Source organism: Janibacter terrae NBRC 107853, from assembly GCF_001591405.1.
Taxonomy (GTDB): Bacteria; Actinomycetota; Actinomycetes; order Actinomycetales; family Dermatophilaceae; genus Janibacter; species Janibacter terrae.
On record NZ_BCUV01000003.1, the window covers coordinates 168,289 to 281,568 of the forward strand.

Sequence of the window (113,280 nt, forward strand, 5' to 3'; positions counted from 1 at the left end):
GAGCCAGCGCGTGACGAGCGTGCGCTCGGCACCGAAGCCGGAGCGCAGGCTCTTGATCGGGCCGAGGGCCGCGTCGAACATCGGCGAGCCCCACTCGGAGGCAGGGTCGGCGAAGATGCGCTGGGGGTCGACGACGACGAGCCAGGCGTCGTCGAGGTCGGGCAGCGAGGGCCGCTCGGCGCCCGTCACAGCCGCTCCTCCTGCCGCCGCACCACACCGCGTCGCGCCACCCAGGTGATGACGAAGGCGAGCACGAGCGCCACGACCACGCCGAGGTTGGCGTAGGACCAGTCCCCGGCCCAGTAGCTCCCGGCCGGGTCCTCGACGAGCTCGGTGCCCATGAAGGCCTTGAGCAGGTAGCCCTGCCAGTTGTTCCACGTCGAGTCCGGCATCGCGTTGGTGACCAGACCCCACCCGATGGCCGAGGTGAGGACCATCGTCGCGACGGAGATCCAGTCGACCGACCCGTAGCGCCCGCGGGAGTCGAAGAGCGCGACCTCGTCGTAGTCCCGGCGCCGCAGCGCGAGGTCGGACAGGAAGATCCCGGCCCAGGCCGCGAGCGGCACCCCGAGGGTGATGAGGAAGGACTGGAAGGGGCCGAGGAAGTTCTCGGCGAAGAAGACCACGTAGATCGTGCCGAGGGTGAGCAGCAGCCCGTCGATGCCGGCGGCGGCGGGGCGCGGGATCCGCACCCCGAGGCTCAGCAGGGTCAGGCCCGAGGAGTAGATGCCGAGCACCGCGCCGGAGACGAGCGCGAGCACGGCGGCCACGCCGAAGACCACGAGGTACCACGTCGGCAGGATCGTCGCGAGGGTGCCGACGGGGTCGGCGACGATGCCTGCCCGCAGGTCCGCGTCGGACCCCGCCAGGCCGATGCCATACGCGACGAGCAGGGCCGGCGCGAGCGCGCCACCGAAGGTGTTCCACGCGACGATCGCGCCGGAGGAGGCCTCGCGGCTCTGGTAGCGCGACCAGTCGGCGGCGATGTTGATCCACCCGAGGCCGAACCCGGTCATGACCATGATCAGCGCGCCGAGGACCTGCTGGGGGGACCCCCCTTCGACCGCCGTGAGCGCGGACCACTCGATGTGCGAGACGGTCAGCAGCACGTAGACGACCGTCGCGAGACCGGTCACCCAGGTGAGCCACGACTGCAGCCGCATGATCAGGTGGTAGCCGGCGACCGAGGCGACGACGATGAGCCCGGCGACGACGAGCATCGCGATGATCTTGGTGGGCGTCCCTCCGCCCCAGCCGAGCTCGCGCATGACCGTCGCGGTGGCGAGCGTGGCCATGATCGCGAGGAAGGTCTCCCAGCCGATCGAGACGATCCACGAGACGACGCCCGGCAGCTTCTGCCCCTGGACGCCGAAGGCCGCCCGGGAGATGACCATCGTCGGGGCCGAGCCCCGCTTGCCGGCGACGGCGACGAGCCCGCACAGCAGGAAGGAGATGACGATCCCGAGGACCGACACGAGGATCGCCTGCCAGAAGGAGATGCCGAAGTCGAGCACGAAGCTGCCGTACGAGATGCCGAAGACGGAGACGTTCGCGGCGAACCACGGCCAGAAGAGGTCGGAGGGCCTCGCGGTGCGGTCGGCCTCGTCGATGATCTCGATGCCCGTGGTCTCGACCCCGGCGCGCCGGACGGACTCGAGGGTGTCACCCGAGGGGGAGGGAGCGCTCATTCGGGCAGAATCCCACACGTGATGACGCTGCGTGAGCGATGGCACGCCGATGTGACCGCCCTGGTGCCGGGCGCGGACCCCGCCGCAGTGGACGAGCTCGGCGACGAGCTGCTCGTGCGGTGGCGCGAGCCGCACCGCGCGTACCACGGCCCGGTGCACCTGGCGGAGGTCCTCGCGGCCCTCGACGAGCTGGCCGAAGGGGGTGACCTCCCCGACGAGGACCGGCACCTCGCGGAGCTGGTCGCGTGGTTCCACGACGCGGTGTACGAGACCACCGCCGCGCCGGGTGCGTCCGAGGAGGCCTCGGCGGTGCTCGCGGAGCAGCGCCTGCCCCTCCTCGGGCTCCGGGTGGCGGAGGTCACCCGCGTGGCGCGCCTGGTCCGTGACAGCGCCACGCACGAGATGGCCGTCGACGACGCGGTCTCCAGGGCCTTCCACGACGCGGACCTGTGGATCCTGGCGTCGCCGACCGAGCGCTTCGACTCCTACTGCGCCCAGGTGCGCGCCGAGTACGGGCACGTGCGGGCGAGGGACTTCGCGTGGGGGAGGGCCGCGGTGCTCACCCCCTTCGCCGAGCGGGAGCGCCTGTACCTCACGGACCACGCGCACGCGCACTGGAGCGCGCGGGCCCGCGTCAACCTTGCTCGGGAGCTCGCCCGGCTCGCTCCGCCTGCGTGACCCTCAGGCCGCTGCGGATGAGTCGGCGGATCAGTTCGGACCCGGCGACCTCGTGGGCCCCGGCGGCGACGACCTCGTCGTATCGCTCGACCGGCACGTCGTAGTGGTCCTCGTCGAAGAGCCGACGCTGCAGCCCGACGGCGCCCGCGAAGGCGTGCAGCTCCTCCAGCGAGGAGTCGGACACGAGGTGGCTCCAGGTACGGCCCCATCCGGGCCACGTGGGCGGGTCGACGAGGATCATCGGCTCACAACCGTCTCAGCGCGCTCGCCAGGACGACCGCCTCGCCGACCCGGTCGGACGCATCGAGGTCGACCTCGGCCTCGATGACCCAGTCGTGGTCGCCCTCGGGGTCCGCGAGGGTCTGGCGCACCCGCCACAGCCGCACGTCCGGCGCGTCCTCGTCGTCGACCCCGGGGGCGGGGCCGCTCGCCTCCTCCACGTGCAGGTGGTGCGGGCCGTGGGCGTCCTGGTCGGTGGCGATCCGGTCGTGCTCCTCCCAGTAGTCGCCGAGCGCGCCGTCCCACGCGTCGTACCCCATGACCGGGGTCCGGCCGTCGTCGGCGAGCTCGGCGGCGGCGGTCTCGATGGCGCTCAGCCCGGACAGGTCGTCGCGCGCTGCGCGCTCGACGCGCTGCCACAGGGCGCCCCGGACCATCGTGCGGAAGGGACCGGTGCGCGCACTCAACGGGCGCGGCGGTGCGGCGGCCTCGCGGCCCTGGGCGAGCCGGGCGGCCGCGTCCGGGTCGGACAGCGCCTCCCACTCGTCGAGCAGCGAGGAGTCGGTCTGGCGCACGGTCTCGCCGAGCCAGGCGACGATCTCCTCGAGCGCGGGTGAGGAGTGGGCCTCGGGCACCGTCCGGGTCAGCGTCCGGTACGCGTCGGTGAGGTAGCGCAGGACGAGGCCCTCGCGCGGCGCGAGCTGGAAGCGACGGACGAAGTCCGCGAAGGACATGCCCTCCTCCCACATGAGCCGGACGACGGACTTGGGGACGAGCGCCTCCTCGGGCAGCCACGGGTGGCTCTGCCGGTAGGTCTCGAAGGCGGCCTCGAGCTCCTCCGCGAGGGGCCGCGGCCAGGTGATCTCCTCGAGCAGCCGCATCCGCTCCTCGTACTCGATGCCGTCGGCCTTCATCTCCGCGATCGCCTCGCCTCGGGCGGCGTGCTGCTGCGCGACGAGCACCGCCATCGGCGCCTCGAGCACCGCCTCGATCGTCGAGACGACCTCGAGGGCGTGGGTGGGGGAGTCCGGGTCGAGCAGGTCGAGCGCGGCCAGGGCGAAGGGGGCGAGCGGCTGGTTGAGCGCGAAGTCGGCGGGCAGGTCCAGGGTCAGCGCGACGGTCCGCCCGGTCTCGTCCGGCTCGGGGAGACGCTCCAGCACACCGGAGTCGAGCAGACTGCGCCCCAGGCGGACGGCTCGACGGGCGAGGCGGGACCTCCCCTTCGCGTCCTCGTGGTTGTCCCTGGTGAGCCGCGAGAGCGAGGCGACCGGGTCACCGGGGCGGGCGACGAGGTTGAGGATGAGCGAGTTGTCGACCTTCATCCGCGAGCGCAGGACCTCCGGCTCGGCGGACGTCAGCTTGGCGAAGGTCTCCTCGGTCCAGACGATGAAGCCCTCGGGGGCCTTCTTGCGCTGGACCTTCTTGCGCTTCTTGTCGTCGTCGCCCGCCTTGAGCAGCGCGCGGTGGTTGTCGATGACGTGCTCCGGCGCCTGGACGACGACGTAGCCCTCGGTGTCGTACCCGGCGCGGCCCGCGCGGCCGGCGATCTGGAGGAACTCGCGCACCCGCAGCACGCGGTGGCGGGAGCCGTCGAACTTCGTCAGCGAGGTGAAGAGCACGGTGCGGATGGGCACGTTGATGCCGACGCCGAGCGTGTCGGTGCCGCAGATGACCTTGAGCAGGCCGGCCTGGGCGAGCTGCTCGACGAGACGCCGGTAGCGGGGGAGCATGCCGGCGTGGTGCACGCCGACGCCGCGGCGCAGCATCCCGCCGAGCGTGCGGCCGAAGCCCGCGGAGAAGCGGAAGCCGGCGAGCCGGTCGGCGATCGCCTGCTTCTCGTCCTTGTCGAGCAGCTTGAGCGTCTGCAGCAGGCGGGCGTGCTCGGCGGCGTTGGCCTGGGTCTGGTGGACGACGTACACCGGGGCGCGACGCCACTCGAGGATCTCCTCGATCGTCTCCTGGATCGGGGTGAGCGCCCAGGAGAAGGTGAGCGGCACCGGCCGCTCGGCGTCCGCCACGACGGCGACGTCGCGCCCCGTCCGCTCGCGCAGGTCGGCCGCGATCGCGCGGGTGTCGCCGAGCGTGGCCGACATGAGGAGCATCTGCGCCTGCGGCAGCTCCAGCAGCGGCACCTGCCAGGCCCAGCCGCGCTCTGGCTCGGAGTAGTAGTGGAACTCGTCCATGACGACCAGGCCGACGTCGGCGCTGCTGCCCTCGCGGAGCGCGAGGTTGGCCAGGACCTCGGCGGTGCACACGATGATCGGGGCGTCGGCGTTGACCGAGGCGTCGCCGGTGAGCATGCCGACGTTGTCGGGGCCGAAGGTCGCACAGAGGTCGAAGAACTTCTCGGACACCAGGGCCTTGATCGGTGCGGTGTAGAAGGCGACCTCGTCCCTGGCCAGCGCGTGGGCGATCGCGCCGGTGGCGACGAGGGACTTGCCGGACCCGGTCGGGGTCGCGAGGACCACGTGGTCGTCGCCGAGGAGGGCGAGCAGCGCCTCCTCCTGGTGCGGGTACAGCGGCGTGCCGCGGTCGGCGGCCCACGTCGCGAAGAGCTCGAAGAGCGCGTCGGGCTCGGTGCCGACGGGGACGGCGAAGGGGGCGGAGGCGGTGGTCGTCGAGGTCATCGTGGCTCCATCGTCCCAGTGACCGGGGTGGTGGTGCACCATGGCCCACGTGACTGCAGTGCTGCCTCCACCGCGATCGATCACCACGGCCGGGTTCGGCCTCCGTGCCCCCGTCGTGGGCGACGCCCGCCTCGTGGCCGACCTCATGGGTGACCCCGAGGCCGTCGAGCGTGCCGCCGAGATCGTCCGGGGCTGGCGCGCGCACTGGGACCAGCACGGCTACGGCGCCTGGGTCGTCGAGGACGGAGCCGGGGCCCGCGCCGGCTTCGTCGGGCTCCGGGCGCACGCCGAGTTCATCCGCGTGACGATCCGCGTCCTCGAGCGCGAAGGGGGCGAGGACCTGGCCGCGCGCTCGCTGCGGGCGGCGGTCGCGCACGCCCTCGAGTGGTTGCCGGACTTGCCGCTGCGCATGCGGGTGGCCCCGGACGACCTCGCGACCAGGCTCGTCGCCGAGTCCGCCGGGATGATGCACGTCGCCGAGCTGGACCACACCGTGGACGGGGAGGAGTGGCAGGTCCTCGAGCTGCCGTACCTGCGGGTCGCCGAGCGCATCCCGGCCCGGGCGCGCGAGGCGATGCTCGACATGTGGGTCGCGGTCAACGACGCTGGCGGTGCGGTCGGGTTCCTGCCCGGCGCCTCCCGCGAGGACGTCTCGGCCGTGCTCGACGGCTACGAGGCGAGGCTCGAGCGGGGGGACACGGTGTGCGTCGCCCTCAACTCGCCGCTGGGCGACCTGCTGGGCTTCGGCTTCGTCGTCGGGTCGACCGGGGCACTCATGGCGCACGGCGCCACCCTCGAGCGGGTCATGACCGACCCCGGCCGCCGTGGCACCAACCACGGCGCCCTCCTCATGGCGGGCCTGCACCGCACGGCCCGCGACCGCGGCTTCGAGCTCGTCACCCTCGACTACCGGGGCGGGACCGGGCTCGGCGAGTTCTACACCCGGTACGGCTACGCGGAGGTCGGTCGGGTGCCGGGGGCGGTCCGGGTCGCGCCCGGTGACGACCGGGACGGCGTGATCATGGCGCGCTCGCTGTGACCCACCTCGAGCCCTTCGGCCACGGGACCGCGTGGCTCGCTGTCCTCGACCGGTCGCAGGCCGAGGTCGCCGAGGCACTGGGCCTGACGGACGGGCGCGGGGTCGACGGGGCCGAGGCCGTGGGCGCCGTCTCGGGCACGGGCATCCTCCCGCCGGTCCCGGGCGCGGACGGTCGCTGGACGCTCGCCATCAGCCACCGCATGTCCGGCATCTCCCCCCGACGGCTCGGCGCGCTCACCGCGCTGCTCGGGACCCGGGTGCACCTCTACGACACGACCCGTGACGCCGCACCGGAGGAGGTGCTCGCGCGGGCCGCCGCCGAGAGCATCGACCCCAGGACCCTCGCCGGCCAGGTCCCCGGCAACGCGGTGTACTACGACGACGTCGACGAGGGGCCACCGCCGGGCGAGCAGCTGTCCACGCCCTCGCGCACGCCGTGGCTGTGGTCCGTCCTCAGGGGTGGCCGTCCCTGACCTAGCATTCGGCCCATGACCGAGACCGATCAGGACACCGCGAGCAGACCCCCCTTCGGCCTCGGGTGGCAGCTCCACGGCGACGGGCGGGAGGTCCGGCCCGGCGAGGTCGTGCGGCCCGGCGAGCGGCTGTCGTGGCCGCGGACGATCGGTCTCGGCGCACAGCACGTGGTCGCGATGTTCGGCGCGACCTTCCTCGTCCCGCTGCTCGTCGACATCTCGCCCGCGACGACCCTCTTCTTCAGCGGCATCGGCACGATGCTCTTCCTCGTCCTCACCGCCGGGCGGGTGCCGAGCTACCTCGGCAGCTCCTTCGCCTTCATCGCCCCGTTCACCGCCGCGACGGCGAGCCACGACCAGGCGACCGCCTTCGGCGGCGTCGTCATGGCGGGCGTGGCCCTCGCGCTGCTCGGCCTGGCCGTGCAGCTCGCCGGCGACCGGTGGCTGCGCGCCCTGATGCCCGCCACGGTGACCGGTGCGATCGTCGCCCTCATCGGGCTCAACCTGGCGCCGAGCGCCAAGGCCAACGTCGAGCAGGGGCCGGTGACCGCCCTGGTCACCATCGCCGTCATCCTCGTGGTCACCGTCGCCACCCGGACGCTGTTCTCCCGCATCGCGATCCTCGTGGGCGTCGCGGCCGGCTACGTCGCCGCGCTGCTGCAGGGACAGGTCATCTTCGCCAAGGTCGAGGAGGCGTCCTGGTGGGGGATGCCGGACTTCCAGGCGCCCCACCTCGACCTCGCCGTGGCAGGTCTCTTCGTCCCCGTCGTCCTCGTCCTCGTCGCCGAGAACGTCGGGCACATCCGCTCCGTCGCCTCGATGACCGGTGAGGACCTCGACCCGATCACCGGGCGCGCGCTCATCGCCGACGGGCTCGCGACCACCCTCGCCGGGGCCGGCGGCGGGTCCGGCACGACGACCTACGCCGAGAACATCGGCGTCATGGCGGCCACCCGGGTCTACTCCACCGCGGCCTACTGGGTGGCCGCGGTCGTCGCCCTGCTCCTGTCCTTCTCGCCGAAGTTCGGCGAGGCCATCGCGACCGTGCCCGCGGGCGTCCTCGGCGGAGCGGGCGTCGTCCTCTACGGGATGATCGGCCTGCTCGGCGCGAAGATCTGGATCGAGTCACGGGTCGACCTCGGCAACCCGATCAACCTCATGACCGGCGCAGTCGCGCTGATCATCGGCATCGCCGACTTCACCTGGCAGATCGGTGACCTGCAGTTCGCCGGGATCGCGCTCGGGACCGCCGCCGCGCTGCTCGTCTTCCACGGCATGCGGGCCCTCAACCTCGTCACCCGCGCGGTGCCCGACCCGCTGACCCCGCTCGATCGATGAAGACCTCCTCATCTCGTCCTCATCATCGGATCATCCGGACTGCCTAGGGTCATCGGCATGAGGACAGGACGACGCATCGGACGAGACGGCTTGCTGCTGGCGGCACTGCTCTGCGTGCCCCTGCTGGTGCTGCTCGGGTTCCGCGTGGCGGCCGCGCCCTCGGACCCGCCGCCGGTGCAGGAGCGCCCCCTGCAGCTGACGAGCGAGACGCGCCCCTCCAGCCCGACGTCGAGCTCGACCTCCTCCAGCCCCAGGACGTCGAGCCCCAAGACCTCCAGCCCCAAGACCTCCAGCCCCAAGACGACGCAGCCCGTCCCGTCGTCCACGTCGTCGCGCCCCACGTGGACGCCCCCGCCCAGCGTCACCACCCGCTCCGATGCCCCGGTGCCGACGTACGACGACGATGATGGGGACGACGACGGGGACGACGCGGATGATGACGAGTACGACGATGACTGATGGCGGCTGAGCGCCGCCCGCGGCCCAGGTTGGCCAGGGACACCATCGTCGGCTGGATGCTGCTGATGCTCCTCGTCAGCCTGCTGAGCGTCATCATCGTCGTGCGCGAGAGCCTGCACCGGTCCGTGACCGACGCCGCCAACGCCGACGTCTCGCAGGAGATCGAGGAGTTCCGCACCTTCACCGAGGAAGGCGTCGACCCCGAGACCTCGAAGCCCTTCACCTCCGCCGAGCGGCTCCTCACCGTCTACCTCACCCGCCAGCGGCCCGGGGCGGGCGAGGCCATCGTCGGCTACGTCGGCCAGTCGGGGGTCGTCACGACCTCGTACGGTCCCGGCGCTCCCGACCCGCAGGAGTACGACCTCACCCGGGACACCTCGCTCGTCCGCGACGCCGAGCGCCGGACCTCGGGCACCACCGACACCCCGGCGGGCGAGATGCGGTGGGCCCGCACCGTCGTCGACGTGCGCGGCGGTGACGACGCGATGATGCTCGTCGCCGTCTTCACCGAGGGCGCGCGGGCCGAGGCCGACCGCACCGTGCGCACCCTGACCCTCGTCTCGCTGGTCGCGCTCCTCTTCGCGGGCGTCGTCTCCTGGCTCGTCGCCGGTCGGCTGCTGCGCCCGGTGCGCCTCGTCCACGAGGCGGCCGAGGAGATCACCGAGCAGGACCTCACCCGGCGCATCGACGTCGGTGACGACGACGTGTCCGGGCTGGCCGCGACCTTCAACCGGATGCTGGACCGCCTCGAGGAGGCCTTCCTCGCGGAGCAGCGCTTCGTCGACGACGCCGGCCACGAGCTGCGCACCCCCATCACCGTCATCCGTGGCCACCTCGAGCTCATGGACGACGACCCGCGGTCGCGGGCGGCCACGATGCGCATCGTCACCCAGGAGCTGGACCGGATGAGCCGGATCGTCACCGACCTGCTCGCGCTGGCCAAGGCCGACCGTCCGGACTTCCTCCGCCCGGTCGACGGGGTCGACCTGTCCGCCCTCACGGTCTCGCTCGACGCGAAGATCTCCGCCCTGGCCGAGCGCAGCTGGCGGGTCAGCCAGGTCGCCGAGGGGACCGCCAGGCTCGACGCCGAGCGGATCACCCAGGCCGTCCTGCAGCTCGCGCAGAACGCTGTCCAGCACACCCACGACGGCGACGCGATCACGCTCGGGTCCGATGTGGTCGACGACCCGGCCCTGGGCCGGGCGCTGAGCATCTCCATCACGGACACGGGGCCGGGGGTGCCGCAGGCGGACCGGGAGCGGATCTTCGAGCGCTTCTCGCACGGCGAGCCGCCGGACGGTCGCCGCCACAGTGGGGCCGGGCTGGGCCTGGCGATCGTGCGCGCCATCGCCGAGGGGCACGACGGTCGGGTCGACGTGGGAGCCGGACCGGGTGGGGGCGCCGTGTTCACGATCGTCATCCCCGTCGACGAGGACACCGGACGCCACGAGCAGGACGACCAGGAGGCACCATGAGCAGCATCCTCATCGCCGAGGACCACGAGGAGATCTCGAGCTTCATCGACAAGGGGCTGCGCGCCAACGGCCACCGCACGACGATCACCGCCGACGGCCGTCAGGCCTGGGCGCTCGCCGGCACGGGTGCCTTCGACCTGCTCGTGCTCGACGTCGGGCTGCCCGGCCTCGACGGCTTCGAGGTGCTGCGGCGGCTGCGCGGCGACGGCGTCGACATCCCGGTCATCATCCTCACCGCCCGTGACGGTGTGGACGACACGGTCGCGGGCCTCGAGGGCGGGGCCAACGACTACATGACCAAGCCCTTCCAGTTCGCCGAGCTGCTCGCGCGGGTGCGCCTGCGGCTGCGCGAAGGTGGCGCCGCACCCGCCACGGACACCGCCCTCACCCTCGGAGACCTCAGCCTCGACGTGCGTCGCCGGACCGCGCGCGTGGCAGAGCGCGAGGTGGAGCTCACCGCGCGGGAGTTCGCGCTGCTCGAGGCGTTCGTCGAGCACCCGGAGCAGGTGCTCTCCCGGGAGCAGCTGCTCGGCATGGTGTGGGACATGGACTTCGACCCGGGGTCCAACGTCGTCGACGTCTTCGTCCGCTCGCTGCGCTCGAAGATCGGCGCCGAGCGGATCGTCACCGTGCGCGGCGTGGGCTACCGGCTCACCGCGGTCGTCAGCTGATCAGGCCCTCCTCACGGGCGCGCGCGACCGCGGCCGTGCGCGAGTCGACGTCGAGCTTGGTGAAGACGTGCACGAGGTGGGTCTTGACCGTCGCCTCGGAGATGAAGAGCGTGCGGGCGATCTCCTTGTTGCCCAGGCCCCGGGCGACCGCGGTGAGGATCTCGACCTCGCGCGCCGACAGCTGCGCACGCGGCCGGCCCAGCCGGGCGACGACCCGCTGGGCGAGCTCGGCCGAGAGGACCGTCCCACCCGCCGCGGCCCGGACGACGGCGCCGACGATGTCGGCCGGGTCCGCGTCCTTGAGCAGGTACCCGGCCGCCCCGGCCTCGACGGCGCGCACGATGTCACGGTCGGTGTCGTACGTCGTGAGGACGAGCACCGCCGGCGCCTCCCGCCCGGAGCGGAGGGAGGCCGTCACCCCCACCCCGTCCATCCCGTCGCCGAGGCGCAGGTCGGTGACGACGACGTCGGGATGCTCTCGCTCCGCGACCACCAGGGCCTCCTCGCCGGTGCCCGCCTCGCCGACGACCGCGATCCGCTCGTCCTGACCGAGCAGGGCGACGATGCCCAGCCGCGTCACCGGGTGGTCCTCGACGACGACGACACGCACGCTCACGGTGTCTCCTTCACGGTGCGGGGCGAGGGGACCCAGGCCGAGACGGCCGTCCCCTCGTCGGGGGTGGACTCGACGGCCAGGCCGCCGCCGACCTCGCGCAGGCGGGCTCGTGTCGCCCGCAGGCCGTAGCCCCCTTCGCCGGTGGTGCTCGGTCCGGACGACCACCACGCGTCCGCGTCGAAGCCACGCCCGTCGTCGACGACGTCGACCCGGACGGTCTCCTCGCTCGCGTCGAGGGTGACGACGACCCGGCTGGCGGCGGCGTGGGTGCGGATGTTGGCGAGTGCCCCCTGGACGCACCGCAGGAGCGTGACCTCGGCGGTCGTCGGCAGCGGCGGGAGCGTCCCGGCGACGACGACCTCTGCCTCGACCCCCGACTCCTGCGCGAAGCGCTCGGTGACCCGGCGCACGGCCGCGGCGAGGCTCCCTTCGTCGAGGTCAGCGGGGGCGAGGGCCGCTACCACCCGGCGCGACTCCTCGAGGCCGCGGGTGGCGCCGTCCTCGAGGTGGCCGAGCAGTTCGCGGACCCGGGCGGGGTCCTCCTCGGCGCCGGCCGCGCGGGCGAGCAGGACGATCGAGCTGAAGCCCTGGGCGATGCCGTCGTGGATGTCCCGGGAGAGCCGGGTGCGCTCGCTCGTCGCCCCTTCGGCACGCTGCACGCGGGCGAGCTCGTCGGTGAGGGCCGCGGTCTCCTCCTGCGCCGCGTAGAGCGAGGCGATGAGCCGCTGCCGCTCGATGCCGTCCCGCACGAGTGCCTGCTGGGCCCAGGCGACGCCGAGCGCGACGACCATGCCGATGAGGGGGCCGATGATCGCGGCGAAGGAGGCCGCGCCGGTCTGTCGGACCGGCTCGAGGGCGACGACCACGAAGACGCCGAGCGAGATGAGCACGGCCGGCAGCAGCGGCAGGACGTGGCCGGCCAGCAGCCACAGGGGGAAGGCGAGCCAGACGTTCTCGGGGGAGACGAGGACGAGGAGGGTCCACAGCAGGACCAGCACGAGGAACCAGCGGGTGCCTGCCCGGGCGAGGCGTGGGCCGACGGAGTACCAACCGATGAACGCGGCGAGCGCGGCGATCTCGGCGAGCGGGTGGGCCCCGTCCACGATCGCCCGGAGTCCGCAGACCAGGGCCAGCACGCCGAGGAGGGCGTGCCGGCCCAGCCGCAGCCACCGGCTGGTGACCGTCTGGTCGAGGGGCGCGCTCACCGGCGTGACGCTACCCGCCCGGGCCGCCAGAAGCGGTCGCCGACGAGGGCCGTCGCGGCGGGCACGACGACGGTGCGCACGAGGAGGGTGTCGAGGAGGACACCGAGCCCGACGACGAGCCCGAGCTGGCCGAGCACGACGAGAGGGAGGACCCCGAGGGCGGCGAAGACCGCGGCCAGGACGACCCCGGCGCTCGTGATGACCGCTCCCGTCCGGGCGACCGCCCGGGCGACCCCCTCGCGGGTGCCGTGCCCACCGGTCTCGGCGCGCGCCCGGTGCATGAGGAAGATCGTGTAGTCGATCCCCAGCGCGACGAGGAAGAGGAAGGCGAGGAGCGGGACCTGCACGTCCAGCGCCGCGTGTCCGAGCAGGTGCTCGTCGAGCCACGCCCCGAGGCCGATCGCCGCGAGCGCGCTCGCCGCGTTGAGCAGCAGGAGCACGAGCGGACCGACGAGCGCGCCCAGGATCAGGACGAGGACGACGAGGCTCACGAGCAGGACGAGGGGGGCGACGGTCGTGAGGTCGCTCTCGGCGGCGGTGCGGGCGTCGAGCAGCTCGGCGGAGCCACCGCCGACCAGGGCGTCGGCACCCGGGACGGCGTGGGCGCTCGTGCGCAGGTCGCGGGCGAGGTCGAGGCTCGCAGGCGTGCCGGGGGAGGGCTCGCCGATGACCGTGAGCCGGGCCAGGCCGGCGCCGTCGGTGCCCGCCGGGACGACCGTGGTGACGCCGTCGACGGACTCGAGCGCGGAGACGGTCGCCGCGGTGCTCCCCTCGCGCGTCGTCACGGCGAAGGGGGCGACCGACCCGGCGGGGAAGTGCTCGCCGACCGTGACGAGGCCGTCGGCGGACTCGGAGGCGGTGCGGAAGGAGTCGGCCTGGGCCAGGCCGACGCTCGCGCCGGAGAGGCCCGAGGCGAGGACGGCCAGCACGGCGAGACCACCGACGAGGTGCGGCCCGGGGCGGGCGACGACGCGGCGGGCGACCTTCGCCCAGACGCCGTCGTGGCCGGGCCGGTCACCGGGGCGGGGGACGAAGGGCCAGAAGACCCGCCGGCCGACCAGGGCGAGGGCGGCGGGCAGCGCGACGAGGATGGCGACCAGGGCGATGACGAGGCCGACGGCGGAGGCCAGCCCGAGCCCACGGGTGCCGGGGACGCTCGCGAGGAGCAGGGTGCCCAGCGCGAGGACGACGGTGGCGTTGCTCGCGAGGATCGCGGGGACCGTGGCGCGCCAGGCGACCGCGAGGGCGGCGCGGTGGTCCGCGTGCTCGTGCAGCTCCTCGCGGTAGCGGGAGATCAGCAGGAGGGCGTAGTTGGTGCCTGCGCCGAAGACGAGGACCGAGACGATCCCGGCGTCGAAGGGGAGACCGCTCGCCTCGCCGACGGCCGCCGTGACCCTGCCGGCGAGCCGGTCGGCGGTCCCGACGACCACGAGCGGGACGAGCCAGAGGACCGGTGAGCGGTAGGTGAGGAGCAGCAGGAGCGCGACCACGCCGATGGTCACGGCGAGCAGGGTGAGGTCCGCGCCGTCGAAGGACGAGGCGATGTCCGCACCGAAGGCGGGCCCACCGGTGACCTCGACGGTCAGGTCCGCCGGCGCGTGCTCGGCGACGTCGGCACGCAGGTCCTCGATGGTCTGCACCGCCGCGGCGCTGTCCTCGGTCACGGGCACCGGCACGGTGACCGTCGCGGCCCGGCCGTCCTCGCTGACGCGGGCGTGGGCGTCGGTGGCGCCGAGGTCGTCGGCGAGGTCGGCCAGGGCGGAGGCGTCGGCGGGGGAGAGGGCGGCTCCTCCCTTCGTCGCGACGAGGACGACCGGGGCATCGCCGCTCCCGGGGAAGTGCCGCAGCTGCTCGGCCACGATCGCGGACTCGGCGGTGGCCGGGTAGCCGTCGCCCCGGGGCGGTGCCTGCGCGGTGCCGAGCAGGGTGGTGGCCAGCCCGACGAGCAGGAGGGCCAGGACGAGCACGAGGGCGGCCCCGCGGCGGCCGGTCAGGCGCTGCGCGAGGGTCTCGCGGGACCTACGTGGAGGGGTGTCGGGGCGGTGAGGTCGCAGGGTCGTCGTCATGGCACCCAGTCCACCGGCGAAGGGGGCTCGCCCGCATCGCGCGGGAGGTTGGTCCTGCGGTCAACCTTTTGGTGGACCATCTCGACGGCTGTGGATCGGTGACCCGGGATGTCGGCCGGGCCATCTAGGGTGGAGCGGTGTCCTCGACTGTTGAGTCCCTGCTCGCCGCCGCCGTCGGGGGAGTGGGCGGATCGACCCGCCCGGGACAGGTCGAGATGGCCGTCGCGGTGGCGCGTGCCATCGACACCGAGGAGCACCTGCTCGTCCAGGCCGGCACCGGCACCGGCAAGTCCCTCGCCTACCTCGTCCCCGCCGTCGAGCACGCCCAGCGCGTCGGCAAGCCCGCGGTCGTCGCGACCGCGACCCTCGCGCTGCAGGGCCAGATCGTCGACCGTGACATGCCGCGCCTCGCCGACGCGCTGACCCCCCACCTGCGGCGTCGCCCGACCTACGCGATCGTCAAGGGCCGTCGCAACTACGTGTGCAAGCACAAGGTCGAGGGCGGCTTCCCCGACGACGAGGACGGGCTCTTCGACGTCGGCGAGGCGGACGCCCGCGCCGGCTGGCTCGGCAAGGAGGTCGTCCGGGTCCGCGAGTGGGCCGCCGAGACCGAGTCGGGCGACCGCGACGAGCTCGTCCCCGGCGTCTCGGAGAAGGCCTGGCGCCAGGTGTCGGTCTCCGCGCAGGAGTGCCTGGGCTCCAAGTGCCCGATGGTCGGTGAGTGCTTCGTCGAGCGCTCCCGCGAGGCGGCCAAGGACGTCGACGTCATCGTCACCAACCACTCCTTCATGGCCATCGACGCCTTCGAGGGGCGCCCGATGCTGCCCGACCACGACGTGCTCGTCATCGACGAGGCGCACGAGCTCGTCGATCGGGTCACGTCCACGGTCACCGACGAGCTGGCGCCGGGCGGCGTGCGCGCGGCGGCCAAGCGGGCGCGCAAGTTCGCGGAGACCTCGGACGCGCTCGACGACCTCGCCACCGACCTCGAGGCGGTGCTCGAGGAGGCCCCCGAGGGGCGCCTGGCCACCGGCATCCCCGACGCGCTCGCGATGGTCCTCGGGCGCTGCCGTGACGTGGCCCGCGCGCTGCTCACGGAGATGAAGCCGCCCAAGGGCGAGCAGGTCGACGGCACCCGGCAGGTCGCGCTCGTCACGGTCGAGGAGGTCCACGACACGGCCGCGCGCATGCTGCAGGAGCACGAGCTGGACGTCATCTGGGTCAGCCGCGACCTGCGTCGCGGACCGCTGCTGAGGGTCGCCCCGATGAGCGTGGCGATGCGGATGCGGGAGCGGATCTTCGGTACCGGGGCGACCGACGACGACGAAGGGGTGCGCGACCGCACCGTCGTCCTCACCTCCGCGACGCTGGAGCTCGGCGGCACCTTCGACGCCGTCGCCGGCACGCTCGGTCTGCGCGGCCCGGGCGCCCCGGAGTGGACCGGCCTCGACGTCGGGTCCCCCTTCGACTACCAGCAGCAGGGCATCGCCTACGTCGCCGAGCACCTCCCGGCGCCCGGACGGGACGGGCTCGCGCCGCAGACGCTCGACGAGATCGAGGCGCTCGTGCGGGCGGCCGGGGGTCGCACGCTCGGGCTCTTCTCGTCGATGCGCGCGGCCAAGGAGGCCAGCGAGGCGATGCGCGAGCGGCTGGGGCCTGACTTCACCGTGCTCTGCCAGGGCGAGGACATGATCGGCACGCTGGTGCGCGACTTCGCGCGCGACCCCCGGACCATCCTCTTCGGCACGCTCACGCTCTGGCAGGGCGTCGACGTGCCGGGCAGCAGCTGCCAGCTCGTGCTCATCGACCGCATCCCCTTCCCACGACCCGATGACCCCCTGGCATCCGCGCGCACCCAGGAGATCGCCCGGCGCGGCGGCAACGGCTTCATGGCGGTCTCGGCCACGCACGCCGCGCTGCGGCTGGCCCAGGGTGCCGGCCGGCTCATCCGACGGTCCGACGACCGGGGCGTCGTCGCCTTCCTCGACCACCGGATGATCAAGGCCCGCTACGCCGGGTTCCTGCAGCGCTCCCTTCCCCCGTTCTGGCCGACGACCGACCGCCAGCTCGTGCTCGGGGCCCTCGCTCGGCTCGACGAGACCGCCCCCGATGTCCTGCCGGTCGCCGACCCGGTCAAGCGCGGCCTGACCGGCCAGGTCGCCGACCCCGGCCCGGCGGGCAGCGTGCGCACCGCGGTGGTGCAGGGCGACGGGTGGTCCGTCCAGGACGACGACGAGCTGCGCGACGGCATCGACCTCGGTCTGCCGCTCACCGAGCTGGCCGCCTCGCTCGACCGCGACGAGGCCGCGGTCACCGCGCGGGCCGACACCCTCGGGCTCGTCGTCCGCACCCGCGACTAGCCTGAGCGCCATGGACATCCGCCGCCTCGGTCGCTCTGGTCTCGCCGTCTCCGCCGTCGGTCTGGGGTGCAACAACCTCGGTCGCCGCGGCACCGCCAGCGAGACGCAGGAGGGTACGGACGCCGTCGTGCACGCCGCGCTCGACTGCGGGATCACCCTCTTCGACGTGGCCGACGTGTACGGCGCAGAGCCGGGGCTCTCCGAGACCATGCTGGGTCGGGCGCTCGGCTCGCGCCGCGACGAAGCCGTCCTGGCGACGAAGTTCGGCATGGACATGGGCGGGACCAACGGCGAGGACTTCGGCGCGCGCGGCTCGCGCCGCTACATCGTCCGCGCCGTCGAGGCGTCCCTGCGGCGCCTGGGCACCGACCACATCGATCTCTACCAGTTCCACTCCCCTGACCCCCTCACGCCCATCGAGGAGACCCTCGACGCGCTCGACGACCTCGTGCGCTCCGGCAAGGTGCGCTACATCGGGCACTCCAACCGCGCCGGGTGGCAGATCGCCGAGGCGGAGCACGTCGCCCGCGAGCGCGGCGGTCCACGCTTCATCTCGAGCCAGAGCCACTACAACCTGCTCGACCGCCGCGCGGAGCTCGAGGTCACGCCCGCAGCCGAGGCGTACGGGCTGGGGGTGCTGCCGTACTTCCCGCTCGCCCGGGGGCTGCTCACCGGCAAGTACTCCTCGGGCACGGCGCCCGAGGGCAGCCGTCTGGCATCCCGCCCCGAGATCATCGAGGGGGCCGACCTCGACCAGCTGCGGGCCTTCGGCGACTTCGCCCGGGAGCGCGGCCTCACCGAGGTGCAGGTCGCCTTCTCGTGGCTCGCCTCCCGCCCGAGCGTCGCGAGCGTCATCGCCGGCGCGACCCGCCCCGAGCAGGTGGCCGAGAACGCCGGGGCCGCGGGGTGGGTCCCGACGCCGCAGGACGAGGCGGAGCTCGACGAGATCTTCCCGCGGGTGCCCAAGGTGGCGCTCTTTTGAGCACGCCCCCCTTCGTCCTCGTCCAGGGGCCCGAGACCGTCCTCGCCGACCGTGCCGTCGACCAGGTCGTCGCCGACGTGCGCGTCGGTGCGCCCGACCTCGAGGTCGTGACCCTGCGCGCCGAGGGCTACGAGGAGGGTGAGCTCTCCATCCACGCCGGCCCCTCGCTCTTCGGCGAGGACAAGGTCATCGTCGTGCGGGACCTGCACCTGGCCCCCGACGTCCTGCAGCTCGACCTGCTCGCCTACCTCGCCGACCCCGAGGACGGCGTGACCCTCGTCGTCACCCACGCCTCGGGCAACAAGGGCAAGAAGGTGCTCGACACCCTCAAGAAGGCCAGGGCGCTCGTCCTCGAGGCGCCCGCCATCAAGAGCGACCGGGACAAGGCCGAGTTCGTCACCAACGAGTTCCGGCGTGCTCGGCGCAAGGCCGATGCGGGGGCCGTCCAGGCGCTCGTCGAGGCCGTGGGCAAGGACGTGCGCGAGCTGGCCTCCGCCTGCCAGCAGCTCGTCGACGACACGACCGGTGTCATCGACGCCGACGTCGTCGAGCGGTACCACGGTGGTCGCGTCGAGGCCACCGGGTTCAAGGTGGCCGACGCCGCGGTGGCCGGCCAGACGGGTGAGGCGCTGCGCCTGCTGCGCCACGCGGTCAACGTCGGGGTCGACCCCGTCCCGATCGTCGCGGTCCTCGCCCAGCAGCTGCGGCAGCTGGCCAGGGTCGGGGGAGCCGGGCGCGGTCGCAGCGCCGACCTCGCCCGAGAGCTCGGGATGGCCCCCTGGCAGGTCGACAAGGCCCGCCGCGCGCTGCAGGGCTGGGGTGGCGACGCGCTCGGTCGCTCGATCCAGGCCGTCGCCGCGGCAGACTTCGAGGTCAAGGGCGGCGGGCGCGACCCCGTCTACGCCGTGGAGAAGGCCGTGCTCACCATCACGCGTGAGCGCAACGGCGGCTGAACCACCCCGGGTTTGTCCGCGCCTGCTCGCCGCTGCTAGATTTGTCCATCGCGTGCGCGCATGGTCGTGCGCGCATCGCAGCACCACCCAGGGCGTCTCTCCCACGGTGTCCCCACGCCGGTCCCGAGATGCCTTGCCGCCCTCTAACGGCAGAAGCTCGACCAACCCAGTCAGAAAGATTCTTGTGGCAAACATCAAGTCCCAGATCAAGCGCGTCAAGACCAACGCGGCCCGGACCGAGCGCAACCGCGCGCACAAGTCCGAGCTGCGCACGTGGATCCGCAAGGTCCGCACGGCCGTCGAGACCGGCGACGCCGAGACCGCCAAGACCGCGCTGGTCACGGCCGGCAAGAAGCTCGACAAGGCCGTGAGCAAGGGCGTCATCCACGCCAACCAGGCCGCCAACAAGAAGTCGGCGCTGGCGAAGGCCGTCAACAAGATCTGATCTGTTGACCCCAGACGAAGGGGGCCGGTCACCGCGAGGTGACCGGCCCCCTTCGTCATGCCCGTGAAGCTGCATTCCCCTAGGGCAATGCAGGGAAGGGGGTCAGGCCGGGTCGTCGTCGTAGTCGCGGCCGGCGGCGACCGCCCGCACGCCCTCGACCACGGCGGCGAAGACGCGTTCGTCGAGGACCGCGCCGTCGCGGCGGACCTGCTCCGGGTCCACCCGCAGGACGCGGTTGATGCGGGCCTCGCTCGGACGACCCCGTCCGTCCCAGGCGCCCGCGCCGACGTCGACCCACCGGCGCCCCTCGGCGGCCTCCTGCTCGGCATCGAGGTCGTGGTCGGCGCTCGTCAGCTGCAGGCCGAGCAGCCACTCGCCGTCCCGGCCGACGAGCAGCACGGGCCGGTCCTTGCCCTGCGCGTGGTCCTCCTCGAAGGGCACCCACGTCCACACGACCTCGCCGGGGGACGGGGTGGGGTCGTCCGGGGTCGGGGCCCACCGCATCTCGGGGATGCCGACGAAGTCGCCCGGGTAGCCGCTCATGTCCCCCCACGGTAGTGGCCGTGGTCACGGGGTGAAAAGGCTCACGGGTCGGCGGACCTGCACGCCATCGGGCCGTCACCTGCGCGTCACCCGGGGGCACCAACTTTGCCCGCATGCCCACCGACGTCAGTTCCCCTGTCCCCGGGCCCGGTCCCGCCCGTCGCGACGTCGTGCGCGGCGCCACGGTCGCCGCCGTCGTCACCGCGGGCGCCACGCCCTTCACCCGCTCCTCCACGGCGCAGGCCGCCACCGGCGCCACCGGCTTCCTCCACGGTGTCGCCTCGGGCGACCCGCTCCCCACGGCCGTCGTGCTGTGGACCCGCGTGACCCCGAGCGCCGACGCGACCCCGGGCTCCGGCAGGGGTGCGCGCGTCCAGGTCGACTGGGAGGTCGCCACGGACGAGTCCTTCACCCGCATCGTCCGCAGGGGCCGGGTCTCCACCGGCACCGAGCGCGACCACACGGTCAAGGTCGACGCCACCGGCCTGTCGCCGGGCACGCGCTACGCCTACCGCTTCCGCAGCGGGGGCCAGATCTCGCGCACGGGCTGGACCGCGACCGCACCGGCACCCACGTCGACGCCCCCCAAGCTGCGCCTGGGGATCGTCTCCTGCTCCAACTGGGAGGCCGGGTACTTCGCGGCCTACCGCCACCTGGCCGACCACGGCGCGCTCGACGCGGTACTCCACCTGGGCGACTACCTCTACGAGTACCCGACAGGCGAGTACGGCGCCAGGGGCGGCGCGGTGCGTGCGAGCGAGCCCGCCCGCGAGATCGTCACCCTCACCGACTACCGGGTGCGCCACGGTCACTACAAGACCGACCCGGATCTGCAGCGCTTGCACGGGGCCGCCCCGTGCATCACCACGTGGGACGACCACGAGAGCGCCAACGACGCGTGGAGCGGGGGAGCGGAGAACCACCAGCCCGGGACGGAGGGCTCGTGGCAGGACCGCGCGGCCGCGTCTCGCCGTGCCTACGACGAGTGGATGCCGATCCGTCTGTCCGGGAGCACCGCGCTGGGCGACGGGAGCCAGATCTACCGACACCTCGGGTTCGGCACGCTCGCCGACCTGCGGATGTTGGACCTGCGCAGCTACCGCAGCAAGCAGGCCTCCCCGGCGGCGCCCGGCGCCGTCGGCGACGCGGATCGCACGATCACCGGTGACGCACAGATGACGTGGCTGAAGTCCTCGCTCAGCGAGTCCACCGCCACCTGGAAGCTCGTCGGCAACCCGGTGATGATCACGCCCGTGACCTTCGCGGCGGTCGACGCGGAGGTCGGGAACGCGGTCCACGAGATGGGTGGCCTCCTCCCGCCGGACGGCCTGCCGTACAACGTCGACCAGTGGGACGGCTACACCGCCGACCGCCGCGAGCTCATCGACCACCTCGCCGACCACGCGATCGACAACACCGTCTTCCTCACGGGTGACATCCACTCCGCGTGGGCCTGCGACATCCCCAAGGACGTCGGCACCTACCCGCTCAGCAGGTCGGTCGCGGTCGAGTGGGTCGGGACGTCGGTCACCTCCGACAACCTCGACGACATCCTCGGCGTCGAGCCGCGCACCGTCTCGCTCGGCGTCGAGGCCGCCATCCGCACCGACAACCCGCACGTGCGATACCTCGACTTCGACCGGCACGGCTACTCGGTGCTCACCCTGACGCCCTCGCGCGCCCAGATGGACTGGTACGCACTGGCCGACCGTACCGATCGCGACTCCGCCGTACGCTGGAGCGCCGGCTTCGAGACCCTGCCCGCCACCAACCGCACCCGCCGTGTCTGGTACCCGGCGAGCTGACGACGGAGACACGATGACCGACACCAAACAGCACGCCCGCACGCCCACCCGACGCACCGTCCTCGCGGCGGGCCTGGCCACGGGCGCGACCATCGCGATCTCGGGAGTGGCCGGGGCCCCGTGGGCCGCTGCCGCGCCCGTGGTCGACACCCGTCGCGTCTACGTGCTCGTCACCGACGGGCTCCGCCCCGACGAGATCAACGGCCTCAGCACCCCCAACATCGACGCCCTTCGCCGCGACGGCACCTGGTACCCGAACGCCCGGTCGCTGCCGATCATGGAGACCATCCCCAACCACGTGATGATGATGAGCGGCGTGCGACCGGACCGCACCGGCGTGCCGGCCAACAAGATCTACGACCGTGGTCTGGGCACGGTCCGGGACATGGACCAGCCCACCGACATCAAGGTGCGCACCGTCCTGGAGCGACTGCGGGACAAGGGGCTGACCACCGGCACCGTCCTGTCCAAGGACTACCTCTTCGGGGTCTTCGGCGACCGGGCGACCTACCGGTGGGAGCCCGAGCCGCTCATGCCGATCACCGACCACGCGCCCGACGCCTACACCTACGACGCGCTCGTGGAGATGGTCGACGAGGCCGACCCGCACCTCGTCCTCGCCAACTTCGGTGACATCGACCGGGTCGGGCACGCCGACCTCGGCGGGGCGGTCGACCTGCCGGCGCTGCGCTCGGCGGCCCTGCTCAGCACCGACCGTCTGATCGGGCAGTTCGTCGACCACCTGAGGACGAAGGGGACATGGGAGCAGTCGGTCGTCATCGTCCTCGCGGATCACTCCATGGACTGGTCCTTCGCGCACCGCGTCATCTCCTTGGGCACCCCCATCTCGGCCGACCCGTCCTTGCGGGACAAGGTCGAGATCGCGCAGAACGGCGGCGCGGACTGCCTGTACTGGACCGGACCCGCGGCTGAGCGGAGCCAGGGCCTGGAGCGGTTGCGCCGGCTCGTGCTCGCGCAACCCGGCGTCCTGTCCGTCCACACCCCGGCGCAGTTGCGGCTGAGCGACGTCGCGGGTGACCTCGTCGCCTACTGCAAGGCGGGCTGGCGCTTCTCCGACCCCACGGTCCTCGACAACCCGATCCCGGGCAACCACGGCCACCCGGTGACCGAGCCGATCCCCTTCGTCATCGCCGGCGGCTCGCCGCTGGTGCGACCGGGCACGCGCACGGCGGTCGCGCACACGATGGACGTGGCACCGACGATCGGGGAGATCTTCGGACTCGGTCGGCTGCCGGGCGGGTACGACGGCGTCTCCCGTCTCTGACGGGTTGCCGGAGCGGCTCCCCGTCCGTGGGAGGATGGAGGCCGACCCCTGTCCCGACGAACCCCGAGGTCCACCACCCGTGTCACCGCAGGCCCGTGAGGCCCTCCCGCCCAACGCGACCCCGCCGGCGCAGATCCGCAACTTCTGCATCATCGCGCACATCGACCACGGCAAGTCCACGCTCGCCGACCGGATGCTCCAGATCACCGGCGTCGTCGAGGCGCGGCAGATGCGCGCCCAGTACCTCGACCGGATGGACATCGAGCGTGAGCGCGGCATCACCATCAAGTCGCAGGCCGTGCGCATGCCGTGGGAGCAGGACGGGGAGACCTTCTGCCTCAACATGATCGACACCCCGGGACACGTGGACTTCACCTACGAGGTCTCCCGCTCGCTCGCCGCGTGCGAGGGGGCGGTCCTCCTCGTCGACGCCGCGCAGGGCATCGAGGCGCAGACCCTCGCCAACCTCTACCTGGCGATGGAGAACGACCTCACGATCATCCCGGTGCTCAACAAGATCGACCTGCCCGCGGCCCAGCCCGAGAAGTACGCGGAGGAGATCGCCGGCCTCATCGGCTGCGAGCCCGAGGACGTGCTCCGGGTGAGCGGCAAGACGGGCGAAGGGGTGGAGGAGCTCCTCGAGCAGATCGTCGCCAAGCTCCCCGCCCCCGTGGGCGACGCAGACGCTCCTGCCCGCGCGATGATCTTCGACTCCGTCTACGACAACTACCGCGGCGTCGTCACGTACGTGCGGGTCGTCGACGGTGACCTCAACCCGCGCGAGAAGATCGTCATGATGTCGACCCGGGCGACGCACGAGCTGCTCGAGATCGGCGTCATCTCGCCCGAGATGATCCCGAGCAAGGGCCTGGGCGTCGGCGAGGTGGGCTACCTCATCACCGGCGTCAAGGACGTGCGCCAGTCCAAGGTCGGCGACACCGTCACCAACGCGGGCACGCCGGCCGACCGGGCGATCGGCGGCTACAAGGACCCCAACCCGATGGTCTTCTCGGGGCTGTACCCGATCGACGGCAGCGACTACCCGACGCTGCGCGACGCCCTCGACAAGCTCAAGCTCAACGACGCGGCGCTCGTGTACGAACCGGAGACCTCCGCGGCGCTCGGCTTCGGCTTCCGCTGCGGCTTCCTCGGTCTGCTGCACCTGGAGATCGTCCGCGAGCGCCTCGAGCGGGAGTTCGACCTCGACCTCATCTCGACCCAGCCCAACGTCGTCTACGAGGTGACGATGGACGACGGCTCCACGATCACCGTGACCAACCCGAGCGAGTTCCCGCACGGCAAGGTCTCCGAGGTGCGCGAGCCGGTCGTCAAGGCGACCATCCTCGCCCCGAGCGAGTTCATCGGCGCGATCATGGAGCTGTGCCAGTCCAAGCGCGGCCAGCTCGGCGGCATGGACTACCTCTCCGAGGACCGCGTCGAGATGCGCTACACGCTGCCGCTGGCCGAGATCGTCTTCGACTTCTTCGACCAGCTGAAGTCGAAGACCCGCGGCTACGCCTCCCTCGACTACCAGGAGTCCGGCGACCAGGTCGCCGACCTCGTCAAGGTCGACATCCTGCTGCAGGGCGAGACCGTCGACGCCTTCAGCGCCGTGGTCCACAAGGACAAGGCCTACGCCTACGGCACGATGATGGCCGGCAAGCTCAAGGAGCTCATCCCCAGGCAGCAGTTCGAGGTGCCGATCCAGGCCGCCATCGGCGCGCGGATCATCGCCCGGGAGAACATCCGGGCGATCCGCAAGGACGTGCTCGCCAAGTGCTACGGCGGTGACATCTCCCGCAAGCGCAAGCTCCTCGAGAAGCAGAAGGAGGGCAAGAAGCGCATGAAGAACATCGGCACCGTCGAGGTCCCGCAGGAGGCCTTCATCGCCGCCCTCTCGTCCGACGACAACGCGGTGGACAAGGCCAAGAAGTAGCACATCCGTCGGGACAGGTAAGCGCTGGCTTAGTCTGGTGCGCATGGCCCAGCAGACCTTCGACCTGTACCAGCGCCTCACCCGGCTCCCCGCGGGCAAGCGCATCTTCTCCCTCCTCTACAGCGTCAAGGCGCCGTACTTCGCGACGGTCCGCCCGCAGGTGCGTGAGGTGCGCGCCCACCACGCCGAGCTGTCGATCAGCAACCGCAGGCGCGTGCACAACCACATCGGCACCCTGCACGCGATCGCGGTGTGCAACGGGCTCGAGGCCGCGATGGGGCTGCTCGCGGAGGCGACCTGCCCGTCCGACCAGCGCTGGCTGCCCCGCGGCCTGCAGGTGCGCTACCTCGCGAAGTCCACGACCGACCTGCTGTGCGTCGCCGAGACCGACCCCGAGCAGTGGGCCGGCGAGGCGCCGTACGACGTCGACATCCGCGTCAGGGCGGTGCGCACCGACGGCGTCGTGGTCGTCGAGGGCGTCATCCCCGTCTACGTGACCGCGAAGCCGCAGCAGGCCGCCTGAGCGTCAGGTCGTCAGGCGGGCGCGGAGGCGCTCGACCTCCGCCTCCTCCCACCCCGTGGTCGTCAGCCAGCCGACGGTCCCACCGAAGCCCTCGTGCAGATGGGTCAGGACGGCCTCCATCGCCTCGGCGCGCGGCGTCTGGTCATCGATGCTGTGGTGGGGGAGCGAGCGGCGGTAGGGCTCGACCTCGACGAGCCGCTCCATGATCCGGTGGATCCGCTCGGCCGTGCGCACGTAGTCGGCGATGATCTCCTCCTCGGGGACGCCGGCGACGGCCAGCGCCATCCCCACGACCGTGCCCGTGCGGTCCTTGCCGGCCGCGCAGTGCACCACGGCGCCGCCGGCGCTGTCGCGCACCGCGGCCAGGGCAGCGGCGACCGAGTCGGGACGCGTGCTGAGGTAGCCCGTGTAGTGCCGACCCCAGAACTCGCCGTCGCGCACGACCGACTCGTCGCGCTGCCAGCGCAGCGCGAGCGCCTCCTCGACCGTGGTCTGCGCGTCGACGTCCTCGCGCAGCAGGCTGAAGTGGTGGTGCGTCAGGGGGGTCGCGCGCAGCGGACCCTCACCCGTGACCTCGTACTCGACGTTGCTGCGCAGGTCGACGACGTCGGTGACGCCGAGCTCCTCGACGAGGTGACGCACGTCCCCTTCGCTCAGGTCCTGGAGGTTGTCGCTGCGGATGAGCCGGCCCTCCCGGGTGCCGCGACCGTCGCGGGTGGGCAGGCCACCGAGGTCACGCATGTTGACGACGCCATCGAGCTCGATCCACCTGGTCATGGGAGCCACGCTAGCCACCGGGTGGGAGGATGGGCCGGTGCGTCCCCCCTTCGGCATCTACCTGCACGTGCCCTTCTGCACCGTCCGCTGCGGCTACTGCGACTTCAACACCTACACGGCGACCGAGCTCGGCCCCGTCGGAGGAGCGAAGGGGGCGAGCCTGGCCACCTTCGTCGACGCCGCGATCGGTGAGCTCGACCTCGCCGCCGCCGCGGTCCCCGACGCGCCGCCGGTCTCGACGGTCTTCGTCGGCGGAGGGACACCGACGCTGCTGCCGCCGCAGGACCTCGTGCGCTTCCTCGACGCGGTCCGGAGGCGCTGGGGGCTGGCCGACGACGTCGAGGTGACGACCGAGGCCAACCCCGACAGCGTCACCGAGGAGTCCCTGCGGGTCCTGGCCGACGGCGGGTTCACGCGGGTGAGCATCGGCATGCAGTCGGCGGTGCCCGAGGTCCTCGCGACCCTCGACCGCACCCACGACCCGGCCAACGTCTCGCGCGCCCTCGCCGCGGCCCGCGCCGCCGGGCTCTCCGTGAGCCTCGACCTCATCTACGGCACGCCGGGGGAGAGCCTGGAGCAGTGGCGCACCTCGCTGGAGACCGCGATCGCGCTGGGGCCGGACCACCTCTCGGCCTACGCGCTGACCGTCGAGGAGGGCACCCGGATGGCGGTGCGCGTCCGGCGTGGCGAGCTGCCGATGCCGACCGGTGACGACGAGGCCGACAAGTACGAGCTGGCCGACGAGCTCCTCGCGGCCGCCGGGTACGAGTGGTACGAGATCAGCAACTGGGCACGCACCGACGCCGACCGGTGCCGGCACAACGAGGCCTACTGGCGCAGCCACGACTGGTGGGGCGTCGGGCCGGGTGCCCACAGCCACGTCGACGGCGTGCGCTGGTGGAACCGCAAGCACCCCGCCACCTGGGCGGCGCACCTCGCCGGCGGCGACCCCGCGGCCGAGCGCGAGGAGCTGACCGCGGAGCAGCGGGCCGACGAGCAGATCCTGCTCGGGGTGCGCCTGCGCGAGGGACTGCCGACAGCTGTCCTCACGGCCGACGGACGGAGGGCGGTCGCCGGCCTCGTCGCCGACGGCCTCGTCGAGGGGCCGGCCGCCCTGCGCGGGCGGGTCGTGCTGACCCGGCGCGGACGGCTGCTCGCCGACACCGTCGTGCACCACCTCGTGGCCGGTGCCCCCGACCCCGTGCGGGTGACCGGTGCCTGACGTCCCGGAGATCCCCGACCTCATCGGCTTCTTCGACCTGCTCGGCGTCCTCGCCAACGGCCTGCTCGGGGGAGCGGTGGCCCGGCGCTACCAGCTCGACCCCGTCGGTTTCACCGTGATGGCCATCATCTCCGCGCTCGGCGGCGGGGCGATCCGCGACGTGCTGCTCGACGTGCAGCCGGTGGCCCTGACCGACCTGCGCTACCTCACCGTCGCCCTCGTGGCCGCGGCCATCGCCTACCTCGTCCCGCTCGAGGGACGGCGCTGGCGCCAGATCTTCCCGTGGGTCGACGCCGTCGCGCTCGGCACGTGGGCGGTCGTCGGCACGCAGAAGGCGCTGCTCCACGACATCCACTGGCTCCCGGCGGTCCTGCTCGGTGTCCTCACCGCGTGCGGCGGCGGTGTCGTGCGCGACATGATGCTCGGCAACGTGCCGGTGATCCTGCAGCGCTCCGAGCTCTACGCGACGGCGGCCTTCGCCGGGGGGTCGGCGCTCGTCCTGCTCCACCTCCTGACGTCCGGGCCGATCGCCTCGCTCGGCGCACTGGTGGTCGGTGGCGGGGTCTGCATGCTCGCCCGCAAGCGCGGCTGGATGTTGCCGACCGAGCCGCCGTGGAAGCCGCCCCGCGTCCACCGACGGTGACCGGTCCGCGGACCGCGCTGTGACCGACCGGTACGCGTGGCGCACGATGGACCCATGACCACCACGCGTACCGCCATCGTCACCGGAGCCGCCCGCGGGATCGGCCGGGCCATCGCCCTGCGACTCGCCACCGACGGCCACCACGTCGCCGTCCTCGACCTCGACGAGTCCGCCTGCCAGGTGGTCGTCGACGAGATCACCGAAGGGGGCGGCACCGCCCTCGCCGTGGGCGTGGACGTCTCCGACCCCGACCAGGTCGAGGCGGGCGTCGCCCGCGTCGCCGAGGAGCTCGGCGCCCCGACCCTCCTGGTCAACAACGCCGGCATCATCCGCGACAACATGCTCTTCAAGATGACCGTCGACGACTGGGACTCCGTCATGGCGGTCCACCTGCGCGGCGCCTTCCTCATGACCAAGGCCACCCAGGCCCACATGACGGCCGAGAAGTACGGGCGCATCGTCAACCTCTCCTCCACCTCCGCCCTCGGCAACCGCGGTCAGACGAACTACTCGGCCGCCAAGGCCGGCATGCAGGGGTTCACCAAGACCCTGGCCATCGAGCTGGGCAAGTTCGGCGTGACCGCCAACGCCATCGCCCCGGGCTTCATCCAGACCGACATGACGGCCGCGACCGCCGAGCGCATCGGCGTGCCCTTCGAGGACTTCCTCGCGCACGCCGCGAAGGAGACCCCGGTCGGCCGCGTCGGTCAGCCCGAGGACATCGCCGCGACCGCGTCCTTCCTCCTGTCCGAGGAGGCCGGCTTCGTCTCGGGCCAGGTCATCTACGTGGCCGGTGGCCCGAGGGACTGACCCCGGCCTGCATTGCCCTAGGGCAATGCAGAGTGAACCCGCATTGCCCTAGGGGAATGCGGGTTCAGGTCATTCGAGGGCGGTGACGAAGTCGATGAGCTCCTCGACCCGCCCGAGCAGGGAGGGCTCGAGGTCGGCGTAGGAGCGCACGGTGCCGAGGATCTGCTTCCACGCCCGGGCGATGTCCGCCTGCGTCTCGTGCGGCCAGCCGAGATGGGCGCAGATCCCGCGCTTCCACTCCGTCGACCGCGGGATCGTCGGCCAGGCCTCCATGCCGAGGCGTTGCGGCCGGACCGACTGCCACACGTCGACGAAGGGGTGCCCGACCACGAGCACGTGGTCGGGTGCCACCCGGTTGGCCTCGGCGACGATCCGCGACTCCTTGCTGCCGGGCACGAGGTGGTCGACGAGCACGCCCATCCGCCGGCCCCGGCCGGGCCCGAAGTCCCGGATCGCCGCCGCGAGGTCGTCGACGCCGTCGAGCGGCTCGACGACGACGCCCTCGACCCGCAGGTCGTGCCCCCACACCTTCTCGACGAGCTCGGCGTCGTGCCGCCCCTCGACGAAGATGCGCGAGGCCCGCGCGACCTTCGCACTCTTGTCGTGCACCGCCACCGACCCGCTCGCGGTGCGCGAGGCGGCCTGGTGGGCGGCGGCGAGGGCCGCGCGCTGCGCCCCCTTCGGCGCCGTCAGGGTGACGGGCGCACCGTCGACGTGGAACCCGGGGCCGAGCGGGAAGGCCTTGACCCGGCCGCGGCGGTCCTCGAGGTGCACGACGTGGACGCCGCCGGCCTTCTCGACCGCGACGACGGCGCCGACCCAGCCGGTCTCGACGTCCTCGACGACCGTGCCGCGGGTCGCCTCCAGGGCGCGGGAGGTCGGGCGCGACAGCCTCCCCTTCGACTTCCAGTCGCCGGAGAGGACATCCTTGCCGTATCGATCGTTCACGGGCATCGACGGTAGGACGAAGGGGGGACACCCGGGCGACGGCACGCCGGACTTCGGGGAATGCGGCGCGCGGTCGTAGACTTGGCACTCAGTCGGACCGAGTGCCAGCGAAGGAGGCAGCATGAGTCAGGAACGCCGGATGGCCGTGCTCAGCGCCATCGTCGAGGACTACGTGCAGACCTCGGAGCCCGTCGGCTCCAAGGCGTTGCTCGACCGGCACCAGCTCAACGTCTCCGCGGCGACCGTCCGCAACGACATGGCGGTCCTCGAGGACGAGGGCCTCATCGTCGCGCCGCACACCTCCGCCGGTCGGATCCCGACCGATGCCGGGTACCGGCTCTTCGTCGACCGGCTGGCCGCCATCCGACCGATGTCGAAGGGGGAGCGGGCCGCGATCACCGACTACCTCGAGGGCGCCGACGACCTCGACGTCGTCCTCGACCGCACGGTGCGGCTGCTCTCGACGCTCACCCGCCAGGTCGCCGTCGTGCAGTACCCCTCGCTCACCCGCAGCACCGTCAAGCACATCGAGCTGGTGCCGATGGCGGAGACCCGGCTCATGGTCGTCGTCATCATGGGTACCGGTCGGGTCGAGCAGCGCATCGTGCCGATCGGCGTCGACTACCTGACGACGGCGGGGGCCGACGCCCTGGCGAGCGCCCGGGCCCGGATCAACGCCGCGACCCGGGAGCGTCGTCTCGCCGACGCCCTCACCTCGCTGGCGACCCTCCACGAGGAGGACAGCCAGACCGAGGACGCCCTGACGGCGGGGGTGCTCGCGGCGCTCGAGGAGGCGCTCGCCGAGGAGCGCGCGACCAAGGTGACGCTGGCCGGCACGGCCAACCTCGCCCGCAGCTCGAGCGACTTCCCGATGACGCTCGAGCCGGTGCTCGACGCGCTCGAGCAGCACGTCGTGCTGCTGCGGCTGCTCAGTGCCGAGGCGGGCCACGACGCCACGGGCGTCTCGGTGCGCATCGGCTCCGAGAACCCCGTCACCGGGCTGCAGAGCACCTCGCTCATCACCTCGGGCTACGGCTCGGGCGACGAGCAGGTCGGCGCCGTCGGCGTGCTCGGCCCGACCCGGATGGACTACCCGGCGACGATGGCGCAGGTGCGTGCCGTCGCCACCTACCTCTCGCGGATCATGGACGCCTGACCGGCGTCCACCCGCACCGACCACCACCACGACCCACGAGGACGTCACGCGTGAACGACTACTACGAGGACCTCGGCGTCAGCCGGCAGGCCACGCCCGAGGAGATCAAGCGGGCCTACCGCAAGCTCGCCCGCACCCTCCACCCGGACGTCAACCCGGGCCCGGAGGCCGAGGAGAGGTTCAAGGCCGTCTCCCAGGCCTACGACGTGCTCTCCGACGAGACCAAGCGGCGCCAGTACGACATGGGCGCCGACCCGTACGGCGGGGCGCACGAGGGCTTCGGTGCCGGCTTCAGCTTCAGCGACATCATGGAGCAGTTCTTCGGCCAGGCCGGTGGCGGCGGCGGCCGCGGCCCCCGCTCGCGCTCCTCGCGCGGCCAGGACGGCCTCGTCGGGCTGGAGATCGACCTCGCGACCGCCGTCTTCGGCGGCCAGGAGGACCTGACGATCGACACCGCGGCGGTCTGCGGCTCGTGCTCCGGCGACGGTGCCCAGCCCGGCACCGGCCGACGCACCTGCGACACCTGTGGTGGCCGCGGTGAGGTCCAGCAGGTGCAGCGTTCCTTCCTCGGGCAGGTCATGACGACCCGTCCGTGCCCGACCTGCCAGGGCTACGGCGAGGTCATCCCCAACCCCTGCCACGAGTGCTCCGGCCAGGGCCGGGTCCGCAGCCGCCGCACGATGAAGGTGCGCATCCCCGCCGGGGTCGACTCCGGCACCCGCATCCATCTCGCGGGCGAAGGGGAGGTCGGTCCCGGTGGCGGTCCGGCCGGCGACCTCTACGTGGAGCTGCGCGTGCGTGACCACGCGACCTTCACCCGCCGCGGGGACGACCTGCACGCCTCGGTCTCGGTGCCGATGACCGCGGCGGCACTCGGCGTGACGATGAGCTTCGCGACCCTCGACGGGGAGCAGGAGATCGCCGTCAAGCGCGGCACCCAGCCGGGCGACACGATCGTCCTGCCCGGTCTGGGCGTGACCCACCTGCGGGTCGAGGGCCGCGGCGACCTCGTCATCCACATGGACGTGCGCACGCCCACCAGGCTCGACGCGGAGCAGGAGCAGCTGCTGCGCCAGCTCGCGCAGGTCCGCGACGAGGAGCAGCCCGACGGCGAGCTCGACGACGTCGACTCCGGCTTCGTCGGGCGCCTGCGCCACGCCTTCAAGGGACGCTGACCGCGTGACCGCACCGCTCTTCCTCGTCGACCCCGGGGCCCTCGACGGCCTCGGGGTCGACGGCGTCGTCGACCTCACCGGTCCCGAGGCGCACCACGCGGCGACGGTCATGCGCCTCGCCGTGGGGGAGGAGGCGCTCGTCGCCGACCGGGGCGGCGCCCGGGTGCTCACGACGGCCGAGGCCGTGGCCGGCGAGCTCGTGCGCCTGCGGGTCACGGCCCGCGCCGACGAGCCGGAGCCGTCCGTGCGCCTGACGCTCGTGCAGGCGCTCTCCAAGGACGGCCGGGACGAGGACGCGGTCGAGGCCGCGACCGAGCTCGGCGTCGACGCCGTCGTGCCCTGGCAGGCGGACCGCTCGATCGTCCGGTGGAAGGGCCCGAAGGTCGACAAGGGTCGCCGCAAGTGGGCCAACGTCGTCGAGCGCGCGGCCAAGCAGTCCCGGCGCGGCCGGTGGCCGCGCCTCGGCGACCTCGTGACCACCGCGGGGCTCGCCGACCTCTGCGGGGCGGGGGTGACCCCCTTCGTCCTGCACGAGGACGCGACCACCCCGCTCGCCACCGTCGACCTGCCCGAGGCCGGTGAGGTCCTCCTCGTCGTCGGTCCCGAAGGCGGCATCTCGCCGCAGGAGGTCGAGCGCCTGGTCGCCGCGGGCGCGACCCCGGTGCGTCTCGGAGCGCAGGTCCTGCGGGCCTCCACGGCAGGACCCGCCGCGATCGCCGTCGTGAGCTCTCGCGGCCGCTGGCACTGAGCGAAGGGGGAGTCCTCCCCCTCGCGCGGCCGCTGCGGCGCCCCTAGTGTTCAGCAGGACCGAGGCCGAGGAGCAGGGGAGCAGACATGAGCGTCACCGAGGGCATGGATGCGGCTCGCATCCACCTGATCGCGGGTCGGCTGCAGCGCAGCAGCGAGCAGCTGGGGGAGCTCGGGACGCGGGGGCGCGGGCAGCTCTCGGTGCTCCACGGCGCGTGGGCGGGTCCCGACCTGGAGGACTTCGGACGCGAGTGGGGCGCTGCCGAGAGGTCGCTCCAGGCCGCCGGCCAGACCCTGTCGATGCTGAGCACGCGGTTGCGCGCCGAGGCGGGGGAGCAGGACGACACGTCGTCCTCCACGGGGAGCGTCCTCGGCGGAGGCGGTCTGCCCACCGGCCCCGGCCCGGGCGGTCCCGGCGGGCCGTCCGGTCCCGAGGGGGTCCCGTGGCTGGAGAACCTCTCCACGTGGGTCGGACGCGTCGGGGCCCTCGACGGCGTCAACGACATCATCAGGGCGCTCAACGCCGGTCGCGGCCTCGGTGCCCTGCTGAGCGGGATCCCGGCGCTGACCCGTCCGATCCTCTCGCCGGCCGCCCGGCTCGGGCTCTACCTGCAGGCGGAGCTGACCCACCCGCTCTTCGGCAGGGGGGCAGCGGCACTCTTCGGCAGCTCGCGCCTGGCGCCCCTGTTCAACTCCAGCCGGCTGGCCGCCCTCTCCGGTGGGTTCGGTCGCCTCCTGGGTCCGCTGTCCGTCGGTGTCGGGGCCTACGACCTCGTCCAGGGGGTCCGGGAGGGCGACTGGTCCCAGGCGATCTCCGGCGGCCTGGGCATCGCCTCGGTCGCGGCGCCCCTCCTCATCGCCTCCGGGCCCGTCGGCTGGGCCGTCGCCGGCGGCCTGGCCATCGGCTCCTTCGTCGTCAGCCAGTGGGGTGACGACATCGCCGCGGGCGCGCAGCAGGCGTGGGACTGGACGGGAGACCGGCTGTCCGACATCGGTGACAGCGCGCAGAGCTTCGTCGAGGACGCCGGTAGTGTCCTCTCGTCCGGCCTCAACACCATCGGAGGGCTGTTCTCGTGACCGACACCACCGCCGCCGAGGCGCCGCTGCTCGACCTCGTGGCGAGCGACGAGGCCCAGCGCGTGTGCGCCGAGCTGCTCGACACCGCCCGCACCTCGCAGCTGCCGCTCGAGATCGGCACCCTCACCGACGAGGAGCTCGTCGCCTACCTCGGGTCCGAGGACGCGGCCGGACCCATGGGCGTCTGGTACTCCTCCCTCGTCGTCGAGGCCAAGCAGCTGACCCAGTTCGCCACGCTCCGGGCGCTCACGGCGCGCGGTCAGTTCCTCCAGCTCGTCGACGAGAGCGGCCAGGAGGCCTACCGGCTCGCCGAGCCGGTGCTGGCGACGCTGCGCCTGCGCGACACCGAGCCGCGCCTGTCCGCGCAGACCGCGCGTGACGACGGCCCCTGGTGGTACCTCCTGCGTCCGCTCGAGGGTGGGCTGTGGCTGCGCGAGGTCGTCACCCCCGCCGGGATGCACAGCTTCCACATCGTGCGGGTCGAGGACGAGGAGGAGCTCTTCCTCACGGTCGTCGGTGTCACCGCGGGGGCCCCGGCGGCCGCGGTCGAGGCCGACCTGACGCCGGCGCAGCTCGAGACGCAGACCGAGGACAACTCCTTCCTCGCCGACTGCACGCACTCGACCTCGCTCATGGCGATCAGCCCCGGCCAGGCCACCCCGGACGTGCTCAACATCCACGTGGGGCAGGACGCCGCGGTCTTCCTCGGGCGCCGCATGGGTGAGCACATGGCCTTCCGCGGGGCGCCCGGTCAGGTCGTCGTCGACACCTGGCGATCGTGGGTCGCCGCCCAGTGAGCCGGGCCTTCTACCGGTGGTCCGGCGGGACGACCGCGGACCACGAGGCACTGGCGTGGTTCTCGTCGGCCACCCCGGGCCGCATGGGTCCGCTCGTCGCCCGGTTCCGTGGTGGGATCGGCGTCGGTGCGTGGGTGCGGATCGTCGGCGTCGGTCTCGGCGTCGGCGTCGTCCTCGGTGTCCTCGTCCTGCTCCTCGCCCCGGGCGCCGCGCTGGTGGCGGCCGTCGCCGCCTGCGCCGTCACGGTCGTCGTCGCGGTCCTGGCAGCGACGGGCGCACTGCTCGCGGCGCGGCGGTACCGCTACGACGTGCACGCCCACGGCCTGGTGCTGCGCGGCCTGCGCGGGGGGTACGACGTCCTCCCGTGGGCGAGCCTCGACCCCGGACGCGTCTTCATCGCGCGCAGCGTCCGCGCGATGACCCGCATGCCCATCGCCCTCCACCGCCAGCGGGCGGCCTTCCCCCCCGGCGTGGTCCTCAACGGGTGGACCAACAGCCCCACCGGGACCCACGAGGCCATCGAGGCCTTCTCCGGCGGTTACCGGTACCAGCCGACGGCGGGCGAGACCCCCTTCGGCTGGTGGCAGCTGGGCGTCACCGACCCGGCAGCGCTGCTCGGCGCGATCGAGCACGCCATGGTCGCCGACGGCTACGCGGCCGCCGGGCTCACCCCCTTCGCCCTCTCGCGTCGGTACTCGGCCGGTGATCTGCGCCGCGACCCGACGATCCAGCGGGAGCGGCAGCTCACCGACCCGGTGATCGGGCTCCCGACCGCCGCACGGCCGTCGCCCGCGGGACCCACGGGCCCGTAGGATCAGGAGCACGATGCCTCAATCCGACCATCCCGACCTGCGCGCGCTCGACGCGATCTCCGACGACCCCCGAGCGGCTGCCCCCGACGGCGCCCCGAGCGTCCAGCAGACCATCGTCCTGCCCGACAACATGCCCATGGTCAGCGTCCTCGGTCCGACCGACGAGCTGCTGCGCACCATGGAGCGGGCCTTCCCCAAGACCGAGATCCTCGTGCGCGGCAACGAGTTCCGTCTGCGCGGTCCCGCCGATGACCTCGAGGTCATCGACCGGCTCCTCGACGAGATCATGGAGATCGTCGAGGCCGGCCACCCGCTCAACAAGGACGCGGTCGAGCGCGCGATCACCATGCTGCGCGGCCAGACCCGGGAGCGGCCGGCCGACGTGCTGACGATGAACATCGTCTCCAACCGCGGCCGCACGATCCGCCCCAAGACGCTGGGCCAGAAGCACTACGTCGACGCGATCGGCGACAACACGGTGATCTTCGGCATCGGGCCGGCGGGCACCGGCAAGACCTACCTCGCGATGGCCAAGGCCGTGGCGGCCCTGCAGGCCAAGCAGGTCGCGCGGATCATCCTCACCCGACCGGCCGTCGAGGCGGGGGAGAAGCTCGGCTTCCTGCCCGGCACGCTCGGCGACAAGATCGACCCGTACCTGCGACCGCTCTACGACGCGCTGCACGACATGATCGACCCCGAGTCGATCCCGCGCCTCATGGCCGCGGGCACCATCGAGGTCGCCCCGCTGGCCTTCATGCGCGGCCGCACCCTCAACGACTCCTTCATCATCCTCGACGAGGCGCAGAACACCTCGCCCGAGCAGATGAAGATGTTCCTCACCCGCCTCGGGTTCGGCTCCAAGATGGTCGTCACGGGTGACACCAGCCAGGTCGACCTGCCCGGCGGCACCGAGTCGGGCCTGAAGGTCGTCCAGCGCATCCTCACCGACATCGAGGGCGTCGAGTTCGTCCACCTCGACGCCTCCGACGTCGTCCGGCACCGGCTCGTCGGCGAGATCGTCGGCGCCTACGACCGCTACGACGCGACGAAGGGGCAGCGCCGATGAGCGTCGACATCCTCAACGAGACCGACCACACCGTCGACGAGACCGAGTTCGTCGACCTCAGCCGCTACGTGCTCGAGCAGATGCGTGTGCACCCGCAGGCCGAGCTGTGCATCCGCCTCGTCGACGAGCCGACGATGACCGTCCTGCACGAGCAGTGGATGGACCTCGCCGGGCCGACCGACGTCATGAGCTTCCCCATGGACGAGCTGCGGCCCGGCCGCGAGGGGGAGAGCCCGCTCGAGGGTGTCCTCGGCGACATCGTCCTGTGCCCCTCGGTCGCCGAGGCCCAGGCGGTCGCCGCCGGGCACGCCACGATCGAGGAGATGCTGCTGCTCACGACCCACGGCATCCTCCACCTGCTCGGCTACGACCACGCGGAGCCGGACGAGGAGAAGGAGATGTTCGAGCTGCAGCGCCAGCTGCTCCTGACCTTCCTCGCGACCCGTGGCCGGGGGGACACGGGGTGACGAGCCTCATCGTCGGCGCGATCGTCTCGATCGTCGCCGCGTTCGGCCTCACCCTCATCGACGCCGCGATCGGTTCCGCCTCGCGCGTCGCCGCCGAGGAGGCGGACAGCGAGGGACGAAGGGGGGCCCCCGCCCTCCGCGAGATCCTCGCCGACAGCGCCGGGCCGATCTCGGTGATCGCCTTCCTGCGCGCCGTCGCCGAGGCCGTGGCCGCGGTGCTCATCACCCTCGTCGTCGTCGACCAGGTCGAGCGGACGTGGTTGGCGCTGCTCGTCTCCGCCGCGATCATGGTCGTCGTGACCTTCGTGCTCGTCGGCGTCTCGCCGCGCACCCTCGGTCGCCAGCACAGCACCGCGATCGCGCTGGCGACGGCTCCCTTCGTCATCTGGATGCGGCGGTTGCTCGGGCCGGTCGCCCGCCTGCTCGTCACCTTCGGCAATGCCGTGACCCCCGGGCGCGGGTACCGCGACGGACCCTTCCGCTCCGAGGCCGAGCTGCGCGACCTGCTCGACCTCGCCGGGGAGTCGGCGATCATCGAGGACGAGGAGCGCGACATGCTCCACTCCGTCTTCGAGCTCGGGGACACGCTCGCGGGCGAGGTCATGGTGCCGCGCACCGACATGATCACCATCGAGTCCGACAAGCCGGCGCGCAAGGCGCTCAACCTCTTCATCCGCTCCGGCTTCTCCCGGGTGCCCGTCGTGGGGGACGACACCGACGACATCGTCGGGCTGCTCTACCTCAAGGACGTCGTGCGACAGGTGCTCGCGGACGAGAGGAGCTCCGGGCGGGCGGTCGAGGACTTCATGCGGCCGGCCCCCTTCGTCCCCGAGAGCAAGCCGGTCGACGAGCTGCTGCGTGAGATGCAGCGCGACCAGATCCACGCCGCGATCGTCGTCGACGAGTACGGCGGCACGGCCGGCCTGGTGACGATCGAGGACATCCTCGAGGAGATCGTCGGTGAGATCACCGACGAGTACGACCGCGAGGGGCCCGGTATCGAGGACCTCGGTGACGGGCGCCACCGCGTCCCCGCCGGCATGCACGTCGACGACCTCGGCGAGCTGTACGGCGTCGACCTCGACGACGAGGAGGTCGACACGGTCGGCGGGCTCATCGGCAAGGTCACGGGCCGGGTCCCGATCATCGGGGCCCGCGCCGAGGTGGCCGGTCTGTCGCTCACTGCTGAGAAGATGTCCGGACGACAGCACCGCATCGCCACCGTCATCGTCGAGCCCCTCGCGGCCGACGCCACCGGCGGCCACGAGCAGGAGGAGATCGGGGCATGACGCAGGACCAGGACGAGGCCACCTGGCGGGCGGGGTTCGCCTGCCTCGTCGGGCGACCCAATGCCGGCAAGTCGACGCTGACCAACGCCCTCGTCGGCGACAAGGTCGCGATCACCTCGAGCAAGCCGCAGACCACGCGGCACACGATCCGCGGCATCGTGACGCGCGACCACCAGCAGGTCGTCCTCGTCGACACGCCGGGGCTGCACAAGCCGCGCACCCTGCTCGGGGAGCGGCTCAACGACCTCGTGCGCGAGACGCTGCTCGAGGTCGACGTCATCGGCTTCTGCCTGCCGGCCGACCAGAAGATCGGGCCGGGGGACAGCTACATCGCGGCCGACCTGGCCGAGCTGCAGCGCGCCAAGCGCGTGCCCGTCGTCGCCATCGCCACCAAGGCCGACAAGGTCGACCGAGAGCGTCTCGCGGAGCACCTCATCGCCATCGACCAGCTGGGGGACTGGGCCGCGATCGTGCCCTGCTCGGCTGTGCGCGGCGACCAGATCGAGGACGTGCTCGCCGTGCTCGGCGAGCACCTGCCCCCTTCACCCGCCCCGCTGTACCCCACGGACCAGCTGACGGACGAGGACGACGAGACGATGATCGCCGAGCTCGTCCGCGAGGCCGCCCTCGAGGGCGTGCGCGACGAGCTCCCGCACAGCCTCGCGGTCGTCGTCGAGGAGATCGTCCCGCGGGAGGGCCGGCCCGAGCACGACCCGATGCTCGATGTGCGGGTCAACGTCTTCGTCGAGCGCGACAGCCAGAAGGCGATCATCATCGGCCGGGGCGGGTCGCGCCTGCGCGAGGTCGGCACCACGGCTCGCGTCGGGATCGAGAAGCTGCTCGGTCAGAAGGTCTTCCTCGACCTGCACGTCAAGGTCGCCAAGGACTGGCAGCGCGACCCCAAGCAGCTCCAGCGCCTGGGGTTCTGAGACTGCGGCCCGAGGTCACGAGTCGGTCACGAGCATTTGGGCGCAGGCCGGTGGGTGGGTCAGAGTGAGTGGTTGGGCAGTGCGCTGCCCGACGCCACCCAACTCGACAACAGGAGGAGTGGCCCCGGCCGAACCCCTGCCGACCGGGCCATGTACACAACGTGACCGAACCTACGCAACCGCCGACCTCCGGACGTGACGCCGCACCGCGCGACACCCGTCGCGTCGACCACCCGGCCCTCGAGCCGCGGCTCATCGCCAAGACCGACCGGCTCGGCATCGACTGGATCGTCTTCGGCATCACCGCCGTCCTCGCGATCGCCTTCGTCCTCTGGGGCGTCATCAGCACGGCCTCCCTCTCCGATGCATCGACATCGGGTGTCGACTGGGTCGTGACGAACACCGGTTGGCTCTTCGCCCTCGCCTCGACCGGCTTCGTCTTCTTCGTCGTCTGGCTCGCGGCCAGCAAGTACGGCAACATCCCGCTGGGCGCCGATGGCGAGCAGCCGGAGTTCCGGACCATCTCGTGGATCGCGATGATGTTCTCCGCGGGCATGGGCATCGGCCTGATGTTCTGGGGCGCCGCGGAGCCGTTGGCGCACTACCTCGCCCCACCGCCGGGGACGGGTGCGGAGGGCAACGACCACGTGACGCGCACCGCGATGGCGACGACGCTCTTCCACTGGACGCTGCACCCGTGGGCCATCTACACGGTCGCCGGTCTGGCGATCGGCTACGGGGTCTTCCGCAAGGGCCGCGGCCTGACGATCAGCGCGGTCTTCGAGCCGCTCATCGGCAAGCGCCAGGTGCACGGGCCGGTCGGCAAGGTCATCGACATCTTCGCCATCTTCGCCACGCTCTTCGGCTCTGCGACCTCGCTCGGCCTCGGTGCCCTGCAGATCGCCTCCGGCGCGAAGATCGTCGGCTGGGCCAACGACATCACCAACACGGTGCTCGTCGTGATCATCGTCGTGCTGACGATCTGCTTCATCTTCTCGGCCGTCTCCGGTGTCGAGAAGGGCATCCAGTGGCTCTCCAACACCAACATGGTGCTGGCCTTCCTCCTGGCCGCCTTCGTCTTCATCGCCGGCCCGACGATCTTCATCCTCAACCTCGTGCCGACCTCCCTCGGCACGTACATGCAGCACCTGATGGAGATGGCCGCCCGCACCAACGCGCAGGGCGAGCACGGCATCAAGTCGTGGCTGTCCGGCTGGACGATCTTCTACTGGGCGTGGTGGGTCAGCTGGACCCCCTTCGTCGGCATGTTCATCGCCCGCATCTCCCGCGGTCGCACCATCCGTGAGTTCGTCACCGGCGTCCTCCTCGTGCCGAGCACCGTGAGCCTGATCTGGTTCGCGATCTTCGGTGGCGCCGCCATCAAGGCGCAGGAGATGGGAGCGAGGCTCGACAAGTTCGGCGACGGCGAGGAGAGCACGCTCTTCGCGCTGCTCGACTCGATGCCGTGGGCCGCGGTCACGTCGGTCCTCGTCATGGTGCTCGTCGCGATCTTCTTCGTCTCCGGCGCCGATGCGGCCTCGATCGTCATGGGTTCGCTCAGCCAGCGCGGGACCCTCGAGCCCAACCGGTTCGTGGTCGTCTTCTGGGGTGTCGCCACGGGCGCCGCCGCAGCGATCATGCTCGTCATCGGTGGTGAGGACTCGCTGACGGGTCTGCAGCAGGTCACCATCGTCGCGGCGCTGCCCTTCGTGCTCATCATGATCGGCATGGCCGTCGCGCTCGTGCGGGACCTGCAGTCGGACCCGATGGCCATCCGTCGGGCGTACGCCCGCGAGGCGCTCAGGCAGGCCGTCGTGGCCGGTGTCACCGAGCACGGGGACGACTTCGTCCTGTCCATCGACCAGACCGCGCCCGGCGAGGGCATCGACCGCGACAAGGTCGTCCCGGCCTCGGCCACGGACGAGGCGCCGGATGCCCAGGCCGACGAGGAGCACCCGGAGCGACGCGAAGAGCACGGCAGCACGCCGGCCTCGAGCTGAGCGACTCCCTGTCCGGGGCCTGAACGCGATGTGGGCGTTCAGGCCCCGACCTCTATCCTTGGGCGCATGCACATCGGAGTCTTCGGAGCCACCGGCCAGGTCGGACACGTCATGCGAGCACTGCTCGAGGAGCGGGACTTCCCCGTCACCTCGATCCGCTACTTCGCCTCGGCGCGTTCCGCCGGCACGACCCTGCCGTGGAAGGACCAGGAGGTGACGGTCGAGGACACCGCCACCGCGGACTTCTCCGGCCTGGACATCGCGCTCTTCTCCAACGGCGGAGCCACGAGCAAGGAGTGGGCCCCCAAGGTCGCCGCTGCCGGCGCCACCGTCATCGACAACTCCAGCGCGTGGCGCAAGGACCCCGACGTCCCACTCGTCGTGTCCGAGGTCAACGCCGAGGACACCGTCGACCTGCCCAAGGGCATCATCGCCAACCCCAACTGCACGACCATGGCCGCCATGCCCGTGCTCAAGCCGCTGCACGACGAGGCGGGCCTCGTCGCCCTGCGGGTCGCCACCTACCAGGCGGTCTCCGGCTCGGGCGGCAAGGGGCTCGACGAGCTCGACAGCCAGCTGCGCGCCGGGTACGCCTCGGGTGACCCCAAGGACCTCGCGCTCGACGGGTCGGCCCTCACCCTGCCCGCGCCGCAGGTCTACGAGGTGCCGGTCGGCTTCAACGTCGTCCCGGTCGCCGGCTCCGTCCAGGACGACGGCAGCCTCGAGACGGACGAGGAGCAGAAGCTGCGCAACGAGTCGCGCAAGATCCTGCACGTCCCCGACCTGCGCGTCTCGGGCACCTGCGTGCGCGTGCCGGTCTTCACCGGTCACGCCCTGGCGGTCCACGCGGAGTTCGAGCGCGAGATCACGCCCGAGCGCGCCACCGAGCTCCTCGAGGCCGCTGAAGGTGTCGTCGTGACGGCCGTGCCCAACCCGCTCGAGGCCGCCGGCAAGGACGACGTCTACGTCGGCCGGATCCGCGCCGACCAGTCGGTCGTCGACGGCAAGGGGCTGACGCTCTTCGTCGTCGGGGACAACCTGCGCAAGGGCGCGGCCCTCAACGCCGTGCAGATCGCCGAGGCGATCGTCGCCCGACAGGGCTGATACCCGCGCTGCAGCCGTACGCGTCCGACGACGAAGGGAGTGCCCCACCGCTGGGGCACTCCCTTCGTCGTGCTCGTGTGTCGAACCGGTAGCCCGGCGAGTCGGGGACCTCGCCACGGGCGCTGCCGGCACCGGGGGCTACCGGTTCGACACAGAACGACTGCGGTCACCGCGGCGGCTTGACCGCCAGGACCGGGCAGGTGGCGTCGAGCAGGATGCGCTGCGCGGTCGACCCGAGCAGCAGCTTGCCCACGGGCGTGCGGTGGCGCAGCCCGATGACGATGAGCGAGGCGTCGACCCGCGCGGCCTCGTCGAGCACGAGGTCGGCGATGTCCGGGCCCATCGGGCGGGAGACCTCGTGCTCGAGGCCCGAGGCGTCGAGCTGCTGCTGGAGCTCGTCGATGTCGCCCTCGCCGCCGTAGCGCGGGTCGACGAAGGCGTCGCCCTTCGTGGCGTTGACGACGAGGACCCGTTCGCCACGCAGCCTGGCCTCCGAGAGGCCGCGCTCGAGGGCGTGGGTGCTGGCGGGTTCCGGGGTGAAGCCGATGACGACGGTCATGCCGAGACCTCCGAGGTCGTGGTGTCCTTGCGGCCGCGGAGGAGTCCGGTGACCGCCATGCCGATGAGACCGAGGGCGATGATCGCGTAGACGATGACGGCGGCAGGCTCGCTGACGAGCCCGCTCCAGTCGCCGCTCGACAGCAGCAGCGTCTTGCGCAGCTCCTCCTCGACGCGCGGGCCGAGGATGACGCCGATGATCAGCGGCAGCACGGGGACACCGAAGCGCCGCATGCCCAGCCCGACGAGCCCGAAGAAGAGCAGCAGGGCCAGGTCGAACCACTGCAGGTTGACCGCGAGGGCGCCGAGCGAGGCGAAGAAGAGGATGCCCGCGTAGAGGTACGGCCGCGGCGTGCGCAGCAGCTTGGCCCACAGGGGCGCGAGCGGCAGGTTGAGCACGAGCAGCAGGAGGTTGCCGATGAAGAGGCTCGCGATGAGGGTCCAGACGAGCGTGCTCTCGGACTCGAAGAGCGCCGGGCCGGGCTGGATGCCGTAGCCCATCATCGCCGCGAGCATGATCGCCGCCGTGGCGTTGGTCGGCAGGCCGAGGGCCAGCATGGGCACGAGGGTGCCGGCGGCCGAGGCGTTGTTGGCGGCCTCCGGCCCGGCCACGCCCTCGATGGCGCCGTGGCCGAACTCCTCGGGGTGTTTCGAGAGCTTGCGCTCGGTGATGTACGACAGGAAGGTCGGCAGCTCGGCGCCGCCGGCCGGGACCGCTCCGAAGGGGAAGCCGAAGGCGGTGCCGCGCAGCCACGGTTTCCACGAGCGCTTGAGGTCGTCCCTGCCCATCCACGGGCGACCCACGGGGATGATCTCCTGCGGGCGTCGGCGGAGGAAGGCGGCGACCCACAGGGCCTCGCCGATGGCGAAGATCGCGACGGCGACGACGACGATGTCGATGCCGTCGCCGAGGAGCGGGATGCCGAAGGTGGCCCGGCTCTGCCCGGTGAGGCTGTCGATGCCGACGATGCCCACGGCGAGGCCGAGGAAGAGCCCGATGAAGCCGCGCAGCTTGGAGCTGCCGAGGACGGCCGTCACCGCGATGAGCGCCAGGACCATGATCGCGAGGTACGAGGGGTTGCCGAGCTTGACCGCCTGCACGGCGATCCACGGCGCGAAGAAGGTCAGCAGGGTGGTGCCGATCGCACCGGCGATGAAGGAGCCGATCGCCGCGGTGGCCAGGGCCTGTGCCGCCTTGCCCGCCTTGGCCATCTTGTTGCCCTCGATGGCGGTGATGACCGACGAGGACTCGCCGGGCGTGTTGAGCAGGATGGAGGTCGTCGACCCGCCGTACATGCCGCCGTAGTAGATGCCGGCGAACATGATGAACGCGCTGGCGGGCTCGACGTTGTAGGTGATCGGCAGGAGCAGGGCCACGGTCATGGCCGGGCCGATGCCGGGCAGGACGCCGACCGCGGTGCCGAGGAGGACGCCGACGCAGGCGAAGAGCAGGTTGGCAGGGGTGATCGCCGAGCCGAAGCCGTCGATCAGGTGGTTGAGGTTGTCCATCAGAGGATCCCGTCCAGGATGCCCGCGGGGAGCGGGACGCCGAGGGCGACGTAGAAGGCGTAGAAGGTGGCGACCGACAGCACGGCGCCGATGACGAGGTCACGCAGCCAGGTGCGGCTGCCGAGCGTCAGGGAGCACCCGGCGAAGAAGAGCGCCCCGGAGATCGCCCACCCGAGCAGGTCGACGGTGGCGATGAGGAAGACGAAGACGGCGACGAGCTTGGCCACGGTGACCCAGTCGGCCCCTTGGTCGAGGTCGACGTCCTCACCCCCTTCCTCCTCGGGGAGAGAGCCGCGCAGGATGGCGACGCTCAGCAGGGCGGCGGTGAGGTAGAGGAAGCCGGCGACGAGCCAGGGGAAGAACTTCGGTCCGACCGGGTCGGTCTCGGCGAAGTCGTTGCGCAGCCCGGCCGCGTCGACGACGAGGACGGTCGCGACGAGGACGAGGAATCCCACGACGACGAACTGCGCGAGGTCGCGCCGACGCTCGGGCGTGGTGGTCAGGATCGTGTCGTTCACAGCAGTCCCAGCTCCTTCAGGGTCGTCTCGACGCGTTCGTCCTGGGAGGTGAGGAACTCGCCGAACTCGTCTCCGGTCATCCACGCATCGGTCCAGTTGTTCAGCTTCAGCGCCTCCTGCCAGCCGGTGCTGTCATGCATCTGCTGGAGCAGGTCGATGAGCTGCTCCCGACGAGCGGTCGAGATGCCGGGAGGGGCGAGGATCCCGCGCCAGTTGATGAAGGTCAGGTCGACGTCCGACTCCTTGAGCGTCGGCGCGTCGATGCCGGGCACCCGCTCCTCGCCCGAGACGGCGAGGACCTTGACCTGGCCCTTCTCGATCTGCTCGGCGTACTCGCCGAGACCGCTCATGCCGGCCTTGATCTTCGAGCCGAGCAGTGCGGGGAGCAGGTCACCGCCACCGTCGTAGGTCACGTAGTTGACCTTGCGCGGGTCGATGTCGACCGCCTTGGCGAACTCCATCGGGAAGAGGTGGTCGGGGCCGCCGGGGGAGGAGCCTCCGCCGATGCTCACGGCCTTGGGGTCCTGCTGCCATGCCGTGATCAGGTCGGCGATGTCCTTGTAGGGGGAGTCGGCGGGCACGATGACGCCCTCGGACTCCTGGATGAGCCGGGCGAGGGGCGTCATGCCGGAGACACGGGCCTGCGACTTGTTGGTGAAGGTCGCGCCGACGACCCCGAGGCCCATGGCCATCATGAGGTCCTCGTTGCCGCGCTCGTTGGCCAGGCGCGCCATGGCGACGGTGCCGCCGGCACCGATGACGTTGAAGACCTCGAAGCGGCTGGTGATCTCGGCGTCCTCCATGACGCGCACGGCGGCGCGACCGGTGAGGTCGTACCCGCCGCCGGGAGAGTTGGGGATCATCATGCGCAGCCGGGTGGAGCCGGCGTCGTCGCCGCGCGTCACGCCGCAGGCGGCGAGCGTGGGGACGGTGAGCGCTCCGAGCGAGGCCAGCAGCAGGGTTCGCCGCGTGGGGCCTGGGGACATGTCGGCACGCCTTTCGTGGGGTGGGTGGTCGATGATGGTCGTTGACGATGGTGGAGGGCGCGCGCGCCCCACGTCACCATTGCGGTCACAAAGGAGGTTGTGGTCATTGCGGTCCCGGCGCGTGCGGTGGAGCCTTGCCGCCCAGTTCCTCGTCTGGCAGCTCGCCGCCCTCCTCCTCGTCCTCCTCGTCGTCGCGGTGATCACCGTGCAGCAGTCGACGCAGGACTTCCGGGCGTCCCGGGAGCAGCGGCTGCTCGCGGTCGCGGAGTCGCTGGCGGCCACACCGGTGGTCCGGTCCGAGCTGGTCGAAGGGGGGAACCGTCGCGCCCTCGACGGGCAGATCGGGCGGGCGGCGAGCCTGTCCGGGGCGCGCACGGTGCAGCTGCTCGACGCGGACGGGACCGTGGCCGCGTCGACCGACGCGACGGACCTCGGGAAGCGGCCGGCACTCGGCCTGGCGGCCAGTGACGGTCGGTCGTGGTCGGGGGACCTGGAGATCGACGGCGCCCGCGCCGTCGGCGGCCAGGCGCCCGTGCTCGCCGACGACGGTCGGGTCCTGGGCGCGGCACTCGTCGTCGAGGAGTACCCGCCGCTCACCCAGCGGCTGTCGCAGGCGGCCCCCGACCTGCTGCTCTTCCTCGGGGCCGCCGCGGCGCTGGGTGTGGCCGGTGCGTGGGGGCTCTCGCGGCTCATCCGGCGCCAGACCCGCGGCCTCGAGCCGGCCGACATCGCGCGGCTGGCCGACCACCAGGAAGCACTGCTCACCGGGATCCACGAAGGGGTCGTGGGGGTCAACGGTGCCGGCGTCATCACGCTCGTCAACACCTCGGCCCAGGAGCTCCTCGGGCTGTCCGAACGGGACGTGGGCCGTCCGGTGGGCGAGGTGCCGGTCCACGGCGGGGTCGCCGAGTTCCTCGCCTCGGCGGAGGACAGCGACCCGACGCTCATCGTCGTCGGGGACCGGACGCTCGTGCTCACCCGGCGTCGCACCTACTTCGACGGGCGGCAGGTCGGGACCGTGACGACGATGGTCGATCGCAGCGACCTGCTGGCCCTGCAGAGCCAGGTGTCGGCGCAGGCGAGCATCACCGACGCCCTGCGGGCGCAGACCCACGAGTTCGACAACCGGCTGCACACGATCTCCGGGCTGGTCCAGCTGCAGGAGTACGACGAGGTGGTCGCCCTCATCGCCGACGTCAACCGACGACGTGGTGAGATCAGCGATGCCGTGACCCGCTACGTCGAGGACCCCCGCGTCGCGGCGCTGCTCATCGCCAAGGTCACCGCCGCGTCCGAGGTCGGCATCGAGCTGTCCATCGAGCCGGAGTCCCACCTGCCGCGCCTGGACCCGGCCGTCGCGGCGGACGTCATCACCGTCGTCGGCAACCTCATCGACAACGCCCTCGACGCGACGCGGGCCAACGGGGGGCGGGAGTCGTCGGTGCGTCTGCTCATGACGGACGACGGCCCGCTCGTGCGGGTCGCCGACACGGGTGCGGGCATCGCACCCGAGGACGTCGACCGGGTCTTCGAGCGCGGGTGGTCGACCAAGCCCTCGGGGGCGGCTGGCCGCGGCATCGGGCTCGCCCTGGTGCAGGCCGTATGCTCCCGGGGCGGTGGCCGGGTGACGGTCGTGCAAGGTGACTTCGGGGCCGTCTTCACCGCATCACTGGGCGGTACCGGGAGCGAGGAGGACCCATGAGCGAGAGTGTCGACGTCGTGGTCGTGGACGACGACTTCCTCGTCGTCAGGGTGCACACGCGCTTCGTCGAGAGCGTCCCGGGCTTCCGGGTCGTCGCGACCGCGCCCACCGGCGCCGCCGCCCTCGAGGCCGTCCGTGAGCACGGACCCGACCTCGTGCTGCTCGACGTCCACCTGCCCGACATGACGGGGATCGAGGTGCTGCGTCGGCTGCGTGCCGAGGGCAACGAGGTCGGTGTCCTCATGGTCACCGCCGCACGTGAGGTCGAGCAGGTGCGGGCGGCCCGGACCGGGGGCGCCGTGGGCTACCTGGTCAAGCCCTTCGGCCAGGCCGATCTGACCGCCCGCCTGCAGGACTTCAGGGCCGAGCTGCAGCGACTCCAGCGGGTCGACGCCGACACCGCTGCGCAGGAGGACATCGACGCGATCTTCGGCGGGACCCCGGGGGCAGGGACGCCGACAGCTGTCCTGCCCAAGGGGCTGAGCGGGGAGACCGGCGAGCTCGTCCTCGCTGCGGTCCGCGGGGCGGGGGACCTCTCCGCCAGCGAGTGCGCGGAGGCGGTCGGGCTCTCCCGGGTCACGGCCCGGCGCTACCTGGAGCACTACGTCGGGACGGGTCGGCTCGAGGGCCGTCAGCAGTACGGACGGGTGGGTCGACCCGAGCGGCGGTACCGCTCCCCTTCGTCCGCATCGTGACCCGCGGCATGCCGCGCCGGGGCGAGGAGTATCGTGCTGGGCATGCGGACGGACCTCCTCCTTCTCTGCCGCGGCGAGGCCTGACAGACGGCCACCTCGTCGCGGAGTTCGTGGTGCCGGCCCACACGAGACCCACGCGACGAAGGACAGAGCATGATCCACCCCCAGCAGGCCACCGCGATGCCGGTGCGCAAGTACGTCCCCTTCCAGGACCAGATCGCCGTCGAGCTGCCCGACCGCACGTGGCCCGACCAGGTCATGACGCAGGCACCGCGCTGGTGCGCCGTCGACCTGCGTGACGGCAACCAGGCGCTCATCGACCCGATGGACGCCGAGCGCAAGCTCGCGATGTTCCAGCTGCTCGTCAAGATGGGCTACAAGGAGATCGAGGTCGGTTTCCCGAGCGCGAGCGAGACCGACTACAACTTCTGCCGCGAGCTCATCGACGGCGGCCACATCCCCGACGACGTGACGATCCAGGTGCTCACGCAGTGCCGTGACCACCTCATCGAGAAGACCTTCGACGCCATCGCCGGCAGCAAGCAGGCGATCGTCCACTTCTACAACTCGACCTCCGTCCTGCAGCGACGTGTCGTCTTCAACACCGGCCAGGACGGCATCGTCGACATCGCGCTGCAGGGTGCGCGGCTGTGCAAGAAGCTCGAGGAGACGATCCCGGACACCGACGTCTACTACCAGTACTCGCCGGAGTCGTACACGGGCACCGAGCTCGACTTCGCCGCGCGGATCTGCAACGAGGTCATCGACGTCATCGACCCGACGCCGGACCACAAGATGATCATCAACCTGCCGGCGACGGTCGAGATGGCCACCCCCAACGTCTACGCCGACTCCATCGAGTGGATGAGCCGCCGTCTCGAGCGGCGCGAGTCGATCGTGCTCTCGCTGCACCCCCACAACGACCGCGGCGAAGGGGTGGCTGCCGCCGAGCTCGGTTACCTCGCCGGCGCCGACCGGATCGAGGGGTGCCTCTTCGGCAACGGTGAGCGCACCGGCAACGTCGACCTGGTGACGCTGGGCATGAACCTCTTCAGCCAGGGCATCGACCCGCAGATCGACTTCTCCCAGATGGACGAGATCCGCCGCACCGTCGAGCACTGCACCCAGCTGCCCGTGCACCCGCGTCACCCGTGGGGTGGCGACCTCGTCTACACCGCCTTCTCCGGGTCGCACCAGGACGCGATCAAGAAGGGCTTCGAGGACATGGAGCTGCGGGCCAAGGAGGCCGGCACCGACATCGACGGCATCGACTGGGGCGTGCCCTACCTGCCGATCGACCCGCACGACATCGGCCGCTCGTACGAGGCGGTCGTGCGCGTCAACAGCCAGTCCGGCAAGGGCGGCGTCGCCTACCTGCTGAAGTCCGAGCAGGGCCTGGACCTGCCGCGTCGCCTGCAGATGGAGTTCTCCGCGGTCGTCCAGCGCAAGACCGACACCGACGGTGGCGAGATGAGCGGCCTCGCGCTGTGGGAGGTCTTCAACGACGAGTACCTGCACAGCGAGGACAGGGACGGGTGGGGCCGGTTCCAGCCGGTGCGCACCACGCTGACCGGTGAGGACAACGGCCTCGACCGCATCGAGGGGCACATTCTCGACCGCGGCCAGGAGATCGCGATCTCCGGCAGCGGCAACGGCCCGATCGCCGCCTTCCTCGACGCGCTCGCCCCGCTGGGCGTCGACGTACGGGTCCTCGACTACGCCGAGCACGCGCTGTCCGCCGGTGGCGACGCCCGCGCCGCGGCCTACGTCGAGTGCGCCGTCGGCGAGCGGGTGCTGTGGGGCGTCGGCCTGCACGACTCGATCGTCAAGGCCTCGCTGCGCGCGATCCTCTCGGCGGTCAACCGCGCCGAGCGCGACGCCCAGGCCTGAGCCCGGCGAAGGGGGAGGCGCGAGCCTCCCCCTTCGTGCGTCTCAGCGCACGCCGGCCACGCGGAACTGGATCGACACCCGGGGCCCCACCGCCGCCGAGGTCTTGGGCACCGCGTGGTCCCAGGTGCGCTGGCAGGCGCCGCCCATGACGACGAGGTCGCCGTGGCCGAGCGCGACCCGCTGCGACGGACCGCCGTCACGCGGGCGCAGCGCGAGGTGGCGGGCCGAGCCGAGAGAGACGATCGCGACCATCGTGTCCTGCTCGCGGCTGCGCCCGATGCGGTCGCCGTGCCAGGCGACCGAGTCCTCGCCGTGGCGGTACAGGCACATGCCGGCGGTGACGAAGGGCTCGCCGAGCTCGCTGGCGTAGTGCTGGGAGAGGCGCTCGCGCATGTCGGCGACGAGCGGGTGGGGCAGGGGCTCCCCTGCGCGGTAGAAGCAGGTCAGGCGCGGCACGTCGACGACGGAGTCGTACATCTTGCGCCGCTCCGCCCGCCACGGGACCTCGTGCAGGAGCGTGTCGAGCACCTCGTCGGTGCCGCACGCCCATCCCGGCACGAGGTCGAGCCAAGCCGTGCCGTCGAGGAATCGCCGGTGACGCCGCTCGAGGTCACCGAGGGTGGGGGAGTCGGCCGTGTCGAAGAGCGAGGACTGGAGCGCCTGCATACCACGACCCTAGCAGCCCCTCGAACACACGTTCGATGATTCGCGATGGCGTGTCGCTCAGCCTGCGGCCACCGGGTGGTCGCCCTTCGCGCGCAGGCGCAGGCCGGCGGCGCTGGCCACGAGCAGCACGGCCCCGGCGACGAGCAGGGCCCCGGCGGCGCCGAGCGCACCGTCCGAGTAGTCCACCGCGGCCTCGGTGGCGGCCATCGTCAGCGCGACGACTCCGACGCCGAGGTAGGGCCACGACTGCGTCCGGACGTAGGCGAGGAAGCCGAGGACGCCGACGACCGCCAGCAGCGCGTAGGAGACCCACGCGTGCTCCCAGCCCATGGCGACCTGGGCGCCGAGGATCGCCAGGACTCCTCCGACGGCGCGCCCGAGATGGGTCTCGCGCCACAGCCCGGTCTCGGTCAGGGCGATCCATGCGGCGGCGAGCCCGAGGAGCGAGGCCGCGGCCACGAGCGGGGCGTTGTCCGAGGCGTCCGGCCCGAGGGCCAGCGTCATCGTCGTGATGGCCGCGGTGAATGCGGCGCCGAGCTGGCCGAGCCCGGTCGGTACGAAGCGGTAGCCGAGGACCATGAGCGCGCACGCCGTGCCGAAGCCGATGCTCACCGTGTAGGGCTCGCGCAGGTCGAGGACGTGGGTCGCCCACACCCCCGCCGCGCCTCCCGCGACAGCGGCGGCCGCCACGGCCAGCGTGCCCGCCAGGAGCAGCCGGGCCTGCCGCGCCAGCTCGGGGAGGGTCGCGGCGGAGCGTGCCGTGAGCCGCACGGCGACGGCGCCGGCGGCCAGGACGAGGGCGCTGACGAGCAGTGCCGCCACGCGGGTGCCCGGGCCCATCCGCGACCACTGCGAGGCGAGGAAGACCGCGGCTGCCGCGATGACGAGGATGCCGCCGAGGTAGCCGGCGATCTCCGCGGCGATCCGGCCCGCAGGCGGGCGCGCAGTGGCTGGCTCCGGCCCGACGTCCACATGGCGGGCCAGCACGGCGCCCGCCCGGTCCCGGTCGCCCTCGGCGACGACACCCGCCCGGACGAGGTCGTCGGCGATCTGCCGGGAGCGAAGGGGGAGTGGGGCCTCGTACGCGCGCCTGCCCATGGTGAGCCTCCTGAGGACGACACCGCCGTGGCGTCACTCCCATTGTCCGCCCGGCGTGGCCGCCGTGGGAAGACCCGTCGTGCGTAGGACAATGGGGTGCATGCCCCTCTACCGCGACTCCGGGGTCGTGCTGCGCACCCACAAGCTGGGCGAGGCCGACCGGATCATCACCGTGCTCACCCGCGGGCGCGGCAAGATCCGCACGGTGGCGAAGGGGGTCCGCCGCACGAAGTCGAAGTTCGGCGCTCGCCTCGAGCCGGGCATGCACGTCGACCTGCAGTGCTACGAGGGCCGCAACCTCGACACCGTGACCCAGACCGAGTCGATCGACGCGTGGGGCGACGTCATCGCCCGCGACTACGCGCGCTGGACGGCGGCCACCGCGATCCTCGAGACGGCCGACCGGCTGACCGAGGAGCACGAGCCGGCGCTGCAGCAGTACCACCTGCTCGCGGGTGCGCTGCGCTCGCTCGCCCAGGGTGACCATGCCGCCGAGCTCGTCCTGGACGCGTACCTCCTGCGGGCGCTGGCGGTCGCCGGCTGGGCACCGAGCTTCCACGACTGCGCCCGGTGCGGCGACGAGGGCCCGCACCGCGCCTTCCACGTCGCCTCCGGTGGCGTCGTGTGCCGCAGCTGCCGCGTCCCCGGGGCCAACGCCCCCGCCCCCGAGACCCTCACCCTGCTCGCCGCGCTCCTCGCCGGTGACTGGGTGGTCGCGGACGCCTCCCTCGACCGGCACCGACGGGAGGGGTCCGGCCTGACCGCCGCCTTCCTCCAGTGGCATCTCGAGCGCGGGGTGCTCTCCCTTCGTCACGTCGACCGCACCCAACCGCAGAGGACCGGATGAGCCGCTACGAGACCCCCTTCGCCCACCCGAGCGGGGCCACCCCGCCGCCCGTGCCGGCCGAACTCGTGCCCGGTCACGTCGCGATCGTCATGGACGGCAACGGCCGCTGGGCCAACCAGCGGGGCCTCGCCCGGACCAAGGGCCACGAGGCGGGGGAGGGCGCGCTCCTCGACGTCGTCGCCGGGGCCCTGGACATCGGCGTCAAGCACCTGTCGACCTACGCCTTCTCCACCGAGAACTGGCGCCGCTCGCCAGAGGAGGTGCGTTTCCTCATGGGGTTCAACCGGGACGTCATCCGCCGGCGGCGCGACCAGCTCGACGCGTGGGGCGTGCGCATGCGCTGGGTGGGACGTCGCCCGAGGTTGTGGAGCTCGGTCGTCAAGGAGCTGGAGATCGCCCAGGAGATGACCCGGGACAACGACGCGATGACGCTGTACTTCTGCGTCAACTACGGCGGTCGGGCCGAGATCGTCGACGGCGTGCGGCGGATCGCCGACGACGTCAAGGCTGGCCGGCTCAAGGGCTCGGGCATCGACGAGCGGACGATCTCGCGCTACCTCACCGAGCCGACGATGCCGGACGTCGACCTCTTCCTGCGCAGCTCGGGGGAGCAGCGCACGAGCAACTTCCTGCTGTGGCAGTCGGCCTACGCCGAGATGGTCTTCCAGGACACGCTGTGGCCGGACTACGACCGGCGCCACCTGTGGGAGGCCATCGAGACGTACGCCCAGCGCGAGCGGCGCTACGGCGGCGCGGTCGACGCACCATCGGGCTCCTGAGTCGCCCCGAGTGCATCGACCCGGCGAAGGGCGTTCAGGACCAGCCGCGCTCGATCGTGCACCCGACGCCGACACGGTCCGAGAGGACGTCGTGGCATACGCTGTCGAGGCCCGCGCGACCTGCGTTCATCGACCTGTCACATGAGGAGAACGTATGTGTCGAGTTCTTGCCTACGTCGGTCCGGAGATCTCGCTGGAGAATCTCTTGCTCAAGCCGACGAACAGCCTGATCAACCAGTCCCTCGACCCGGAGACCCATCCCGAGCTCCAGCTCGTGGGATGGGGGTTCGGAGCGTGGAGCGAGCACCTGCTCAAGCCGGAGGAACCCTTCATCTACCGCCGGCCGACGGCCGCCTTCTACGACGACAACGCCACGCGCATGCTCCCCAGCCTCCAGGCCAGCACCATGTTGGCGCACGTCCGCGCTGCCGCCTACGAGGCCAGGGTCGTCATGGCCGACGAGAACTGCCACCCCTTCTGCTTCGAGGGGACCCGGTGGATCGTGGCGCAGAACGGCTACCTGCCGGGCTGGCAGGTCCTGCAGCGGGAGCTGCTGCAGCACTGCAAGGACGAGTACCTGACGCAGATGCTCGGCACGACCGACACGGAGTTCATCTACGCCCTCTTCCTCTCCCTGCTGGAGGGTGACGGTGACGAGGATGTCCAGCGCGCGGTCGAGGAGCTGCTGCGCCTGATCGCCAAGGCGATGAAGGACCTCGAGCTGCCGGGGCTGACCAAGCTGAAGATGGGGCTGGTCTCCCAGGACCGGGTCATCGGGATCAACTGGGGGCTCGGGCACCAGGGCGAGGTCGACCCGGAAGGGGACTGGCGGGATCTGCGCACGGCTGACGCCGGCACCGACGACCGCGCCCTCTCCATGCTCCTGGAGCCGATGTACCTGTTGCTGGGTCGCAACTTCCAGCACGACGAGGCGAACTACGGCTTCCAGGAGTGCACCGAGGAGAAGGCCACGGCGGCCATCTTCGCCTCCGAGCCGTTGAGCGAGGAGGGCGACGGCTGGTTGCCCCTGGAGTACGGATCGATCGTCTTCCTCGCCAAGGACGGCGAGCACATCACCAAGTCCGTCAGGCAGCTCCAGCTCTAGGTCGTCGGCCGGGAGGCGCACTCCCCGCAGCGGCCGAAGAGCTCAAGGGTGTGCGCGACGTCGCTGAAGCCGTGCTCCTCGGCGACCCTGCCGGCCCAGCGCTCCACGGCGGGGCCCTCGACCTCGACCGTGCGGCCGCAGTCGCGGCAGACGAGGTGGTGGTGGTGGCCGGTGCTGCAGCGCCGGTAGACGATCTCGCCGTCGTCGGTGCGAAGGGAGTCCAGCGCCGCCTCGTCGACCATCGCCTGCAGCGTGCGGTAGACCGTCGCGAGACCGATCTTGTCGCCACCGGCGACCAGGCTCGCGTGGATCTCCTGGGCCGAGCGGAACTCGTCGGAGCGGTCCACGTCGGCCTCGATCGCCGTGCGCTGCCGCGTCGGGCGGCGGGTGCGGGTGTCGGTCATCGGGGGCTCCCCTGGAGGGTCGGGTCGGCGGGCGCGTGCTCCGGGTCGTGCTCGTCCCAGTGGTCGCCGTGCCGGGCGTGCCGGTGCCCGTCGTGCAGGTAGTCGACGTGGTCGCCGTGCAGGACGACGTCGTGGCCGCAGTCCTCCCAGTGGACGTGCTCGTGGACCTCCGCCGTGCGGTGGCCGCGGCGGCGCACGGCACGCAGCGCGGTGGCGGCGGTGGCCGAGACGACGAAGACCGCGATGGCGAGCAGGACGATCGTCGCGCCGGACGGGGTGTCGGCGTAGAAGCTCGTGACGACCCCGCCGACGCTCGTCAGCGTGCCGACGACGACTGCCCACCGCAGGCTGCCCCGGAAGGACCGCCCGAGGTACTGGCCGGTCGCGTTGGGCAGGATCATCAGCGCGCTGATGAGCAGCAGGCCGATGACCCGCATCGAGATGACGACCGTGACGCCGGTGAGGACGGCGAGCAGGATGTTGGTGCCGAGCACGGGCAGCCCGGAGGCGCGGGCGTACTCGTCGTCCTGGGCGACGGCGAAGAGCCGCTCGCGCAGCACGAGCACGGTGACGAGGACGACCGCGGCGAGGACCGCGAACTGGATGAGGTCGCTGCGGGTGACCGTGGTGAGGGCACCGAAGAGGTATCCCTGCAGGTTGGTCGCCGAGCCGGACGGCGCCTTGGCGATGATGACCACACCCGCCGCCAGACCGCCGTAGAACATCACCGCGAGCGCGAGGTCGCCACCGGTCCGCCCGAGGTGGCGCAGCAGCTCGATCGCCACGGCCGCGACGACGACGACGGCCAGGGCCGTGAGCACGGGCGAGGTGCTCGTCAGCAGGCCGATGCCGACGCCGGCGAGCGCGACGTGGCCCATCCCGTCACCGATGAGCGACATGCCGCGCTGGACGAGGAAGACGCCGACGAGCGGCGCGGACGCCCCGACCAGCAGCGCGGCGAGGAGTGCGTTGCGCATGAACTCGAGACCGAGGATGTCGATCACCGGGGTCCCCCCTTCGTCGTGATGATGGTCGAAGGGAGGGCCGAGGGTGCCGGGTCGTCCTCACCCTCGTGGTGGGTGTGGGCCTGTGCGTCGGCGGTGAGCTCGTCCGGGGCGCAGTCCTGCTCGATCGTGCCGCCGCGCACGACCACGGCCCGGGTGACGATGTCGGCCAGCGCGTCGACCTCGTGGGTGACGATGACGAGGGTCGCCCCACGGGCGACGAGACGTCGCATCACGGCGACGAGCACCTGCTGGTGGCCGCGGTCGACCCCGGCGGTCGGCTCGTCCATGACGAAGACGTCGGGACGGCTCGCGAGTGCGCGCGCGATGAGCACCCGGCGCTGCTGGCCGCCGGAGAGCGTGGCGACGTCGTGGTCCGCGAGGTCGCCCAGGCCGACGACCGCGAGGGACTCGGCGACGAGCGCGCGGTCGGCCGAGGAGCGGATCCGCCACGGCGCCCACCAGGGCGTGCGCACCGTGCGTCCCGTCGTCACGATCTCGGAGGCGGTCGCCCTGACGGCCGAGGCGAGGGTGTGGCGCTGCGGGACGTACCCGATACCGGCCCGCGCGTCCGCGCTGCCGACCTCGTGGCCGAGGACTCGGGCGGTCCCGGCGTGCTGGTCGGCGATCCCGAGCAACCCCTTGACCAAGGTCGACTTGCCGGCCCCGTTGGGTCCGAGCACGGCGACGACCTCACCGCGGCGGACGGTGAGGTCGACGTCGTGGACCACGACGCGGTCGCCGTAGCCGAAGGCGGCGCCGGTCAGCTCGATCACGGGAGGGGCGGACGAGGTCAACTGCACCCCTGTCCCTTGCGGACGGTGGCCAGGTTGCTGCGCATGACCTCAAGGTAGTCCGATCCGGCGGACTCGTCCGTCAGTCCCTCGAGGGGGTCGAGGACGGCGACCTTCGCCCCGGAGTCGCGGGCGATGGTCCGGGCGACATCGGCGGGCACGAGGGTCTCCGCGTACACGGTGTCGACCCGCTCCTGCTTGACGTGCTTGATGAGGTCGGCCAGCGCGCTGGGGCTCGGCTCGCTGTCCGGGCTCAGGCCGCTCACCGACTCCTGGTGGAAGCCGTAGCGGTCCGCGAAGTAGGCGAAGGCGGTGTGGCCCGTCACGAGGTCCTGGCTGCGGCAGTCGGCGAGCCCGGCCCTGAGGTCCTTGTCGAGCGTGGTCAGCTCGCCCGTGAACTCCTTGGCGTTCGCCCGGTAGTCCGCGGCGTGGTCCGGGTCGGCCTCGGCGAAGCGCTCGGCGACGGCGTCGACGACGTCCGCGTAGCGCGTCGGGTCGAGCCAGAAGTGGGGGTCGACGGCCCCGTGGCCCTCCTCGTGGGCGGCGTGCTCCTCGGCGCTCTCGCCCTCGTGCCCCTCCCCCTGAGGTGCCTCGAGGTCCAGACGAGCGGCCGACGAGACGTCGAAGGCGGAGTCGCCCGCCTCCTTCGCCGCGTCGTCGACGGAGGGCTGGAAGCCCTTGAGGTAGACCAGGGCGTCGGCCCGGCTGACGTCGAGGACCTGGTTGGGCGTGAGCTCGAGGTCGTGCGGCTCGGCGCCGGGCTTGGTGAGGTTGGTGACCTCGACGTGGTCACCGCCGACCTGCTCCGCCGCCTCCTGCAGGGGGTAGAAGCTCGTCGCCACCGACAGGCTCGCGTCGCCCGCACCGTCCGTGGCGTCCTCGCCGGAGCCGCAGCCCGTGAGGGCGAGCAGGAGGGCGGAGACGCTGAGGACGAGACGGTGTCGGGACTTCATGAGAACGATTCTCACCGCACGTGAGAATCGTTGTCAACTTCAGCGGGGTACGACCTTGATCACCGTCAGGCCGACGAGCAGGACGATGACGGCGATGCGCATCAGGCGCTCGCTCGCGGTGAGGCGCGGCCAGGACAGCCCGAGCATCCACAGCAGGAAGAGCACGACCAGGCCGAGGGGGATCGCGCCCCACGGACCGAGGAAGCTGCCGAGCAGCACGAGCGCGAAGACGACGACGATCGGCACGAGCGGCGGCAGCTGGGACAGCGCCCGGGTGAGAGGCAGGCTCGCGCGCTCGAAGGCGTTGGTCGCGACGGGCTCGGGACGGGGCGTGGGGCTGCTGAACACCCCCACAGGGTAGGCGGGCCGATGCAGGGGTCGGTCCGCGGCCCGGATAGCCTCTGTCCCATGGCCAAGCAGACCTCCACCGTCGACACCGTCGTCAACCTCTGCAAGCGCAGGGGTTTCGTCTTCCCCTGTGGCGAGATCTACGGAGGCACGCGCTCCGCGTGGGACTACGGACCGCTCGGGGTCGAGCTCAAGGAGAACATCAAGCGCCAGTGGTGGAGGTCGATGGTCACCGGCCGCGACGACGTCGTCGGCCTCGACTCCTCGATCATCCTGCCGCGCGAGACCTGGGTGGCCTCCGGACACGTCGGGACCTTCACCGACCCGCTCACCGAGTGCCTCAACTGCCACAAGCGCCACCGCCTGGACCACCTGCAGGAGGCGATCGCGGACAAGGCGGCGAAGAAGGGTCAGGAGGTCGACCCCGACTCCATCCCCACGAGCGAGATCGTCTGCCCGGACTGCGGCACCCGCGGCCGGTGGACCGAGGCCCGCGAGTTCAACATGATGCTCAAGACGCACCTCGGGGTCATCGAGGACGAGTCCGGGCTGCACTACCTGCGCCCCGAGACCGCCCAGGGCATCTTCATCAACTTCAACAACGTCCTGCAGACCTCGCGCAAGAAGCCTCCCTTCGGCATCGCGCAGACCGGCAAGTCCTTCCGCAACGAGATCACGCCGGGCAACTTCATCTTCCGCACCCGCGAGTTCGAGCAGATGGAGATGGAGTTCTTCGTCAAGCCGGGCGAGGACGAGGAGTGGCACCAGTACTGGATCGACGAGCGCACCCGCTGGTACACCGACCTCGGCATCAAGCCGGAGAACCTGCGCCACTACGAGCACGCGCAGGAGAAGCTGTCCCACTACTCCAAGCGCACCGTCGACATCGAGTACCGCTTCAACTTCGCCGGCAGCGAGTGGGGCGAGCTCGAGGGCATCGCCAACCGCACGGACTTCGACCTGACGAGCCACAGCAAGCACTCCGGCACGGACCTCGTCTTCTTCGACCAGGCCAACAACGAGCGGTACACGCCGTACGTCATCGAGCCGGCGGCGGGGCTGTCGCGCTCGATCATGACCTTCCTCGTCGACGCGTACGCCGAGGACGAGGCCCCCAACGCGAAGGGGGGCGTGGACAAGCGCACCGTCCTGCGCCTCGACCACCGGCTGGCTCCCGTCAAGGCGGCCGTCCTCCCGCTGTCGCGCAACGCGGACCTCTCGCCCAAGGCGCGCGACCTCGCCGCGCAGCTGCGCAAGAGCTGGAACGTCGACTTCGACGACGCGCAGGCCATCGGCAAGCGCTACCGCCGCCAGGACGAGATCGGGACGCCCTTCTGCATCACGGTCGACTTCGACACCCTCGAGGACGACGCGGTGACCATCCGCGAGCGGGACTCGATGGAGCAGCAGCGCATCTCCATCGACCAGGTCGAGTCCTTCCTCGCGCCCAGACTCCTCGGAGCCTGACGGGGATGACCGGGCGGGGAGCCCCCCTTCGCCTCCTGCTCGTCCACGGCAGCCGGCTCAACGCCGCCGCGTGGATCCCGCTGGAGGAGGCCCTCCTCGGCCGGGTCGTCTGCGACCACCTCGACCTGCCCGGGCACGGGCTGCGGCGGGCGGACGCCTTCACGATGGGGGCGGCGCTCGACGCGGTCACCGACGCCGTCGCCGCGCTCGACCCGCAGGCGCACCGGGTCGTCCTCGCCGGGCACAGCCTCGGCGGGTACGTCTCGATGGAGTGGGCGGCGCGCCACCACCACGTCCTCTCGGGGCTGGTGCTCCTGGGCTCGACCGCGCAGCCGTCCTCGCGGCTCGCGGGCATCTACCGCGCCTTCGGCAGCGCCTTGCGCGCCGGCCTCGGGGACGAGCGGCGCGTCGGGCGCATCGAGGAGACCGACGCGGCGTCCCTGCGCCGGATCATCGGCCCGCGCACCGCGCAGGCCGTCCTCCAGCGGGGACGGGGGCTCGCCGCGATCCCCGACGCCTGGGACGCGGTCATCAACGAGGTCGACCTCGCCTCGCTGCGGGACGTCGACGTGCCGGTGCTCGCGATCAACGGCGAGTACGACCAGTTCCGCGTCGGCGAGGCCGCGGCCCGTCGCCTGCGGCGGGACCTGCAGGTCGTCCACGTGCACGGCGCGACGCACTTCGCCCCGATGACGCACCCGGCGCCGGTGGCGCAGGCGATCTGCGACTTCGTGGCCGCCCTGCCCGACTACTGAGCGCCGGTCGCGATCTCGCGGGACGGGTCGGTGATCCACTCGCTCCAGCTGCCGACGTAGACGTCGGCCTCGACGCCCGCCTCGTGCAGCGCCAGGGCGGTGTGCGCCGCGGTGACGCCGGAGCCGCAGTAGGTGCCGACGACCGTCACCTCGTCGATGCCCTCCCGGGCGAAGCGCTCCCGCAGCTGCGCCGCCGGGCGCAGTCGTCCGTCGTCGGTGACGAGCTCGGACATCGGCACGTTGACCGCTCCGGGGATGTGGCCGGCGACGGGGTCGATCGGCTCGCTCTCCCCTCGGAACCGCTCGGGGGAGCGGGCGTCGACGAGCACGCCGAGCTTGGCGGTCGCGGCCGCGTCCTCGGCGTCGAGGGCGACGAGCTCGTCGCCCTCGAGGTGGACCTCGCCGGGCTCCGGCGTGACCGGCTCGGTGCTCACGGCACCGCCGGCGGCGCGCCAGGCGGCGAGGCCGCCGTCGAGGACCCGGACGTCCTCGATCCCCGCCCACCGCAGGACCCACCACGCGCGGGCGGCACCGAGGGAGGTCGCCTGGTCGTAGACGACGACCCGCGTGTCGTCGCCGATCCCGGCGGCGCGCAGGCCCTCCTGCAGGACCGCGACGTCGGGGAGGGGGTGGCGCCCGCCGTCCCCGGGCGGTCCGGCGAGGACCGCGTCGAGGTCGACGAAGGGAGCGCCCGGCACGTGGCCCTGGGCGTACAGCGCCGGACCCTGCCCGTCGAGCGTGTACTGCACGTCGAGCACGACGAGGTCGTCGTCACCCAGCTCGTGCTGCAGGTCGGCGGCGGTGATCAGGGCGCTCATGGGGTCTCCTCGGGGTGGGGGTGCAGGGGGGCGATGGGGATCTCGTAGTCGCCGAAGTCGTGGTAGGCGCGCGGGTCCTCGCGCGGCTCGATGTGGGTGGTGACCTCGAGGTCGGGGAAGTCCCGGTGGAGGACCTGCTCGAGGTCCTCGACCACGTCGTGGGCGCGGCGCACCGACCACGCGCCGGGGACGAGGACGTGCACCTCCGCGAAGGACAGGTGGCCGGCGCCGCGGGTGCGCAGGCCGTGGAAGTCGATCTCAGCGGTGCGCTGGGCCTCCAGCACGGCGGCGAGGGCGGCGTTGACCTCGGGGTCGAGCGCCTCGTCCATCAGGCCGCGTCCGGACTCGTCGAGGAGCTTCCACCCGGTCCAGATGATGTTGGCACCGACGAGCAGCGCGACGATCGGGTCGAGCTGCTCGATCCCGGTGACCACGACGAGGAGCACGCCGACGAGCACGCCGACGGAGGTCCACACGTCGGTGAGCAGGTGCTGCCCGTCCGCCCGCAGGGTGATCGACCGGTGCTCGCGCCCGGCGCGCAGGAGCACTAGGGCGACGGCGCCGTTGATGACCGAGGCGACCACCGAGATGGTCAGGCCGATGCCGGCCTGGCTGATCGGCTGCGGGTCGAGCAGGCGCGCGATCGACTGCCAGATGATGAAGGTCGCGGCGACGAAGATCATCCCGCCCTCGATCGCGGCGGAGAAGTACTCGGCCTTGCTGTGACCGTAGTGGTGGTTGTCGTCGGCGGCCCGCGCGGCCACGCGCAGCGCGATCAGCACGGCGATCGCCGCGACGAGGTTGACGATGGACTCGGCGGCGTCGGCGAGCAGGCCGACGGAGTCGGTGATGTACCAGGCGCCCGTCTTGAGGGCGATGGTCGCCACGGCCGCGGCGATCGAGAGCCAGGCGAACTTCTCGAGGTTGGGTCGGGAGGTGGCCGGGGAGTCCATGTGTGCGATTGTCCCTGCTCGTGCTCGCGGTGCGACACTGGGAGGCGCGATGAGCACCCAGACCCTTGATCCCACCACCCCGGCGACCACGGGGGAGCGCGTGCTGCCTCCCCTTCGCATCGGCCGCCACGTCATCGACTCACCGGTCGTCCTCGCCCCCATGGCCGGCATCACCAACCGCGCCTTCCGTCGGCTGTGCCGCGAGGCGGGCGACGCAGGGCTCGCCGCGAGCGGCCTGACGGGCGCGAGCAGCCTCTACGTCAACGAGATGGTCACCTCGCGCGCCCTCGTCGAGCGCACGCCGGAGTCGATGCGCCTCATCGAGCACGACGGGGACGAGCGCCCCCGCAGCGTGCAGCTCTACAGCGTCGACCCGGCGACGACGGCCGCCGCCGTGCGGATGCTCGTCACGGAGGAGCGCGCCGACCACATCGACCTCAACTTCGGCTGCCCGGTCCCCAAGGTCACCCGCAAGGGTGGCGGCGCGGCGCTGCCGTGGAAGCGCGACCTCTTCCGCGCGATCGTCGCCGCCGCGGTCACCGAGGGGGCGAAGGGGGAGATCCCCGTCACCGTGAAGATGCGCGTCGGGATCGACGCCGAGCACCACACCTACCTCGAGGCCGCGACCGCCGCCGTCGAGGAGGGCGTCGCGGCCGTGTCGTTGCACGCGCGCACCGCGAGCCAGGCCTACTCCGGGCAGGCGGACTGGGGACACATCCGGCTCCTGAAGGAGACCGTGACCTCCGTCCCGGTGCTCGGCAACGGCGACATCTGGTCGGCCGAGGACGCGCTGCGCATGGTCGAGGAGACCGGCTGCGACGGGGTCGTCGTCGGGCGGGGGTGCCTCGGCCGGCCCTGGCTCTTCGCCGACCTCTCGGCCGCCTTCGCCGGCACGCAGGTGCGGGTGCGCCCGACCCTCGCGGAGGTCACCGCGACCCTGCGCCGGCACGCCGAGCTGCTCACCGACTTCTACGACGGCGACGAGCTGCGCGCCTGCCGCGACATCCGCAAGCACATCGCCTGGTACCTCAAGGGCTTCCCGGCCGGCTCGACCGTGCGCAACCAGCTCGCGCTCGTCGACTCGCTCGCCGCCCTCGACCGGCTCATCGCGACGATGGACCCCACCAGTCCCTGGCCGGGCGAGGCCGCGGAGGGCCAGCGCGGTCGTGCCGGCTCCGCCCGCGTCGTCGCCCTGCCGGAGAACTGGCTCGCCTCGCAGGAGCTCGACGAGGCCCAGCGGGCGCAGGTCGCCGCCGCCGAGCAGTCGGTCGCCGACGGCGGCTGACCCTCACCCGACGACGACGAGCAGGTCGCCCCCTTCGACCTGCTGGCGCGCGCCGACGGCGACGCGGCGCACGGTGCCGGCCTGCTGGGTGGTGATCGCGGCCTCCATCTTCATCGCCTCGATCGTCGCGACCGTGGCCCCCGCCGCGACCTCGTCGCCCTCGGCGACCTGGAGCGTCACGACCCCGGCGAAGGGGGCCGCGACGTGACCGGCGGCGCTCGGGTCGGCCTTCTCCGCGGCGACGACGTCCGCCTCGACCGTGCGGTCGCGGACCTGTACCGGGCGCAGCTGACCGTTGACCGTGCCCATGACGGTGCGCATGCCCTGCTCGTCGGGCTCGCTGACCGAGGACAGGCCGAAGGTCAGCGTCTTGCCCGGCTCGATCTCCACGTCGTGCTCCTCGCCCTGCTCCAGGCCGTGGAGGAAGAGGCCCGTGTCGAGGACCGAGGTGTCGCCGAAGGTGGCTCGCGCCGTGCGCATCTCGTCGGTCGGTCCGGGGAAGAGCAGCTCGTTGAGGGTCTCGCGCGGGTGCTCCCGCAGGGCCTGCTCCTGCTCCGGCGTCAGCTCGGCGGTCGGGGGCTGCTCGCGACGGCCCTCGAGCGCCTTGCTGCGGAAGGGCTCGGGCCAGCCGCCGGGCGGGTCGCCGAGGTCGCCGCGGAGGAAGCCGATGACCGAGTCCGGGATGTCGAAGCGGGCCGGGTCGGCCTCGAACTCGGCCGGGTCGGCGCCGAGGCCGACGAGGGCGAGCGCGAGGTCACCGACGACCTTGCTGCTCGGCGTCACCTTGACGATGTTGCCGAGCATGGCGTTGGCCGCGGCGTACATGTCCTCGACCTCCTCGAACCGGTCGCCGAGGCCGAGGGCGATCGCCTGCTGGCGCAGGTTGGACAGCTGGCCACCCGGGATCTCGTGGCGGTAGACCCGCCCGGTGGGGGAGGCCAGGCCGGACTCGAAGGGGGCGTAGAGGCGGCGCACCCCCTCCCAGTACGGCTCGAGGGCGAAGACCTGCTCGATGTCCAGGCCGGTCGGCCGGCCGGTGCCGTCGGTCGCGCCGACGAGGGCGGAGAGGGAGGGCTGCGAGGTCGTGCCGGCCATCGTCGCGCTCGCGGCGTCGACCGCGTCGACGCCCGCGTCGATCGCCGCGAGGAGGGTGCCGATCTGGCCGCCCGCGGTGTCGTGCGTGTGCAGGTGGACGGGCAGGTCGAAGCGCTCCCGCAGCGCCCGCACGAGGGTGGCGGCGGCGGGCGCCCGCAGGAGCCCGGCCATGTCCTTGATCGCGAGGACGTGCGCGCCGGTGTCGACGATCTGCTCCGCGAGGCGCAGGTAGTAGTCGAGCGTGTAGAGCCGCTCGCCCGGGTCGAGCAGGTTGCCGGTGTAGCACAGGGCGACCTCGGCCACGGCCGTGTCGGTGGCGAGGACCGACTCGACCGCCGGGCGCATCTGGCTGACGTCGTTGAGCGAGTCGAAGATGCGGAAGACCGACAGGCCGCTGCGCGCCGCCTCGGCGACGAAGGCATCGGTGACCGTCGTGGGGTAGGGCGTGTAGCCGACGGTGTTGCGACCGCGCAGGAGCATCTGCAGCGCGATGTTGGGCATGGCCTCGTGCAGGGCCGCGAGCCGCTCCCACGGGTCCTCGTGGAGGAAGCGCAGGGCGACGTCGTAGGTCGCCCCGCCCCAGGCCTCGACCGAGAGCAGCTGCGGGGTGAGGCGGGAGACGTGCTCGGCGACGTGGAGCAGGTCGCGGGTGCGCACGCGGGTCGCGAGGAGCGACTGGTGGGCGTCGCGGAAGGTCGTGTCGGTGACCTGGACGTCGGTGCGCTCGCGCAGGTCGGTGGCGAAGCCGGCCGGGCCGAGGCGCAGGAGGCGGTCGCGGCTGCCTTCGGGCCGGTCGCCGGTCGGCAGCTCGGGCAGCTTGGTGCGTGGGCGCAGGTCGCTCGTCCGGGGGCCGTGCGGGCGGTTGACGGTGACGTCGGCCAGGTAGGTGAGCAGCTTGGTGGCCCGGTCCTTGCCGACGGGCGCGTCGACGAGGTGGGGGCGCTCGTCGATGAAGCTCGTCGTGACGCGCCCCTCCTGGAAGGCCGGGTCGGCGAGCACGGCCTCGAGGAAGGGGAGGTTGGTCGCCACGCCGCGCACGCGGAACTCGGCGAGCGCTCGGCGGGCGCGACGGACCGCGAGCGGGAAGGTCGCGGCGCGGCAGGTGAGCTTGACGAGCATCGAGTCGAAGTGGGCGCTCACCTCGGCACCGACGAAGGTCGTGCCGCCGTCGAGCCGGACGCCGGACCCGCCGGCGGAGCGGTAGGCCGAGATGGTGCCGGAGTCGGGGCGGAAGCCGTTGGCCGGGTCCTCGGTGGTGATGCGGCACTGCAGCGCGAAGCCGTGCGTGCCGATGTCCTCCTGCCGGTGCCCGAGCCCGGCGAGCGTGGCGCCCGCGGCGATCTGCATCTGCATGACGACGAGGTCGACCTCGGTGACCTCCTCGGTGACCGTGTGCTCGACCTGGATGCGGGGGTTCATCTCGATGAAGACGTAGCGGCCGTCCTCGCCGAGGAGGAACTCCACGGTGCCGGCGTTGACGTAGCCGATCGACCGGGCGAAGGCCACCGCGTCGGCGCACATCCGCGCGCGCAGGTCCGGGTCGAGGTTGGGGGCCGGGGCGATCTCGACGACCTTCTGGTGGCGGCGCTGCACCGAGCAGTCGCGCTCGAAGAAGTGCAGCACCTCGCCGGAGGCGTCACCGACGACCTGGACCTCGATGTGGCGCGGGTTGACCACGGCCTCCTCGAGGTAGAGCGTGGGGTCGCCGAAGGCGGACTCGGCCTCGCGCTGGGCCGCCTCGAGCGCGGCGCGCAGGTCCTCCCGTCGTCCCACCCGGCGCATGCCGCGCCCGCCGCCACCGCTCACGGCCTTGACGAAGACGGGGAAGCCGATCTCCTCGGCCGCGGCCTCGAGGGCGTCGAGGTCGGTCGTCGCGTCGGCGCCGACGAGGGTCGGCAGGCCGGCGGCCTTCGCCGCGGCGATCGCGCGGGCCTTGTTGCCGGTGAGCTCGAGGACCTCCGCCGGCGGGCCGATGAAGGTGATGCCGTGGCGGGCGCACTCCTCGGCGAGCTGGGGGTTCTCGGAGAGGAACCCGTAGCCCGGGTAGACGGCGTCGGCGCCGGCCTCGCGGGCGACCCGCACGATCTCCTGCGGGTCGAGGTAGGCGCGGACGGGGTGACCGGCCTCGCCGATGACGTAGGCCTCGTCGGCCTTCATCCGGTGCTCCGACATGCGGTCCTCGACCGGGTAGACGGCGACGGTGGTCGCGTCGAGCTCGGTGGCCGCGCGGAAGGCACGGATGGCGATCTCGCCTCGGTTGGCGACGAGGATCTTGCGGAACATGGAGCCTCCGGGGTGTGTCGGCAGTGTCCCCGCAACGCTAGCCCCACCGGTGCGATGACGAAGGCGGCGTTCCGCAGGGTGGAGTGCGCGTCGCCCGTCGTAGGCTCGCCAGCGTGAGCGAGAGCAGCGACCGGGAGCGGTGGGTCTCCGAGGACCCGGTGCACAAGCGGGCCGACCGTGACGACTTCGCGCGCGACCGGGGTCGTCTCATCCACTCGGCCGCCCTGCGCCGTCTCTCCGCCAAGACGCAGGTGCTCGGGCCCGGCAGCGACGACTTCGTCCGCAACCGGCTCACGCACAGCCTCGAGGTCGCGCAGATCGGCCGCGAGTTCGGTGGGGCCCTCGGCTGCCGGGCCGACGTCGTCGAGGTCGCCTGCCTCGCGCACGACCTCGGGCATCCCCCCTTCGGGCACAACGGGGAGACGGCGCTGGACGAGGTCGCGGCCGGGATCGGCGGGTTCGAGGGCAATGCGCAGACCCTGCGGATCCTCACCCGGCTCGAGCCCAAGCGGGTCCACCCCGACGGTCGCCCGGCCGGCCTCAACCTCACCCGCGCGAGCCTCGACGCGGCGACCAAGTACCCGTGGCGGCGCGGTCACGGGCCTGCTCCCACACCCAAGTTCGGCGTGTACGAGGACGACGTGGCGGTCTTCGAGTGGATGCGCGAAGGGGGGCCCGGCGGTGTCGTGCGCTGCCTCGAGGCCGACGTCATGGACTGGTCGGACGACGTGGCGTACTCCGTCCACGACGTGGAGGACGCGGTGGCCTCGGGCCGGCTCGACCTGCGGCGGCTGCGTGACGGCAGCGACGCCGGGGCCGTGCTCTCGGTCGCCGCGACCCACTTCGCCCCGGACCTGGGTCGGGACGCCGTGGGCGCGGGCCTCGAACGCCTGCTCGCCACGGGCGCGGTCCCCACGGACTACGACGGGTCCCGGGTCGCCCTCGCGGGGCTGAAGGACATGACCTCACGGGTCATCGGGCGCTTCGTCCACGCCGCCGAGGCGGCGACGCGCGCGGTCCACGGCCCGGGCGACCTCGGCCGCTACGATGCCCGCCTCGTCGTGCCGGACGAGTCGCGCGCCGAGGTGGCCGTGCTCAAGGCGGTCGCCGCCCACTTCGTCATGTTCTCGGGGGAGCGGGACGACGAGTACGCCCACCAGCGCCGTGTCGTGGCCGACCTCGTCCAGTGGTTCACGGCCGACCCCGAGGCGCGCTTGGACGCCGACCTGCGCCCCGACCTCGAGGCCGCCCCCGACGACGCCGCCCGGCTGCGTGTCGTCGTCGACCAGGTGGCCGGCCTGACCGACGTGCGCGCGCTCGCGCTGCACGCCGCGCACTGCTGAGCAGCCGCCGGGTGAACCCCGGGTGACAGGGGAGTCCTCCCCATTCCCGCTCCTCGGGGGCTGCTGACAGGGTCGGTGCGACCGAGAGGCCACCGGCAGGAGAAGCACGTGATGCTCACCCACGCGATGGACCCCGCGCGGGTCCGGGAGGTCGCGGCGACCCTGCGCGCGCAGGCCCGCACGGTCGAGGACCTGCGGACCTCCGGGCAGGCGAGCTCCCTGGTCCTGCGCGGGGCCTGGCAGGGGGGCGACACCGAGGCGCTGCTCTCGGAGTGGGACGACCTCAGCCCGCGGCTGACGGATGCGGCCCGGACCCTGCACGAGGTCGTCGCCGCGTTGCACCGGGGTGCCGCGTCGCAGGACGCGACGTCGGGCGAAGGGGGCGGGGCACCCCCTTCGTCGACCAAGACGTCCGCGGCAGACACCAACCCCGCCCCGCGGACCGTCATGGCGGGGGCGCCGGACCCCGGGACCGGCCAGATGACCGAGGGGGAGGCGGAGCGGTGGCGGGCGGAGCACACCGACGGCGTCAACCCGGCATGGGACATCGACCCGGAGGAGGGGACGGCGATCGTCAGCGGGCGGGCCGTGCCGAACAACGACTTCGCGGGGCGGACGTACGACGGCCCCCAGTGGAGCGAGGAGCTGCAGGAGCGCTACCCCGACGGGGTGGAGATCGACGAGTTCGGCTTCCCGGACTTCTACCCCTACGTCAACGCGGAGCACGGGCCGGTGCTCATCGAGCTCACCGAGACCTCGAGCAAGGACATCCGGCTCGCCTACGGGGCGGCCGGCATCGACAAGGACGAGGCCAAGGCGCTCCAGGAGGACTGGGTCTGGCACCACACGCACGCCTACGACCCCGAGAGCGGGCGCGGTGAGCTCGTCCTCGTCCCGCGTGACCTCCACGCCGCGGTCAAGCATGCTGGGGGCCGGTCACTGCACAAGCACGACGGAGCCGAGACGAGCGACTGATGGACTTCCGCACCAGCTACCCAGCACCCGACGAGTCGAGCCTGCGCGCCCTCGAGGCCGCCCTCGGCGTGCCGTTGCCTGCCGACTACCGGGCGTGGTTGCAGGGCAACGGTGGTGGCGTCACCGAGGACGACCTCAAGTACGGCACCGACGACCTCTCGGTCGAGGAGCGCACCCACCCCGTGGTCACGATCTTCTTCGGGCTCGGGGTGGCGGACCGCGAGCTCGACCTCGGCGGGGCCCGCGGTGTGTACGACCGGCGGCTGCCGCCCGAGGTCACCCCGATCGCGACCAACGACGCCGGCGACCTCGTCTGCCTCGCTGTGGCGGGCGAGCACGCCGGGTCCGTGTGGTCCTGGGCGCACGAGGAGGAGTCCGCCGACGGGCCGTCGTGGGCCGGCCTGACCCGCGTGACGGACGGGTTCACCCCCTTCGTCGACGGGCTGCGCGCCGTCCCCTGGTGACCGGGCCCGGCCCGGCCGCCGCCGGCACCTAGACTCGGAGGCCACGAGGGCGAGACCAGGAGGTGGCCGTGGCGGGACGGATCCGTGCCGAGGACGTGCAGGCGGTCAAGGAGCGCTCCTCGATCACCGACGTCGTCCGTGAGCACGTCAACCTGCGCGCCGCCGGCATCGGCTCGATGAAGGGCCTGTGCCCCTTCCACGACGAGAAGACGCCGAGCTTCACCGTCCGCGAGACCGTCGGCGCGTACCACTGCTTCGGCTGCGGCGAGGGCGGTGACGTCATCTCCTTCGTGCAGAAGCTCGACCACCTGACCTTCGCCGAGGCCGTCGAGCGGCTCGCCGGCAAGCTCGGGATGGAGCTGCGCTACGAGGAGGGCGGCGGCCCCCGCGACGGGGTGGGGCTCGGCAAGCGCTCGCGGCTCATCGAGGCGCACCGCGCTGCGGCAGAGTTCTACCACTCCCGGCTGCTCGAGACGCCCGAGGCGCGCATCGGCCGGGACTTCCTGCGGGAGCGGGGGTTCGCCTCGCCCGAGGCCAAGCTCTTCGGCATCGGCTACGCGCCCCGCTCCGGCGAGGAGCTCGCCCGCCACCTGCGCGGCAAGGGCTTCAGCGACGAGGAGCTGACGATCGGTGGCCTGTGCGGGCGCGGCTCGCGCGGGCTCTACGACCGCTTCCGCGGCCGGCTCGTCTGGCCGATCCGCGACATCACCGGCGACACCATCGGGTTCGGCGCGCGGCGGCTGTGGGACAACGACCGCATCGGCGCGAAGTACCTCAACACCACCGAGACGCCGATCTACAAGAAGTCCAACGTCCTCTACGGCCTCGACCTGGCGAAGAAGGCCATCCGGGACGAGCGTCGCGTCGTCGTCGTCGAGGGGTACAGCGACGTCATGGCCGCGCACCTGTCCGGGGTCGAGGGCGCCGTCGCGACCTGCGGCACCTCCTTCGGGGCGGACCACATCAAGGTCATCCGGCGCATCGTGCGGGACGAGGAGGACCTCGCACCCGCCAAGGTCATCTTCACCTTCGACGGTGACGCGGCCGGGCAGAAGGCCGCGATGGCCGCCTACGCCCAGGACGACAAGTGGGCCAGCCAGAGCTTCGTTGCGGTGGCCAAGGACGGCATGGACCCGTGCGACCTGCGCCTGCGCGAGGGCGACACCGCCGTCCGCGAGCTCGTCGAGGACGCGGTGCCGATGTTCGAGTTCGCCGTGCGGACGCTCCTCGCGCGCTTCGACCTCTCGACCGCCGAGGGGCGGGTGCAGGGGATGCGCGCCGTCGCGCCCGTCATCAACAGCATCCGCGACACCTCCCTCCGCCCCGAGTACGTGCGCACGGTCGCCGGCTGGGTCGGCGTCGAGGTGGACCAGATGCGCAGCGCGGTCGACCGGGCCGGTCGCCTGCAGGCACGCGAGGACGCGAAGGGGGACTCCCGCGCCAACCCGGAGACCCCCGAGCCGACCCGGGGCGAGGCCTCCTCCGGCATCCCGGCGCCCAACCTGCGCGACCCGATCGTCATGGCCGAGCGGCAGCTGCTCCAGTCGCTGCTCCAGCACCCCCAGATGTTCAGCCCCGAGGACCTCGACGCCATCGAGCCGGAGAGCTTCACCGCGCCGGCCCACCGGTCGGTCTTCGACGCGATACGCGAGGTCGGGCCGCTCGAGCAGGGCGTGACGCTCTCGTCGTGGCACGCCCGGATCGACGAGGCGACGCCGCTCGCCGTGACCTCGCTCGTCGCCGAGCTGTCGGTCGCCCCCCTTCCCGTCGTCCACGACCAGTCGACCGGCATGCCCCCACCGAGCTACACCCGATCGCTGCTCGTGCGCGTGCGCGAGGTCTCGATCAGTCGCCGCATCTCCGACGCGATGTCGCAGATGCGACGCCTCGCCGCCGACCCGTCCGCGGACCAGGGCGCACTGCGCGAGCTGTCCCTGGCCCTGCAGACGCTCGAGCGGCAGCGCGCCGCCCTGAGGGAGGCGGTCCAGTGAGCCGGTTCCGCTGGCGGCGCGAGCGCGCCGTCCCCGTGCCCGACGACGTGGCGCTCGCGCGCGGCGAGCGGGTGCTCGCGACCGCCCGGGCCGGGGAGTCGACGCTCGTGCTCACGTCGCACCGGCTCCTCGTCCCCGGCGAGACGGACGAAGGGCGTGCCTGGCACCTCGTCGACCGCGGGCGGTGGGACCCCGGGACCGACACCCTGTCGGTGACGTGGGTCGACCACGCGCCCGCGGGGCGGTGGGTGCTCACCGAGGCGGGGGGCGTCCCGGACGCCTTCCACGAGCGGGTGCAGGCCAGCATCGTGCTCGTCGAGGAGGTCGTCCTGGACCGCACGCGACGAGCGCGCGTGGTGCTGCGCAAGGACCTCGCGACCGACCGGATCCTCGCCCAGACGATCGTCGGCCCCCGCTGCGACCCCGACGACCCGGAGCTCGTCGCGGCCACCGAGGCGGCCGCCGCGCGGCTCGCCGAGCAGGTCGGTCGCGAGCCCTGATCCCGATTACGTCCCGCGCTGAGTTCTTGCTATGGTGGCGCAGCGCTTCGGCGCGGTCCCCCATAGCTCAATTGGCAGAGCATTCGACTGTTAATCGGAGGGTTCTTGGTTCGAGTCCAAGTGGGGGAGCCCGATGAGGGCCCCGGACAGGCTGTGTGCCTGGCCCGGGGCCCTTTTCATGTGCTCGGACCTCGCGTGAGATCCCCGTCCTGGACGTCGCCGACCTGGCGGCCGGTCCCGACGTGGTGTGAGTCAGCTAGCTCGTCCCGGAGGTCACGCTCGACGAGGAGCTCTCGCTCGCCGGCGGGGGAGGGCAGTCCTGCAGCTTCGGTGGCCGGAGCGTGGACGTCGGCAGCATCGACGTCGCGAGGTTGCTGCGCACGGCCTTCTTCCAGGCGCCGGAGTCGACCATGTCCTCCAGCGCCGCGCTCACGTCCTCGCACAGCGCGCTGTCGGCCGGGCGCATCGCGACGCCCCACCGCTCACGGGCGAAGCTGTGCCCGCTGAGGCGCAGCTTGTCGGGGGCACGCGAGCGCCTGGCGAAACCCGCGAGGATCGCCGCGTCGGAGGTCACGGCCTTGACCTTGCCCTCCTCGAGCAGCTTGACGCAGTCGGACACGCGCGGCTGGACGGTCAGGTGCAGACCGGGGTGGTCGTCGACGAGCTCGCTCGTCGACGTGGACCCCTGCACGCTGCAGACGGTGAAGCCGCGCAGCTGTCCGGGGGAGCGGATCGTGCTGCGGGAGGAGACGAGCAGGTCCTGCCCGGTCGTGAGGTAGGGCCCGGCGAAGGTCACCTCGTCCTTGCGCTCGGGCGTGATCGAGTACGAGGAGAGCACGAGGTCGGCCTGGCCGGTCGCGAGCAGCGTCTCGCGCTGGTCGGTCATGCCCTCGACGAAGCTGATCCGGTCGATACCCAGGTGGCGGGCGATGTAGCGCGCGACATCGACGTCCAGACCCGAGTACGTGTCCCCCTCGCGCAGCCCGACCCCCGGTTGGTCGAAGGAGATCGCCACGCGCAGCGTGCTCGGCAGGTCGGTCTCGTGCAGGGAGGGTGACGAGGTGCCGCTCGGGGACGAGGTGCTCGCGGGCGCCTGCGTCGAGACCACGGGGCTCGTCGGCCCGGTCGGCTCGACGTCGACCGGGCGCACGCACGCGCTCAGCAGGGCAGCGCCGAGCGCGGTTGCGGTCACCACCCGGGCACGGCGCACGTCATCCCCCTTCGTCGATCGGGACCATCCTCTCAGGCCCGCTGCCATGACGAAGGGGGGAGTCCGTCGCGCGTCAGCGCTTGAGCGTCGTCGAGGCCTTGCCCCAGGTGTTGGAGGTGTCGACGGTCGCGATCTGCCAGTAGCGGGTGGTGGAGGCGTAGGCCTTGAGGGAGACCCGGCCGTAGCGGTCGGTGGTGCCGGACCTGACCCACTTCCACGAGCACGACGAGCAGGACTTCTGCCGCAGGGAGACCTTGGCGCCCGACCAGGCGCGGTAGGTCCCGGCGCTGGGGGAGTAGCGGGTCGCGGTCGCCCTGACCGTGACGTAGCGACCGCTGCGCGAGCTGCTGGCCGCGGTCCGGGACCCGAGGCGCACGGTCATCGTGCGGGTGTTCTGGTTGACGTCGTTGTAGTTGTAGTCGTACGCGAAGTCGGGACGGATCGTGTAGGTCCCGAGCGGGGACCAGTCGTACCAGTCCTCGACGTCGCTGCTGGCGCCGTCGAAGTTGAAGGAACCTTCCCAGCCCTGGGTCGGGTGCATGATGTCCCACCACGCGGACTCGGTGTACCCCAGGCAGCCGGCACTGAACTTCGCGGTGATCGCCCGGTAGGTGCTCGTGACCGAGACCTTGCTCGGCACGCTGATCGAGCAGGAGTACGCGGCCTGCGAGGGGGCGGCGACCATGACGGTCGGGACGAGGGAGAGAGCGGCAGCAGCCGCGACGCGCTTGAGCATGAGGGTCCTCTGGGAGTGGCGAAGGGAGCGCCGCTGGGAAACCGTCTCCCCCCGGCGATCCACAGCCTAGGACCGAGCGGTGACAACCCCTGCGCAGGCGCGCCCGGGGCCGGCCCCATGAAGGAGTTCTCACCCGGATCTCATGATCGTTTCACAGCGGGCCGATGGGATGGCGGTGCCGGCAAGGAGCCGGCCCAGGACGGGGAGGATGGACATGGGTTCCAGGAGTGTGGGCACCGCGGTGCTGACCGTGGGCTTGGCGATCGGGGTCACCGGCGGTGCCGCTGTCGTGCAGAGTGCGCCTGCCGAGGCGGCGAACGTCACGCGCGTGCAGTCGTCGATCGACGTGGGTGGGTGCGTGATCCGGCTGTACTCGTACGGGCCGCGGGTGCACGCCAACCACACGCACACGTGCGTCGGGGTGAAGAGCGTCAACATCACGGGCACGGGACGGCTGCAGATCCACTTCAGCGAACCGGGGCGCACGGTTGGCCTGTCCGCCGGGTCGGACGAGACGCTCACCGGTCGCGGGATCGCGGCGGGCATCGACGGCACGTCGCGGTACGCCACGGTGAGCCTCTACGACACGCGCCTGAAGCGGCGCCTGCACCTGGGCCGCAGCACCGACTACCGCAGGGCGGCCGGTGCCTCGTCGAACATCTGGTTCAGCTCGACACGGGTGCTGTCGTGAGGCGCCTCGCCGGTGCCGCGGCCCTGGTTGCCGTCGGCCTCGTCGGTGGGGCAGCCGGGTCGCACGCGATGTCGACGAACCGACCTGCGGCCATCGCGCCCGCGCAGGTCGAGGTCATCGCCTGCCACATCGAGTGGGACGCGCAGGCGCGCGCCCCTCGGTTGGACCGTGGGAGCGGCAGTGGTTGCAGCGGCGTCTGGGGCACGCACGTGGACGCCCGGGGTCGCGTCGTCGTCGACCACGCCTCCGACCCCGTCATCTCGATCGAGGTGACGCCCGACGAGGCCGCCGTCGCCCGGGGCATCTCGGCCGGCCCCTCCGGGGGCGGCAACACGACGAAGCTGACCGTCCACGACTCGCGCGTCCGACGCGCCCTGGACCTGTCGTCGCGCTCGGACGCATCGCGTCTGGGCGGCGGCTCGGGCTGGTGGCTCGTCATCACCCACGACTCGCGCTGAGCGGGGGACGAAGGGGTGGGGCGACTGGGGCTTGAACCCAGGACCGGCGGATTATGAGTCCGATGCTCTGACCGACTGAGCTACCGCCCCGTGCGCCCGGAGGCGTCGGCGTGAGAGTACCGCGCGAGGGGCCGCGACCCGTGGTGAGGGTGAGGCGCACGTGAGGGCTGGTGCTCCTGTGATCCATGGGGCACAATGGCCGTCACAAGCACGTCCGCGTGCACATATCGCTCGAGCAGCACACCGCGACAAGCAGTAGCGCGCAGCCGTTCGGTCCTCCGGGTGAGTGCCTGGCGTTGGGGAAGACGTCCATCGCACTCAAGGAGGATCAGGATGTCTGCAGGAAAGCGCATCAGCACCCGCGGGGTGGTGTTCATCCACAGCACCCCCACGGCCCTGTGCCCCCACATCACGTGGGCGCTCGAGGCCGTGCTGGGTCAGGCTGTGTCACTGGACTGGACCGATCAGACGATCGGCCGGTCTCTCAAGCGTGCCGAGTTCTCCTGGACGGGGGAGCCCGGCACGGGCGCGAAGCTCGCCTCTGCCCTCCGCGGCTGGGAGGGCGTGCGCTACGAGGTGACCGAGGAGGCCACGCCTGGCCTCGACGGGTCCCGGTGGAGCCACACCCCCACCCTCGGCATCCACCACGCGACGATCTCCGCGTCCGGCGACGTCGTCCTCCACGAGAACCGTCTGCGTGAGGTCATGACCCTCGCCCAAGGCGCCGGCGAGGCCGTCGAGGACATGCTCGGCGAGCTGCTCGGCGATCCCTGGGACGCCGAGCTCGAGCCCTTCCGTCACGCCGGCGACGGCGCGCCGGTCCGCTGGCTGCACAAGGTCGGCTGAGCAGACCCGCCCACCCCCATGACGAAGGGGGCCGCGCTCCCTCCTTGACGCGGCCCCCTTCGTCATGCCCGGATCCGGGTCAGTCCTCCGCTCCCGGGACCGTCGGCGCGGCCGCGATCGCGTCCCCGGCGGTGCGCCCGCGACGGTTGATGCGCCGCTCGAGGAGACCGGCGAGGGAGGTGAGCGCCCAGTTGACGACGATGAACATGATCGCCACGACGACGAGCGCGGCGAAGATGTTGGAGTGCAACGAGGAGAGGTTCTGCCCCTGCTGCAGCAGCTCGGGGTAGGTGATGACCGTGCCGAGCGCCGTGTCCTTGAGGATGACGACGAGCTGGCTCACGAGGGCCGGGAGCATGGCCGTGACGGCCTGCGGGATCTGGATCGAGCGCAGGACCTGGCCACGCGAGAGGCCGACGGACAGGCCGGCCTCGCTCTGCCCGGACGGCAGCGAGTGGACGCCGGAGCGGAGCAGCTCGGCCATGACCGACCCGTTGTAGAGGGTCAGCGCGGTCACGACGGCGGCGAGCGGGTTGAGGTCGGCGGAGAAGACGCCGTTGTAGGCGTAGATGCCGAAGAAGAAGATCATCATGATCAGCACGGGGATGGCCCGGAAGAACTCGACCACCGCCCCGCTGACCCAGCGGATGACGCGGTTGCCCGAGAGCCGACCGGTCCCGAAGACCAGCCCGAAGAGGGTTGCTCCGACGACCGAGAGGCCGGCTGCCTTGAGCGTGTTCCACAGGCCCAGGAGCAGGTAGTAGCGCCACGTGGACCACTCGAGCATCGGCGACCACTTGGCCCCGGAGAACTCGTCGTACTCGTTGAGCTTGCCGACGACGACCCAGAGGATGCCGGCGGCGACGAGCAGGCCGAGGAGGGCGACGATGCGGTAGCGGACCCGCGCCCGGGGCCCGGGGTTGTCGAAGAGGACGGTGCTCGTGCTCATCGCTTGACCGCCAGACGCCGCGAGAGGCTCGTCATCCCGATGCCGATCGGCAGGGTGAGGAGCAGGAAGAACCCGGCCACGAGGGCGAAGGTCAGGTAGTTGAGGTCGGCGCGCAGCTCGATGGCCGAGCTCATCAGCGCGGCGGTCTCGGCGACGCCGATGGCGGCGGCGACCGTCGTGTTCTTGATGAGCGCGATGATCACCGAGGCGAGCGGGGCGATGGCACCGCGCACGGCCTGGGGGAGGACCACGTGGCGCAGGTTCTGCGCGAAGCCCAGGCCCAGCGAGCGCGCGGCCTCGGCCTGGCCAGGTGGGACGGTGTTGATGCCGCTGCGCAGCGCCTCGCACACGAAGGCCGCGTGGTAGACGGCCAGACCGACGATGGCCCAGCGCACCCCGTTGTCCGTGATCGACGTGGGGCTCGACTCGTCCGCGAGGTTGATGCCGAGGTCGTAGAGCATGACGAGGATCGTGAAGGTGAGGATCAGCGTCAGCGGGGTGTTGCGGACGATGTTGACGTACGCCGCGCCCGCGAAGCGGAAGATGCCCACCGGGCTCACGCGCATGATCGCCACGACCGTGCCGATGACCAGTGCCCCGACGAGGGAGAACAGGGCCAGCCTGATGGTGAGCCAGAAGGCCCCCCACACGTCGAACTGCTGGAAGAGCTCGTTCATCCACTACTCCTTGTGCGCGTGCGTCGTCGTCCCCGCGGTCGGGGTGGGCCGAGCGGCCCACCCCGACCGCTCGCCGTCAGGAGCAGGCGTCGAGCTTCGGCGGGTTGGTCTTGGTGTCGACCTCGAAGCCGGCCGGGCCGAAGTTGTCCTCGACCGCCTTGTCCCAGGCGCCGTCGTCGACCATCTTGGTCAGGGCCTTGTTGACGTCCTCGCACAGGGCCGTGTCGCCCTTCTTGAGGCCGACGCCGTAGCGCTCCTCCGAGAAGGGGGCGCCGACGACCTTGAGCTTGCCCTTGTACTGGTCCTGCGCCGCGTAGCCGGCGAGGATCGTGTTGTCGGTGGTCAGGGCGTCGAGCTGCCCCTTGGACACGGCCTCCGCGCACTTGGAGTAGGTGTCGAACTCCTGCAGGTTGACGCCCGGCACCTCCTTCTTGACGTTGTCGGCCGACGTGGAGCCGGTGACCGAGCACAACTTCTTGCCGTCGAGGTCCTTGGGCCCGGTGATCTTGGCGTCGGACGCGACGAGCAGGTCCTGACCGGCGACGAAGTACGGGCCGGCGAAGGAGACCTTCTGCTTGCGCTCGTCGGTGATCGAGTACGTCGCGAAGATCAGGTCGACCTGGCCGGTCGCGATGAGGTCCTCGCGCTGCTTGCTCGGGGCCTGGACGAACTGGACGTCGGTCTTGCCCAGCTCCTTGGCGACGTAGTTGGCCACGTCGACGTCGAAGCCGGAGTAGGTGTTGCCCTCCTTGAGGCCGAGTCCGGGCTGGTCGAACTTGATGCCGATCTTGATCGAGCTGTCGCCGCCGCCACCGCCGTCGGTCCCTCCACCGTCGTCGCTGCCACAGGCGGCGAGGGCGGCTGCGAGGGCGAGGGTGGCGCCTGCAGCGCCGATGCGTCGCATGGTCATGGTGTCCTCCTGGTTGGTGGTGCTGTCGGGTCGGTGCGGCTCTAGTGGCTGAGGATCTTGCCGAGGAAGTCCTTGGCCCGCTCGCTCTGCGGGTTGGTGAAGAACTCCTCGGGGGTGGCCGTCTCGACGATCTGCCCGTCGGCCATGAAGACGACGCGGTCGGCCGCGCGTCGGGCGAAGCCCATCTCGTGGGTCACGACGACCATCGTCATGCCGGACTGGGCGAGCTGGATCATGACGTCGAGGACCTCGTTGATCATTTCCGGGTCGAGGGCCGAGGTCGGCTCGTCGAAGAGCATGACCTTGGGTTCCATGGCCAGGGAGCGCGCGATCGCCACGCGCTGCTGCTGGCCGCCGGAGAGCTGCGCGGGGAACTTCGCGGCCTGGGCCTCGACCCCGACACGGGTGAGCAGCTCCTGGGCGCGCTGCTGCGCCTCGGCCTTGGACTTCTTGCGCACCTTCATCGGCCCCAGGGTGACGTTGTCGAGGATCGTCTTGTGGGCGAAGAGGTTGAAGGACTGGAAGACCATGCCGACGTCGGCGCGCAGGCGGGCCAGCTCCTTGCCCTCCTCGGGCAGCGGCTGGCCGTCGATGGTGATGCTCCCGGACTCGAAGGTCTCCAGGCGGTTGATCGTCCGGCACAGGGTCGACTTGCCCGACCCGGAGGGGCCGATGACGACGACGACCTCACCCTTGCCGATCGTCAGGTTGATGTCCTTGAGGACGTGCAGCTGCCCGAAGTGCTTGTTGACGTCGGTGAGCACGACGAGGGGTTCATGGGTGGCGTGCGCGGTCGGCATGGCGACGAACCTATCGCCCTGAGCGTGTGCCGCGTCGTTCCCTGGGGTCAGAGCGGGATGTTGCCGTGCTCCCCACGTCGTGCCGGGGCCTCCGCCAGGGCAGCGGCCACCGCAGAGCGGGTGCGCGTCGGCTCGACGATCTCGTCGACGACGCCGATCTCGACGGCCCGCGCCAGGCCGCCCGAGAGGCGGTCGTGCTCGTCGGCCAGCTGCTGCTCGACCTCGGCGAGCTCGGACTCCTCGACCTCCGCGAGCCGGCGGCGGTGCAGGATCCGGATCGCGGCGACCGAGCCCATGACGGCGACGTGCGCGTCGGGCCAGGCGAAGACCTTGGTCGCGCCGAGCGAGCGCGAGTTCATCGCGATGTACGCGCCGCCGTAGGTCTTGCGGGTCACGACCGTCACCCGCGGCACGACCGCCTCGGCGAACGCGTGGAGGAGCTTGGCCCCCCTTCGCACGACGCCGTCCCACTCCTGGCCGACGCCGGGCAGGTACCCGGGGACGTCCACGAGGACGACGAGCGGCACGCCGAAGGCGTCGCACATGCGCACGAAGCGCGCTGCCTTCTCCGCGGACGAGGAGTCCAGGCAGCCGCCGAGGCGCATCGGGTTGTTGGCGACGACGCCGACCGTGCGGCCGCCCATGCGCCCGAGGGTGGTGACGATGTTGGGCGCCCACCGGCCGTGCAGCTCCTGCAGCGGGCCGTCGTCGAGGAGCTGCTCGACGAGCGGGTGCACGTCGTACGCCCGCTTGGCGGACTCCGGCAGCTGCTCGGCCAGGTCGACGTCGTTGACGGCGCCGAGGTCGAACTCGCCCTGGTCGCCGAGGAGCCGGCAGAGCGTGCCGGCCCGGGCGAAGGCGTCGTCGATGGACTCGGCCAGCACGTGGACGACGCCGGAGCGGCGACCGTGGGGCTCGGGACCACCCAGGCGAAGGGCGTCGACGTCCTCACCCGTGACCGAACGGACGACGTCGGGCCCGGTGACGAAGATCCGCCCCTCCGGGGCGAGGATGACGATGTCGGTGAGCGCGGGACCGTAGGCGGCACCCCCGGCGGCCGCGCCGATGACGACGGAGATCTGCGGGATCCTGCCGGAGGCCCGGGTCATGATCGCGAAGACCTCGCCGACCGCGTGCAGCGAGACGACGCCCTCGGGCAGGCGGGCGCCGCCCGAGTGCCACAGGCCGACGACGGGGACGCCGTCGGCCAGGGCCCGCTCGTACGCGGCCACGACGACCTTGCAGCCGGCGACGCCCATGGCGCCGCCCATGATCGTCGCGTCGGAGACGAAGACGACGACCGGCTGACCGGCGACGGTGCCCGTCGCCGCGAGCATCCCCGAGTCGTCGTCCGGGGTGATCAGCTCGAGCGAGCCGTCGTCGAGGAAGGCCGCGAGCCGGTGGTTGGGGTTGCGGGGGTCCTCCTCGCGGGGGACCTTCGGGCGCTTGCCGACGGCCGCGGACGCCGCGTTGGGCTGGCGGGTCACCGGACGGTCCTGAAGGCGAGGGCGACGTTGTGGCCACCGAACCCGAAGGAGTTGTCCAGGACGAGCAGCTCTCCGTCACCGAGCTGGCGCGGCGTGTCCCGGATGATGTCGAGGTCGACGGCGGGATCGAGGTTGTCGATGTTGATCGTCGGGGGAGCCACCCGGTCGCGGACCGCCTGGATCGCGAAGACGGCCTCGAGGGCGCCGGCGGCGCCGAGGAGGTGCCCCGTCATGGACTTGGTCCCGCTGATGGCCATGTGGTCGGCGTCCTTGCCGAAGGCGCGTCGGATCGCGGCGACCTCGGCCACGTCGCCCACCGGGGTGGACGTCGCGTGGGCGTTGATGTGGCACACGTCGGCGGGCGTGGCGCCCGCGTCGCGGACCGCGTCGGCCATGGCGCGGGAGGCGCCCGCCCCCTCCGGCTCGGGGGCGGCGATGTGGTGCGAGTCGGCGCTCACGCCGAAGCCGGCGAGCTCGCAGATGATGTTGGCCCCGCGTGCCTTCGCGTGCTCCTCGGACTCGAGCACGAGGATCGCCGCGCCCTCACCGAGGACGAAGCCGTCGCGGTCGGTGTCGTAGGGGCGCGAGGCGGACTGGGGGGCGTCGTTGCGGGTCGACAGCGCCTGCATCGCGGCGAAGCCGGAGATGGGCAGCGGGTGGATCGAGGCCTCGGAGCCACCGGCGATGACGACGTCGGCGAGCCCCTCGCGGATCAGGTGGGCGCCGTAGCCGATCGACTCCGCGCCGGAGGAGCAGGCGGAGACGAGCGTGTGCGCCCCGGCCCGTGCGCCGAACTCGAGCGAGACCGTGCCGGCCGCGCTGTTGGGCATGAGCATCGGGATCGACAGCGGGTAGACCCGACGAGGGCCCTTGGTGCGCAGGGTCTCCCACGCGGTGAGCAGCGTCTGCACGCCGCCGATGCCGGTGCCGACGGAGCTGGCCAGGCGCTCCGGCTCGACCTCGGGCGAACCGGCGTTCTCCCACGCCTCGCGGGCGGCGACGAGCGCGTACTGGGCGAAGGGGTCCAGACGCTTGGTCTCGACCTTCTTGAGCACCTCGGCGGCGGGCACGGCGAGCTGGGCGGCGAAGGTCACCGGCAGCTCGAACTCCTGCACCCAGTCGGCCTCGAGGGGGGCGGCGCCGGGGCGGCCGGCGAGGGCCGCCTGCCAGGTCTCCTCGGCGGTACCGCCGAGCGGGGTCGTTGCGCCGAGTCCGGTGACGACGACGGTGGGCCGGGGAGAGGTCATGGGGGCTCCTGTCGGGTGGGGTGGGAGAGAGGGTGGTTCCCCCCTTCGCTCAGGGCGAAGGGGGGATGCTCACCGGTCTCAGGCGGCCTGGTTGGCCTGGATGAAGTTGACGGCGTCACCGACGGTCTTGAGGTTCTTGACCTCTTCGTCGGGGATCTTGGCCCCGAACTTCTCCTCGGCGGTGACGGCGATCGTCATCATCGACAGCGAGTCGACGTCGAGGTCGTCGGTGAAGGTCTTGTCGGCGGTCACCTCGGACGCGTCGACACCCGTCTCCTCCGAGACGATCTCGGCGAGGCCGGCGAGGATCTCCTGGTCGCTGTAAGCCATGGGTCGTTCTCCTTGTGCATCGGTGGGGTGGTCCGAGAGCCCGTCGGACCGACGGGTTGAACTTCAGGGGAGCGTCACGACCTGCGCGGCCCACACGAGGCCGGCGCCGAAGCCGATCTGCAGGGCCAGCCCGCCGGGCTCGACCTCGCCCTCGCGGAGCATGCGCTCCATCGCGAGGGGCACCGAGGCCGCGGAGGTGTTGGCCGTGGTGACGATGTCGCGGGCGACCGGGAGGTCGGCCGGCAGGCCGAGCGTCTTGACCATCTGGTCGATGATCCGCACGTTGGCCTGGTGGGGGATGAAGGCGGCGAGCTCGTCGGCGCGCACGCCGGCGACGTCGAGGGCGCGCTGCGCCTCCTTGGCCATCGACCACACTGCCCAGCGGAAGACGCTCGGGCCCTCCATGACGATCGCGGGCCAGCGCAGGTCGCGGTCGGTGCGGACCTCGTTCCACGAGTCGCGCTGGGCGATGAGGTGCTTCTGCTCGCCGTCGCTGCCCCAGACGGTCGGGGAGATGCCCGGGACGTCGCTGCGCGAGACGATCGCGGCGCCGGCGCCGTCGCCGAAGATGAACGCCGAGCCGCGGTCCAGCGGGTCGGTGAAGTCGAGCAGCTTCTCGACCCCCACGACGAGGACGTGCTCGGCGGTGCCGACGCGGACCATGTCGTTGGCGACGGAGATCGCGTGGCAGTAGCCGGCGCACGCCGCGGAGATGTCGAAGGCCGCTGCGCGCGAGCCGAACCGGGAGGCGAGCTCCGGCGCGGCGGCGGGGGTCTGGTACGGGTGGGTGACGGTCGCGACGAGGACGGCGTCGAGCTGGGCGGCGTCCAGGCCGGCGTACTCGAGCGCACCCCGCGACGCGTGCTCGGCCATGTCGACGACGGTCTCGTCGGGCGCGGCCTTGTGCCGCGACGCGATGCCGGAGCGCTCCCGGATCCACTCGTCGGAGGAGTCGATCGGGCCGACGATCTCGCTGTTGGGGACGACCTGCGCGGGGCGGTAGCCGCCGATGCCGGTGATGCGGGCGTGGTGGAGGACGTCCGGGACGCCGAGGGTGCTCATGCGATCGACCCTTCGGGGTGCAGGCGCAGGATGGGCTGGCCGGGGGAGACCGGGTCGCCGTCCTCGACGAGCCACTCGACGACCGTGCCGGGGTGCCCGGCGCGGACCTCGAGCTCGTCGCGCAGGGAGGAGATGCGGGCGACCACGTCGCCGGCGGTGACCGCGGTGCCGGCCGCCTCGGCGCCGATCGCCACGGTGCCCTTGACCGGCGCGGTGACCAGGCGCCACGTCGGCTGGCTCGCGTCACGGGCCGAGCCGTGCTCGCGGACCATGCGGTGGGCCGCCTCGAGGTCGTCGGGGGACTTGAGCGCGAGGACCTCGACGCCCTTGAGCCCGCGCTTGGCCAGGCCGGTGAGCGCGCCCGCCGGCGGGACCTCGATGATGCCCGTGACGCCGAGGTCGCGCATCGTCTCCATGCACAGGTCCCAGCGCACCGGGTTGCTCACCTGGGTGACGATGCGGCGCAGCACCTCCGTGCCGGAGTGGACGACGCTGCCGTCGACGTTGGACACGAGCGGGACGCGGGCGTCATGGGTGGACACCGCGCGGGAGAGGCGGGCGAGGTCGTCGACCGCGGGGGCCATGTGCTGGGTGTGGAAGGCCCCGGCGACCTTGAGGGGGATGACCCGGGCCTTGGCGGGCGGCGCCTCGGCGAAGGCGGCGAGCTGCTCGAGCGTGCCGGCGGCGACGACCTGGCCGGCGCCGTTGACGTTGGCGGGGGTGAGGCCGTGGGCCTCGATCGCGGCGAGGACCTCCCCTTCGTCCCCACCGAGGACGGCGCTCATGCCGGTCGGGGTGACCTCGGCGGCGCGGGCCATGGACCGACCGCGCTCACGCACGAGGACCATGGCCTGCTCGGCGCTGATGACGCCGGCGGCGGAGGCGGCGGTGATCTCGCCGACGCTGTGGCCGGCGCCCGCGCCGACCACGCGGAACCCGTCGGCGGGGTGCTCGAAGAGCGCGAGCAGCGAGAGCAGGCCGGCCGCGACGATCAGCGGCTGCGCGACCGCGGTGTCCTTGATGGTCTCCTCGTCGGAGGTCGTGCCGTGCGTGGCGAGGTCGATGCCGGCGACGGTCGACAGCCAGTGGAGGCGGTCGGCGACGCCGGGCAGCTCGAGCCACGGGGCGAGGAAGCCGGGCGTCTGTGAGCCCTGGCCGGGACAGGTGATGGCGAGCACCTCTCAAGAGTCGCCGCCGAAGGGGGGCGCCTGCGAGGTCGACGCCTCCAGAGAATCACCGCGCGTTCTTGGAGGCATCCTCCAAGATGGCTCCGATCGTCAGACCGACGCGCACGGTGAAGGCCTCGTGCGGGTCGGTCAGGTCGTAGCCGATGAGCTCGGTGATCCGGCCCAGGCGGTACCGCACGGTGTTGACGTGGACGATGAGCGCGCGGGCCGTCGCCTCGAGGCCGGTCGAGTCGAGGTGGGTGCGGGCGGTCTCGAGCAGGCTGGGGTGCTCCTCGAGCGGTTCCTGGACGTTCTCGACGAGGGTTGCCCTCGCGAGGTCGTCCCCGGCGACGGCCCGCTCGCCGAGCAGGTCGTCCGCGGCGACCGGGCGCGGTCGGGCGGGCCAGCCGGGCGCGGCGAGGTGGCCGGCGACCGCCGCGTGGGCCGACAGGGCACCCTCGCCGAGATCGGCGACGCGCGGCCCGTGCACGAGGTCCCCGTCCGCGAAGCACCCGGCGAGGCCGGCGGCGGCCGCGGCCGGCTCGGTGACCCCACCGAGGACGGCGACGAGTCGGTTGCCCTGCACCCCGGCGAGGACCGGCAGGCCGAGCCGGTTCCCGGCCCGGTGGACGTCGATGATGGCCGCAGCAGGGTCTTCCCCGCCCGCTGGGTGCGGCGAGTTGCCCACCAGCACAACGACATCGGCGACCTCGCCCCACCCGAGCGCAGCGGCGCGGCTCCGGATGGACTCGTCGACCTCGCCCCGCATGACGGCGTCGATGACGAGGGACTCGAGCCGGGCGTCCCACGCGCCGCGCTGCTCGGCGGCCTGGGCGTACACCTCGGCCGCACCGAAGGCGATCTCGCGGGCGTACCGCAGCACGGCGATGCGCAGGTCGGTGACGTCCTTGGGGCGGGCGAGGGACTCGACCTGCTCCTCGACGACGTCGACGACCGTGCGGGCCAGCTCGAGGGTCTGCGCGAGGTTGATGGTGCGGGTCAGCTCGCGGGGGGCGGCGCCGAAGGTCGCGCGGGTGTCGGCCGGCTCGATCCCGTCGAGCCAGTCGATGAAGTTGGAGATGCCCGCCTGGGCGACCAGTGCCACCCACGAGCGCTCCTGGGCGGACAGGCGCGTGTACCACTCGTGCGTGGCCTCCAGGCGCTGCGTGGCCGCCGTGGCGAGCTCGCCGCCGGAACGCCGCACCTGGCGGCGAGTGGTCAGCGAGACGAGTCCACGGCGCGGCATGCCCCGATCCTATGTGCGAACCACACAACGCACGGAACCCTGCATTGCCCTAGGGCAATACAGGGTCCCGAGTGCGTTCGCGTGGCTGCGGGACGGCCCGTCAGTCGGTGCCGAACTCCATCGCGGCCCGGTCGAGGGCGTCGTCGAGCTCGTCGACGTCCTGGGTGGCCGGGTTGGAGGCGATCTGGTCGGCGCCACCGGCCTCGAGCTGACCCATGATCTCGAGGTAGCCGCCCGAGAGCTGGTCCTGCGCGGCGTAGACCTCGAGCTTGCCGCGGCTGTCGGCGATGTCGAGGTTGCGCATCGTCAGCTGCCCGATGCGGTCGACGGGGCCGAAGGCGGCGTTCTCCGTGCGCTCCATCGACAGCTTGTCCGGGTGGTAGCTGAAGTGCTCGCCGACCGTGTTGACGATCGTCCAGTCCTCGCCGCGGCGCAGGCGCACGGTGACCTCACCCGTGACGACCGAGGCGACCCAGCGCTGGATCGACTCGCGCAGCATGAGCGACTGCGGGTCGAACCAGCGGCCCTCGTAGAGCAGCCGGCCGAGGCGGCGGCCCTCGGCGTGGTAGCTGGCGATGGTGTCCTCGTTGTGGATCGCGTTGAGCAGGCGTTCGTAGGTGAGGTGCAGCAGGGCCATGGCCGGGCCCTCGTAGATGCCGCGCGACTTGGCCTCGATGATGCGGTTCTCGATCTGGTCCGACATGCCCAGGCCGTGGCGGCCACCGATGTCGTTGGCGGCCATGACGAGCGCCACGGCGTCGCCGCCGAAGTCGTCACCGTTGATGGCGACCGGACGCCCGCGCTCGAAGCGCACCGTGACGTCCTCGGTCTCGATGGCGACCTCGGGGTCCCAGAACCGCACGCCCATGATCGGGTCGACGATCTCGAGCGACTGGTCGAGGTGCTCGAGGGTCTTGGCCTCGTGGGTGGCGCCCCAGATGTTGGCGTCGGTCGAGTAGGCCTTCTCCGCGCTGTCCCGGTAGGGGAGCCCGCGCTCGGTGAGCCACTCGGACATCTCCTGGCGCCCGCCGAGCTCGGTGACGAAGTCGGCGTCGAGCCACGGCTTGTAGATGCGCAGACCCGGGTTGGCCATGAGGCCGTAGCGGTAGAAGCGCTCGATGTCGTTGCCCTTGAAGGTCGAGCCGTCGCCCCAGATCGAGACGCCGTCCTCCTTCATCGCCCGCACGAGCAGGGTGCCGGTGACGGCGCGGCCGAGCGGCGTGGTGTTGAAGTACGTGCGACCACCCGAGCGGATGTGGAAGGCGCCGCAGGCGAGGGCGGCCAGGCCCTCCTCCACGAGCGGGGTCTTGCAGTCGACGAGCCGGGAGAGCTCCGAGCCGTACTGGCCGGCGCGACCCGGGATCGACTCGATGTCGTCCTCGTCGTACTGACCGAGGTCGGCGGTGTACGTGCAGGGCACCGCCCCCTTCTCGCGCATCCACGCGACGGCCACGGAGGTGTCGAGCCCGCCGGAAAAGGCGATGCCGACACGTTCACCAACAGGGAGGGAGTTCAGTACCTTGGACACGGCCCCCACCCTAGGACGTGCGCGGCAGGGGCGACCACCGGGCTTCACCGACTGGTCACGTCGCAGACACGGCGAGGTCGCCGCAGGCACGACGAGCGTCCCTAGCGTCGCGCCCATGAGCCCACTTCGACTCGCCACCGGCGTCGCCTGCGCCGCCGCACTCCTCGTCCCCACCGCCGCGTCCGCCGCGCCGACCCTCGCTCCCGCGAAGGCCCCCGGGGCCACGAGCGCCTCCGACAACCCGGGGTACCGCGAGAAGGGCATGGCGGACCCGCTGGTGTTCGCCCACCGCGGTGCCTCCGGCTACCGTCCCGAGCACACCCTCGCCGCCTACGACCTCGCCGTGCGGCAGGGCGCGGACTACATCGAGCCCGACCTCGTCATGACCAAGGACGGCGTCCTCGTCGACCGGCACGAGCCGGAGATCGGTGGCACGACCGACGTCGCCGAGCACCCCGAGTTCGCCGACCGCCGGACGACGAAGAACCTCGACGGCACCCAGGTCACCGGCTGGTTCGTCGACGACTTCACCCTCGCCGAGCTGAAGACGCTGCGCGCCAAGGAGCGCCTCGGCGCCATGCGGCCCGGGTCTGCCTCCTACGACGGGCGGTTCGAGGTGCCGACCTTCGAGGAGGTCCTCGCCCAGCGTGAGGAGCTCTCCCGCTCGACCGGACGCGTCGTCGGGATCATCCCGGAGATCAAGCACTCGACCTACCTGCACGCGGAGGGCTTCGACCCCGAGGCAGAGGTCGTGCGCCTGGCGAAGAAGTACCACCTCAACCACCCCAAGGCCCCGATCTGGGTGCAGTCCTTCGAGCTCACCGCGCTCAAGGACCTGCGCGTCGCCCACGGGTACAGGGGCAGGAGCACCTTCCTCACCACGGTCAAGGGCGGTCCGTACGACCTGCGCGAGGAGGGCACGACCTACGCCGAGCTGACCACCGCCGCGTCGATGGAGGACCTCTCGCTGTGGATCGACGGCTTCGGCCCGGAGAAGAACGCGGTCATCGCCCGCAACGCCGACGGCACCCTCGGCGAGCCGACCTCGTTCGTCCGCGACGCCCACGCCGCCGGGCTCAAGGTCACCCCCTGGACCTTCCGCGCGGAGAACACCTTCCTCCCGACCGACTACCGCAGCGGCGCGGACCCGGCGGCCCACGGCCGGATGGCCGACGAGGTCACCAGGTTCTACGAGATCGGTGTCGACGGGGTCTTCTGCGACCAGCCCGACATCTGCGTCGAGGCCCGCACGGACTTCCTCGCCGGCAGCTGACTCGGCCCCGCCGACGACTAGGTAAGGCTAGGCTTACCTCGACTCAACCGTCGAGGAGGAGCACGTGAACCATCCACCGGGTCTGGCCCGCACGGTCGTCGCATCCGCGAGCCACGTCGAGGTCGGGATCATGGGGCACAGAGCCCCGCTGGCCGCGCATGCCGTGGACGAGGGGGGCGCCCTCCTGTTCTCCCTCGGGGAGGCCGCACCCGAGTGCACCCACCTGGTCCGGCCCGGCACGTCCGGTCCGGTCGTGCACGCCGTGGCGACCGACGTCTCGGGCGTCGCGCACGCCGGGCGGGTCCGCGGCCGGGTGACCCTGTCCGGCCGGGCCGAGGTGCTGGCCGATCCCGTCGACGTGGGGCTGCGCGCCCACCTCGGTCTGGCGGAGCGATCCCTCGTGGCCCGGCTCGAGCCGACCGAGGTCACCCTCGAGTGGTCCGTCGAGAGCGGCAGGACCGCCCGGCCCGCGGTGGACGTCGACCCGGGGGACTACGCGGCCGCGGAACCCGACCCGCTCGCAGGATGGGCGGACGGGTGGCTCGTCCACCTCGACTCCGCGCACCGGGACTCCCTGCGCGAGCTCGTCGTCGACGCGGTCCAGCCGGTCGCCGTCGTCCGACCGGTCCACGCCGACGCCGACGGCATCGTCCTGCGTGAGCACGTGGGGGTGAGCCGCCGGGACATCCGGGTGCCCTTCCCGCGGGCCGTGCGGTGCGGGTGCGAGGCGATCCAGGCGCTGCGCGTGCTCATCTCCGTGGGCACGCTCGGCTGACGGACGCCGGCGACCGCCGTCAGACCGGGGCGAGCGGCGTGTGCGGCCCGGGCGGGAGGTCGACGCCGATCGTGTCGCCGGCGCGCACCGTCCCGCTCACCTCGACGACCCCCATGACGCCGGCGCGACGTTCGATACCGACGCTGTCGCCACGGCGCACGACGAGCCGGAGCAGGCCGGGGGAGTGCTCCTCGATCTGGCGGCACGGGTTGCGCAGCCCGGTGACCCGCACGACCGCCTCACCCATCCGCAGCCGGGTGCCCTCGGGCAGTGCGAGCAGGTCGACGTCGCCGGTCAGGACGTTCTCGCCGAGCGAGCCCGGACCGAGGTCGTGACCCGCCGCGCCCGCCTCGTCGAGGAGCGCGGCCTGGATGAGGTGCACCTGGCGCAGGTTGGGCTGGTTGGGTTCCCGCCGCACGCGCGAGCGGTGCTGCACGAGGGTGCCGGCGTGGGCGTCCCCCCGGACCCGGAGGCCGGCCACGAGCTCGATCTCCTCGCACGGGGCCTTGCTGAACCGGTGCAGCTCGTCCCGGCTCACCGCGACGACGAAGGGGGGTGCCCACACCCGTGATCCTGTCACGGGTGTGGGCACCCCCTTCGAGACGGCGCTGGCGCGCCTCCTCAGGGAGCGAGCCGACGGCGCTGGCGCGCCTCCTCAGGGACCGTGCGGATGGCGCTGGCGCGCCTCCTCAGGGACCGTGCGGATGGCGCTGTGGCGTCAGGCGTCGCCTCCGGCGTTGCCGGAGGTGCCGGCGGTGACGTCGAGGAGGCGGTACGTGTCGGCCGCCTTCTTCGGGACGTCCTCCGCGACCCAGCCGCGGTCGGCGAGCATCTGCAGGGCGCGCACCGCCATCGACGGACCGTCGACGTGGAAGTACCGGCGAGCGGCGGCGCGGGTGTCGGAGAACCCGAAGCCGTCGGTCCCGAGCGCCGAGAACTCCTCGGGCACCCAGGGGCGGATCTGGTCCTGGACCTGCTTCATGTAGTCCGAGACCGCGACGACCGGGCCGACCGCGCCGTCGAGCGCCTGCGTGATGTACGGCGTGCGGCGCTCGCGCTCCGGGTAGAGGAAGCGCTCCTCGTCGCAGGCCATCGCCTCCCGCCGCAGCTCGCTCCAGCTCGTCACCGACCAGACGTCGGCGACGACGCCCCAGTCGTCGCGCAGCAGCTGCTGGGCCTCGAGGGCCCATGCCATGCCGACGCCGCTCGCGAGGAGCTGGCAGCGCGGCGGGGTGTCGCCCAGGCCGGAGGCGTCGCCGGCGGCGTAGCGGTACAGGCCCTTGAGCAGCGCGTCCACGTCCAGGCCCTCGGGCTCGGCCGGCTGGACGATCGGCTCGTTGTACAGGGTCAGGTAGTAGATCGCGTTGCGGCTCGGGTCGGACTGCGGGGCGTCGCCGCCGTACATCGTCTCCAGGCCCTTGCGCATGATGTGCGCGATCTCGAAGCCGTAGGCCGGGTCCCACGCCACGACGGCCGGGTTGGTCGCCGCGAGCAGCGGGGAGTGGCCGTCGGCGTGCTGCAGACCCTCGCCGGTGAGCGTCGTGCGACCGGCCGTGGCGCCCAGCATGAAGCCGCGCGACATCTGGTCGGCGGCCGCCCAGATCCCGTCACCGGTGCGCTGGAAGCCGAACATCGAGTAGAAGATGTAGACGGGGATCATCGGCTCGCCGTGCGTCGCGTAGCTCGTCGCCGCCGCGGTGAAGGCCGCGACCGAGCCGGCCTCGTTGATGCCGGTGTGGACGATCTGCCCTTGCTCCGACTCGCGGTAGGCGAGCATGAGGTCGGCGTCGACCGAGGTGTAGTTCTGGCCGTGGGGGTTGTAGATCTTCTTCGTCGGGAAGAAGGAGTCCATGCCGAAGGTGCGTGCCTCGTCCGGGATGATCGGCACGATCCGATCGCCGAACCCCTTCTCCCGCATGAGGTCCTTCAGCAGGCGGACCCACGCCATCGTCGTGGCGATCTCCTGCTTGCCCGAGCCCTTGGCCATCTGCGCGTACTTGTCGTCGCCGGGCAGCTGCGGGGTCTTGTACTCGACGCGGCGCGAGGGCAGCCCGCCGCCGAGCTTGTCGCGTCGCTCGCGCATGTAGGCGATCGCCTCGTCCTGCTCGCCGGGGTGGTAGTACGGCGGCAGGTACGGGTCGGCCTCGAGCTGCTCGTCGGTGATCGGGATCTTCAGCCCGTCCCGCAGACCCTTGAGGTCCTCGAGCGTCAGCTTCTTCATCTGGTGGGTCGCGTTGCGACCCGCGAAGTGGGTGCCGAGGCCGTAGCCCTTGATCGTCTTGGCGAGGATGACCGTCGGCTGGCCGGTGTGCTCCATGGCCGCCCGGTAGGCCGCGTAGACCTTGTTGTAGTCGTGGCCACCGCGCTTGAGCTTCCACCAGACGTCGGCGTCGCTCCAGTCCTCGACGAGCTTGCGGGTGCGCGGGTCGCGGTTGAAGAAGTGCTCGCGCACGTAGGCGCCGTCGTTGGCCCGGAAGGTCTGGTAGTCGCCGTCGGGCGTCTGGTTCATGAGGTTGACCAGGGCGCCGTCGCGGTCGGCGGCGAGCAGCGGGTCCCAGCCGCGGCCCCACACGACCTTGATGACGTTCCAGCCGGCGCCACGGAAGTAGGCCTCGAGCTCCTGGATGATCTTGCCGTTGCCACGGACCGGGCCGTCCAGGCGCTGCAGGTTGCAGTTGACGACGAAGGTGAGGTTGTCGAGCTCCTCGAAGGCCGCCGTCTGGAGCAGGCCGCGGCTCTCCGGCTCGTCCATCTCGCCGTCGCCGAGGAAGGCCCACACGCGCTGCTGCGAGGTGTCCTTGATGCCGCGGTTGTGCAGGTACTTGTTGAACTGCGCCTGGTAGATCGCGTTCATCGGGCCGATGCCCATGGAGACCGTGGGGAACTCCCAGAAGTCGGACATCAGGCGCGGGTGCGGGTACGACGGGAGGCCGAGGTCGGTGCCGCCGGCGAGGTGAGCGGCCTCCTGCCGGAACCCGTCCATCTCCTGCTCGGTGAGCCGACCCTCGAGGAAGGCGCGGGCGTACATGCCGGGGGAGGCGTGGCCCTGGAAGAAGATCTGGTCGCCACCGCCGGGGTGGTCCTTGCCACGCCAGAAGTGGTTGAAGCCGACCTCGTAGAGCGTCGCGGCGGACGCGTAGGAGGAGATGTGCCCGCCGACGCCCACGCCGGGACGCTGGGCGCGGTGCACCTGGACGGCGGCGTTCCAGCGGATCCACGCGCGGTAGCGCCGCTCGACCTCCTCGTCGCCCGGGTACCAGGGCTCGTCGACGGGGGAGATCGTGTTGACGTAGTCCGTCGTCGTCAGCGACGGCACGCCGACGTTCTTCATCCGCGCGCGCTCGAGCAGGCGCAGCATCACGTAGCGGGCACGATCACGTCCCGACTCGTCGATGAGGCTGTCGATGGAGGCCAGCCACTCGGCCGTCTCCTCGGCGTCGATGTCCGGCAGGTGGGTGGGGATGCCGTTGAGGATGGGGCCGTCGCTGAGATGATCTGAGCCGGGCACGGGTGTCGTCCTTTCACAAGACCGATCCGCCCGAGGTGACGGCGGACACAGCCATCCTCTCGCGCGGTGTGGCGGCTCACAAACCGGGGTCGATCTGCGAGATGCGCCGCGCGTGGGCGTAGGCGGTCGCGCGGTCCCCCCGGACGAAGCCGAGGAGGGTCAGCCCGGACCGCTCCGCGACCTCGATCGCGAGCGTCGTCGCGGCCGAGACGCAGGCGAGCACGGGGACGCCGGCGACGGCCGCCTTCTGCGCGATCTCGAAGCCCGCCCGGGAGGAGACGAGGAGGGTGTGCCCACGCAGGGGGAGACCCCCTTCGCGCGCCGCCCACCCGATGACCTTGTCCACCGCGTTGTGCCGGCCGATGTCCTCGCGGACGACGAGCAGCTCGCCGTCGGGTGCCAGCAGGGCGGCCGCGTGGACGCCACCGGTGGCCTCGAAGACCTTCTGCCGAGTGCGCATCGCGTCCATCCCGGCGTGGATCGCGTCGAGCTCGACGCGGGTCTCGTCGGTGGACGGGCTGTGGGGGAGCGCGGCCAGCAGGTCGTCGACGGAGGTCGACCCGCAGACGCCGCACGCGCTCGTCGCGATCTCGGTGCGCTCGGTGATCGGTCGCCGCAGGGAGACGCCCGCGGCGAGCGTCACCTCGACGACGTTGAACGTCGGTGACCCGTCCGGGCCGGTGTCCGTGCAGTGCATCATCGTCGCGACCGCGTCACCGTCGGCGATCAGGCCCTCGGCGACGAGGTGACCCAGCGCGAGGTCGAAGTCGTCACCCGGCAGACGCATCGTCGTCGTCACGGTCGTCGACTCGGGGCGAAGGGGGTTGCCCCCGGCCGGCACGCCCCGGTCCGGCAGCGCCGCGACCCGGATCTCCAGCGGTTCCTCGACGGCGACGGACTCGATCCGTCGAGCCGGGCGCTCGCCCAGCCGCTCCACGCGCAGCCGCTGCGTCATGCGTCCCATCCGCCTGCCTCCTTCGGTGGCCACCTCCCTCCACCCTACGGAGGGGGTCTGGTGAGATGGAGAGGTGGACGACCCCGCGACCCCGCCCCCTTCGCCCGGACCGACCGTGCTCCCGCTGACCGGTGACCACGGGGCCCGCTGGCGCCCGGTCTCGCCCGCGCTGACGCACGTGCGCCGCGTCTCGACGACCGTGGTGATCGCCCCCTTCGTCATCGCCCTGGTCGTCTGCGCGGTGCTGCTCACGCGGTGGTGCGCGATCCCCGCCGTCGTCCTCGTGCTGCTGTGGCTGTGGCTCATGTGGCTCATCCCGCGGCAGGTCACCGCCGTCAGCTGGGCCGAGCTGCCCGAGGAGCTGGCGATCCGCAAGGGACGCTTCTGGCGGCACATGGTGACGATCCCGTACGGGCGGATCCAGTACGTCGACATCGTCTCCGGGCCCTTCAAGCGGGCGAAGGGGATCGCCGACCTCACCGTCAACACGGCCTCGCCGCAGAGCAGCGGCGACATCCCCGGGCTACCCGTCGAGGTCGCCGAGGAGCTGCGCGTACGCCTCGCCGCACGCGGCGAGGCGCAACGGGCCGGGCTGTGAGCGAGCCCGACGCGGACGGCTTCGTCCGGGTGCACCCGCTCTCGCCGTACGTGCGTGGCGGACTCGTCGTGCTCGCGGTCCTCGGCTACGTCGTCTCCCAGCAGGTGGACCGGGTCGCGGGGCTGCTCACCGACGCCCCGGGGGACGCGGGGAGCATCGGCTTCGGCCTGCTGCAGCTGGCGGGCGTGGCCGTCGTCGTGCTCGGCGCCGTCGCCCTCGGCCTCGTCTCGTGGTGGTTCACGCGGTACCGCCTCGGCGAGGAGAGCCTGGAGATGCACACCGGCGCCGTCTTCCGCCAGCACCGGCAGGTGCGCTACGACCGCATCCAGGCCGTCGACCTCGTGCGGCCGCTGCTCGCCCGCCTCACGGGGTTGTCGGAGGTGCGCGTCGAGTCGGCGGGCGGCGGGGACTCGCACGTCTCGATCGCCTACCTGTCGCTGCGGGACGCCGAGCAGGTGCGCGAGCGGCTGCTCGGGCTCGCCGACGCGGCCAGCGCGCCGGCCGTCGTCCGGGCCGTCCCCGAGGCCGCGGCGAGCGAGCCGGGCAGCGTCCCGCCGGCCCAGCGGGCCGTCGGCGAGCTCGTCCTCGCGATGCCCGTCTCGCGGCTGCTCGCCTCGATCGTCCTGAGCGGCGACGCCGTCCTCGTGGTCGTCGCGGCCGTCGTGGGTCTGGTGCTCACGCTGCTCGACCTCGCGCCGGTCGTCACCGGCTTCATCCCCTTCGTCATCCTCGGCGGGCTGCGCTCCCTGGGTCGGCTCGCGCGCTGGTACGGCCTCACCGTCACGCGCAGCGGCGACACCCTGAGCAGCCAGCGGGGGCTCACCGACACCCGCACCTCGACGGTGCCGCTGCAGCGCGTCCAGGCCGTCGCCATCAAGCAGCCGCTCTTCTGGCGGAGGGCGGGGTGGTGGTCCCTCGAGGTCAACGTCGCCGGGGCCCGGATCGGCTCGGCGAGCGAGTCGGCCGCCGACACCGTCCTCGTGCCGGTCGCGACGACGCCCGAGGTGCTCGCCCTCCTCGAGGTCGTCACGCGCGACCGCGGCACGACGGCGGAGGTGGCCGCGCTCCTGGACGGCACGCCCGCGGGCTTCGTCGGCCAGCCGGCGCGCGCCCGGTGGCTCTTCCCCTTCGCGCACCGGCGGATCGGGTACCTCGTCGGCCGCCGTGCCCTGGTCACCCGGTCCGGGTGGCTGGAGCGCCGGCTCGCGATCGCGCCTTGGGGTCGGGTCCAGTCCCTGACCGTCGCGCAGGGTCCGATCGCTCGCCGGCTGGACCTCGCCAGGGTCGACGTGGTGAGCACGGTGGGGCCGGTCAGACCGAGCGTCGCGGGACTGGACCGGGCACGGGCGGAGGGCCTGAGGGCGCTCACGGCGGAGCGTGCGCGGGGTGCGCGCCACGACGACGAGGGGACCGGTGGTTGCGATCCCGCGCCGGACACGATGGACTGTGACCGATGAATGATCAGCGAACAGCAGAGAGGACCAGCGTGGAGACCGGGGAGTCGACCTCAGGAGGTGAGCTCGCCACGACCGCCGTCGAGAAGCTGGGCTTCATGACCGGGCAGGTCGTCCAGGAGTACGGCTGGGACGACGACGTGGACGACGAGCTGCGCTCGGCCGTGCAGGACGTCATCGGCGAAGAGCTCGAGGACGAGGACTACACCGGTGTCGTCGACGCGGTGATCCTGTGGTGGCGCGACGGGGACGGTGACCTCACCGACGCGCTCGTAGACACCCTCGGCACGCTCGCGGAGGGGTCCTCGATCGTCCTCGTGACGCCGCGACCCGGCCAGCAGGACGAGGTCGACCCGAGCGAGGTCGACGAGGCCGCCAAGACCGCGGGGCTGCACACCTCCGGGTCCGTCATGTGCTCCGAGGAGTGGGTCGCGACCCGCCTCGCGGCACGCAAGGGTGCACGCTGAGCGCCCTCGCCGTCGGCGCCCACGCGCCCGACTTCACCCTGCGCGACCAGAACGGCCGCGACGTCACCCTCTCCGAGCACCTCGGCGAGCGGGCCGTCCTGCTCGTCTTCTACCCCTTCGCCTTCTCGGGCATCTGCACCGGCGAGCTCGGTGAGATCCGTGACGACCTGGGGCGCTTCGAGTCCGACCGGGTGACCACCTGGGCGATCTCGTGCGACCCGATGTTCAGCCTGCGGGCCTGGGCCGACCGGGAGGGCTACTTCTTCCCGCTGCTGTCCGACTTCTGGCCGCACGGGGCGGTCGCCGACAGCTACGGCGTCCTCGACGAGGAGCGGGGGATGGCGCTGCGCGGGACCTTCCTCGTCGGCCCCGACGCTCGGATCGCCTGGTCCCTCGTCAACCCCACCGGCCAGGCCCGGGATCTCAGCGGCTACCACGAGGCGCTCGCGGCACTCGGCCAGGACGATCAGCCGGCCTGAGGCAGGTATCGTCCGCCACCATGAGCGACGACATCCTCGAGGTGGACCTGCTGGCCTTCGAGTCCGGGGACGGTGAGCGCGCCCGGGCCGTCGTCGACGGCCTGATGACGTCGCTGGAGACCGGCTTCGTCTACGTCAGGCACGACCTGTCCGAGGACCTCATCGACTCCGCCTACGGGATGCTCGAGGAGTTCTTCTCCGCCGAGCGCGAGGTCAAGGAGCAGTTCGTCGCCCCCGGCACGCATGGCCAGACCGGCTACACGGGCCTGCTCGTCGAGACCGCGGCCACCGCCGACGTCGCGGACTGGAAGGAGATGCTCAACTGGGGTCCCTCGATCCCGGCCGGGCACCCGCTGCGCACGCGCTACCCGCACCGCTACCACGACCCCGTGCTCCCGGAGTCGGCCGTCCCGGGCATCACCGAGACGCTCACGGCCTTCCACCGGTCGGTGGCCGACCTCCAGCGCCGCGTCCTGCGGATCATCGCCACCGGCGTGGGCGCGCACCCGGACTACTTCGAGAAGATGCTCGTCGACGGGCCCACGCTCTCCCGCGCGATCCACTACCCGGCGATGGAGTCCGCCCCGGACGCGCCGCACGTCTGGGCCGCCGAGCACGCCGACATCAACCTCATCACCGCGTTGCCCCGCGCCACCGCGGCCGGGCTGCAGGTGCGCCTGAAGGACAGCGGGGAGTGGGTCGACGCCATCGCCCCCGAGGGCGGCGCGATCATCAACACCGGGCTCATGCTCGAGGTCGTCACCAACGGCGCCATCGAGCCGGGCATCCACCGCGTCGTCGCCTCCCCCGGCCAGGACGGCGACCGGTACTCCGTGGTCCAGTTCACCCACCCGACGCCGTGGACCGTCCTCAGCCCGCTCGTGTCGACCGTGACGGACCAGACGCCGCAGCTGTTCTCGCCGATCAGCGCGGCCGACGCCCTCGACCTCGTCCTCTACGAGATCAACCTCATCGAGGACGCGCGGCGGCTCTGACGCACGACGTCCTCGAGGGCGGCGTCGGCCTGACACAATGACGGCCGGCGCAGTGAGGCGCCGGGGGCCTGTAGCTCAGGTGGTAGAGCACCGCGTTTACACCGCGGGTGTCGTCGGTTCGAGCCCGGCCGGGCCCACATGGAGACCATCCGGTTGCGGCACGTCCTCACGGCGCTCGAGGAGATGTACCCGGTCGACACCGCCCAGTCGTGGGACAGGGTCGGCCTCGTCACCGGTGACCCCGAGCAGCCCGTCCGGCGGATCCACGCCGCCGTCGACCCCACCCTCGAGGTCATCGAGGAGGCCCGCGAGGCCGGGGCCGACCTGCTCGTCACGCACCACCCCCTGCTGCTGCGCGGCGTGCACTCCGTCGCCACGACGAGCGCGAAGGGAGCGGCCGTCACCTCCCTCGTCGTCGGCGACGTCGCGCTCTACGTGGCCCACACCAACGCCGACGTCGCCGAGCCCGGCGTCAACACCGCCCTCGCGGCGGCGTGCGGCCTGACCGCCACCGAGCCGCTCACGCTCGAGGAGGGGCGGGCCATGGGGCGGGTCGGCGACCTGCCCGCGGAGGTCTCCCTCGCCCAGTTCGCCCGGTCCCTGGCGGCGGCGCTCCCGCCCGCACCGGCGGGGATCCGGGTCTCCGGGCCGGCCGACGGACGGGTCCGCCGCGTGGCCCTGCTCGGCGGTGCCGGCGACGGGCTCGTCGACGCGGCCGCGGCGGCCGGGGCCGACGTCTACGTGACCTCCGACCTCCGCCACCACCCGGCCCTCGAGGCCCGGGAGGACGCGACGACGCGGGGCGGCACCCCCTTCCTCGTCGACGCCGGCCACTGGGCGACCGAGTCGCTGTGGCTGGGGGAGATGCTCACCCGGCTCGGGGAGTCGCTCGCGGCCGCCGGGGGCGACGTGGTTGGGTTGGAGACCCACGTGAGCACCATCTGCACCGACCCGTGGAGCTTCACCGTCGGCGCACGACCCGACCAAGGAGACCCGCAGTGAAGGCAGACCCCTTCGTCCAGGCCCGGCTGCTGAAGCTGCAGGCGCTCGACACGCGCCTGCAGCAGATCGACCACGCCCGAGGCCGCGTGCCCCAGATCGCCGCCCTCAAGGAGGCGAGCGCCCGGCTGCAGACCGTCTCCGACGACGTCGTGCGCGTCGAGACGGGCCTGTCCGACATCCGCCGTGAGGTCGAGCGCGCCGAGTCCGACGTGCAGCAGGTGCGCGACCGCACCGCCCGCAACCAGGCTCGGCTCGACGCCGGCCAGGGCACGCCCAAGGACCTCACGGCGATGCAGCACGAGCTCGAGTCCCTCGCCCGGCGCCAGGCCGAGCTGGAGGACGTCGAGATCGAGGTCATGGAGCGCCAGGAGGGCGCCGAGGCCCGTCTCGCCGAGCTGACGAGCGCCCGCGAGGAGGCCCAGGCCGAGGTCGACCGGCTGACCGCCGAGCGCGACGCCGCGCTGGCCGAGCTCGACGCCGAGCGCGCGAGCGTGTCCGCGCCCCGCGCGGAGCTGACCGGCAGCATCGACGACCCGCTGCTCGCCCTGTACGACCGGATCCGTGCATCCTCGGGCGGCCTGGGCGCTGCCGAGTTCCAGCAGGGCCGCTGCGGCGGGTGCCGGCTCGAGCTGAACCCGGTCGACCGGGCCGCGATCGAGAAGGCGGCGTCCAACGAGGTCGTCCGTTGCGAGGAGTGCGGCCGCATCCTCGTGCGCACGCACTCCGACGACTGATGGGGCGCGCCCTCCGCGTCGAGGCCGACGGCGGGTCCCGGGGCAACCCCGGTGTCGCCGGCTACGGCGCACTCGTGCGGGACGAGGGCGGCACCGTGCTCGTGGAGCTGGCGGCGCCCCTGGGCACGGCCAGCAACAACGTCGCCGAGTACCGCGGCATGCTCGCGGGACTCGCTGCGGCGCACCGGATCTGCCCCGACGCGGACGTCGTCGTGGCGATGGACTCCAAGCTCGTCGTCGAGCAGATGTCGGGCCGGTGGAAGATCAAGCACCCCGACATGCGCGAGCTGGCGCTGCAGGGGCGGGACCTCGTCCAGCAGATCACCCGGGCCGGGGGGTCGGTCGAGTTCACCTGGGTCCCGCGGGCCGACAACGCCGATGCCGACGCGCTGTCCAACCGCGGCATGGACGGCGAGCACGTCGAGGACCACCACGGCAGCGAGCAGGCGGGTGACGACCTCTCCCCGTCCCGCGACGGGGAGCAGGAGCCGGTGCGCCCGCGCGCCGGACGCGGTGAGGCGACCCGGGTCGTCCTCGTGCGCCACGGCGTCACCGAGCTCACCGAGCAGTCCCGCATCGACGGTCGCGGCGGCCTCGACCCGGGCCTCACCGACGCCGGCCGGGCGCAGGCGGTCCGGGCGGGCGAGCTCGTCGCCGAGCTGGTCGGTGACGCCGAGGTCCGCGTCATCACCTCCGACCTGGCCCGGGCCCGGCAGACCGGTGGTGTCATCGCCGACCGTCTCGGCGTGACCCCGCAGGCGGACCCGGCCTGGGACGAGCAGTCCTTCGGCGACTGGGACGGGCAGGCCGTCACCGACCTCATCGCCGCCCACCGCGAGGACTTCCGCGCGCTGCGCGAGGACCCCGGCTACGCCCGACCGGGCGGGGAGTCGCACACGCAGATGGCCGAACGCGTCCTCGCGGCCTGGGAGGCGGTCGTCGCCGGAGGCGGCACGGTCGTCATCGCCTCGCACCGCAAACCCATCCTCGTCGTCCTCGCCCACGTCCTCGGCCTGCCGCACGAGCGGCTCTGGCGCATCGCCGGCAGCCCGGGCTCGCTGACGGCCGTCGAGGCCTGGCCCGGTGGTGAGGCCGTCGTGGCCTTCACCAACCGCACGTGAGGAGCGGGACATCACCGACCTGCCCACCTGGCTGACCGCGTCCGGCCTCATCGGTGCAGCGCTCTTCGGCCTGCTGTCCGCCTTCTTCCCACCGCTCAACGCCGAGATCTATGCCCTCGCCGCGCCGGTGATCTTCCCCGACTCATGGCTGCTGCACGTCACCGTCATGACGATCGGGCTCGTCGCGGGCAAGATGACCCACTTCGTGGCGGCGGCGAAGGGAGCGGAGGCGTACACCCGTCGTCGGGAGGAGAAGGAGGCCCGGGAGGCACAGGTGGAGCGCACGCCTCCCGGCCCGGTCCGCGCGCGCCTCACCCGGTGGAGCAGGGCGATGATCGACGTCCTCGACCGTCCGCGGCTGGGCCCGCTCGTCCTGCTTGCCAGCTCGGGCATCGGCTTCCCGCCGCTCGCCGTGGTCACCGTCGCGGCCGGCATCAAGCGGCTCAACATCGTGCTCTTCCTCGTCGTCACGACGGCCGGGTGCCTCCTGCGGTTCCTGGCGACGTCGTGGCTCGTCAGCCGCGGCATCGACCTCGGCCACTGAGCGTCTCGGGTCCTGACCCCGTGTGCGTCGACGGTGGTCCCGGAACCTAACCTGTCCGTCATGACCCCGCCCGCAGACCTCACCCCCCAGCAGGCGTGGGAGCGACTCGGCAGCGACCCGCACGCGGTCCTCGTCGACGTGCGCACCCGCGCCGAGTGGTCCTTCGTCGGACTCCCCGACCTCACCGCTCTCGGCAAGCAGGTCATCCCCATCGAGTGGACGACCTTCCCCGAGGGCGCGCCCAACCACGCCTTCCTCGACGAGCTCCGGGCGAGCGTGCCGACCGAGGCGCCGGTCCTCTTCCTCTGCCGCTCGGGTGCCCGTTCGGCGGCCGCCCAGGTCGCCGCCGCCGCTGCCGGCTACGCCGAGGCGATCAACGTGCGCGAGGGCTTCGAGGGTGAGCTGGACGCGCGCGGCCACCGCGCGGTCAACGGCTGGAAGCAGGCCGGTCTGCCGTGGAGGCAGGGGTGAGCGCGGCCCCCTTCGGCCCGGGCAACCCGCGGCCCTACCTCGACCCGGAGGGGTTGTCCCCGCAGACCCTCGCCGTGCGCGGCGGGCAGGCCCGCACGACCTTCGACGAGACCTCCGAGGCGCTCTTCCTGACCTCCGGCTTCGTCTACGGCAGCGCCGAGGAGGCCGAGGCAGCCTTCACCGACGAGGTCGAGAAGTTCGTCTACTCGCGCTACGGCAACCCGACCGTCGCGATGCTCGAGGAGCGGCTGCGGCTGCTCGAGGGCGCCGAGGCCGCGTACGCGACCGCCTCCGGCATGTCCGCGGTCTTCACCGCCCTGGCGGCGCTGCTGGGGAAGGGGGACCGCCTGGTCTCCTCGCGCGGGCTCTTCGGCAGCTGCTTCGTCATCGTCGACGAGATCCTCCCGCGCTGGGGTGTCGAGACCGTCCTCGTCGACGGCCCCGACCTCGACCAGTGGCGCGAGGCGCTCTCCGAGCCGACGACCGCGGTCTTCTTCGAGACGCCGAGCAACCCGATGCAGGAGCTCGTCGACATCGCCGCGGTCAGCGAGCTGGCGCACGCCGCCGGCGCCCAGGTCGTCGTCGACAACGTCTTCGGCACCCCGGTCTTCTCCCGGCCCCTCGAGCACGGCGCCGACATCGTCGTGTACTCCGCGACCAAGCACATCGACGGCCAGGGACGGGTGCTCGGCGGCGCGATCCTCGGGCCGCAGGACTACATCGACGGGCCGGTCAAGAACCTCATCCGGCACACCGGGCCGTCGCTGTCGCCCTTCAACGCCTGGGTGCTCCTCAAGGGGCTGGAGACGATGGACCTGCGCGTGCGGCGCATGGCCGAGTCCTCGCTCACCGTGGCGCGTGCCCTGCAGGAGCACCCCCGGATCCGGCGCGTGGTCCACCCGTGGCTGCCCGGGCACCCGCAGCACGAGCTCGCCCAGCGGCAGATGAGCGGTGGCGGCACCGTCGTGACCTTCGACGTCGTCGGGGCCAAGGCGGAGGCCTTCGCGGTGATGAACGCCCTGCGCACCGTCGACATCTCCAACAACCTCGGGGACTCGAAGTCGCTCATCACCCATCCGGCGACGACGACGCACCGCCGGATGGGCGAGGAGGCGCGAGCGGCGATCGGCATCACCGACGCGACCCTGCGCATCTCCATCGGCCTCGAGTCCGCCGACGACCTCGTCGCCGACCTGCGTCGCGCCCTGGGCTGACGACCGTGCTCGTGCTGCTGCCCCCGTCGGAGTCCAAGGCCGGCCGTTCCCGCGGCAAGGCGCTGGACCTCCCTTCGCTCTCCTACCCGGACCTCGCGGGGCATCGTCGACAGGTGCTCGACGCCGTGGCCGCGGTGAGCGCCAGGGAGGACGCCCACGAGGTCCTCGGGGTCAGCCCCAACCTCGTCGAGGAGGTGGCGCGCAACACGGCCCTCACCACTGCCCCGGCGCCGCCGGCGGCGGAGGTCTACACCGGCGTGCTCTACGACGCGCTCGACCTCGGCGACCTGACCCCCGGCCAGCGGCGCCGGGCCAACCGGTGGTTGGTGGTCGTCTCGGCGCTCTTCGGCGCGGTCCACCCCGACGACCGCATCCCGCCGTACCGGCTGTCGATGGCGGTCAACCTGCCCGGGATCGGCCCGCTCGCGGGACACTGGCGCGAGGCCCTCGCCGCCGAGCTGACCGCCGCGGCGGGCACCGGGCTCGTCGTCGACTGCCGCTCCAGCACCTACGTCGCGGCGTGGGTACCGAGCGGCGCGACCGCCGAGCGGTGGGTGCAGATCCGGGTGCCCGGCGCGACCCACATGGCCAAGCACACCCGAGGTCTCGTCGCCCGGCACCTGCTCGGGGTCGACCGCGAGCCGCGCACGCCCCGGGCGCTGGCCGCGGCGCTGGCACCGGCCTTCGACGTGGAGCTGCACGAACCCGCCGGACCCGGACGACCCTGGGTGCTCGACACGACGGCTCGGTGACCCGGGCCGTCGGCGGGTTCGCCATCTAGGGTGGCGAGCATGGCCGCGAAGCACCCCGTCACCCTCCGCCCGACCAACCCCGAGTCGGGCGACGTCGTCGCCGCCGCGGGTCTCAGCGGGCGCTTCGACGCGATCCGCGCCGAGCTCGAGGTACCGGGGGAGTTCCCGGCCGAGGTCGTGGCCGAGGCCGAGCGGGTCGCGGCGACGCCGCTGTCCACGCCGGAGCGCGACGAGAGCGACGTCCCCTTCCTCACCATCGACCCACCCGGGTCCATGGACCTCGACCAGGCGATGCACCTCGAGCGCGACGGAGACGGGTACCGGGTGCGGTACGCCATCGCGCACCTGGAGTCCTTCGTCGAGCCCGGGGGAGCCATCGACGCCGAGGCCCGCCGCCGTGGGCAGACCATCTACGCCCCCGACCAGCGCACCCCGCTGCACCCACCCGTCCTCAGCGAGGGGGCCGCCAGCCTGCTGCCCGGGGAGACCCGGCCGGCGTACGTGTGGGACATCCGGCTCGACGCCCGCGGTGAGCACACGGCCGCCGAGGTCCGCCCCGCGCTCGTGCGCAGCGTCGACCGGCTCGAGTACACGGCCGTGCAGGAGAGCATCGACGCCGGCACCGACGACGAGCGGCTCGTCCTGCTCAAGGAGATCGGGGAGAAGCGCATCGCGCTCGAGCAGGAGCGTGGCGGTGCCTCCCTGCCCATGCCGGACCAGCAGGTCGAGGAGGTCGAGGGCGGCTTCCGGCTGCACCTGCGCCCGCTCGTGCCCGCGGAGGACTGGAACGCGCAGATCTCCCTGCTCACCGGCATGGTCGCCGCGGACATGATGCTGGCGGCCGGGGTCGGCATCCTGCGCACGATGCCCCCGCCGCAGGAGCGTGCGATCAACCAGCTGCGCCGGGTCGCGAGGGCGCTCGGCGTCGACTGGCCGGAGGGGACCGACCACGGGGCCTTCCTGCGCTCCCTCGACGGCCGCGATCCCAGGCACCTCGCGCTCATCCACGAGTCGACCGTCCTCTTCCGCGGGGCGGGCTACACCGCCTTCGACGGCGAGCTGCCCGAGCTCGTCGAGCAGGCCGCGATCGGCGCCCCGTACGCCCACGTCACCGCGCCGCTGCGTCGGCTCGTCGACCGCTTCGGTCTGGCGCTGTGTGCCGCACTGAGCGCCGGGGGAGAGGTCCCCGCGTGGGTGCGGGAGGCGCTGCCGCAGCTGCCCGAGCTCATGGAGGCCTCGGACCGACGGGCCGGCGGCGTCGAGCGCGCGACGACCGATGCGGTCGAGGCCGCGACCCTCGCCGACCGTGTCGGGCAGGACTTCGTCGCGGTCGTCGTCGACGTGCCCGAGGGCAAGGACGACGCCGGCGCCCTCGACGTCCAGCTGCTCGACCCGCCCGTCCTGGCCCGCGCGAAGGGGGCGGCCGGGCTCGGCGCCGAGGTCACCGTGCGCCTGACGCAGGTCGACCTGGCCACCGGGACGGTGGACTTCGAGGTGGCGTGAGGGACCCTCTTCGCCATGGTCTAGACTCACCGGCAGCGAAAGGGAGTAGTCCCCAACAGGTGTGTCGACACACTGAGCCTCGGCCTCGGCCCCGGCTCCGGCACATCGGGCCAGTCACCTGGCGGACGAGACTTTCGACCGGTTTTGTTTGCGACGATCCCGGTCGGGGCTCGTCGCATCACGACTCCTCGTCCGGGCGGACGAGGAGTTTTTTCATGTTCTCTGCACTGGTGCTCAGCACCGTGGTGATCTTCGTCGCCGAGCTCGGCGACAAGAGCCAGCTCATGGCGATGACCTTCGCGACCCGCTACCGGGCCCGCGATGTCATCATCGGCATCACCGCAGCCACCGCCGTGGTCCACCTGGCGTCCGTCGGCATCGGGTACTTCATCGGCGCGAGCTTCGAGAAGTACCAAGGAGCCATCGCGATCGTGGCCGGCCTCGCGTTCCTGGCCTTCGCCGCCTGGACCCTGCGCGGTGACGAACTCACGGACGAGGAGGCGCAGAAGGCCCGCAAGGCGAAGGGGTCCGCGCTCCTGGCCGTGGGTGTCGCCTTCTTCCTCGCCGAGCTCGGTGACAAGACGATGCTGGCCACCATCACCCTCGCGGTGCGGGAGGACTGGTTCGGCACGTGGATCGGCTCGACGATCGGCATGGTCGCCGCGGACGCCCTGGCCATCGCGGCCGGCGCGATCCTCGGACGCAAGCTCCCGGAGAAGGTCATCACGTACGGCGCCGCGGCGGCCTTCGCGATCTTCGGGCTGGTGCTCATCGCCGAGGGGCTCGGCTGGTTCGGCTGACCGGCGCCCGCGTGTGCACGAAAGGTCGTGCTGGTGCATCTCGTGGCTCGTGACGCCACCGGATGCATCAGCACGACCTCGTGTGCACAGCCGTGCGGGGGATGAGTCGGCCTGTAAGCCGGGTTCTGTCCCCCGGCACCGTCGCCGGTGCCCGGGTGACGGCCATCCATCTCGGGTCGCCGTTGCCGACGACCTCCAGCGTCCTACCCGTGTGCTCGGGCGGGCCGCCCTCGGACGCACACTGTCTGGACTTGCTCCGGGTGGGGTTTACCGAGCCGATCCGGTCACCCGGATCGCTGGTGGTCTCTTGCACCACCGTTTCACCCTTACCGCGACCGCCGAGGCGGTCGTGGCGGTCTGCTTTCTGTGGCACTGTCCCGCGGGTCACCCCGGGTGGCTGTTGGCCACCACCCTGCCCTGTGGAGCCCGGACTTTCCTCGACACCACCGAGGTGGTGACGCAGCCGTCCGGCCGACTCATCCGCCGAGCAGTCTACGGGTGCATCGGCACCCTTCGCGCCGGGTGGGTCGAGCCAAGACGGGCGTCACTCCCGGGTCGTGTGCCGCACCCACCCGGTCGTCGCCCCGACGAGCAGCACGACGACGCCGGCGATCACCGAGGGGACCGGCAGGAGGACGGCGACGCCGAGGCAGCCCAGCAGGCCGAGCGTCGGGATGACCCGGTGGACCCAGCCCCCCTCGAGCGTCCACGCGCTGGCGTTGGCGATCGCGTAGTAGACGAGGACGCAGAAGCTCGAGAAGCCGATCGCCCCGTCGAGGTCCCCGAGCACGATGAGGACGATGACCACGGCGGTGACCACCGCCTCCGCCCGGCGCGGCACCGCGTGCGGACCGTCGACCAGGGCGAGGACGGGCGGCAGGTGCCTGTCCCGCGCCATGGCCAGGACGGTGCGCGAGACCCCCAGGGTGAGGGCGAGGAGCGCCCCGCCGGCGGCCACGACCGCGGCGATGCGCAGCGCCGGGCCGAGCCAGGGCCACGCCGAGATCTCCGCGGCCTCGGCCAGCGGCGCCTGCCGGGCCGCGAGCCACCCCACGCCGAAGCCCTGGGTCAGGGCGACGGCGACGAGGACGTAGACGGCCAGCACGATGCCCAGGGCGATGGCGATGGCCCGCGGGATCGTCCGGCGCGGGTCGGCGACCTCCTCGCCGAGCGTGGCCATGCGGGCGTACCCGGCGAAGGCGAAGAACAGGAACCCGGCGCCCTGGGCGATGCCGACCGGGCCGCCGGGCACCACCGGGTCGACCAGCGGCGCCTCGGCCAGCGCAGGAGGGCTGACGAGGAGCACGACGGCGAAGGTCACGACGAGCGCGAGGACGCCGACCGCGATGGCCAGGGCGACGCGGGCCGAGCGCTGCACGCCCTTCAGGTTGAGCGCGAGGACGGCGAGCACCGTCACGACGGCCACGACCCTCGACGCGTCGGGGAAGAGATGGACCCCGATCGTCATCGCCATGGCGGCGCACGAGGCGGTCTTGCCGGTGATGAAGGCCCAGCCCGCGAGGTGCCCCCACGGCACCCCGAGCTGCTCGCGCCCGTAGACGTAGGTCCCCCCGGACTGCGGGTGGACCGCGGCCAGGCGCGCGGAGGAGACGGCGTTGGCGACGGCGATGGCCGCGGCCAGCAGGATGGCGAAGGGGAGGCCGTCACCGGCAGCAGCGGCAGCCGGGGCGAAGACGACGAAGAGCCCCGCACCGACCATCGCGGCGATCCCGACGCCCACGGCATCGAGCAGCCCCAGGCCGCGCCGCAGCGTGCCCGTGCTCCCACCCGGTGCGCTCGTCATGGCTCCAGACTGCCCCACCCTCGGTGGCCGCCGCAGGTGACGCGCCCCGCGGCGGCTTCAGTTCCCCCGCGCCGCGAGGCGGGCGGCGCCGATGATGCCGGCCTTGTTCTTCAACCTGGCCGGGACGATCTCGGTGCGCAGGTCCAGCAGCGGGAGGAAGCTCGCCGCCTGCTTGCTGACGCCACCGCCGACGACGATGAGGTCGGGCCAGAAGAGCGACTCGAGGTGGGAGTAGTACGTCTGCAGCCGCTCGGCCCACTGCTCCATGGTGAGCGCGTCGCGCTCGCGCACCGACTCGGCCGCGCGGGACTCCGCGTCGTGCCCCTCGATCTCCAGGTGCCCGAGCTCGGTGTTGGGCACGAGGTGGCCGTCGACGAGGAGGGCGCTGCCGATGCCGGTGCCGAGGGTCGTCACGAGCACGACGCCGTCGACCCCCTTCGCCGCACCGTGGTGCAGCTCGGCGACGCCCGCGGCGTCCGCGTCGTTGACGATGTGCACCTCGCGCCCGAGCCGGTCGGCGAAGAGCGCGCGTGCATCCGTGTCGATCCACGACTTGTCGATGTTGGCAGCCGTCCGCACGACCCCGTGGGTGACGACGGCCGGCAGGGTGATGCCGAGGGGCACCGACGTCTTGACCGAGAAGTGCTCGGCGATCTGCTCCACGACGTCGCACACCGCCTCGGGGGTGGACTCCTCCGGGGTGGCCACCCTCAGCCGGTCGTCGGTGAAGACGCCCTTGTCGAGGTCGACGGGGGCGCCCTTGATGCCCGACCCCCCGATGTCGATGCCGAGTGCGTCGAACTTCTTGCTCATCGTCGTGCCTTCCAGCTCAGGGGAGGGTGAGGATCTCGTTGCCGGAGTCGGTGACCAGGATCGTGTGCTCGAACTGCGCGGACCGCCGACGGTCCCGCGTCACGACCGTCCACCCGTCGTCCCACAGCTCCCAGTCCGGGGTGCCGAGGTTGAGCATGGGCTCGATCGTGAAGGTCATGCCCGGCTCGATGACCGTGTCATACTGCGGCGCCGCGTCGTAGTGGGGGATGACGAGCCCGGAGTGGAAGGCGCTGCCGATGCCGTGGCCGGTGTAGTCGCGCACGACCCCGTAGCCGAAGCGCTCGGCGTACTTCTCGATGACCCGACCGATGACGTTGACCTGCCGTCCGGGCAGCGCGGCCCTGATCCCGCGCATCATCGCCTCGTGGGTCCGCTCGACGAGCAGCCGGGACTCCTCGTCCAGATCGCCGGCGAAGAAGGTCGCGTTGGTGTCGCCGTGGACGCCGCCGACGTAGGCGGTGATGTCGATGTTGACCAGATCGCCGTCCTCGAGGGGCCGGCTGTCGGGGATACCGTGGCAGACGACCTCGTTGACGGACGTGCACAGCGACTTGGGGAAGCCGCGGTAGCCGAGCGTCGAGGGGTAGGCGCCGTGGTCGAGGAGGAACTCGTGGCCGACCCGGTCGACCTCCTCCGTCGTGACGCCGGGAGCGACGGCGGCCCCGGCCGCGGCGAGGGCCTGGGCGGCGACCCGCGAGGCGTGGCGCATCCGCTCGATCGTCTCCGGGTCCTTGATCTCGCTGCCGGACCACGGCTCGGGAGCCGGTCGGTCGACGTACTCGGGGCGCGTGATCGCCGCCGGCACGGGGCGGCGCGGGGACACGGCGCCGGGGGTCACGGTTGCGACGGGGGCGTGCATGCGGTGAAGTCTAGGCAACGAGAGCGTGGCCGATGCGCTCCGGTCTGCGGGTGCGACCCGCGAGGAAGGACGGCAGACGATGGCGTACTGGTTCAACATCGAGACCGGTCAGGTCGAGTCCGACGAAAACCGCTCCCAGGGCGAGGACGTCATGGGCCCCTACGAGACCGAGGCCGAGGCGGCGGCGGCGCTGGCCACGGCCCGCGCCAAGACGGAGGCCTGGGACGAGCAGGACCGCAAGGACCGCGAGTGGGAGACCGGCGACGCCGGCGCCTGACCCGCACCATGACGAAGGGAGCCGCCCCGGTGACCGGGGCGGCTCCCTTCGCGCGCTCAGCGGGGACGGTAGAGCGTGAGCGCCCAGGACCCGTCGCCGGGCCACGGCTGCGCGTCCCACGAGGCGTAGCGGGTGACGAGCGAGAGGTCCGCGGCGAAGGCCGCGCGCTCGAAGTCCTCGGCGCTCACCGCGGCGGCACCCGGCGGCTGGTGGCCGGGCAGCGCCCAGCCGCAGACCAGCCGGCCGTCCGGGGCCAGGTGCGCGCGCATGCGGCGCAGGACGTCGACGAGGGTCCCGTCGGCGAGGAAGGGCACGACATTGCCCGCGAGGACGACGACGTCGAAGGTCTGCGCGGTGAGCCACAGCGTCGCGAGGTCCGCGTGCACGAAGCGGGTCACGTCGTCGCGCTCACGGGCCACCTCGATCATCGCCCCGTCGGCGTCGACACCCACGACGTCGTGGCCGAGGGCGGTGAGGGCGGAGGCGATGCGACCCGTCCCGCACCCGGCGTCGAGGATGCGGGCGGGGGGCGCGTGGAGGGCGTGGACGAAACGCGCCTCACCGTCCAGGTCGACGCCCTGGGTGGCCAGCTCGTCGAAGCGCCGCTGGTAGGCGTAGGCCGCGTCGATCCCTCCCGACACCTCCGACCACCGGGTGCGGATCTCAGGCAGCTCGCCGGTGGCCATCGTCAGCTCTCGAAGGAGTGCTCGGTCGCGGGGAAGCTGCCGGCCGCGACGTCGGCGGCGTAGGCGCGGGCCGCGTCGCCCAGCACGGTGGACAGGTCGGCGTAGCGCTTGACGAAGCGGGGGGCCCGGCCCGAGCGCAGCCCGGCCATGTCCTGCCAGACGAGGACCTGGGCGTCGCAGTCGGGACCGGCGCCGATGCCGATGGTCGGGATGCGCAGCTCACGGGTGACGGCGGCCGCGGACGCTGCCGGCACCATCTCCATGACGACGGCGAAGGCGCCGGCCTCCTGCACGGCGCGAGCGTCCTCGAGGAGGCGGTCGGCGGCGTCGCCGCGACCCTGGACGCGGTACCCGCCGAGCGTGTGCTCGCTCTGCGGCGTGAAGCCGATGTGCGCCATGACGGGGATGCCCCCCTTCGCCATCCGCTCGATCGTCGGCGCCATCTCGACGCCGCCCTCGAGCTTGACCGCGTGCGCCAGGCCCTCCTTCATGAGGCGGGCCGCGGAGAGGTAGCCCTGCTCGGGGGAGGCCTGGTAGGTCCCGAAGGGGAGGTCCGCCACGACGAGCGCGCTGGAGGCCGCGCCGGCGACGGCCCGGGTGAGCGGGATCATCTCCTCGAGCGTGACCGGGACGGTCGTCTCGTACCCGTAGACGTTGTTGCCGGCGGAGTCGCCGACGAGCAGCACGGGGATGCCGGCCTCGTCGAAGACCTGTGCCGCGTACATGTCGTAGGCGGTGAGCATCGCCCAGCGCTCGCCCTTCTCCTTCATGGCCTGCAGGTGGGGGATGCGCACCCGCCGGCGCGGGGCGGCGGGTGCGGCGGCGGCGGACCCCGAGCCGTACGGGGCGGCCGTCTCGGCCGCGAGGGTGGGGGTGTCGGGCGTGGAGGGCGAGCTCATGGCCACATGCTAGGCCGCGGCGCCCCGGGCACGGAGACGTCCCGGCGAGGGTAAGGATTCCTTCAGGAAGTCCTGCGAACCCCCCCATGTGCCGTCAGATCTTGATTGAGTGCGCTCACCGCTTGTGGCAGACGCCACAACATCTCAGGAGGATCCGTGAAGAGACGCCACACCCATGTCGTGTCCGGACTCGCCGCTGGCGCCCTCGCCCTCACCCTCGCCCCGCTGTCGGCGAGCGCTGGGACGACGGCCGGCGTGGCACCCGACGACAGGGCCGCATCGACGGCCCGGCCCGACGACCTGCCGAACCCGCTCGGCGACGCGCAGCGGGAGCTGCGTCGGGCCGCGGTCGACCAGCTCATGCGCGGCGAGGCCAAGGTCGTGACCAAGAACGGCACCAAGGTCATCGAGGTCAGGAGCGAGGACGCCGCCGAGCGCCACGCCAAGGGCACGGCGAAGAAGCCCCCGCGCACCAAGTACGTGCAGTACGACGTCAACCGTGAGGCCTCGATCTTCACGATCCTCACCGATTTCGGCGACCAGACCCTGCCCGCGACAGGTGGCGCGCCCGGGCCGGTCAACAACTCGATCCCCGAGCCCGACCGCACCGAGAACAACACGACGATCTGGGACGAGGACTTCGGCCGCGAGCACTACACCGACCTGATGTTCGCCGAGGGCAAGGAGTCCTTCAAGGACTTCTACCTCAAGCAGTCCAACGGCCGCTTCCTCACCAAGGGCGACGTCTCCGACTGGGTGAGGGTCCCGTACAACGAGGCCCGATACGGCCACAACCCCGTCGCCGGCGACGGCACGAGCGAGGCCGACGGCTACTGGAACTACATCAAGGACACCGCCCAGGCCTGGTACGACGACCAGAAGGCCCAGGGCAAGAGCGACGCCGAGATCAAGGAGTACCTGGCCCAGTTCGACGTCTGGGACCGGTACGACTTCGACGGTGACGGCGACTTCAACGAGCCCGACGGGTACATCGACCACTTCCAGGCGATCCACGCCGGCGAAGGGGAGGAGGCCGGGGGCGGCGCGGAGGGCGAGGACGCCATCTGGAGCCACCGCTGGTACGCCTTCTCCAACAACCTCGGCAAGGCCGGCCCGGAGCAGAACAAGCTCGGCGGCGTGCCCCTCGGCGACTCCGGCATCTGGATCGGCGACTACACCACCGAGCCCGAGAACGGTGGCCTCGGCGTCTTCACGCACGAGTTCGGCCACGACCTCGGCCTGCCGGACCTGTACGACACGGCCGGTGGTGACAACGGCACCGGCTTCTGGACCCTGATGTCGGGCGGCTCGTGGCTGGGTGACGGCACCGAGGACATCGGCTCCAGCCCCGGCTACATGGGCGCGTGGGAGAAGCTGCAGCTCGGCTGGCTGGACGTCAAGGCCATGCAGCCCGGCGAGCGGGCCAAGGTCGACCTCGGCCCGGCCGACCGGGACAGCGCCAAGCTGCCGCAGGCACTCGGTGTCGTGCTCCCCGAGCGCGATGTCACCACGGACTACAACACGCCGCACTCCGGCAGCTACGAGTGGTGGTCCGGGTCCGGTGACGACCTCAACAACTCGCTCACCCGCGAGATCGACCTGACCGGCGCCTCGTCGGCCTCGGTCACGGCCCAGATGGCCACCGACATCGAGACCGGCTACGACTTCCTCTACACCGAGGTGAGCACCGACGGCGGCTCGACGTGGACCGAGCTCGCGGCCGACGACACCGAAAACATGACC

The 113,280-nt window shown here is 72.2% G+C and carries 110 protein-coding genes, 3 tRNA genes and 1 other RNA gene (2 of these 114 cut by a window edge); 67 read left to right on the top strand and 47 right to left on the bottom strand.

Annotated features, from left to right (window positions below):
• Both JT1_RS03275 and JT1_RS03280 read right to left on the bottom strand, forming a co-directional pair.
• Nucleotides 1-189, bottom strand: partial view of a cysteine hydrolase family protein gene (locus tag JT1_RS03275; RefSeq protein WP_255218243.1) — the 5' end (the start) only. The gene continues 396 nt to the left of window position 1, outside the view; the window shows 189 of its 585 coding nt (coding positions 1-189); the start codon lies at nt 187-189; its stop codon lies off the left edge, out of view.
• Nucleotides 186-1,688 carry a purine-cytosine permease family protein gene (locus JT1_RS03280; RefSeq protein WP_068322962.1) on the bottom strand — a complete coding sequence of 501 codons (1,503 nt, stop codon included), beginning with the start codon at nt 1,686-1,688 and terminating at the stop codon, nt 186-188. Before JT1_RS03280 ends, JT1_RS03275 begins: the two co-directional genes overlap by 4 nt.
• Nucleotides 1,689-1,706: 18 nt before the next feature.
• Between JT1_RS03280 and JT1_RS03285 the strand changes: the two genes are divergently transcribed.
• On the top strand, nt 1,707-2,366 hold the full coding sequence (locus JT1_RS03285; RefSeq protein WP_169701826.1) for an HD domain-containing protein: 660 nt from the start codon (nt 1,707-1,709) through the stop codon (nt 2,364-2,366).
• On the opposite strand, the gene JT1_RS03290 is transcribed toward JT1_RS03285, so the two are convergent.
• Nucleotides 2,323-2,607, bottom strand: coding sequence for a DUF4031 domain-containing protein (locus tag JT1_RS03290; protein ID WP_068322968.1), 285 nt, complete (start codon nt 2,605-2,607; stop codon nt 2,323-2,325). The two genes, JT1_RS03285 and JT1_RS03290, sit on opposite strands and share 44 nt — an antisense overlap.
• Nucleotides 2,608-2,611: 4 nt before the next feature.
• A complete protein-coding gene (locus JT1_RS03295; RefSeq protein ID WP_068322971.1) occupies nt 2,612-5,212 on the bottom strand; it encodes a DEAD/DEAH box helicase in 2,601 nt (866 codons plus the stop codon).
• Between the two features lie 49 nt (nt 5,213-5,261).
• On the opposite strand from JT1_RS03295, the gene JT1_RS03300 reads away from it, so the two are divergent.
• The 6 genes from JT1_RS03300 to JT1_RS03325 are packed head-to-tail and all read left to right on the top strand — an operon-like array spanning nt 5,262 to nt 10,667.
• Entirely contained in the window at nt 5,262-6,251 is a 990-nt protein-coding gene (locus tag JT1_RS03300) for a GNAT family N-acetyltransferase (protein ID WP_169701827.1), read from the top strand.
• A complete protein-coding gene (locus tag JT1_RS03305; RefSeq protein WP_068322978.1) occupies nt 6,248-6,724 on the top strand; it encodes a hypothetical protein in 477 nt (158 codons plus the stop codon). The genes JT1_RS03300 and JT1_RS03305 overlap by 4 nt, the downstream gene beginning before the upstream one ends.
• Before the next feature lie 15 nt (nt 6,725-6,739).
• On the top strand, nt 6,740-8,062 hold the full coding sequence (locus JT1_RS03310; protein WP_068322981.1) for a uracil-xanthine permease family protein: 1,323 nt from the start codon (nt 6,740-6,742) through the stop codon (nt 8,060-8,062).
• 57 nt (nt 8,063-8,119) lie between these two features.
• On the top strand, nt 8,120-8,521 hold the full coding sequence (locus JT1_RS18210) for a hypothetical protein (protein ID WP_169701828.1): 402 nt from the start codon (nt 8,120-8,122) through the stop codon (nt 8,519-8,521).
• Nucleotides 8,521-9,996, top strand: coding sequence for a sensor histidine kinase (locus tag JT1_RS03320; protein WP_068322987.1), 1,476 nt, complete (start codon nt 8,521-8,523; stop codon nt 9,994-9,996). Before JT1_RS18210 ends, JT1_RS03320 begins: the two co-directional genes overlap by 1 nt.
• The gene (locus tag JT1_RS03325) at nt 9,993-10,667 is read left to right on the top strand and encodes a response regulator transcription factor (RefSeq protein ID WP_068322990.1); all 675 of its coding nucleotides are present in this window, start codon (nt 9,993-9,995) and stop codon (nt 10,665-10,667) included. Before JT1_RS03320 ends, JT1_RS03325 begins: the two co-directional genes overlap by 4 nt.
• Here the strand turns inward: JT1_RS03325 and JT1_RS03330 are convergent.
• The 3 genes from JT1_RS03330 to JT1_RS03340 are packed head-to-tail and all read right to left on the bottom strand — an operon-like array spanning nt 10,660 to nt 14,554.
• Complete coding sequence (locus JT1_RS03330) at nt 10,660-11,283, bottom strand: response regulator (protein WP_068322993.1); 624 nt, start codon at nt 11,281-11,283, stop codon at nt 10,660-10,662. The genes JT1_RS03325 and JT1_RS03330 overlap by 8 nt on opposite strands.
• A complete protein-coding gene (locus JT1_RS03335; protein WP_169701829.1) occupies nt 11,280-12,488 on the bottom strand; it encodes a sensor histidine kinase in 1,209 nt (402 codons plus the stop codon). The genes JT1_RS03330 and JT1_RS03335 overlap by 4 nt, the downstream gene beginning before the upstream one ends.
• The gene (locus JT1_RS03340; protein WP_255218244.1) at nt 12,485-14,554 is read right to left on the bottom strand and encodes an MMPL family transporter; all 2,070 of its coding nucleotides are present in this window, start codon (nt 14,552-14,554) and stop codon (nt 12,485-12,487) included. Before JT1_RS03340 ends, JT1_RS03335 begins: the two co-directional genes overlap by 4 nt.
• 137 nt (nt 14,555-14,691) lie before the next feature.
• On the opposite strand from JT1_RS03340, the gene JT1_RS03345 reads away from it, so the two are divergent.
• From JT1_RS03345 to rpsT, 4 genes are all read left to right on the top strand, one after another.
• The gene (locus tag JT1_RS03345; RefSeq protein ID WP_068322996.1) at nt 14,692-16,914 is read left to right on the top strand and encodes an ATP-dependent DNA helicase; all 2,223 of its coding nucleotides are present in this window, start codon (nt 14,692-14,694) and stop codon (nt 16,912-16,914) included.
• A gap of 10 nt (nt 16,915-16,924) precedes the next feature.
• Nucleotides 16,925-17,896: an aldo/keto reductase gene (locus JT1_RS03350; RefSeq protein WP_068322999.1), complete on the top strand. Its 972-nt coding sequence runs from the start codon at nt 16,925-16,927 to the stop codon at nt 17,894-17,896.
• Nucleotides 17,893-18,849: a DNA polymerase III subunit delta gene (gene holA / locus JT1_RS03355; protein ID WP_068323002.1), complete on the top strand. Its 957-nt coding sequence runs from the start codon at nt 17,893-17,895 to the stop codon at nt 18,847-18,849. Before JT1_RS03350 ends, holA begins: the two co-directional genes overlap by 4 nt.
• A 184-nt stretch (nt 18,850-19,033) precedes the next feature.
• On the top strand, nt 19,034-19,294 hold the full coding sequence (rpsT, locus tag JT1_RS03360; RefSeq protein WP_068323005.1) for a 30S ribosomal protein S20: 261 nt from the start codon (nt 19,034-19,036) through the stop codon (nt 19,292-19,294).
• A 102-nt stretch (nt 19,295-19,396) separates the two neighbouring features.
• Here rpsT and JT1_RS03365 read toward each other — a convergent pair whose 3' ends face one another.
• The gene (locus tag JT1_RS03365) at nt 19,397-19,837 is read right to left on the bottom strand and encodes a type II toxin-antitoxin system PemK/MazF family toxin (protein ID WP_068323007.1); all 441 of its coding nucleotides are present in this window, start codon (nt 19,835-19,837) and stop codon (nt 19,397-19,399) included.
• A gap of 113 nt (nt 19,838-19,950) precedes the next feature.
• On the opposite strand from JT1_RS03365, the gene JT1_RS03370 reads away from it, so the two are divergent.
• The 4 genes from JT1_RS03370 to JT1_RS03385 are packed head-to-tail and all read left to right on the top strand — an operon-like array spanning nt 19,951 to nt 25,386.
• The gene (locus JT1_RS03370; RefSeq protein WP_068323010.1) at nt 19,951-21,642 is read left to right on the top strand and encodes an alkaline phosphatase D family protein; all 1,692 of its coding nucleotides are present in this window, start codon (nt 19,951-19,953) and stop codon (nt 21,640-21,642) included.
• Between the two features lie 13 nt (nt 21,643-21,655).
• A complete protein-coding gene (locus tag JT1_RS03375) occupies nt 21,656-22,927 on the top strand; it encodes an alkaline phosphatase family protein (protein ID WP_082807437.1) in 1,272 nt (423 codons plus the stop codon).
• A 34-nt stretch (nt 22,928-22,961) separates the two neighbouring features.
• Nucleotides 22,962-24,863, top strand: a complete 1,902-nt coding sequence (gene lepA / locus JT1_RS03380) for a translation elongation factor 4 (RefSeq protein ID WP_422388934.1) — start codon at nt 22,962-22,964, stop codon at nt 24,861-24,863.
• 43 nt (nt 24,864-24,906) lie between these two features.
• Nucleotides 24,907-25,386, top strand: coding sequence for a hotdog fold domain-containing protein (locus tag JT1_RS03385; protein WP_068323016.1), 480 nt, complete (start codon nt 24,907-24,909; stop codon nt 25,384-25,386).
• Between the two features lie 3 nt (nt 25,387-25,389).
• Here JT1_RS03385 and JT1_RS03390 read toward each other — a convergent pair whose 3' ends face one another.
• A complete protein-coding gene (locus JT1_RS03390; protein WP_068323019.1) occupies nt 25,390-26,163 on the bottom strand; it encodes a tyrosine-protein phosphatase in 774 nt (257 codons plus the stop codon).
• On the opposite strand from JT1_RS03390, the gene hemW reads away from it, so the two are divergent.
• From hemW to fabG, 3 genes are read left to right on the top strand one after another with little or no spacing between them, the layout of a single operon-like run.
• On the top strand, nt 26,162-27,385 hold the full coding sequence (hemW, locus tag JT1_RS03395) for a radical SAM family heme chaperone HemW (protein ID WP_439645738.1): 1,224 nt from the start codon (nt 26,162-26,164) through the stop codon (nt 27,383-27,385). The two genes, JT1_RS03390 and hemW, sit on opposite strands and share 2 nt — an antisense overlap.
• A complete protein-coding gene (locus JT1_RS03400; RefSeq protein WP_068323027.1) occupies nt 27,378-28,028 on the top strand; it encodes a trimeric intracellular cation channel family protein in 651 nt (216 codons plus the stop codon). Before hemW ends, JT1_RS03400 begins: the two co-directional genes overlap by 8 nt.
• A gap of 54 nt (nt 28,029-28,082) precedes the next feature.
• Nucleotides 28,083-28,838, top strand: coding sequence for a 3-oxoacyl-ACP reductase FabG (gene fabG / locus JT1_RS03405; protein ID WP_068323028.1), 756 nt, complete (start codon nt 28,083-28,085; stop codon nt 28,836-28,838).
• 69 nt (nt 28,839-28,907) lie between these two features.
• On the opposite strand, the gene JT1_RS03410 is transcribed toward fabG, so the two are convergent.
• Entirely contained in the window at nt 28,908-29,786 is an 879-nt protein-coding gene (locus JT1_RS03410) for a DUF3097 domain-containing protein (protein WP_082807439.1), read from the bottom strand.
• A 121-nt stretch (nt 29,787-29,907) separates the two neighbouring features.
• Between JT1_RS03410 and hrcA the strand changes: the two genes are divergently transcribed.
• From hrcA to JT1_RS03470, 12 genes are all read left to right on the top strand, one after another.
• Nucleotides 29,908-30,942 carry a heat-inducible transcriptional repressor HrcA gene (gene hrcA / locus JT1_RS03415; RefSeq protein ID WP_068323034.1) on the top strand — a complete coding sequence of 345 codons (1,035 nt, stop codon included), beginning with the start codon at nt 29,908-29,910 and terminating at the stop codon, nt 30,940-30,942.
• 50 nt (nt 30,943-30,992) lie between these two features.
• Entirely contained in the window at nt 30,993-32,117 is a 1,125-nt protein-coding gene (gene dnaJ, locus JT1_RS03420; protein WP_068323037.1) for a molecular chaperone DnaJ, read from the top strand.
• A gap of 4 nt (nt 32,118-32,121) precedes the next feature.
• Entirely contained in the window at nt 32,122-32,865 is a 744-nt protein-coding gene (locus tag JT1_RS03425) for a 16S rRNA (uracil(1498)-N(3))-methyltransferase (RefSeq protein WP_068323040.1), read from the top strand.
• Nucleotides 32,866-32,951: 86 nt separating this feature from the next.
• Nucleotides 32,952-33,941 carry a hypothetical protein gene (locus JT1_RS03430; RefSeq protein ID WP_068323043.1) on the top strand — a complete coding sequence of 330 codons (990 nt, stop codon included), beginning with the start codon at nt 32,952-32,954 and terminating at the stop codon, nt 33,939-33,941.
• Nucleotides 33,938-34,738 (top strand): hypothetical protein, encoded by an 801-nt coding sequence (locus tag JT1_RS03435; RefSeq protein ID WP_068323046.1) that lies wholly within the window; start codon nt 33,938-33,940, stop codon nt 34,736-34,738. Before JT1_RS03430 ends, JT1_RS03435 begins: the two co-directional genes overlap by 4 nt.
• A complete protein-coding gene (locus JT1_RS03440) occupies nt 34,720-35,550 on the top strand; it encodes a hypothetical protein (RefSeq protein ID WP_169701830.1) in 831 nt (276 codons plus the stop codon). Before JT1_RS03435 ends, JT1_RS03440 begins: the two co-directional genes overlap by 19 nt.
• A 13-nt stretch (nt 35,551-35,563) precedes the next feature.
• On the top strand, nt 35,564-36,616 hold the full coding sequence (locus JT1_RS03445; RefSeq protein WP_082807440.1) for a PhoH family protein: 1,053 nt from the start codon (nt 35,564-35,566) through the stop codon (nt 36,614-36,616).
• On the top strand, nt 36,613-37,083 hold the full coding sequence (gene ybeY, locus JT1_RS03450; protein WP_068323052.1) for an rRNA maturation RNase YbeY: 471 nt from the start codon (nt 36,613-36,615) through the stop codon (nt 37,081-37,083). Before JT1_RS03445 ends, ybeY begins: the two co-directional genes overlap by 4 nt.
• The gene (locus JT1_RS03455) at nt 37,080-38,372 is read left to right on the top strand and encodes a hemolysin family protein (RefSeq protein WP_068323055.1); all 1,293 of its coding nucleotides are present in this window, start codon (nt 37,080-37,082) and stop codon (nt 38,370-38,372) included. The genes ybeY and JT1_RS03455 overlap by 4 nt, the downstream gene beginning before the upstream one ends.
• Complete coding sequence (gene era / locus JT1_RS03460; protein WP_068323058.1) at nt 38,369-39,301, top strand: GTPase Era; 933 nt, start codon at nt 38,369-38,371, stop codon at nt 39,299-39,301. Before JT1_RS03455 ends, era begins: the two co-directional genes overlap by 4 nt.
• Nucleotides 39,302-39,555: 254 nt before the next feature.
• Nucleotides 39,556-41,301 (top strand): BCCT family transporter, encoded by a 1,746-nt coding sequence (locus JT1_RS03465; protein ID WP_082807456.1) that lies wholly within the window; start codon nt 39,556-39,558, stop codon nt 41,299-41,301.
• A gap of 66 nt (nt 41,302-41,367) precedes the next feature.
• Complete coding sequence (locus JT1_RS03470; RefSeq protein ID WP_068323064.1) at nt 41,368-42,405, top strand: aspartate-semialdehyde dehydrogenase; 1,038 nt, start codon at nt 41,368-41,370, stop codon at nt 42,403-42,405.
• A 166-nt stretch (nt 42,406-42,571) separates the two neighbouring features.
• Here the strand turns inward: JT1_RS03470 and JT1_RS03475 are convergent, their stop codons facing one another.
• From JT1_RS03475 to JT1_RS03490, 4 genes are read right to left on the bottom strand one after another with little or no spacing between them, the layout of a single operon-like run.
• The gene (locus JT1_RS03475; RefSeq protein WP_068323067.1) at nt 42,572-42,964 is read right to left on the bottom strand and encodes a universal stress protein; all 393 of its coding nucleotides are present in this window, start codon (nt 42,962-42,964) and stop codon (nt 42,572-42,574) included.
• Entirely contained in the window at nt 42,961-44,472 is a 1,512-nt protein-coding gene (locus JT1_RS03480; RefSeq protein WP_068323070.1) for a tripartite tricarboxylate transporter permease, read from the bottom strand. Before JT1_RS03480 ends, JT1_RS03475 begins: the two co-directional genes overlap by 4 nt.
• Nucleotides 44,472-44,990, bottom strand: a complete 519-nt coding sequence (locus JT1_RS03485; protein ID WP_068323073.1) for a tripartite tricarboxylate transporter TctB family protein — start codon at nt 44,988-44,990, stop codon at nt 44,472-44,474. Before JT1_RS03485 ends, JT1_RS03480 begins: the two co-directional genes overlap by 1 nt.
• Complete coding sequence (locus JT1_RS03490; RefSeq protein WP_068323076.1) at nt 44,987-45,976, bottom strand: Bug family tripartite tricarboxylate transporter substrate binding protein; 990 nt, start codon at nt 45,974-45,976, stop codon at nt 44,987-44,989. Before JT1_RS03490 ends, JT1_RS03485 begins: the two co-directional genes overlap by 4 nt.
• A gap of 121 nt (nt 45,977-46,097) precedes the next feature.
• Between JT1_RS03490 and JT1_RS03495 the strand changes: the two genes are divergently transcribed.
• The 3 genes from JT1_RS03495 to leuA all read left to right on the top strand — a co-directional run bounded on the left by JT1_RS03495 (nt 46,098) and on the right by leuA (nt 50,263).
• A complete protein-coding gene (locus tag JT1_RS03495) occupies nt 46,098-47,678 on the top strand; it encodes a sensor histidine kinase (protein ID WP_211596801.1) in 1,581 nt (526 codons plus the stop codon).
• Nucleotides 47,675-48,373, top strand: coding sequence for a response regulator (locus JT1_RS03500; RefSeq protein ID WP_068323082.1), 699 nt, complete (start codon nt 47,675-47,677; stop codon nt 48,371-48,373). The genes JT1_RS03495 and JT1_RS03500 overlap by 4 nt, the downstream gene beginning before the upstream one ends.
• Nucleotides 48,374-48,526: 153 nt before the next feature.
• On the top strand, nt 48,527-50,263 hold the full coding sequence (gene leuA, locus JT1_RS03505; RefSeq protein ID WP_068323087.1) for a 2-isopropylmalate synthase: 1,737 nt from the start codon (nt 48,527-48,529) through the stop codon (nt 50,261-50,263).
• A 42-nt stretch (nt 50,264-50,305) separates the two neighbouring features.
• Here leuA and JT1_RS03510 read toward each other — a convergent pair whose 3' ends face one another.
• Together JT1_RS03510 and JT1_RS03515 are read right to left on the bottom strand one after the other, a co-directional pair.
• Nucleotides 50,306-50,929 carry an alpha-ketoglutarate-dependent dioxygenase AlkB gene (locus JT1_RS03510; protein WP_068323091.1) on the bottom strand — a complete coding sequence of 208 codons (624 nt, stop codon included), beginning with the start codon at nt 50,927-50,929 and terminating at the stop codon, nt 50,306-50,308.
• A gap of 57 nt (nt 50,930-50,986) precedes the next feature.
• The gene (locus tag JT1_RS03515) at nt 50,987-52,027 is read right to left on the bottom strand and encodes a hypothetical protein (RefSeq protein ID WP_068323095.1); all 1,041 of its coding nucleotides are present in this window, start codon (nt 52,025-52,027) and stop codon (nt 50,987-50,989) included.
• A gap of 100 nt (nt 52,028-52,127) precedes the next feature.
• Here JT1_RS03515 and recO point away from each other — a divergent pair, with 100 nt between their 5' ends.
• The 3 genes from recO (at nt 52,128) to JT1_RS03530 (ending at nt 54,758) form a co-directional block, all read left to right on the top strand.
• On the top strand, nt 52,128-52,874 hold the full coding sequence (gene recO, locus JT1_RS03520; protein WP_068323098.1) for a DNA repair protein RecO: 747 nt from the start codon (nt 52,128-52,130) through the stop codon (nt 52,872-52,874).
• Complete coding sequence (locus tag JT1_RS03525) at nt 52,871-53,653, top strand: isoprenyl transferase (protein ID WP_068323101.1); 783 nt, start codon at nt 52,871-52,873, stop codon at nt 53,651-53,653. The genes recO and JT1_RS03525 overlap by 4 nt, the downstream gene beginning before the upstream one ends.
• Nucleotides 53,654-53,807: 154 nt before the next feature.
• Nucleotides 53,808-54,758 carry a class II glutamine amidotransferase gene (locus JT1_RS03530; protein WP_068323103.1) on the top strand — a complete coding sequence of 317 codons (951 nt, stop codon included), beginning with the start codon at nt 53,808-53,810 and terminating at the stop codon, nt 54,756-54,758.
• Here the strand turns inward: JT1_RS03530 and JT1_RS03535 are convergent.
• From JT1_RS03535 to JT1_RS03555, 5 genes are read right to left on the bottom strand one after another with little or no spacing between them, the layout of a single operon-like run.
• On the bottom strand, nt 54,755-55,162 hold the full coding sequence (locus JT1_RS03535) for a Fur family transcriptional regulator (RefSeq protein WP_068323106.1): 408 nt from the start codon (nt 55,160-55,162) through the stop codon (nt 54,755-54,757). The two genes, JT1_RS03530 and JT1_RS03535, sit on opposite strands and share 4 nt — an antisense overlap.
• A complete protein-coding gene (locus JT1_RS03540; RefSeq protein WP_068323108.1) occupies nt 55,159-56,166 on the bottom strand; it encodes a metal ABC transporter permease in 1,008 nt (335 codons plus the stop codon). Before JT1_RS03540 ends, JT1_RS03535 begins: the two co-directional genes overlap by 4 nt.
• Nucleotides 56,163-56,942: a metal ABC transporter ATP-binding protein gene (locus JT1_RS03545; protein ID WP_255218245.1), complete on the bottom strand. Its 780-nt coding sequence runs from the start codon at nt 56,940-56,942 to the stop codon at nt 56,163-56,165. The genes JT1_RS03540 and JT1_RS03545 overlap by 4 nt, the downstream gene beginning before the upstream one ends.
• A 17-nt stretch (nt 56,943-56,959) precedes the next feature.
• Nucleotides 56,960-57,913, bottom strand: a complete 954-nt coding sequence (locus tag JT1_RS03550; protein ID WP_068323111.1) for a metal ABC transporter substrate-binding protein — start codon at nt 57,911-57,913, stop codon at nt 56,960-56,962.
• A gap of 39 nt (nt 57,914-57,952) precedes the next feature.
• On the bottom strand, nt 57,953-58,261 hold the full coding sequence (locus tag JT1_RS03555; RefSeq protein ID WP_068323114.1) for a DUF6703 family protein: 309 nt from the start codon (nt 58,259-58,261) through the stop codon (nt 57,953-57,955).
• Between the two features lie 60 nt (nt 58,262-58,321).
• On the opposite strand from JT1_RS03555, the gene JT1_RS03560 reads away from it, so the two are divergent.
• A complete protein-coding gene (locus JT1_RS03560; RefSeq protein ID WP_068323117.1) occupies nt 58,322-59,728 on the top strand; it encodes a glycine--tRNA ligase in 1,407 nt (468 codons plus the stop codon).
• A 5-nt stretch (nt 59,729-59,733) separates the two neighbouring features.
• Complete coding sequence (locus JT1_RS03565) at nt 59,734-60,483, top strand: alpha/beta fold hydrolase (protein ID WP_068323120.1); 750 nt, start codon at nt 59,734-59,736, stop codon at nt 60,481-60,483.
• Here JT1_RS03565 and JT1_RS03570 read toward each other — a convergent pair.
• Nucleotides 60,477-61,301: a sulfurtransferase gene (locus tag JT1_RS03570; RefSeq protein WP_068323123.1), complete on the bottom strand. Its 825-nt coding sequence runs from the start codon at nt 61,299-61,301 to the stop codon at nt 60,477-60,479. The two genes, JT1_RS03565 and JT1_RS03570, sit on opposite strands and share 7 nt — an antisense overlap.
• Nucleotides 61,298-62,254, bottom strand: a complete 957-nt coding sequence (locus JT1_RS03575; protein ID WP_169701831.1) for a cation diffusion facilitator family transporter — start codon at nt 62,252-62,254, stop codon at nt 61,298-61,300. The genes JT1_RS03570 and JT1_RS03575 overlap by 4 nt, the downstream gene beginning before the upstream one ends.
• A gap of 49 nt (nt 62,255-62,303) precedes the next feature.
• Here JT1_RS03575 and dusB point away from each other — a divergent pair, with 49 nt between their 5' ends.
• Nucleotides 62,304-63,539 carry a tRNA dihydrouridine synthase DusB gene (gene dusB / locus JT1_RS03580; RefSeq protein ID WP_068323129.1) on the top strand — a complete coding sequence of 412 codons (1,236 nt, stop codon included), beginning with the start codon at nt 62,304-62,306 and terminating at the stop codon, nt 63,537-63,539.
• A 3-nt stretch (nt 63,540-63,542) separates the two neighbouring features.
• Here dusB and JT1_RS03585 read toward each other — a convergent pair whose 3' ends face one another.
• Nucleotides 63,543-66,917, bottom strand: a complete 3,375-nt coding sequence (locus JT1_RS03585; protein WP_068323132.1) for a pyruvate carboxylase — start codon at nt 66,915-66,917, stop codon at nt 63,543-63,545.
• Nucleotides 66,918-67,030: 113 nt separating this feature from the next.
• Here JT1_RS03585 and JT1_RS03590 point away from each other — a divergent pair, with 113 nt between their 5' ends.
• The 6 genes from JT1_RS03590 (at nt 67,031) to JT1_RS03615 (ending at nt 72,319) form a co-directional block, all read left to right on the top strand.
• Complete coding sequence (locus JT1_RS03590) at nt 67,031-68,260, top strand: deoxyguanosinetriphosphate triphosphohydrolase (RefSeq protein ID WP_068323136.1); 1,230 nt, start codon at nt 67,031-67,033, stop codon at nt 68,258-68,260.
• Nucleotides 68,261-68,371: 111 nt separating this feature from the next.
• Entirely contained in the window at nt 68,372-69,235 is an 864-nt protein-coding gene (locus JT1_RS03595; protein ID WP_255218248.1) for an HNH endonuclease, read from the top strand.
• On the top strand, nt 69,235-69,699 hold the full coding sequence (locus tag JT1_RS03600) for an SMI1/KNR4 family protein (protein ID WP_068323142.1): 465 nt from the start codon (nt 69,235-69,237) through the stop codon (nt 69,697-69,699). Before JT1_RS03595 ends, JT1_RS03600 begins: the two co-directional genes overlap by 1 nt.
• Before the next feature lie 68 nt (nt 69,700-69,767).
• Complete coding sequence (gene dnaG / locus JT1_RS03605; protein WP_068323145.1) at nt 69,768-71,690, top strand: DNA primase; 1,923 nt, start codon at nt 69,768-69,770, stop codon at nt 71,688-71,690.
• Nucleotides 71,687-72,190, top strand: coding sequence for a hypothetical protein (locus JT1_RS03610; protein ID WP_068323148.1), 504 nt, complete (start codon nt 71,687-71,689; stop codon nt 72,188-72,190). The genes dnaG and JT1_RS03610 overlap by 4 nt, the downstream gene beginning before the upstream one ends.
• Before the next feature lie 56 nt (nt 72,191-72,246).
• Nucleotides 72,247-72,319 (top strand) — tRNA-Asn (locus JT1_RS03615).
• Nucleotides 72,320-72,446: 127 nt separating this feature from the next.
• On the opposite strand, the gene JT1_RS03620 is transcribed toward JT1_RS03615, so the two are convergent.
• The gene (locus tag JT1_RS03620; protein ID WP_169701832.1) at nt 72,447-73,400 is read right to left on the bottom strand and encodes a transporter substrate-binding domain-containing protein; all 954 of its coding nucleotides are present in this window, start codon (nt 73,398-73,400) and stop codon (nt 72,447-72,449) included.
• A gap of 73 nt (nt 73,401-73,473) precedes the next feature.
• Nucleotides 73,474-74,136, bottom strand: a complete 663-nt coding sequence (locus JT1_RS03625) for a hypothetical protein (RefSeq protein ID WP_068323154.1) — start codon at nt 74,134-74,136, stop codon at nt 73,474-73,476.
• 214 nt (nt 74,137-74,350) lie between these two features.
• On the opposite strand from JT1_RS03625, the gene JT1_RS03630 reads away from it, so the two are divergent.
• On the top strand, nt 74,351-74,827 hold the full coding sequence (locus tag JT1_RS03630; protein WP_169701833.1) for a hypothetical protein: 477 nt from the start codon (nt 74,351-74,353) through the stop codon (nt 74,825-74,827).
• Entirely contained in the window at nt 74,824-75,285 is a 462-nt protein-coding gene (locus tag JT1_RS03635) for a hypothetical protein (RefSeq protein WP_068323161.1), read from the top strand. Before JT1_RS03630 ends, JT1_RS03635 begins: the two co-directional genes overlap by 4 nt.
• Nucleotides 75,286-75,301: 16 nt before the next feature.
• On the opposite strand, the gene JT1_RS03640 is transcribed toward JT1_RS03635, so the two are convergent.
• Nucleotides 75,302-75,375: transfer RNA gene (locus JT1_RS03640), tRNA-Ile, on the bottom strand.
• A 243-nt stretch (nt 75,376-75,618) separates the two neighbouring features.
• Here JT1_RS03640 and JT1_RS03645 point away from each other — a divergent pair.
• Nucleotides 75,619-76,131: a DUF3145 domain-containing protein gene (locus tag JT1_RS03645; RefSeq protein ID WP_068323164.1), complete on the top strand. Its 513-nt coding sequence runs from the start codon at nt 75,619-75,621 to the stop codon at nt 76,129-76,131.
• A gap of 79 nt (nt 76,132-76,210) precedes the next feature.
• Here JT1_RS03645 and JT1_RS03650 read toward each other — a convergent pair whose 3' ends face one another.
• The 11 genes from JT1_RS03650 to argG all read right to left on the bottom strand — a co-directional run bounded on the left by JT1_RS03650 (nt 76,211) and on the right by argG (nt 87,533).
• The gene (locus JT1_RS03650; protein WP_068323167.1) at nt 76,211-77,080 is read right to left on the bottom strand and encodes an amino acid ABC transporter permease; all 870 of its coding nucleotides are present in this window, start codon (nt 77,078-77,080) and stop codon (nt 76,211-76,213) included.
• Entirely contained in the window at nt 77,077-77,757 is a 681-nt protein-coding gene (locus tag JT1_RS03655) for an amino acid ABC transporter permease (RefSeq protein WP_068323170.1), read from the bottom strand. The genes JT1_RS03650 and JT1_RS03655 overlap by 4 nt, the downstream gene beginning before the upstream one ends.
• A gap of 76 nt (nt 77,758-77,833) precedes the next feature.
• Nucleotides 77,834-78,667: a glutamate ABC transporter substrate-binding protein gene (locus JT1_RS03660; protein WP_068323173.1), complete on the bottom strand. Its 834-nt coding sequence runs from the start codon at nt 78,665-78,667 to the stop codon at nt 77,834-77,836.
• 41 nt (nt 78,668-78,708) lie between these two features.
• Nucleotides 78,709-79,467 carry an amino acid ABC transporter ATP-binding protein gene (locus JT1_RS03665; protein ID WP_068323176.1) on the bottom strand — a complete coding sequence of 253 codons (759 nt, stop codon included), beginning with the start codon at nt 79,465-79,467 and terminating at the stop codon, nt 78,709-78,711.
• A gap of 47 nt (nt 79,468-79,514) precedes the next feature.
• On the bottom strand, nt 79,515-80,954 hold the full coding sequence (locus JT1_RS03670) for a carboxyl transferase domain-containing protein (protein ID WP_068323179.1): 1,440 nt from the start codon (nt 80,952-80,954) through the stop codon (nt 79,515-79,517).
• On the bottom strand, nt 80,951-82,201 hold the full coding sequence (gene fabF, locus JT1_RS03675; RefSeq protein WP_068323182.1) for a beta-ketoacyl-ACP synthase II: 1,251 nt from the start codon (nt 82,199-82,201) through the stop codon (nt 80,951-80,953). The genes JT1_RS03670 and fabF overlap by 4 nt, the downstream gene beginning before the upstream one ends.
• Nucleotides 82,202-82,279: 78 nt before the next feature.
• Nucleotides 82,280-82,531 (bottom strand): acyl carrier protein, encoded by a 252-nt coding sequence (locus JT1_RS03680; protein WP_068323185.1) that lies wholly within the window; start codon nt 82,529-82,531, stop codon nt 82,280-82,282.
• Between the two features lie 63 nt (nt 82,532-82,594).
• Nucleotides 82,595-83,593 (bottom strand): beta-ketoacyl-ACP synthase III, encoded by a 999-nt coding sequence (locus tag JT1_RS03685; RefSeq protein WP_068323189.1) that lies wholly within the window; start codon nt 83,591-83,593, stop codon nt 82,595-82,597.
• Nucleotides 83,590-84,771, bottom strand: coding sequence for an acyltransferase domain-containing protein (locus JT1_RS03690; RefSeq protein ID WP_068323191.1), 1,182 nt, complete (start codon nt 84,769-84,771; stop codon nt 83,590-83,592). The genes JT1_RS03685 and JT1_RS03690 overlap by 4 nt, the downstream gene beginning before the upstream one ends.
• Nucleotides 84,772-84,826: 55 nt before the next feature.
• A complete protein-coding gene (locus tag JT1_RS03695) occupies nt 84,827-86,005 on the bottom strand; it encodes a PucR family transcriptional regulator (RefSeq protein ID WP_068323194.1) in 1,179 nt (392 codons plus the stop codon).
• A gap of 100 nt (nt 86,006-86,105) precedes the next feature.
• Complete coding sequence (argG, locus tag JT1_RS03700; protein WP_068323473.1) at nt 86,106-87,533, bottom strand: argininosuccinate synthase; 1,428 nt, start codon at nt 87,531-87,533, stop codon at nt 86,106-86,108.
• A gap of 115 nt (nt 87,534-87,648) precedes the next feature.
• Between argG and JT1_RS03705 the strand changes: the two genes are divergently transcribed.
• Nucleotides 87,649-88,806 carry a glycerophosphodiester phosphodiesterase gene (locus JT1_RS03705; RefSeq protein WP_068323197.1) on the top strand — a complete coding sequence of 386 codons (1,158 nt, stop codon included), beginning with the start codon at nt 87,649-87,651 and terminating at the stop codon, nt 88,804-88,806.
• 64 nt (nt 88,807-88,870) lie between these two features.
• The gene (locus tag JT1_RS03710; protein WP_068323200.1) at nt 88,871-89,581 is read left to right on the top strand and encodes a DUF2470 domain-containing protein; all 711 of its coding nucleotides are present in this window, start codon (nt 88,871-88,873) and stop codon (nt 89,579-89,581) included.
• Between the two features lie 19 nt (nt 89,582-89,600).
• Here the strand turns inward: JT1_RS03710 and JT1_RS03715 are convergent, their stop codons facing one another.
• The 3 genes from JT1_RS03715 to fdhD all read right to left on the bottom strand — a co-directional run bounded on the left by JT1_RS03715 (nt 89,601) and on the right by fdhD (nt 94,053).
• A complete protein-coding gene (locus tag JT1_RS03715; protein WP_068323203.1) occupies nt 89,601-90,146 on the bottom strand; it encodes an MOSC domain-containing protein in 546 nt (181 codons plus the stop codon).
• A gap of 153 nt (nt 90,147-90,299) precedes the next feature.
• Entirely contained in the window at nt 90,300-93,089 is a 2,790-nt protein-coding gene (gene aceE, locus JT1_RS03720) for a pyruvate dehydrogenase (acetyl-transferring), homodimeric type (protein WP_068323206.1), read from the bottom strand.
• A gap of 76 nt (nt 93,090-93,165) precedes the next feature.
• A complete protein-coding gene (gene fdhD / locus JT1_RS03725; protein WP_068323209.1) occupies nt 93,166-94,053 on the bottom strand; it encodes a formate dehydrogenase accessory sulfurtransferase FdhD in 888 nt (295 codons plus the stop codon).
• A gap of 64 nt (nt 94,054-94,117) precedes the next feature.
• Between fdhD and JT1_RS03730 the strand changes: the two genes are divergently transcribed.
• From JT1_RS03730 to JT1_RS03800, 15 genes are all read left to right on the top strand, one after another.
• On the top strand, nt 94,118-94,642 hold the full coding sequence (locus JT1_RS03730; RefSeq protein ID WP_245634754.1) for a PH domain-containing protein: 525 nt from the start codon (nt 94,118-94,120) through the stop codon (nt 94,640-94,642).
• A complete protein-coding gene (locus tag JT1_RS03735) occupies nt 94,639-96,099 on the top strand; it encodes a PH domain-containing protein (protein WP_068323212.1) in 1,461 nt (486 codons plus the stop codon). The genes JT1_RS03730 and JT1_RS03735 overlap by 4 nt, the downstream gene beginning before the upstream one ends.
• Before the next feature lie 95 nt (nt 96,100-96,194).
• On the top strand, nt 96,195-96,563 hold the full coding sequence (locus JT1_RS03740; RefSeq protein WP_068323478.1) for a DUF3052 domain-containing protein: 369 nt from the start codon (nt 96,195-96,197) through the stop codon (nt 96,561-96,563).
• Nucleotides 96,521-97,042, top strand: a complete 522-nt coding sequence (locus tag JT1_RS03745) for a peroxiredoxin (protein ID WP_371836283.1) — start codon at nt 96,521-96,523, stop codon at nt 97,040-97,042. Before JT1_RS03740 ends, JT1_RS03745 begins: the two co-directional genes overlap by 43 nt.
• 20 nt (nt 97,043-97,062) lie before the next feature.
• Entirely contained in the window at nt 97,063-98,037 is a 975-nt protein-coding gene (locus JT1_RS03750) for an isopenicillin N synthase family dioxygenase (RefSeq protein WP_068323215.1), read from the top strand.
• Between the two features lie 64 nt (nt 98,038-98,101).
• Nucleotides 98,102-98,174: transfer RNA gene (locus JT1_RS03755), tRNA-Val, on the top strand.
• A gap of 1 nt (nt 98,175) precedes the next feature.
• Complete coding sequence (locus JT1_RS03760) at nt 98,176-99,039, top strand: Nif3-like dinuclear metal center hexameric protein (RefSeq protein WP_068323217.1); 864 nt, start codon at nt 98,176-98,178, stop codon at nt 99,037-99,039.
• Nucleotides 99,036-99,773, top strand: a complete 738-nt coding sequence (locus JT1_RS03765) for a zinc ribbon domain-containing protein (RefSeq protein WP_068323219.1) — start codon at nt 99,036-99,038, stop codon at nt 99,771-99,773. Before JT1_RS03760 ends, JT1_RS03765 begins: the two co-directional genes overlap by 4 nt.
• Complete coding sequence (locus JT1_RS03770; protein ID WP_068323221.1) at nt 99,773-100,894, top strand: bifunctional RNase H/acid phosphatase; 1,122 nt, start codon at nt 99,773-99,775, stop codon at nt 100,892-100,894. Before JT1_RS03765 ends, JT1_RS03770 begins: the two co-directional genes overlap by 1 nt.
• Nucleotides 100,860-101,438, top strand: a complete 579-nt coding sequence (locus JT1_RS03775; RefSeq protein WP_169701834.1) for a YqaA family protein — start codon at nt 100,860-100,862, stop codon at nt 101,436-101,438. Before JT1_RS03770 ends, JT1_RS03775 begins: the two co-directional genes overlap by 35 nt.
• A 60-nt stretch (nt 101,439-101,498) precedes the next feature.
• Entirely contained in the window at nt 101,499-101,909 is a 411-nt protein-coding gene (locus JT1_RS03780) for a rhodanese-like domain-containing protein (RefSeq protein ID WP_068323225.1), read from the top strand.
• Nucleotides 101,906-103,123 carry an O-succinylhomoserine sulfhydrylase gene (locus JT1_RS03785; protein WP_169701835.1) on the top strand — a complete coding sequence of 406 codons (1,218 nt, stop codon included), beginning with the start codon at nt 101,906-101,908 and terminating at the stop codon, nt 103,121-103,123. Before JT1_RS03780 ends, JT1_RS03785 begins: the two co-directional genes overlap by 4 nt.
• Nucleotides 103,124-103,128: 5 nt before the next feature.
• The gene (locus JT1_RS03790; RefSeq protein ID WP_068323226.1) at nt 103,129-103,875 is read left to right on the top strand and encodes a YaaA family protein; all 747 of its coding nucleotides are present in this window, start codon (nt 103,129-103,131) and stop codon (nt 103,873-103,875) included.
• A gap of 39 nt (nt 103,876-103,914) precedes the next feature.
• Complete coding sequence (locus JT1_RS03795) at nt 103,915-105,378, top strand: RNB domain-containing ribonuclease (protein WP_068323234.1); 1,464 nt, start codon at nt 103,915-103,917, stop codon at nt 105,376-105,378.
• A 215-nt stretch (nt 105,379-105,593) separates the two neighbouring features.
• Nucleotides 105,594-106,178, top strand: coding sequence for a TMEM165/GDT1 family protein (locus JT1_RS03800; RefSeq protein ID WP_068323236.1), 585 nt, complete (start codon nt 105,594-105,596; stop codon nt 106,176-106,178).
• A gap of 98 nt (nt 106,179-106,276) precedes the next feature.
• Here the strand turns inward: JT1_RS03800 and rnpB are convergent.
• The 4 genes from rnpB to map form a co-directional block, all read right to left on the bottom strand.
• Nucleotides 106,277-106,657, bottom strand: an RNA gene (gene rnpB / locus JT1_RS03805) — RNase P RNA component class A.
• A gap of 65 nt (nt 106,658-106,722) precedes the next feature.
• Nucleotides 106,723-107,982: an APC family permease gene (locus JT1_RS03810; protein ID WP_068323239.1), complete on the bottom strand. Its 1,260-nt coding sequence runs from the start codon at nt 107,980-107,982 to the stop codon at nt 106,723-106,725.
• Between the two features lie 57 nt (nt 107,983-108,039).
• A complete protein-coding gene (ppgK, locus tag JT1_RS03815; protein WP_068323241.1) occupies nt 108,040-108,795 on the bottom strand; it encodes a polyphosphate--glucose phosphotransferase in 756 nt (251 codons plus the stop codon).
• Between the two features lie 16 nt (nt 108,796-108,811).
• Nucleotides 108,812-109,675, bottom strand: coding sequence for a type I methionyl aminopeptidase (map, locus tag JT1_RS03820; protein WP_068323248.1), 864 nt, complete (start codon nt 109,673-109,675; stop codon nt 108,812-108,814).
• Between the two features lie 79 nt (nt 109,676-109,754).
• Between map and JT1_RS03825 the strand changes: the two genes are divergently transcribed.
• Nucleotides 109,755-109,952, top strand: a complete 198-nt coding sequence (locus tag JT1_RS03825) for a methionine aminopeptidase (protein WP_068323250.1) — start codon at nt 109,755-109,757, stop codon at nt 109,950-109,952.
• Between the two features lie 56 nt (nt 109,953-110,008).
• Here the strand turns inward: JT1_RS03825 and JT1_RS03830 are convergent, their stop codons facing one another.
• Nucleotides 110,009-110,638: a class I SAM-dependent methyltransferase gene (locus JT1_RS03830; RefSeq protein WP_082807445.1), complete on the bottom strand. Its 630-nt coding sequence runs from the start codon at nt 110,636-110,638 to the stop codon at nt 110,009-110,011.
• Between the two features lie 2 nt (nt 110,639-110,640).
• Nucleotides 110,641-111,537 (bottom strand): 3-methyl-2-oxobutanoate hydroxymethyltransferase, encoded by an 897-nt coding sequence (panB, locus tag JT1_RS03835; RefSeq protein WP_068323253.1) that lies wholly within the window; start codon nt 111,535-111,537, stop codon nt 110,641-110,643.
• Nucleotides 111,538-111,693: 156 nt separating this feature from the next.
• On the opposite strand from panB, the gene JT1_RS03840 reads away from it, so the two are divergent.
• On the top strand, nt 111,694-113,280 hold the 5' portion of the coding sequence (locus JT1_RS03840) for an immune inhibitor A domain-containing protein (protein WP_068323256.1). It continues 735 nt past the right edge of the window; the window shows 1,587 of its 2,322 coding nt (coding positions 1-1,587); it begins with the start codon at nt 111,694-111,696; its stop codon lies beyond the right edge, outside the window.

What these genes read in the sequence shown, in the direction of transcription:
- hrcA (WP_068323034.1), top strand. Translation starts at nt 29,908, where the DNA reads ATGAGTCAGGAACGCCGGATGGCCGTGCTCAGCGCCATCGTCGAGGAC.
- JT1_RS03600 (WP_068323142.1), top strand. Translation starts at nt 69,235, where the DNA reads ATGGACTTCCGCACCAGCTACCCAGCACCCGACGAGTCGAGCCTGCGC.
- fabF (WP_068323182.1), bottom strand. Translation starts at nt 82,201, where the DNA reads ATGACCTCTCCCCGGCCCACCGTCGTCGTCACCGGACTCGGCGCAACG.
- JT1_RS03525 (WP_068323101.1), top strand. Translation starts at nt 52,871, where the DNA reads ATGAGCCGCTACGAGACCCCCTTCGCCCACCCGAGCGGGGCCACCCCG.
- JT1_RS03795 (WP_068323234.1), top strand. Translation starts at nt 103,915, where the DNA reads ATGGCCGCGAAGCACCCCGTCACCCTCCGCCCGACCAACCCCGAGTCG.
- lepA (WP_422388934.1), top strand. Translation starts at nt 22,962, where the DNA reads ATGGAGGCCGACCCCTGTCCCGACGAACCCCGAGGTCCACCACCCGTG.
- era (WP_068323058.1), top strand. Translation starts at nt 38,369, where the DNA reads ATGACGCAGGACCAGGACGAGGCCACCTGGCGGGCGGGGTTCGCCTGC.
- JT1_RS03705 (WP_068323197.1), top strand. Translation starts at nt 87,649, where the DNA reads ATGAGCCCACTTCGACTCGCCACCGGCGTCGCCTGCGCCGCCGCACTC.
- ybeY (WP_068323052.1), top strand. Translation starts at nt 36,613, where the DNA reads ATGAGCGTCGACATCCTCAACGAGACCGACCACACCGTCGACGAGACC.
- JT1_RS03325 (WP_068322990.1), top strand. Translation starts at nt 9,993, where the DNA reads ATGAGCAGCATCCTCATCGCCGAGGACCACGAGGAGATCTCGAGCTTC.
- JT1_RS03550 (WP_068323111.1), bottom strand. Translation starts at nt 57,913, where the DNA reads ATGAAGTCCCGACACCGTCTCGTCCTCAGCGTCTCCGCCCTCCTGCTC.
- JT1_RS03530 (WP_068323103.1), top strand. Translation starts at nt 53,808, where the DNA reads ATGTGTCGAGTTCTTGCCTACGTCGGTCCGGAGATCTCGCTGGAGAAT.
- JT1_RS03595 (WP_255218248.1), top strand. Translation starts at nt 68,372, where the DNA reads ATGCTCACCCACGCGATGGACCCCGCGCGGGTCCGGGAGGTCGCGGCG.
- panB (WP_068323253.1), bottom strand. Translation starts at nt 111,537, where the DNA reads ATGAGCTCGCCCTCCACGCCCGACACCCCCACCCTCGCGGCCGAGACG.
- JT1_RS03510 (WP_068323091.1), bottom strand. Translation starts at nt 50,929, where the DNA reads ATGCAGGCGCTCCAGTCCTCGCTCTTCGACACGGCCGACTCCCCCACC.
- JT1_RS03760 (WP_068323217.1), top strand. Translation starts at nt 98,176, where the DNA reads ATGGAGACCATCCGGTTGCGGCACGTCCTCACGGCGCTCGAGGAGATG.
- fabG (WP_068323028.1), top strand. Translation starts at nt 28,083, where the DNA reads ATGACCACCACGCGTACCGCCATCGTCACCGGAGCCGCCCGCGGGATC.
- JT1_RS03385 (WP_068323016.1), top strand. Translation starts at nt 24,907, where the DNA reads ATGGCCCAGCAGACCTTCGACCTGTACCAGCGCCTCACCCGGCTCCCC.
- JT1_RS03375 (WP_082807437.1), top strand. Translation starts at nt 21,656, where the DNA reads ATGACCGACACCAAACAGCACGCCCGCACGCCCACCCGACGCACCGTC.
- JT1_RS03390 (WP_068323019.1), bottom strand. Translation starts at nt 26,163, where the DNA reads ATGACCAGGTGGATCGAGCTCGATGGCGTCGTCAACATGCGTGACCTC.
- JT1_RS03830 (WP_082807445.1), bottom strand. Translation starts at nt 110,638, where the DNA reads ATGGCCACCGGCGAGCTGCCTGAGATCCGCACCCGGTGGTCGGAGGTG.
- JT1_RS03280 (WP_068322962.1), bottom strand. Translation starts at nt 1,688, where the DNA reads ATGAGCGCTCCCTCCCCCTCGGGTGACACCCTCGAGTCCGTCCGGCGC.
- JT1_RS03310 (WP_068322981.1), top strand. Translation starts at nt 6,740, where the DNA reads ATGACCGAGACCGATCAGGACACCGCGAGCAGACCCCCCTTCGGCCTC.
- JT1_RS03645 (WP_068323164.1), top strand. Translation starts at nt 75,619, where the DNA reads ATGTCTGCAGGAAAGCGCATCAGCACCCGCGGGGTGGTGTTCATCCAC.
- JT1_RS03565 (WP_068323120.1), top strand. Translation starts at nt 59,734, where the DNA reads ATGACCGGGCGGGGAGCCCCCCTTCGCCTCCTGCTCGTCCACGGCAGC.
- JT1_RS03480 (WP_068323070.1), bottom strand. Translation starts at nt 44,472, where the DNA reads ATGGACAACCTCAACCACCTGATCGACGGCTTCGGCTCGGCGATCACC.
- JT1_RS03740 (WP_068323478.1), top strand. Translation starts at nt 96,195, where the DNA reads ATGACCGGGCAGGTCGTCCAGGAGTACGGCTGGGACGACGACGTGGAC.
- JT1_RS03320 (WP_068322987.1), top strand. Translation starts at nt 8,521, where the DNA reads ATGGCGGCTGAGCGCCGCCCGCGGCCCAGGTTGGCCAGGGACACCATC.
- fdhD (WP_068323209.1), bottom strand. Translation starts at nt 94,053, where the DNA reads ATGGGACGCATGACGCAGCGGCTGCGCGTGGAGCGGCTGGGCGAGCGC.
- JT1_RS03340 (WP_255218244.1), bottom strand. Translation starts at nt 14,554, where the DNA reads ATGACGACGACCCTGCGACCTCACCGCCCCGACACCCCTCCACGTAGG.
- JT1_RS03365 (WP_068323007.1), bottom strand. Translation starts at nt 19,837, where the DNA reads ATGAGCGGCTACCCGGGCGACTTCGTCGGCATCCCCGAGATGCGGTGG.
- JT1_RS03810 (WP_068323239.1), bottom strand. Translation starts at nt 107,982, where the DNA reads ATGACGAGCGCACCGGGTGGGAGCACGGGCACGCTGCGGCGCGGCCTG.
- JT1_RS03575 (WP_169701831.1), bottom strand. Translation starts at nt 62,254, where the DNA reads ATGGACTCCCCGGCCACCTCCCGACCCAACCTCGAGAAGTTCGCCTGG.
- JT1_RS03295 (WP_068322971.1), bottom strand. Translation starts at nt 5,212, where the DNA reads ATGACCTCGACGACCACCGCCTCCGCCCCCTTCGCCGTCCCCGTCGGC.
- JT1_RS03770 (WP_068323221.1), top strand. Translation starts at nt 99,773, where the DNA reads ATGGGGCGCGCCCTCCGCGTCGAGGCCGACGGCGGGTCCCGGGGCAAC.
- JT1_RS03750 (WP_068323215.1), top strand. Translation starts at nt 97,063, where the DNA reads ATGAGCGACGACATCCTCGAGGTGGACCTGCTGGCCTTCGAGTCCGGG.
- JT1_RS03665 (WP_068323176.1), bottom strand. Translation starts at nt 79,467, where the DNA reads ATGCCGACCGCGCACGCCACCCATGAACCCCTCGTCGTGCTCACCGAC.
- JT1_RS03560 (WP_068323117.1), top strand. Translation starts at nt 58,322, where the DNA reads ATGGCCAAGCAGACCTCCACCGTCGACACCGTCGTCAACCTCTGCAAG.
- JT1_RS03655 (WP_068323170.1), bottom strand. Translation starts at nt 77,757, where the DNA reads ATGAACGAGCTCTTCCAGCAGTTCGACGTGTGGGGGGCCTTCTGGCTC.
- JT1_RS03695 (WP_068323194.1), bottom strand. Translation starts at nt 86,005, where the DNA reads ATGCCGCGCCGTGGACTCGTCTCGCTGACCACTCGCCGCCAGGTGCGG.
- JT1_RS03535 (WP_068323106.1), bottom strand. Translation starts at nt 55,162, where the DNA reads ATGACCGACACCCGCACCCGCCGCCCGACGCGGCAGCGCACGGCGATC.
- JT1_RS03490 (WP_068323076.1), bottom strand. Translation starts at nt 45,976, where the DNA reads ATGTCCCCAGGCCCCACGCGGCGAACCCTGCTGCTGGCCTCGCTCGGA.
- recO (WP_068323098.1), top strand. Translation starts at nt 52,128, where the DNA reads ATGCCCCTCTACCGCGACTCCGGGGTCGTGCTGCGCACCCACAAGCTG.
- map (WP_068323248.1), bottom strand. Translation starts at nt 109,675, where the DNA reads ATGCACGCCCCCGTCGCAACCGTGACCCCCGGCGCCGTGTCCCCGCGC.
- JT1_RS18210 (WP_169701828.1), top strand. Translation starts at nt 8,120, where the DNA reads ATGAGGACAGGACGACGCATCGGACGAGACGGCTTGCTGCTGGCGGCA.
- JT1_RS03585 (WP_068323132.1), bottom strand. Translation starts at nt 66,917, where the DNA reads ATGTTCCGCAAGATCCTCGTCGCCAACCGAGGCGAGATCGCCATCCGT.
- dusB (WP_068323129.1), top strand. Translation starts at nt 62,304, where the DNA reads ATGAGCACCCAGACCCTTGATCCCACCACCCCGGCGACCACGGGGGAG.
- JT1_RS03430 (WP_068323043.1), top strand. Translation starts at nt 32,952, where the DNA reads ATGAGCGTCACCGAGGGCATGGATGCGGCTCGCATCCACCTGATCGCG.
- leuA (WP_068323087.1), top strand. Translation starts at nt 48,527, where the DNA reads ATGATCCACCCCCAGCAGGCCACCGCGATGCCGGTGCGCAAGTACGTC.
- JT1_RS03515 (WP_068323095.1), bottom strand. Translation starts at nt 52,027, where the DNA reads ATGGGCAGGCGCGCGTACGAGGCCCCACTCCCCCTTCGCTCCCGGCAG.
- hemW (WP_439645738.1), top strand. Translation starts at nt 26,162, where the DNA reads ATGGGAGCCACGCTAGCCACCGGGTGGGAGGATGGGCCGGTGCGTCCC.
- JT1_RS03685 (WP_068323189.1), bottom strand. Translation starts at nt 83,593, where the DNA reads ATGAGCACCCTCGGCGTCCCGGACGTCCTCCACCACGCCCGCATCACC.
- JT1_RS03470 (WP_068323064.1), top strand. Translation starts at nt 41,368, where the DNA reads ATGCACATCGGAGTCTTCGGAGCCACCGGCCAGGTCGGACACGTCATG.
- JT1_RS03800 (WP_068323236.1), top strand. Translation starts at nt 105,594, where the DNA reads ATGTTCTCTGCACTGGTGCTCAGCACCGTGGTGATCTTCGTCGCCGAG.
- ppgK (WP_068323241.1), bottom strand. Translation starts at nt 108,795, where the DNA reads ATGAGCAAGAAGTTCGACGCACTCGGCATCGACATCGGGGGGTCGGGC.
- JT1_RS03500 (WP_068323082.1), top strand. Translation starts at nt 47,675, where the DNA reads ATGAGCGAGAGTGTCGACGTCGTGGTCGTGGACGACGACTTCCTCGTC.
- JT1_RS03350 (WP_068322999.1), top strand. Translation starts at nt 16,925, where the DNA reads ATGGACATCCGCCGCCTCGGTCGCTCTGGTCTCGCCGTCTCCGCCGTC.
- JT1_RS03825 (WP_068323250.1), top strand. Translation starts at nt 109,755, where the DNA reads ATGGCGTACTGGTTCAACATCGAGACCGGTCAGGTCGAGTCCGACGAA.
- JT1_RS03290 (WP_068322968.1), bottom strand. Translation starts at nt 2,607, where the DNA reads ATGATCCTCGTCGACCCGCCCACGTGGCCCGGATGGGGCCGTACCTGG.
- JT1_RS03625 (WP_068323154.1), bottom strand. Translation starts at nt 74,136, where the DNA reads ATGCTCAAGCGCGTCGCGGCTGCTGCCGCTCTCTCCCTCGTCCCGACC.
- JT1_RS03475 (WP_068323067.1), bottom strand. Translation starts at nt 42,964, where the DNA reads ATGACCGTCGTCATCGGCTTCACCCCGGAACCCGCCAGCACCCACGCC.
- JT1_RS03650 (WP_068323167.1), bottom strand. Translation starts at nt 77,080, where the DNA reads ATGAGCACGAGCACCGTCCTCTTCGACAACCCCGGGCCCCGGGCGCGG.
- JT1_RS03370 (WP_068323010.1), top strand. Translation starts at nt 19,951, where the DNA reads ATGCCCACCGACGTCAGTTCCCCTGTCCCCGGGCCCGGTCCCGCCCGT.
- JT1_RS03630 (WP_169701833.1), top strand. Translation starts at nt 74,351, where the DNA reads ATGGGTTCCAGGAGTGTGGGCACCGCGGTGCTGACCGTGGGCTTGGCG.
- JT1_RS03680 (WP_068323185.1), bottom strand. Translation starts at nt 82,531, where the DNA reads ATGGCTTACAGCGACCAGGAGATCCTCGCCGGCCTCGCCGAGATCGTC.
- JT1_RS03660 (WP_068323173.1), bottom strand. Translation starts at nt 78,667, where the DNA reads ATGACCATGCGACGCATCGGCGCTGCAGGCGCCACCCTCGCCCTCGCA.
- JT1_RS03445 (WP_082807440.1), top strand. Translation starts at nt 35,564, where the DNA reads ATGCCTCAATCCGACCATCCCGACCTGCGCGCGCTCGACGCGATCTCC.
- JT1_RS03780 (WP_068323225.1), top strand. Translation starts at nt 101,499, where the DNA reads ATGACCCCGCCCGCAGACCTCACCCCCCAGCAGGCGTGGGAGCGACTC.
- JT1_RS03570 (WP_068323123.1), bottom strand. Translation starts at nt 61,301, where the DNA reads ATGAGCGCCCTGATCACCGCCGCCGACCTGCAGCACGAGCTGGGTGAC.